Here is a 111,929-nt window from a genome sequence, read left to right as displayed (position 1 = left end):
CTATCGGCCTCCAAGGAAGGCATCGCGTACCGAGGGGTCCGCCTTGAGAGCGGCCGCCGGCCCCTCCTGGACGATGCGTCCATTGCGCAACACGTAGGCGCGGTCAGCGATTTCCAGCGCCTTCAGCATGTTCTGCTCCGCGATCAGGACCGCGGTCCCGTCCGCGACGAGCTTTGGAATGTGCTGGAGAACCTCATCCGTAAGCTTCGGCGAGAGGCCGAGGGAGGGTTCATCGAGAAGCAGGAGCGTGGGACGCAGCATCAGCGCCCGCCCGATGGCGAGCATCTGCTGCTGGCCGCCGGACAGGGTCCAGCCCAGCGCGCGCTCCTTCTGCAGCAGCGCGGGAAAGATGGAATACACCCGCTGGATCAGGTCCGCAGTCTGCCGGGCGCCATCGAGCGACGCCACTTCGAGATTCTCGCGCACGCTCAAGCCGGGAAAAACGCGCCGGCCTTCAGGCGAATAGCCGACACCGCGGCGTGCACGCTGGTGGGTGGCAACGCGGGCGAGGCTCTCGCCCTTGAGGCGCAGGTCGCCACCGGCCAGGGAGAGCAACCCCACGACGGCCTTCATCAGCGTGGTTTTGCCCGCTCCGTTGGAGCCGACCAGCGCCACAACCTCGCCTGTCCCCACCGTCAAGCTCACGCCTTGAAGCGCTGTCACCTGACCGTATGCGACTGTTGCGCCGCTGATCTCCAGAAGGCTCGGCCCGCTCATACCCCGGCCTCCGCAAAGACAGGCGACGAGGCGCTGGAGGCGCCAGCCCCGCGACCGAGGTAGGCATCGAGCACCAGCGGGTTTTCATAGATCTCCCTGGGCCGCCCCTCGGCGATGACACGGCCTTGATCAAGGCAGATCATGTAGGTGGCGAGCGTGCGCAGGAACGGCATGTTGTGCTCGATAATCAGCAGGGTGACGCCGTTGGCGGCAAGGTCCTGAAGACGAGCGGCCAAATCGTTCTGCTCGGACTCGTTAAGGCCGGCTGCCGGCTCGTCCAGCAGCAGAACCTGGGGATCGAGGGCCAGCGCCCGGGCGATCTCCACCCGCCGCTTCACGCCGTAGGGCAGCGACCCGCACAGGCGGTGGACCTCCTCCACGCCGAGACGGTGCAAAAGGTGGAGGGCGTAGGCATAGGCGCGAAGCAGGCGGGGGTCCTCGCGCCCGATCTTGAGGGCGTTGAGCGGCCCGGCTCCTTCAGCCTCGAAGCGCGCCACCGCCACGTTGTCGAGCACGCTCATGTCGTCCACGAGACGCAGGTTCTGAAACGTTCGCGCGATGCCGGCCCTGGCGATGTCGTGTGGCCTGCCTCCCGTGATCGCGCTGCCACCGAGCGTTATGGCGCCGACATCCGGCACCTCGACACCCGTGATGCAGTTGACCAGCGTCGTCTTGCCCGATCCGTTGGGGCCGATGACGGCGGTGATGGTGCCGCGGTGAAGATCGAACGACACGTCGTCGATCGCCTTCACTCCGCCGAACCGCTTGACGAGGTTGCGCACTTCCAGGATCGGCGTCGTGGAGGGCAGCAGGGCGCCGCGGGCGGGCGGGCTCATCGCCGGGCGATGCCGAGCCAGGGTCTTTCCCATTCCTTCGCCGGGCGCCCTTGGCAGCACGCGGTCCAAGAGGCCGACGAGACCCTCCGGCGCCACGATGAGCAGACCAATGAGGATGATGGCATTCACCATCACGTAGGAGCGGTCGAGGAAGCGGAACCATTCCGGCAGGTGGACGATCAGCAGCGCGCCGACGATCGCGCCGGCGACCTTCGTGCGCCCGCCGACGACGGCCATGGTCAGGCACAGGACCATGGTCTTGAATTCGAGCGCTTCCGGCGAGGCGATGCGGTTCACATGGGCAAAGAGGGCTCCCGCCACGCCGCCATAGGCTGCGCTCAGCAACAGCATCGTCAGGCGGATGCGATGAATGTCGATGCCGAGGGAACGCGCGGCCACCTCGTCGTCCCGCACGACGTGGCAGGCCTTGCCGTAGAGCCCTCGCATCATCTGCCAGGCGACGAAGCCGCCCGCCGCTACGAAACTCCACACCAGCAACATCAGCGGCCAACCCCGGGGTATCACCAAGCCCGCGATCGACGGCAGCGGCACGCCTGAAAGCCCGTTACCACCACCGGTCAGCGACACCCACTCCAGCGCGACCAGCGTGACGATCTGGCTGATGCCGAGCGTCGCCAGCGCGAAATAGTGGGAACCGAGCCGCAGGACCGGGATGGCGATGAACAGTGCGACGGAGACCGCCACGAGAACCGACAGGGTCAGCGTTGCAGGGAAGCCGAAGCCCAGGTGAACGGCGCAGATGGCGGTGGCGTAGGCGCCGAGCCCGAAAAATGTCGCCTGCGACAGGGCGAGGGCGCCCACATGGCCGAAGATGAACTGATAGCCGATGACCATCACGGCAAACACGCCGGCCAGCGTGAAGATGCGCAGGTCGAACGGGCTCGAGAAGACGAGGGGCCACGCAGCAAGCGCGAGGACGAAGAGAATGCCAACAGCAGTGCGGGCGTGCGAGACGGACACCGGTCACGCTCTCTTCTTGATCGCCTCGCCGAACAGCCCCTGCGGACGCAGGAGCAGGACGGCAAGGAAGGTGAGGAACAAAGCGATGGTGGAGGACGTCATGGAGAACAGCGTCGCCGTCGGGAGGACCGCGTCCAGGCCCGGGATGAGCGCCGGAATGGCCGGGATCAGCACCTCGAACAGGGCCACGAGGAAAGCGCCGATCACGGTGCCGGGAATGCTCCCCCATCCGCCGATGGTGACGGCAAGATAGGCTTTCATCATGTAGTTGGCGCCGTCCGTCGGGGAAGTGTAGTAGGTCGCCGAGAGGAACATGCCTGCGGCTCCTGCCAGGGCCGCCGCGAGCATGAACGTGAACGCGATCATCACCTTGATGTTGATGCCGCAGGCCGCGGCCATGTCCGGGTCCTGCGCCACCGCCCGAAGCCGCCGCCCGAAGCGCGTGTGGGCGAACAGGAGATACTGGCCGCCGATGAGGACGAAGGCAGCGCAGATCACGGCGACGGATTGCTCGCCGATCGCCACTCCGTTGCCGAGGTCGAGCATGCGATTGCCGAGAATTGGCGGGGTGCTGCGCGGCTCGGGGCCGAAAGTGAGAAGAACAAGGTTTTCGAAGATGGTGCCGGCGGAGATGGTGGCGATGAAGACCGCCACCACCGGCTTGGTGCGAAGGGGGAAGTAGGCGATCAGCGCAAGCACCAGGCCGAACGCGGCCGCCGAAAGCAGCACCAGCGGCAGGATGACGATGCCTTTTGCCGGAACCACCGCGGCGATCGCAAAGGCCAGATAGCTGCCCACCATGACCAGCGCGCCATGAGCGAAATTGACGGCGTTGGTCGCATTGAGGACCAACACCAGGCCCAGCGCGACGAGCGCATATGCGCTGCCGAGCGACACGGTATTCAACGAGAGCTGCAGCATACGATTACTTGCCCCGATATGCGGCGACGTCAGTTGGTGGCAGGCTTGCCGTCATAACGCTTCACCAGCGCCGGGGAGCGGGACGTGCCATCGAAGCAGACGATGACGGCCGAATGCGCCATGTTGCCCTTGCCGTCCGACTTGTAGGTCATGGCCGCGCCCTTATACTCACTGCTGGCCAAATACTTCTGGACGTCCTGCGGCGTCTTCGCGCCAGCCTTCACCGCTGCGATCGCCATGTTCACGCCGTCATACTGTTGAAGGGCGAAAAAGTCGGGGATTGCGTTGTACTTGGCCTTATAATCATCGAGGAATTTGTCGAGATCTGGCGAAACGCCTTTGCCGATCCAGGCCGACGTCTCGGCGCACACACCCTTCAATTCGGCGGGCTCCAGCAGCGCGGCAGTCGACGGCATGGTCAACATGGTGTTGGCCACGACGGGAATATCCACTGCGGCCTGGCGATACTGCCGCAGCAGTAGCGCCATGGAGCCCGTGTGCATCTGGATCAGCACGATGTCCGGATTGGCCGCCTTAAGCTTGGCGAAGGTCGGAGTCATGTCCTTGGTCGCAAGGTCGATGGCGTCCGAATAGACGACTTCGCCGCCGCCCTGCTTGATGTAGGTCGTCAGGGCGTCGAAGCCGCTCTGGCCATAGGCGGTCGCGTTATAGAGGATCGCGACCTTCTTCTTTCCCAGATCCTCAAGCACGTACTTCGCCTGGGCGCGCTTCGTCACCATGTCGGAGGGAAAGAAGCGGTAGACGAACTTGCTGCCCTTCTCGGTAATGGCAGCCGTTCCCGCGGTCGTGAGCAGGGGGATGCTGTACTCATCCGCCAGCGGAATCATGGGCAGGACCTGAGTGCCGAACATGGGCGCGACCGCCGCCACCACGCCCTTGCCGCCGGCGGCACGCTCGAACGCATTCGCTCCGCCTTCCGCCGCGCCCGCCGTATCGAGGATCGTGGTGTCCACTTTCAGCGGCATGGCACCCTCGATGGCGAGGACCGCGCCGTTCCGCTGAGATGTGCCTTCCAGCGCGATGGGACCCGTGAGCGGGACAATCACCGGGATCTGGACGGTCTGGGCACCCGCGGCGGAGGCGCAAAGCAGGGAGGCAAGAGCCACAAGAATTGCACCGCGCATATAAACCTCCAGCGTTCGCCGTTTCGCTTTGAAAGCGGCGTCAATGAATGGTGTGGACAGAAAGGCTCGATCTATTTCGGTGTCACCGTGCAGAGATTTGCCCGGCTGTACCAATACCGTTTGCGTAAGCGGCCCATAGGGCTTCGCGAAGTGTCTGGACCGACCGCCGCAACCGCACCGTCACGCGGCCTGGCTTGCGGCCAGAGCCGCCAAGCGCCCGTCCTGTGCCGAGATCCGTCGGGCGAGCCGTGGCAGAAGCCGCATCACCGCCCGCTGCGCGCCGGAGAGTGGCCGGGTGCGGGCTGGCGCGATGTAGCTGTTCAACTCCATTCCGGGCTCGACGATGCGCTGATAGCAAATGCCGCGCGCCCGATATGCCGATGCGGCAATGCTGGGGAAGATCGAGAAGCCGCTCTTCTGGACGACGAGATCTTGGAGGACCTGGATAGAATCGACCTCCGCCACGTATTTCAAGCGTATTCCCATCCGCGCGCAGGTTTCATCCAGCAGGAGCCGGCAGGAATGGATGGGAGTGGTGTGGTAAAGCCGATAAGGCGCGATTTCCGAGAGTTGAATGGTCGCAGAGAGCGGCTCATGCCCCTCTGGGCGCAGCAGATACAGATCCTCGCGGCAGAGCGGCACCGCACCTTCGGCCACCTTTCCCCGGCCCTCGTACAGCACCGAGAGATCGAACCGGTCCGCCGCGTACCATTGGCTGATTTCTCCGCTTAGGGCCTCGACGATCTGGAGCTTGACCCGTGGCAGCGACTGAGCCAGATGATCAAGCAAGGGTTGGGCAATCACCAGCGCGAGCGTCGTCGGCATCGCCACGGTGACCGAACCGTGCGGCTCGTCGGACGCGAGCTCGCTCATCTCCCGCCGCGCGCTCTCCACATTGTCCACGATGCGCGTCGCGTGGTCCAGAAACAGCCGGCCAGCCTCCGTCAGCCAGATGCCACGGGCGTGACGTTCAAAGAGCCGCGTCTTCAGCTGGGCCTCCAGCTTGCTGATCTGACTGCTCAAGGCCGGCTGGGCGACACGCAGCCGCTCGGAGGCGCGGGCGAAGCTGCCGGCTTCGGCAACCCCTTTGAAGTAGATCAGCTGTCTGAATTCCATCGGCCGCTCCTGCCAGGTGCTCCGCGAAAAGCCCTTCCAAAAATACAAACATGATGATAGCTGTCAGACAAGCAGACTGCCTGATGATAAAATAATCGTGGCTGCTCATTATCCAAGCACCCGATTGCGCGGTGCGCGCAGATGGGGACCGGGCATGGCCTTGCGGACGGTGAAAGCGCTGGAGAAAATTCCCCGCACCACTTTGGTTGACGAGGTGATCGCCGCGATCCGGGGCATGTTGGATGAAGAGGGCTGGACAGCGGGGACGCGGCTGCCGTCCGAGCACCAACTCAGCATCCAGCTCGGCGTCGGTCGATCCACGGTGCGCGAGGCATTGCGGGTTCTCGGCCATCTGGGCCTCGTGCAATCGCGCAGCGGGCTTGGTACTTTTGTGGTCGGGAAGGAACTGGCGGTGCGGCACTCCGCGCCGGATCAGGAAGCGGAAGCTCTATCGCAATTCTTCGAGTTTCGCCGCGCCACCGAGCCCGCGGCGGCACGCCTCGCGGCCGAGCGACGGTCCTCTTCGGCGCTTTCGGCAATAAAGGCCTCGTGGCAGGCCTGTTATGCGGGCGCACAGAATAGCAGCGTGGATGATTTTGCTGCCCTCGATTTCAGCTTCCATATCTCGATCTTCGAGGCTGGCGAAAACCAGTTTCTGATCGACGCTTACCGGGCCGTCCGTCCTTCCTTCATCAAGTACGTTGGAATGGTCCTGGAACTCGGCCCGCTCACCCGTATGATGCATTTTCACGATAAACTTATCGAAGCCATAAGCCGCCAGGATCCCCTTGCTGCCGTCCGCGCGGTCGAGGAGAACTTCGTCGACACGGATGTCAGGCAGCGCATGATGATGCTGCAGACGAGCGGCTGACGTGGCGACTTAAGCAGTTCCAGGAGGGGCGCTGGACCGGCTGGCCCCAGCCGTCCTCGAACCCCCAGGAGCCGAACCCGCCGCGCACCGAGAGCATGCGGCCGAACAGCCGGAATCGCGCAGCAGCTTGAGCTTCTGCACGCCTGGCAGGAACAGCTTCTCCACGCCGTAACCATGCACCTGCGTCGGATCCCGCCGCTCACTCAGCCATAAGATCAGAACGAGAACTCACCGCTGAAGGAGCTTGGGGCAACGTCAGAGCTCAGAACTGCCAGTTGGCGGGGACCCAGGCATAGCCGCCATCGGTCTTGAGGAGCCGTCCCAGGCCCGGGAACGGAAAATGGAATCCGAGCACCGCAATGCGGTCGGTCGCTGCCAGGTCGAAGATGCGCCGGCGCGAGGTGAGCGCGGTTTCCGGGTCGCGGTCGGGGCCCGGACGCCAGGAACGGTCGATGTTGACGATCGGGTGGTAGGCGAGGTCTGCGGTAAGCAGAATCTGGTCGCCTCCGGAATGGACGAGGAAGGTGGCCATGCCCGGCGTATGTCCGCCAGCGGCGATCGTCGTCAGCCCCGGCACGATCTCCGCACCGGCCTCGTAGAGTTCAACGTCCTTACGGACTGGTTCGAGGCTGCGCTTGATGGCGGCAGCAAAGCGCGCGCGAAAATCCTCCGGCACGGGCATGTAGGACAGGTCCGGATCGGCGCGGACAAAGAAGTCCCAATCGGCCTTCGGGACGAAGACCGTGGCGCGAGGAAAGGCCTTGGTGCCGTCCGCAGCCCTCAGGTTGCCCACATGATCGGGATGGGCATGGGAGATCACGATCGCGTCGATGTCCGAGGCCGACACTCCGATCGCCGCCAGGTTCCGGAAGATGCGGCCGCCGTTCGGCCCCATCGTGGTGCCCGCGCCGGCCTCGATGAGGATGCGCCGGCCTCCGGTCTCGATCAGGAGCGTGTTCAGATTCAGCGTCATGTGGTCGGTCGGCAGGAAGGCCCGCTGCAACGCATCACGCAGGTCCGTCTCGGGGGCATCGATGGCATAGATGCGCGGCGGGCCACCGATGACGCCGTCGCTCACAACCGTCGCTTCGATCTCGCCGACGCGCAGGCGGTAGAAGCCGGCGTTGCCGGTCACAGCGGCAGTTCCCTGGGCCTGCGCAGGCACGATCCCACGCGCGGTGACCAGAGTCGTAGCGCCCGCCATGGCCGAAAGCATCACGGCGCGCCTGTGGAGAGTGAACGCATTCATCGGAATGTCCTTCCCGCATTGGTCCGCGCCCGCAACAGCGTGTGGGATCATGGCGACGGATATCGATCAGCGTGCGTCGCAGGCTCGGCGAAGGACGACCATGACATTCCCTCACTGCGCTGATAATCTGCTCAAAATCGCGCAGCTTGATTAGACAATCTTAGCAATGAGGCCCATCCGCCTGGACAGCTTCGATGTGTTCGCGGCGATCGTACGCTGCGGCGGCTTTCGCGCGGCGGCGCTTGAGCGGGGTGTGTCGTCGTCGGCCTTGAGCCAGTCCATGAGCACCCTGGAAGACGCCCTCGGCATCCGGCTGCTCAACCGTACGACGCGCAGCGTCTCGCCCACCGAGGCCGGCCAGCGCCTGCTCGAGCGGCTCGCGCCGGCCCTACGCGACATTCAGCTGGCCATCGCCGAGGTCGACGAGCTGAGGGACAGTCCTTCCGGCACGCTGCGGTTCAATGCGCCGGCGCCCGCCGTAGATCACCTTCTGTGTCCCCTGGTGTTCGATTTCATGGAAACCTATCGCGATGTGAAGATCGAAATCATCAGCGACGCTTCGGTAATCGACATCGTGGAGCAGGGCTTCGACGCAGGCGTCAGGTTCGGCCAGCAACTCGCGCAGGACATGATCGCGCAGCCACTGGGTCCCTCCCTGCGATACGTCATCGTTGCGGCGCCGGGGTATATCGCACGGCAGGGTCTGCCACAGACCCCGCATGATCTCGCTGGACACGACTGCATCCGGCGACGTTTTCCCGGCGGCACCCTCGTCACATGGCGGTTCGCCGAAGGGGGCGAGGAACTGGAGGTCACGCCACAGGGGCGTCTCACCGTCAGCTCGGCGCACAACGAGCTGCAGGCGGCGCTGGCTGGCCGGGGCATCGCCCACCTCCTCGACGATTATGTCAAACCCCACCTGCGCGACGGCCGGCTAGTGGAACTGCTGGCCGACTTCAGTGCAAGCCTGCCGCACTGGTTTCTGTACTACCCCAATCGCCGCCTGCCGAGTGCGGCCATGCGGGCTTTCCTCGATCACATGAAGAGCTTCGACTGGAACGCTCAAAGCTGAGCTTCGCCGTCTCCCGCGCGCCACTGCGACGGTGAAGCCCGCGCTCGACGGGGCGTTTCGATGGCGCGGACGGGGCGCCCCGGTCCATGCCGGAGCGCTCGCGGCGGACCCGAAGCGACGGGGGCCTGAATCGCGATGTGGAATGCCAAGAGCAAGCACTGGCGCCAGCGTGAAAGCTCTCTTCAAACAATTAATTCAGAGAGCGAGGTTTGCCGCACGGCCGATGGTCAAATGCAGATTATGACATCATACTTGTCGGAGCGTGCGCACACCCCTATACCTAGGGCCATGCCAAGAATATTTTCTTCCGACGTTTGACGAATTTATCCGCCCAGACCCGGCTTCAGATCGGATCCTTGCCTTGACGTCGGGGGAGCGATGGCTAAGCCTCGCCAGAATTGGCGCCAGCTTGCCAATCCGCGCCCTTCTCTCCTAGCATAGCCCTCTTTGAAGAGGGGGCCGCCAGGCCGAGCTGACACCTTATGTCGGACGCGTTGCGTATAGCCCATGGCGAATTTGGACGGGTGGCGCTCCTCGACATGGACCGCAGCCTGGTGCGCCATGCCCATCCCCACTGCCACGTCCTTCTCAAGGTGGGCGGCGACGATACGCAGTTTTTGGTGGGCGATCGGGTTGCGCCGCTGACCGACGAATGCGCGGTCCTGGTCAACGCCTGGGAGCCCCACGCCTACGTGCACAACCCGGCGCGGCAGAACGCCCTGATCCTTGCCCTCTACATCGAGCCCGACTGGCTGGTCTCGTTCCGGCCCAATTGGTCGGCGAGCGGACGCGCCGGTTTTTTTGAGCATTCCGCGGGCGCCATCAGCCCCTCGATCCGCGCCATCGCGCTCGACCTCGCGAGCGAGATGGTCCATGCGCCGGGTGCCGCAAGCCGACAGGAGAACCTGCTCTCCGACCTGATGATTGCGGTCATCGAGCGCTTCACCCCGTGGCGGACAATCGGCTCCTCCCTGCGCGAGATCGCGCGTTCCAACGCGGTCGACTGGCGGGTGCGCCGCGCCATTTCCCTGATGCGAGACGACCCGACGGCCCCGCTCGGCATCGAGCGGCTGTGCCGGGAGGCGGGCATGTCGCGCTCGCATTTTTTCCGCGTGTTCGAGGAGTCCACCGGGGTTACCCCGCACGTCTTCCTCAACGTGCTGAAGGTCGAAATGGCGGTGGGCGCGGTCATCGCGAGCGACGAGACCTTCGCCGCCATCGGCGACCGCCTGGGCTTCGGCGCGCCAGGCCATTTCACCCGCTTCTTCCGCGACCACTGCAGCGTTTCCCCGCGCGAATTTCGCGCCGTGGCGCGGCTTGGCTGCTGAAACACAGCTCCCATTAATGGGACTTTTTGGTCAGTGATGGGATTTCTCCGCATCGCCCGCGGCTGCTGCCTCTGATCACTATCCGCCCCAAGGCGCCGATGAGCGCGCCACGGGGAGGATCAGGGTTTGCGCGCTGAACGCATGACCTGGACTGGCCAGTCATTGCCGAGAGTCGAGGACGCGTCGCTCCTGACGGGGCGCGGCCGGTTCATCGACGATCTCGGGGTGCGTCCAGGCACCCTCGAGGCGGCGATCCTGCGGGCGCCGCATGCCCATGCCGACATCTTGGCTATAGACATCGCCGCCGCCAGCCGCATGCCCGGCGTGGTCGCGGTGATCACCGGCAGGGACGTTGCGGCGCTGACCACGCCGATGGTTGCCGGGCTCAAGGTGAAGGTGCAAAACTGGCCGATCGCGGTCGACCGGGTGCGCTACGTGGGCGAGCCGGTGGCCATCGTCGTCGCCGCGGACCGCTACCGGGCCGAGGATGCCCTCGACGCCATCGCAGTGGACTATCGTCCGCTGCCCGCCAGCATGGATCCGATCGCCAGCCTCGCTGCGGAGGCGCCGACGCTGCATCCCACGGCCGGAAGCAATCTGGTCAGCGACCGGCACTTCTCCTACGGCGACCCCGAGGGCGCCTTCGCGGCCGCCGACCGGGTGTTCGAGATCGCCATCCGCTACCCGCGCAATACCGGCGCGCCCATGGAGACCTTTGGCATCGTGGCCGAGTACGACCCGCATGAAGGGGTCTACGACATCCTTGCCAATTTCCAGGGCCCCTTCTCCATCCATACCGTGCTGGCCCGGGCGCTGAAGGTGCCGGGCAACAAGCTGCGGATGCGTATGCCGCCCGATTCCGGCGGCAGCTTTGGCGTCAAGCAGGGCGTCGCGCCCTATGCGCTCCTGATTGCGGTCGCGTCCCGCATCGCCGGGCGTCCGGTGAAGTGGATCGAGGACCGGCTGGAGCATCTCGTCGGCGCCGTCGCGGCCACCAACCGCGTCACCACCCTTAAGGCCGCTGTGACCTCGGACGGGCGCATCACCGCGCTCGATTACGACCAGGTCGAGGATTGCGGCGCCTATCCCCGCGCCCCCGAGCCGGCGACCCTCTACCGCATGCATGGCAACATGAGCGGCGCCTACGCCATTGATAATATCGCCATACGCAACCGGGTGGTGCTGACCAACAAGGCGCCGACCGGCCTCGTGCGCGGGTTCGGTGGCCCGCAGGTCTATTTTGCCCTGGAACGGCTCATCCACCGCATCGCCGTCGGCCTGGGGCTCGATCCTCTAGATGTGATCCGCCGCAATCTCATTACCGCGGGTGCCTTCCCCTATCGCACCGCCACCGGCGCCCTCTACGATTCCGGAGACTACGGCGCGGCGGTGGCGCTCGCCATCGGCGACGGCCGCCTCGCGGATCTGCGCGAGCGCCAGGCGGCGGCGCGCCGGGCCGGCCGCAGCTACGGCATCGGCTTCACCGCCGTGGTCGAGCCGTCGGTCTCCAACATGGGCTACATCACCACCGTCCTCTCCGCCGAGGAGCGGGCGAAGGCGGGGCCGAAAAATGGCGCCCAGGCGAGCGCCACCGTCGCCATCGACCCCACGGGCTCGGTGAGCGTCACCGCCTCCTCGACTCCCCAGGGCCAGGGACACCGCACGGTCCTCGCCCAGGTGGTGGCCGACGTGTTCGGCCTGCAGCCGCAGGAGATCCGCGTCGTCTGCGAACTCGACACCGGCAAGGACGCATGGTCCATCGCCTCGGGCAATTATTCGAGCCGCTTCGCCGCCGCCGTCGCCGGTGCGGCCCATATCGCCGCCGGACGGCTGAAGGATCGCCTCGCCGAAGTTGCGGCATCCCAGTTTCAGGCGCGGGCTGCGGACATCGTCTTCGCCGGGGGCAAGATCGCGGTGAAGGGCGAGAGCGGCGCGTCCGCGCCGTTCGGCCGCATCGCCGGCCTCACCCATTGGTCGCCCGGGCTCCTGCCGGACGGCATCGAACAAACCATCCGCGAGACCGCATTCTGGACGCCGCCGGAACTGACCGCGCCGGATGGGGCTGACCACGTCAATTCCTCCCTCTGCCACGGCTTCATCTTCGACATGTGCGGGGTCGAGGTGGATCGGGTGAGCGGCCGGGTTCGCATCGACCGCTACGTCACCGCGCACGATTGCGGGCGCGTGCTGCATCCGGGCATGGTCGACGGGCAGATCCGCGGCGGCTTCGCCCAGGCCCTCGGCGCGACCTTTCTGGAGGAACTGGCCTATGCCGAAGACGGCGCGTTCCTAACCGGCACCTTCGCCGACTATCTCCTGCCCACCGCGACCGAGGTGCCGGACATCGAGGTCCTGCACATGGAGAGCCCCTCACCCTTCACGCCCCTCGGTGCCAAGGGCGTGGGCGAGGGCAACTGCATGTCGACGCCGGTTTGCATCGCCAATGCGGTGGCCGACGCCCTCGGCGTCGCCGACATTACCTTGCCACTGACGCCGGCGCGGGTTGCCGCCCTCGCGGCGGACCCTGAGCCCGCTCCGCCCGCCGGCGCCGCCCGCCCCCAAGCCAGAGCCGGCGACAGAACACTGCGCGGAGAGGGATCTGCTTTCGTTGCCGCGCCAAGGGCCGAGGTCTGGGCGACATTGCTGGATGCCGATGCGCTCGCCTCCCTCATTCCCGGCTGCCACGGGGTGAGGAAGCTCTCTCCTACCCATTTCACCGCCGAAGTCACCCTCGGGATCGGCCCGGTGAAGGGCCGCTACACGGCAGAAGTGAAGCTCTCGGACCTCGATGCGCCGTCTGCCGCCACCCTCTCCGGCTCGGTCACGGGCGCGCTCGGCTCCGGTGGCGGCTCGGGCCGCATCACACTCGATGACGCCGAGGGCGGCACGCGCATCACCTATGTCTACGAGGCGGCGGTGGGCGGCAAGGTGGCGTCCATCGGCGGCCGGCTGCTGGATGGTGCAGCACGGGCCATCATCGGGCAGTTCTTCGCCGCCCTCGCCCGTCACGCCAGCCCCAAACGGCCGGGCCTTCTGGCGCGGGTGCGCGCCTTGCTGAAGGGGGGGCGTTCATGAAGCCCGCCGCATTCGACTACATCCGGGCCGAAAGCCTGGAAGAGGCGCTCGCCGCCCTCGCCCAGCACGGTGCCGAGGCACGGGTGATTGCCGGCGGGCAATCGCTGCTGCCCATGCTCAACATGCGCCTCGCCCGCCCGCAGGTCATCGTGGACATCATGCGCCTCGACGCCCTGCGCCCACTCCGGCGGGAGGGTAACACCATCGTGGTTCCCGCCGGCGTGCGGCAGGCGGAACTCCTCGCCTGGCCGGAACTGGCCGCCAGGTTGCCGCTCGTCGCTGCCGCCCTGCCCCACCTCGGCCACACCCAGACCCGCAGCCGCGGAACAGTCTGCGGCTCGGCCGCCCATGCCGACCCGAGCGCCGAAATTCCCCTGTGCCTCGTGGCGCTCGGCGGCGAGATCCATCTGCGCAGCCGCCGCAAGGCGCGGCGCGTCGCCGCCGCCGATTTCTTCACCGGCATGATGGCCACCGACAAGGCCGACGACGAGATGATCGAGGCTGTCACCTTCCCCATGGCGCAGCCCGGAAGCGGCTTCGCCTTCACCGAGTTTTCCCGCCGCCATGGCGATTTCGCCATCGTCGGTTGTGCCGCGCGCGTCACCGCCGACCGGATCGAACTGACCGTGTGCGGTGTCGCCGACCGGCCGGAGCGGCGCGCCTGGCCGGCTCTGTCCGGCAGCGCCCTCGACGATGCGCTCAATGCCTTCGCATGGGAGCTGGACGCGCGCGAGGACCTGCACGCCAGCGCCCGCCTCAGGCGCGACCTCGTGCGAAGCCTCGGACGCGCCGTCATCAAGGAGGCCGCCTCATGCGTCTGAGCGCCGACGCACAGCATCTCATCCGTTTCACGCTCAACGGATCTCCGGTGAACGCTCGCGTGGAGCCGCGCCTGCTCGCCACCGACGCCCTGCGCCACAGCATCGGCGCGACAGGCACCCATGTGGGCTGCGAGCACGGCGTCTGCGGCGCCTGCACCATCCAGATCGACGGCGCCCCGGCGCGCGCCTGCCTCACCCTCGCGGTGCAACTCGACGGGCGCGACGTGCGCACGGTCGAAGGTCTTGCACCCGCCCCGGATCGCCTCGGCGTGCTGCAAGAGGCGTTCCGCCGCCACCACGCGCTGCATTGTGGCTTCTGCACCGCCGGCATCCTGATGTCGGTGGACGCCTTCCTGAAGGCGACACCCGATCCGCACGAGCAGGAGGTGCGGGAGGTGGTGGGCGGCCATCTGTGCCGCTGCACCGGCTACACGTCCATTGTCGCAGCCGTCATCGAGGCGGCGGCATTGCTGAGAGGGGACGGTCCGCATGTTTGATCTCGGCACCAGTTTCCTCGCCAGCGTCGCCCGCGATCCCGGAGCGGTGGCGGTAGTCGACGGCGATGTGCGGCTGACCTACGCCCAATGGCTCGAGCGCATCGCCGCAGTGGCGGAGGGGCTCGGCGCCCTCGGCCTGAAGCACGGCGACCACCTGGTGACCGTGCTGCAAAACCGCTGGGAGGCGGCGACGCTGCACTGGGCCTGCCAGTTCACCGGCATCATCGCGACGCCGATCAACTGGCGCGCCACCGCGGAGGAGATCGGCTACGTCATCGACAATGCCGGGGCGCGGGCGCTCGCCTTCGAGGCTGCTGCGGCGCCGGCGGTGGCGGACTGTCCGCAGGCGCAGGCCCTTCCGCGCATCGGCGTTGGCATCGAGGCCACGCTCTCCTTCGCTGAGCTTGCGGCCAGCAGCGCGTCCGCCACGCCGTCGGCGGGCGCCGATGACTGGTCGCTGATGCTCTACACCTCCGGCACCACCGCCAAGCCGAAGGGCGTGCCCCGCCGCCAGCGCGCCGAGCGCATGGCCGCGCTCGCTCACGTAGCACAGAATCTCTACGGCCGCGGCGAGGTGACGCTCGGCGTGATGCCGCTGTACCACACCATGGGAGTGCGCTCGCTTATCGCCATGTCGCTCATCGGCGGCACATTCGTATGCCTGCCGCGGTTCGACGTTGCCCAGGCGCTGGAGCTGATTGCGCGCGAGCGCATTACCAACCTCTATCTGGTCCCGACCCTCTACCACGACCTCGTACATCACCCCCGGTTCGCCAGCACTGACACGACCAGCGTGCGCAAACTCGGCTTCGCCGGGGCGCCCATGACGGACGGCCTGCTGAAGACCCTGACCGCCGCCTTCAAGCCCGACCTGTTCGTCAATCATTACGGCTCGTCGGAGATCTACACCTTCACCGTCAATCAGAAGGCGGCGGAGAAGCCGGGCTCCGCCGGCAAGGCGGGGCTCAACCAGATGATCCGGGTGGCGAAGCTCGGCGCGGCATCACCGGACGAGATCGCCGCGCCGGAAGAGGAGGGCGAGATCATCGCCCTTGCCGCGTCGGACGAGGCCTTCGAGGGCTACTGGCGCCGGCCCGACGCCGACGCCAAGTCGCTGCGCGACGGCTGGTATTTCACCGGCGACACCGGCTGTTTCGACGCCGACGGCGACCTCTACGTCACGGGCCGGGTGGACGACATGATCATCACCGGCGGCGAGAACGTCTCGCCGGTGGAGATCGAGAGCTGCCTGTCCATGCATCCGGCGGTGGCGGAAGTCGCGGTGGCCGGACTGCCCGACCCGCGGTGGGGCAAGATCGTGGTCGCCTTCGTGCAGCGCCACGCGCCCGTGACGGCCGAGGAGTTGGACGCCCATTGCCGCAACTCCGGCCTCGCCAATTTCAAGCGGCCGCGACGCTACGAATTCGTCGCCGGGCTTCCCAAGTCGCCCGTCGGCAAGCTGCTGCGCCGCCAGCTCGTGGCCGGCGCATATGAACCCGAGCGCTCCGACGAGAGCGCCGCCTGACCTCTCGTGCACACAGGACCAAGAAAATGAACGCCTACGTCCCGCCCGCCGCTTTGCCCACGGACCTCGACGGCTTCCGCGTCGAAATCGACGCTGCCCGGGAACGGGCGGACATCATCCTCGACCGGCCGCCCATGAACACCATCTCGATGCGCCAGCGCGAGCAGCTGAGGCAGACCTTCGAGGCGCTGGACGAGAACGAAGAGGTCCGCGTGATCGTGCTGCGCGCGGTGGGCGAGCACTTCTCCTCCGGCGGCTTCATCAAGGGCTTTCTCGAAGCCGCGCCCGAGCACGTCTCCAAGCTTGCATGGAACGTCGCTGCCCCGGCGCGCTGCTCCAAGCCGGTGATCGTCGCCAATCGCGGCTACACCTTCGGCGTGGGCTTCGAAATCTCGCTCGCCTGCGATTTCCGCATCGTCTCGGAAACCTGCCGCTACGCCCTGCCGGAGCAGAAGCTGGGCCAGATCCCCGGCTCCGGCGGATCGGCCCGGCTGCAGAAGATCGTCGGCATCACCCGGACCAAGGACATCGTGATGCGCTCGAAGCGCATTCCGGGCAAGCAGGCCCTGGACTGGGGGATCGCCACCGAATGCGTGCCTGACGCCGAGTTGGAAGCCGCAACCGACCGCCTCGTCGACGAGCTCCGCGCCTTCTCTCCGATTGCGCAGCGCACGGCGAAGAAGCTCCTCAACGATACCGAGGACGCCTCGCTGTCCATCGCCATCGAGCTCGAGGGTCATTGCTACAGCCGCCTGCGCCAGTCGGATGACTTCCGTGAGGGCGTCCTCGCCTTCCACGAGAAGCGCGAGCCGAAGTTCCGCGGCAGCTGATCGCCACGCACGAGCGGGCGCATCAGGCCCGCTCGTGCGCCGGTCGCTCCAGAGAGCCACCAAGGACAAGCCAAGTCGACAACAACAAGGGGAAACGGCCATGACCAGGATGAGTTTGAAAGCAGCGCTGCTCGGCACCCTCGCCGCCACTGCCCTTACCGGCGGCGCCCTCGCCCAGCAGTCCGCGCCAATCAAAGTCGGCGTGGTGACGCCACTCTCGGGCACCTACACGCCCATCGGCCAGCAGGTCCGCTGGGGTCTGGAGCTCGCCGCCAAGGAGATCAACGCCGCCGGCGGCATCGCCGGACGACCTGTGACGCTCGTGTTCGAGGACGAGGAGGCCAACCCCTCGGTCGCCGTGCAAAAGGCGGAGAAGCTGTTCCAGGTCGAGAACGTGGACTTCCTCACCGGAACGGTGAATTCAGGCTCCACGCTCGCCGTTGCCCAGCTTGCGGAGCGCAACAAGAAGCTGGCGGCAACCACCGTCTCCTTTGCCGATTCCATCACCACCGACAAATGCTCGCCCAACATGTTCCGGGTGAACGCCCGCGCCGGCCAGCAATCCTCGGCGCTCGCCGCCTGGCTCGCCAAGGAGAAGCCGCAGGCGAAGGTATTCTATCTCGGTCCGGACTATGAGATGGGCCGCTCCACCGTCGCGGCCTTCAAGGCCAATGCGGAGAAGGTGGGCGCGCAGACCACCGGCGAAGTCTTCGCGCCGCTGGATTCCAAGGACTACACGCAGTATTTCGGCCAGATCCGCGCCGCCCGCCCGCAGGTGATCTACACCTCGGTTGCCGGCAACGACACGGTTCGCCTCCTCACCCAGCTCCAGGACTTCGGCCTGCTCGGAACCGTCTCGGTGGTCGGTGCCTCCGGCACCGTGACCTCGCAGAACATCAGCGCCATCGGCGGAGCTGCCGAGGGCTTCGCGACCGGCGTCGGCTATTCGCCCCAGATCGACAGCCCGGAGAACAAGACGTTCGTCGCCGCCTTCCGCGACGCCTACAAGGCGGATCCGGACCTCTACGGCGCCGACAGCTACGGCGTGCTCTTCGCCTACAAGGCGGCGGTGGAGAAGGCGGGCAGCACCGACACCGACAAGGTGCGCACCGCGCTCGAAGGCCTGACCTGGAAAACCCCGCAGGGTGAGAAGACCATCCGGGCCGGCGACCACCAGGCCATGCAGCCCATGTATGTGGTGCGCATCAACAAGGGCAAGTTCGACATCATCGACAAGGTGTCGGCCGACGCCGCCATCGGTCCCGACGCCTGCACCCGCTTCTGACCCCGCAGAACGAGCCGCGGTCGATCCGGCCGCGGCTCCCGCCTATCGCTGGAGATGCGAAGGGATGACCGCCCTCGACTATCTGCAATTCGTGCTCGCCCCCCAGGTGGTGAACGGGCTGGCCCTGGGCGTTGCCGTGGTGCTGGTTGCGCTTGGGCTCACCATCATCTTCGGCCTGCTCGACGTCATCAACATGAGCCATGGCGAATTCTACGCCGTCGGCGCCTATGGCGCCCTCGCGCTCGGCGCCGCGCATATCAATTTCTGGTTCCTGCTGGTGCTGGTGCCGGTGCTCATGCTGCCCCTCGGGATGCTCACCGAACGCCTGCTGATCCGGCCGGTGTTCCACAGCCGGGACCGGCACGTGACAACCCTTCTGGTCACCTTCGGACTTGCCTTGATCGCGGAGGACCTGCTGAAGCTCGTCTTCGGCCCCAACACCCAGCGCCCGGCGACCCCGATCCCGGGCGCGAGCGAGATCTTCGGGATCATCCTGCCCAATTACAGGCTGTTCCTGATCGGCATCGGCGCGGCCATCGTCGCCGGCGTCGCCTTCGTCGTCTACCGCACCAGGCTCGGCGCCATGGTGCGCGCCGCCGCCTACGACCGCCATATGGCCGCTTCGCTCGGGGTGCCGGTCTCGCTGGTCTATTCCGGCACCTTCGCATTCGGCGTCGGGCTGGCAGGCCTCGCCGGCGTGCTGCTGGCGCCGGTGTATTCGGTGTTTCCCACCATGGGCCGTGACTTCATCCTCCTCGCCTTCACGGTGGTGATCGTCGGCGGGATGGGCTCCATCTGGGGCGCGGTCGTCGCGGGATTGCTGCTGACCCAGGTCCAGGCGCTGGCAAGCCTCGTCATCTCGCCGGTCTGGACCGACCCGATCGTGTTCGGGACCATGGTGGCCTTCCTGGTCTTCCGCCCTCAGGGCCTGTTCGGAAAGCTCGGCCATGCATGACCGCCTGACCTTGTCCATGCGGGCGAGCCATGTGCTGGCCCTCCTTCTGGTGGCAGGCGCCCTCGGTGCGGCGGCGATCGGCGCCGCGTTGGGGGACACCTTCTACCTGCGGCTCGCCACCGAGGCCCTGATCTTCGCCGGCCTCGCCCTCTCGGTCGACCTCCTTCTCGGCTACTCCGGCGCGCTGTCGCTGGGACAGGCGCTCTATTTCGGCATCGGCGCCTATACGTCGGCGCTGGTGCTGATGAAGGTGCCCTCCTTCTGGCTCGCCATGGCGGCGGCAGGCGGCGCAAGCCTTCTCGCTGCGTTGATCGGCGGGCTGATCGCGAACCGGGTGCGCGGGGTCTATTTTGCGCTCATCACCTTCGGCATGGCCCAGGTCTGCGCAAAGGTGGTCTACAACACGCGCGAGCTCGGCGCCTCCGACGGCATGATCGGCATTCCGGTCATCGACATCGGCCTTGGCCCCTTTTCGGTTTCGGCCGGCAGCCCCGCCGGCTTCTTCCTGGTGGTGCTCGGGGTCATCATGCTGCTCTACGCGGCGAGCGCCTACCTGCTGGACACGCCGTTCGGCCGGGTTTTGACGGCGATCAAGGCGAACGAGAAGCGCGTGCCGTTCCTCGGCTATTCGGTGTGGCGTGCCCGCATGGTCTGCTACCTCGCCGCCGGCCTCGTCGCCGGCTTGTCGGGCGCGCTTTATCCCATGCTGCGCGGCTTCGTTTCGCCCGAACTCATGTTCTTCATGACCTCGGGCAATGCCGTCATCTCGGTGATCCTCGGCGGGGTCGGCACCCTGGTCGGTGCGCTCTACGGCAGCATCTTCCTCGTGGTCATGAAGTCGGTGGTGGGAAGCTGGACCGAGCACCACCTCATCGTCATCGGTCTGCTGTTCATGGCCGCGGTGGTGTTCCTGCCCAGGGGCGTCATCGGCTTCATCCGGCCCGGCATCGAACGTCTGATGGCGCCGCGGCGGGCGACGGAGGCCCCAGCCAGCTCCGATGCCCCCCTCCCCCTCAAAGCCGAGGAGGCGAAGCCATGAGCCGCCCGGTGCTCGAAGTGCGTGATATCTCCATCGCCTTCGGCGGCCTGCGGGCGGTCGACGGGGTCAGCTTCAGCGCCGCGCGCCACGCCATCACCACGGTGATCGGCCCCAACGGCGCTGGCAAATCCACCCTCTTCAACATGATCTCCGGCGCGCTCAAGCCCATCCAGGGCCAAGTGCTCATCGACGGAGTGGAGATGACGGGGGCAGCACCGGAGCGGGTGAAGGCGGCGGGACTGTCGCGCTCGTTCCAGATCACCAACCTGTTCTTCGAGCTTTCCGTAGCCGAAAACTTGCGTCTTGCCGCCCAGGTGCTGGAGCCGGCGGCGCGCGCGCTCCTGCCGATCCGCCGCTCGATCCGCGCCCGCGCCAAGACCGACGAGATGCTGGAGCGCTTCCAGCTGACCCATCGCCGCGACGAGCTCGCCGGTAACCTCTCCCACGGCGACCAGCGAAGGCTGGAGATCGCGGTCTGCCTCGCCTCCGAGCCGAAGATCCTGCTGCTCGACGAACCCACGCAGGGCATGAGTCACCAGGACACCGCGGAGACGGCGCGGCTGGTGCGTGCGCTCACCGAGGACGTCAGCGTGCTGCTGATCGAGCACGACATCGGCCTCGTTATGGAACTCTCGGACCACGTGATGGTGATGCACCAGGGCCGCAAGCTCGCCGAGGGCCCGCCTGCGGTGGTGCGCGCTGCCCCCGAGGTGCAAGCCGCCTATTTCGGACATGCCTGACATGCTGACCATCTCGGGGCTCCACGCCCACTACGGTCTCAGCCACATCATCCAGGGCATCGACCTTCAGGCCGCGCCCGGGGAGGTGATCGGCATCTTCGGCCGCAACGGCGTCGGCAAAACGACGCTGCTGAAAACCATCGCCGGCTGGGTGAAGCCGTCCAGCGGCACGATCCGCCTGGGCGAAGCCGCCATCGAAGGGCTGGAGCCCAACCGCATCACGCGCGCCGGCGTCGGCCTCGTCCCCGAGGATCGTCGGATCTTTCCCGGCCTCACGGTGGAAGAGAATTTGGTCCTCGGCCTGATGCAGGTGCGCGGACGCTCGGCGCGGGCGGAGCGTGACGTCATCGACAGCATCTACGACCGCTTCCCGCGGCTGCGCGAGCGGCGCCGCCAGCTCGGCACCACGCTCTCCGGCGGCGAACAGCAGATGCTGGCCATGGCCCGGGTGCTGGTGGGGTCTCCCCAGCTCGTGCTGGTGGACGAACCCAGCGAGGGGCTCGCCCCCATGATCGTCGCTGAAGTGTTCGCCATTGTCCGCGAGCTCCGCGACAGCGGCGCCATCGTTCTTCTGGTGGAGCAGAACGTGCACGAGGCGCTGGCGGTGACGGACCGCTTCATCGTTATCGAGCGCGGCCGGGTGGTGCTCTCCGGCGACGGCGAGAACCCGGACGATCGCGCCCGCATGCTGGCAGCCCTCGCGGTCTAGCGAAAATCACCGGAGACCTTCCGACCGAGAGGAGGCGTCTTGTTCACCCGGAGATCGGGCCGGTCACGCGCTGAGGAAGCGGGTGCGCAGGCTCTCGTCGGACAGCAGCTTCTCCGAAGTGCCGCTCCACACGATGCGGCCCTTCTCCAGAATGTGGTGGCGATCGGCGATGCGGCTGAGCATCTTGATGTTCTTGTCGATCACCAGCACTGACTGGCCACGGCCACGGATGCGATCCAGCGCGTCCCAGATCTCGCGGCGGATGCGGGGCGCGAGCCCTTCCGTCGCCTCGTCGAGGATGAGGAGGCGCGGGTTGGTCATCAGCGCGCGGCCGATGGAGAGCATCTGCTGCTCGCCACCGGAAAGCAGGCCGGCGCCGCGGCGGGCGAGCGGGGCGAGGGCCGGGAACAGGTCGTAGACGGCGGCAAGCGTCCAGGGCGCCGACGCGCGCCCGCGGTTGGCGGCGGTGGCGACGAGATTCTCCTCCACCGTCAGGTTTGGAAACACCTGCCGCCCCTCCGGCACCAGCGCCAGCCCGCTGCGCGCCACCTTATGCGGCGGCAGGCCGGAGATGCGCGCGCCGCCGAAGCTGATGTCGCCCTGAGTGAGGCTGACGAGGCCCATGATGGCATTGACCGTCGTCGTCTTGCCCATGCCGTTGCGGCCCAGCAGCGTCACCACCTCGCCTTCGGCAATGGCGAGGTCGATGCCGAACAGCACGCGGCTCGATCCGTAGGCCGCTCCCACCTGCCGAAGCTCCAGCATCACAGGTCCTCCTCTTCGGCGCCGAGGTATGCGAGCTGCACGCGCGGGTCTGCGCGCACCGCATCGGGCGGGCCGTCGGTGACGCGCGCGCCGGAGGCGAGAACGGCAACACGGTCGGCGAGGCTGAACACCGCCTCCATGTCGTGCTCCACGAGAAGAATGGCGAACCGTCCCTTCAGGGTGGCGATGAAGGAGATCATGCGTCGGGCCTCGGAGATGCCGAGCCCCGCCATGGGCTCATCCAGCAGCAGCACGCGCGGCTCGGTGACGAGGGCCATGGCGATCTCCAGCAGCCTCTTCTCGCCATGGGAGAGCTGCGCGGCCGGCCGGTCTGCGCAGTCCGACAGGCCGAGGGCGGCGAGCTGCGCCAGCGCTCTGCGGCGGAGCGGCGCCTCCAGGGCCACCTCGCCCCAGAAGCGGAAGCTGCTTCCCGCGTGAGCCTGCGCGGCGAGGGCCACGTTCTCCACCACGCTCAGCTCGGGAAAGATGCTGGCGATCTGAAACGAGCGGGCGATGCCGAGCTTGGCACGCGCATGCACCGGCAGCCGCGAGATGTCGCGGCCTTCGAACAGTACCGCGCCGGCATCGGGCCGCAACGCGCCGGAGATGAGGTTCACGAAGGTGGTCTTGCCGGCCCCGTTGGGGCCGATCACCGCGACAAGCTCGCCGGGTCCCAGAGTGAAGTCCACGACGTCCACGGCATTCAGGCCGCCAAACCTCTTGGTCACGCCCGCGGTCTGAAGAATGGCCTCGCCCATCGGAAGGACCCCTTGTGTGCCGGAACCGCCTCCCCGCCCGGGGCCGGCGCAAACAGCGCGCTGAGGCCGCCCCGGCCGAGAAAGACGAGCAGGATCAGCAACGCGCCGAAGGCGAGCCGCCAGTGGATGGTGAGGTCGGAGAGATATTTCTCGAGGCCGAGATAAGCGAGCGCGCCGATGATGGCGCCGAAGGGGGTCGCCAACCCGCCCGCCACCACCATGATCATCAGCTCGGCCGAGCGGGTCCAGTCCATGTATTGCGGGCCGACGAACTCGGCCGCGTTGGCCAAGAGCGCGCCCGCAAGGCCGCACACCGCCGCCGAGATGACGCAGGCGACGAGCTTGTAGCGGAAGGTGGGAAAGCCCACCGCCTCCATGCGCCGTTCGTTGACCCGGATGCCTCTCAGCGCCATGCCGAAGCGCGAGCGCACGAGGCGCATGTTGAGGCCCGCCAGTACCACCAGCAGCGCCAGCGCGAGATAGTAGAACTGGGTGGAGTCATAAAGATCCAGCAGCCCCGCAAAAGTGCTGCGCACCGTGAGGTGCATGCCGTCGTCGCCGCCATAGTCGTAGAGGCTGGAGGCGCCGTAGAACATCATCTGCGCGAAGGCGAGCGTGATCATGATGAAGAAGGTGCCGGAGGTGCGCAGCGCGACGAACGACAGCGCAGCCGCCAGCAGGGCCGAGACCGCCATGGCCAGCGGCCACTGGACGAAGCCGCTCTCGACCCCCGCATCGGCCAGGATCCCCACCACGTAGGCGCCGATGCCCAGATAGAGCGCGTGGCCGAAGCTGACGAGGCCGGTCTGGCCGAGGATCAGGTCGAGGCTGAGGGCGGCGATGGCGAAGATGATGACGCGCAGGCCCATGTCCACCCAGAAGGGCGAATCCGCAAGCCCAGCCACCAGCGGAAGCAGCAGGAAGCCGCCGCCGAGGAGGCCAATGGCCGGAACGCGCCAGCGGGCCAGGACGCCGGGGCCCTGCGGCCCGAGGGAGGCGGCTTCCGAGGGCGCCTCGGGCCGGCGCAGTCCGGCGGCGGGGATGAGCCCTTCGGGCCGGAAGAACAGGATCACCGCCATGAGGATGTAGATGAGCATGGACGCCAGCGCCGGAGCCACCGTATTGGCGGCCACCGGCGACAGCACCAGCGCCATCAGGTCCTTCAGATAGGCCCGCCCGATGGTGTCGATGACGCCCACCAGCAGGGCCGCCACGAACGCCCCTTTCACCGATCCCATGCCGCCCACCACCAGCACCACCAGCGCGAGGATGAGCACGTTGTCGCCCATGCCGGGATAGACGGTGAGGATGGGCGCCGAGATGAAGCCCGCGAGGCCCGCCAGCGCTGCCCCGAGGCTGAAGACCACGGCGTAGATCGCGCCGATGTTCACCCCCAGCACGCTGGTCATCACCCGGTTGCTGGCTCCGGCGCGGATGAGCATGCCGGTCCGCGTGCGCGCGATCAGGACATAGAGCAGTGCGGCGATGGCGAGCCCCGCCGCGATCATGGCCAGCCGGTAGGCGGGATAGGGCGCGCCGGGAATGAGCTCGACCGAACCGGAGAGAAGCGCCGGGATGGGTGCGTGCAGGGGCTCCGGCCCGAACGCCATCCGCGTCGCCTCGTTGAATACGTAGACGAGGCCCACGGTGCACATCACCTGGTCGAGATGGCTTCGGGCGTAGAGACGCCGGATCACCAGCCGTTCCATGGCAAGGCCGATGAGGAAGGTGGCGATGCCGGCGCAGGCGAAACCCAGCACGAACGAGCCGGTCAGCAGCTGGAATGTTACGCCCAGATAGGCGCCGAGCATGAACAGCGAGCCGTGCGCGAGGTTCACCAAATTCATGATGCCGAAGGTGAGCGTGAGGCCCGCCGCCATCAGGAACAGGATAACCCCGAGCTGCACCCCGTTCAGGAGCTGCTCGACAAACAGGAGGTGCATGGGCGCGGTTCCGCGTTCAGGAGATCAAGTCGCGCGTGCCGCGCTCACTTGAGCGGACACTCCTGGTAGTAGGCGTCCTTGGCGTCGGTCATGATCTTTTCCGCCGTCTTGGTCACGAGCACGCCGTCCGGCCCCTTCACCACTTCGCGCACATAGTAGTCCTCGATGGGGAAGTTGTTGGTGTTGTATGCGAACTTCCCGCGGTTCGAGGCAAAGTCCGCCTTCTTCAGCGCCTTGCGGATGTCGTCCTTGCGGCTCATGTCGCCGCCCACCGCCTTCACGGCGCTGGAGATGAGCAGGATGGAATCGTAGGTGTGGGCGGCGTAATCGTTCGGCAGGAAGCCGTTCTTCTGCTTGAAATCGGCGACGAAGCGGACGTTGGCGGCGTTGGGCAGGTCGATGCTCCACACGTTGCCCGAGCGCACGCCGATGGCATCGTCCCCCACCGCCGGCAAAGTGGCCTGGTCCACCGTCCAGACGGTGTAGAGCGGCGTCGACTTGGTCAGGCCCGCCTGGGCGTATTGCTTGACGAACTGCACGCCCATGTCGCCCGGGTAGAAGATGAAGGTCGCCTCGGGCGCGGCGGTGCGCAGCGCGCTCAGCTCGGCGGCGAAGTCCACCTGGCCGAAGCGGGTGTAGACCTCCCCCACGAGCTCGCTCTTGAAGTTGCGCTTGAAGCCGGAAACCATGTCCTTGCCGGCCTGGTTGTTCACCGTCATGACGTAGACGCGCTTGACGCCGAGCTTTTCCAGATAGGCGCCGAGCGCCTCGGCCTGCTGATCGTTCTGCGAGGAGACGTTGAAGAAGTTCGCCGAGCACGACTTGCCGGCGATGGGCGCGGGTCCTGAAATCGGCGAGATTACGAACGCGTCGGTGCGCGCGAGGCCGCCGTGCACCGCCATCATTTCCGAGGAGAACAGCGGACCGACGAGGAAGTCCACGCGCTTCGACTTCACCATCTCGTCGGCGAGCTGCTTGGCCACGTCCGCCTTGCCCTGGCTGTCGCTCCAGAAGAACTCCACCTCCTGCCCGCCCATCTTGCCGCCCTCGTGGGCCATGGCGAGCTCGATGGCCGCCTGCATCTGCTTGGCGAGCGCTGCGCCGACACCGGTCTGGGGCAGGATGACGCCGACCTTCACCGTATCTGCCATGGCCGGAACCGCGCAGAGGAGGGAAAGGGCCGTGCTGAGGAGGATGCTGGCTTTCATGGATTGCGCTCTCGTTTCAAAGGGGCAGGCGGACTGAGGCGGCTTCCAGATGGCTGTTCCTCCGGCCGGGAAGCGCCCGGCCGGAGGTGGAAGGTCAGGTGTGGCGGGCGGCCTGGGTGGTGGTCGCGTCGTCGCGGTAGCTCGCCCAGACATTCTCCAAGAAGGCGAGGCTGTCGGGGTCGAGGTCGAAGCGGGGCTCGGGATCGCTGTCCCAGTGGCCATGGCGGTCCTCGCCCGCCACCAGCAGGGCCGAGCGGCGGCCGAGCACGGAGCGGCAATGGGCCGGCATGTAGAAGAAGGCGATGCCGATGCGGCGGTCATCGGACAGGTTGGCGGGGGAGCCGTGCACCGTGCGCTCGTGATGCATGGAGAACTCGCCCGGCTCCAGAGGCATCTCCACCGCGAGGCTCTCGTCCACGGTCACCTTCTGGCCGCGGGAGAGCAGGTTGTTGGCGTCGAACGTCTCTTCGTGCACGAGGTCTGGGCCGAGGTGGCTCTTCGGGATCACCTTCATGCAGCCGCTCTGCGAGCTGGCCCGCGAAAGGGCCAGCCACACGGTGACCTCCTGGTGGGGGTCGAGGCCATAATAGGCCGAGTCCTGATGCCAGGAGACGAAGCGCGGATCGTGGGCATTCTTGGCGAAGGCGGATGAGCCAAACAGCAGCACATCTGGCCCGAGGACGGCCTGCACGGCGGACACGATGCGCGGATGCCGCGCCAGCTCCACGAGCCAGGGGAACGCCAGATGGGCCTTGATCTTCAGCCTCTTGTTCACTTCCTCGCCGGATTCGGTCTCGAAAGCTTCGATTTTATTGCGATAGGTGCGCGCTTCTTCCGCGCTGATGGCCCGAACCGGATGGAGATAACCTTCGCTCTTGAAATGAGCGACCTGTTCGGGAGTGAGCACGCCTGTCATTGGGCTTCCTCGCTTGGTTCTCATGTCCTGGCAGACTTGCCCTTGGGGGCGATTTGCCGTCTTGGATCGAGGCGCTGGCCGGCGCCCGGCGGTGGCTTCGCGCGCCGGACAGGGCTAAAAGCGACAGTGTGTAGTTTTAATCAGTCCAGCGGATTGTCAAGTTGATGGCCTGACGATAATCTGGGCAAAACCTTGAAGGTGGGCGATAAATTTTGAGCATCACTAAATCAACTGTCCGCCGCCGCGGTCGTCCCCAAGGTGACGAGGTCAAGATCGCGATCCTCAAGGCAGCAAATGAGCTGCTTGAGGAGCAAGGACTCTCGGGATTTACCATCGACGCGGTCGCAACCCGATCGGGAGCGGCCCGTTCGTCTATCTATCGCTGGTGGCCCAGCCGCGGCGCGCTCGCCATCGCAGGCTTTCTCGCGGAAACTGCCCAAAAGATCGGCTACCCGGCGACGAGCTCGGCTGTGGCCGACATGAAAAGCCAGATGATGCGGGTGGCCGAGGTGTATGGGCAGAAGGTGGGGCGCACCATTTCCGCTCTGGTCGCCCAGGGACAGAGCGATCCGGAAGCGCTGCGCGCATTGCTGGAGGGCTACGTGCTGCCGCGCCGCGAGGAGGCCAAGAAGGTGCTGGCGCGCGGCGTCGCCAATGGCGAGCTGAGGGACGGTCTGGATTTCGACGTGGTGGTGGACGCCCTCTACGGGCCGATCTGGTACCGCATCCTCGTGCCCTACGCTCCGCTGACACCCGAATGGGCCGGCAGCCTCGCCGACCATGTGTTCGGCGGGCTGAAACCGGGCCGGCCAGCCGGCAAGAGCTGAACGCGGAGACGCTCAGCTGCCGAGATAGGCCGTGCGCACGTGGGGATCGTCGATCAGGTCGGCGCCCTTGCCCGACTTCACAATGCGTCCCGCCTCCAGCAGATAGGCGTAGTCGCACAATTCCAGTGCGGCGAAGGCGTTCTGTTCCACCAGCAGCACGGTGGTGCCGGCGTCGCGGATGGCGCCGATGATGGCGAACATCTGCTCCACGATGTTCGGCGCGAGGCCGAGCGAAGGCTCGTCGAACAGCACCAGGCGCGGCCGGGACATGAGCGCGCGGCCGATGGCCAGCATCTGCTGCTCGCCGCCGGAGAGGGTGCCGGCCATCTGGTGGCGCCGCTCGGCGAGGCGGGGGAAATCCGTGTAGATGCGATCGTAATCGGCCCTCAGGGCGGCGTCGTTCGCGCGCAGATAGGCGCCCATGGCGAGGTTTTCCGCGACGCTCATGTGCGGGAACACCCGTCGGCCTTCCGGACAATGGGCGACGCCGAGCTTCAGCATCTTCTGCGGGCCGGCGCGGGTCACGTCGTCGCCTTGAAGGCGGATGGTGCCGGCGCGCGCGGGCACGAGGCCGGAGATGGTGCGCAGCGTCGTGGACTTGCCGGCGCCGTTGGCGCCCACGAGGGCCACCAGCTGGCCCTGGTCGACGCTGAGCGAGATGCCCTTCAGCGCCGCCACCTGCCCGTAGCCGCAGGCGAGATCGGAAATCTCAAGCATGGGCCGGCTCCCTGTGCTCCAGCTTCGCGGCGCTCTTGCCCAGATAGGCCTCGATGACCTTGGGATTGGTGCGGATGGCCGCCGGCGGCCCTTCCGCGATCAGGCGTCCGTAATTGAGGCAGACGATACGGTCGGACACCTCCATCACCATGGGCATGTCGTGCTCCACGAGGAGGATGGTGACGCCCTCGTCGCGCACCTTGCGGATGAGCCGCACGAAACCCTGGGTCTCGGAGGCGTTCATGCCGGAGACGGGCTCGTCCAGCAGCAGCATTTTCGGCTCCACCGCCAGCGCCAGCGCGAAGCCGACGAGGCGCTGCTCCCCGTAGGACAGGGAACCCGCCTTCTCGTCCGCGCGGGCGGAGAGGCCGACGAGGTCGATGATGGCTTCCGCCCGCGCCCGCACCGCCGCCTCCGCGCGCCTTGCGCCGGGCGTCGGGAAGAGCCGGTCGAGCAGGCCGCGCGCGCCCTCCTCCTCGCCGTGGCGGTGGAGGCCGATGAGCACGTTGTCGCGCACGCTGTCGTCGGCGAACACGCTGGTGCGCTGGAACGTGCGGGCAAGGCCAAGGCGGGCGATCTCGTTGGGGCGCGTCTGGGAGAGGTCCCGGCCGCGGAACAGCACCCGTCCCTGGGTGGGCTTCAGGAAGCCCGTCATGATGTTGAAGGCGGTGGTCTTTCCGGCGCCGTTGGGGCCGATGAGGCTCAGGATCTCGCCTTCGTTCACGTCAAAATGCAGGTCGGCGATGGCCGTGAGGCCGCCGAACTTCATGCCCACGTGCTCCACGCGCAGAATGGGGGTGCCGGTCGCATCGTTCATGGGTTGGCTCCCATTTCGGCGGTGACGGTGTCGCCGGACGTGGCACCACCGGGCGTGGCGTCGCCGTTCCGCCGCGCCGGGCGAAGGCGGGCCGCCAGTTCCTCCAGCGCAGGGACAATGCCGCGCGGCATCACGAACAGGATCGCGATGAGGACGGCGCCGTAGACGATCCATTGCGCCTCCGGCGCCATCACCGGCCGCAGCGCCACCGGCAGGAGGCCGAAGATGATGCCTCCCACCAGCGGGCCGGCCAGCGTACCCTTGCCGCCGGACACCACCATGATGACCATGGTGACGGTGTAGGAGAACAGGAACACGTCCGGATCGATGATGCGGATGTAATGGGCGTAGAGGCTGCCCGCCGCACCCGCCATGGCGGCGGAGACGGTGGCAGCGACGGTGAGCGTTCGCGTGGCGTTGATGCCGAGCGAGAGCGCGAGGGATTCGTTCTCCTTCAGTCCCCGCATCGCCCGGCCGAAGCGCGAGGCCACCAGCCGGGCGATGAGGAGATAGCTCGCCACCGCCACCGCCAGCACCAGATAATAATTCTGCACCTTGGAGCGCAGCGCCACGTCGCCGAGCCCCGGCACCGGCAGCACCATGTTGGGAATGGCGGTGAGGGCGAGGGGGCCCTGCGTCAGCTCCACCCAGTTCAGCGCCACGAGCCGCACCACCTCGGCGAACGAGATGGTGACGATGACGAAATAGGCGCCCCGCACCCGAAACGACAGCCGGCCGATGAGGTAGCCGGCGAGCCCGGTGAGCACCACCGCGAGCACGAAGCCGAGGAGCGGCGATCCGCCCTCGTGGGTCACGCGCAGGCCGAAGGGCAGGCCCACGTCGAAGCCCAGCGCGGTCAGCGCGCTCACATAGGCTCCGATGCCGAAGAAGGCCACGTGCCCGAGGCTGAGCTGGCCGGTGAAGCCGAGCAGCAGGTTCAGGCTCATGGCGCAGATGGTGAGGATGCCGGTGATGATGAGCGCATTGAGCAGGTAGGGGTCCTTCAGCACCAGCGGCAGCAGGGCGAAGACCACGAGGAAGAGCGGGGCGATGAGGCGGGTCATCCGATCCGCTCCGCCCGCGCGAACAGACCTGTAGGCTTCACCAGCAGCACCGCGATGATGATGAGGAAGCCCATGGCGTCGCGATAGCCCGAGGAGATGTAGCCGGCGCCCAGCTCCTCGGCGAAAGCGAGGATGAAGCCGCCGATGGTGGCCCCCGATATGGAGCCGAGCCCGCCGAGGATGACGATGGCGAAGGCCTTCACCGCCGCGAGGTCGCCCATCTGCGGCGTCACCACATAGACCGGCCCAAGCAGCGCGCCCGCCGCCGCCGCCAGCGCCGAGCCGATGGCGAAGGTGGCGGTGTAGATGAGCGAGACGTTGACGCCCATCAGCGCCGCCGTGTCATGGTCCTGGAAGGTAGCGCGCATGGCGCGGCCGAGCCGCGTGCCGTTGATGGTGAAATAGGTGATGGCGATGAGCGCCACCGCCGCGCACAGCACGAACAGGTTCACATAGGAGAGCGACACCGGCCCGAACGCGAGAGGCTGCGCCGGAAACGGCGTTGGGACGGCTTTCGCGACGCCGCCGAAGATCCACAGGGTGCCCGACTGCATGATGATGCCGGCGCCGATCATCACCAGCATGGTGGTGTCGATATCGGACCGGCGCAGCGGCCGCAGCAGGGTGAATTCGATGACGGCGCCGAGCACGAGGCCTGCTACCAGAGCCACCGGCAGCGCGACGAAGAAATTGAGGCCCAGCGCCACCGCCGCCAGATACATGGCATAGCCGCCGAAGGTGTAGAGCGCGCCGTGGGTGAAGTTCACCACGTTCATGATGCCGAAGATCAATGTCAGGCCGATGCCCAGCAGCGCATAGGTGCCGCCGAGCACCAGCGCGTTGAAAAGGTGTTGCAGCAATTGGTCCATCTGGCGTGTCCGGTCTGGCGTTTGGGGCGATGCGGGCAGCGCTTGCGCACGGTGGGAACGGGGTGAAGGACGGCGGCCGGGCCAGGCAGTTGGCCACGGACCGTCCTTCACCCCGGTGCCCCCGCCCAAAGGCGGGAGAACCTCCCGGGGGAGCCGGCTCAGCCGCCGAGCTGCACCTGGTTCACCTTCCCGCCGGAGATCTCGATCAGGTACACGTTGGGCTTGGACTGGCCGCTCTCCTTGCCGGCCGGGCCGCTCTTGGCGAACTTGATGGGACCGTTGAGGCCCATCATGTCCACCTTCCAGAAGCCCTTCTGGACGGAGGCGGGATCGGTGCCGCCGCCGGCCGCGATGGCCGCCGCCACGGTGCGGATGCCGTCATAGCCGCGGAAGCTCTCGGTGGCGCCGGCGAAGTCGAAGCCGCGCTTCTTCCACTCGGTGAGGAAATAGGCGGTGGCCTCGGGGTTGGGGGTCTTCTCCGGCCACCAGGGCAGGAAGGTGGTGAGGTGCATGGTGCCGTCCGCCGCGGCGCCGGCCTGGGCGATGATCTGGTCTGGGTTCTGCGAGCCGCCGGTGGTGATGACGCGCTTCTTCAGGCCGAGCGCGGCCATCTGCTTGAACAGCAGGGTCAGCTGGTCCACGGCGCTCGTCACCATGATGGTGTCAGCGTCGGAAGCCTTCAGCTTGGCGAGCTGGGCGCTCATGTCCTGGGCGGACTGGTCCATGGTCTCGACGAGCCCGACCTCGACGCCGTTGGCCTTCAGCATCTTGGAGAAGTCGGCGGCGGCACCGCGGCCCCAGTCGTTGTTGATGACGAGGAAGTCCACCTTCTTCAGCCCGAGCTTCTTGGCGATGGGCTCGAACGCCTCCGCCTCCACCGCGGACGGCGGCGAGATGCGGAAGATGAAGGGATTGCCCGAGGTGGTGATCTTGCCGGAGGAGGAGGTCTCCACCAGCATCGGCACGGAATATTCCTCAAGCTTCGGCATGGTGGCGAGCGTCAGGGAGGAGCCCCAGGCGCCCATCAGCACCGGCACCTTGTCGGAGGTGATGAGCTTCTCCGCCACCGACGCGGCCTCGGTGGGGTTGCTCTTGTTGTCCTCGATGACGAGCTCGATCTTCTTGCCGAGGACACCGCCCTTGGCGTTGATCTCGTCGGCGGCGATCTTGGCGCCGTTCACCACATAGGTGCCGGAGGCCGCGAAGGCGCCGGTGAGCGGCTCGTTGACGCCGATCTTGATGGTGTCGGCGGCGAAGGCCGTGCTGGCCAGGAGGCTGAAGCCAAGGGCGGCGAGGGTTGTGCGGCGTGAAATCAGCATGGATGTCTCCAGTCTCGATGAGGGCAGTCAGGGTCGGGAAGAGGAGCCGAACAAAAGAGTGGCGGTGGCGCGCTACGCCGCCACCGCCCGCGGCAGGATGACGGCGTCGGCGTCGAACCGCTTGCCGGCGCGCAGGCAGAAGGCGGGGGTCAGCAGGCGCTCGGCCACCACCCTCGTGTCCTCGTTGTCGCGTAGAAGGAAGCGGCCGCGATGGTCGTCGAGCACCGAGACGTCGGCCGCATAGCCCACGGTCAGCGATCCGACGCGGTCGGTCAGGCCGATCATCTTGGCCGGGTTGATCGTGACCATGGGCACCACGTCCTGGAGGGACAGGCCGAGCGCCAACATGGAGCTCATGGCCTGGGTCAGGCTGAAGCGGGCCTGGCCCTTGAAGGGGTGGTTCTCGTCGTCATAGTGCTCTTCCGGCGTGCCTGCAGGAGCCGGCACATGGGTGTTGTAGCCGTGCATGTCGGCGCCCAGGGTGTGCGGCACGACACCGGCCGCGATGGCCTTCTTCGCAAGGCGGTAGGAGAAATGGCTGCCGTGGCCCACGTCCACCTTCAGGCCGCGATCGAGGGCGGCCTGGATGACGTGGTGCACCTCGCCCTGCTGGTTCACGAAGCCGCCGGGATGGCGCGTGAAGGGATGGGCCAGCACGTCGCCTTCCTTCAGCAGGGGGATGACGCGCTCCAGAATGGTGTCGGCATCCTCGCCATTGGCGCCGGTGTCGGGTAGGCCCCAGAGGGTGCCGAAATGCACGTAGAGGGGAATCTCGGAGCGGCGGGCGATCTCGGCCGCCATCTCCATCACCCGGATGCCCCAGCGCGCGAAGCCGCCGATCTCGGCATGACCCTTGATGCCGCGCACGAGGTCCCGATTGCGCACGGCCGAGCGCACGGTGGCGTCGATGTCCACGCAGTCCGGGCTGTAGAGGTTCGGATAGTAGTGGCCCTCCAGGCCCCCCACCAGATAGGCCGAAAGGAAGGCATAGATCCGCGTGTCTGACGGCTCGGCGATGAACTTGCGGAATCCCGGCAAGGTCATGCAGGAGGGGCCGCCCTGGTCGATCACGGTGGTGACGCCCGAATGCACACCCACCATGTCCGGGTTCAGGCCGAAGCGCCCGGTGACATACTGGTAGACATGGCCGTGGGTGTCGATCATACCCGGCAGGACAAGCTTTCCGGAAACGTCGATGGTCTCCGTCGCACTCGACGGCAGGATGGTCTCCTCCACGGCCGCGATGCGCCCGTCGCGCACGGCCACGTCGCGGATGCCGTCGATGCCCGTGGCGGGGCAGATGACATGACCGCCCTTGAGGAGAATGTCGTATCCCGCAGGTTCAGCCATCATGGTCTCCCGTCCATGCATGGGCGGCCCCCGGACCGCCTGGAAAAAACGAAGTATACTTCGTATTCCCATGATGCACGGCACGTGCCAAAATTTGATCTGGATCAAAGCGAGGCGGTCAAAGGCGCCAGAGGGGATGGGAGACGTGACGAGATCACTTGCCAGGTCAAATAGTTCCGTTGGGGAACGTAAGGCATCTTCGCACGACCAATGGCCGCTATCCGACCGCCCCGGCTTTCTGGCGCGCCGCGTTCACCAGATCCACGTCAGCCTGTTTTCTGAGCTGTGTGCCCCATTCGGGGTGACGCCGGTGCAATATAGCCTCCTGTCGGCGCTAGCGGGCCGGGAAGAGGCGGATCAGACGACCCTCTCGCGGATTGTCGCCCTTGATCGCACCACCACAACCGGCGCGCTCAAACGACTGGAGGCACGGGGGCTGGTGCACCGCACCACCTCCGCGATGGACCGCCGTTCCCAGAACTGCTCGCTGACCGACGACGGCCGCCGCCTCCTGGAAGAAATGGAGGGCGCAGCGCGCCGCGCCCATGCCGCGACGGTAGACATGCTGACGCCCGACGAGCGCCGCCAATTCATTGATGCGATGAAGAAAATTCTTGCTGCACACAGCGGACGGAACGTCACGTCCGACCTGCTCTGATTCTGATTGGCGATGTGCCTAAAAAATGTGCGTCCGAAAGGGCTTGTTTGTCGGGCGCACCCCGCCCGCCGTAGAGCTGGAATACCGCGATGGCGAGTTGGTACCGCCACCGCCCCTGCCTGCGAGCGGTGGCGCAGGCTTATTCTTCGGCTGCCAGTCAGATCTCGAACTGCTGGCCTGCCACCGGTACGAGAACCCGCGTGTCCGCGCCCTCGATCCCCGCAACGAAATCGGAGGGGTCAGGCGCCAGCAGGCCGAAGGTGCCGTAGTGGCAGGGGATGACGGCCCTGAACTGGAAGTAGCGTCGAACCGCCACCGCTGCCGTCCGCCCGCTCATGGTGAAGCGATCCCCCACCGGCACGATGCCGACGTGAGGCGCATGAAATTCCTGAATCAGCGCCATATCGCCGAAGATGTCGGTGTCGCCCATGTGGAACACGCTCGGTCCATCCTGCGGTTTCAGGATCAGCCCGTTGGGGTTGCCGAGGTAGATCGAGCCGCCGGCCTCCGTCACCGTCCCGGATGAATGCACCGCCGGTGTAAAGGCCACGTCGAACGCGCCGCACGCCACCGACCCGCCGCTGTTGCCAGGATTGATGTTGGCGGCGCCCCGCGCTGCCAGATACTGGCAGATCTCGAAATTGGCGACGACCTGCGCGCCGCTCTGGGCCGCGATCGCGGCCGCATCACCCAGGTGATCGTCATGCCCGTGAGTGACGAGAATGTGGGTCACGCCCTGTGCGGCAGCCTCGATGCTGCCGGGAAAGGTGGGGTTGCCGGTGAAGAAGGGGTCGATGAGGACGACCGCCCTCCCCGTCTCGATGCGGAAGGCGGAATGTCCGAGCCAGGTCAATTTCATGGAGAGCTCCAAGAGGGACGCGCAAAAAGAGGGGAGCGCCGCGCGGCGCTCCCCTACCGTTATGGCGGGTTGACTAGAGGGCCTGCGGCTTGGCGGCGGCCACTCCCGCGACCTCGGCCGGGGCCTGCACCGCACTGACCTTCGCCGGGCCGAAGACGATGGCGTCGCGGAGCGCGTCGAACTTCTCGGCCGCCTGCCGCTCTGGCGTGAGCAGGGACACCACGATCGCCGTGAAGAAGGACAGCGGCATGGCGACAATGGCGGGATTGCGCATGGGGATGAACCACCAGCGCGACTGGAGGTCGGCCAGATTGCCCCCGAGCACGTCCACCTGAATGGTCGGCGACAGCAGGATCATGGTGAGGCAGACCACCGTACCCACCAGGATGCTGGAGACCGCCCCCGCCGTGGACAGCCGGCGCCAGGAGATGGAAAGGACGAGGGTGGGGAAGTTGGCGGCGCAGGCCACCGAGAAGGCGAGGCCCACCATGAAGGCCACATTCTGACCCTCGAAGACCGACCCGAGCGCCACCGCCAGCACCGCGATGAGCACGGTGGAGACGCGGGCCACCGCCATCTTCTCCTTCTCCGGCGCATGGCCGGAGCGCACCACGTTGGTCCAAATGTCGTGGCAGAGCGTGGCGACGCCCGAGAGCGTCAGCCCGGCCACGACCGCTAGCATCGTGGCGAAGGCGACCGCGCAGATGAAGCCGAAGAAGGCCTCGCCGCCCAGTGTCAGCGCCAGCAGCGGCGCCGCCATGTTGCCGCCGCCGCCCGCCTTGGCCACCACGGCCGGCCCCACCAGCACCATGCAGCCGAAGCCGATAATGAGCACGAACAGATGGAAGATGCCGATAAGGCCGGTGGCATAGGTGATGGAGAGGCGCGCGTCGCGCACGTCCTTCACGGTGTAGACGCGCATCAGAACGTGAGGCATCGCGGCCGTGCCGAACATGAGGGCCAAAGCGAGCGAGATGGCCTCCCAGCCGCCGGGCACGACCTTCTCCCCCGGCTGCAGCACCCGCTCGCCGAACTGCTGGGCCGCGGCCTCGAACAGCGCGCGCGGGTCGAAGCTGAAGCGACTGAGAACCAAAGCGGCGAGCACCGCCCCTCCGGCCAGCAGCATGATGGCCTTGATGACCTGGACCCACGTGGTCGCGATCATGCCGCCGAACAGGACATAGACCAGCATGGCCGCGCCGACGATCAGCACCGCGGTCGAATAGGGTATGCCGAACAACAGCTTGATGAGCGCACCGGTCGCCACCATCTGGGCGATGAGATAGAACAGGATCACGGTGAGCGAGCCGATGGCAGCCGCCGAGCGTACCCAGCGCTGGTTGAGCCGGTAGGCGACCAGATCCGCCATGGTGAATTTGCCGACGTTGCGCAGCGGCTCGACGATCAGAAACAGCATGATGGGCCAGCCGACCAGCCAGCCGATCGAATAGACGAGGCCGTCAAAGCCGTTGGCAGTAATGATGCCGGCGATGCCGAGGAGCGCCGCGGCGCTAAGAAAGTCCCCGGCGAGAGCCCAGCCGTTCTGCCAGGCCGAGATCCGACCCTCCGCGGTGAAGAACGAATTGGTCCCGTGGGTGCGCCGCGCGGCGACATAGGTGATCCACAAGGTCAGGACCACGAAGGCGAGGAAGAACGCGATCGAGAGACCGCTCTGGGTGCTGGGCATCTTGATCTCCTCACTTCTTCAGGTCGCGGACCGCCGGGTCGTAGACCTTGTTGGCCCACAGCACGTATGCGGTGCACAGGAGAAAGGCGGAGACGATGATGCTCGGCCCGGCGATCAGCGCCACGGAGACCCCCGGCGCGACGATCTTGGCCAGCGCCGGCTTCTGGAAGGCGATGAGCCCCATGAAGCCGAAATAGATCGCCATCATCGCAAGGCTGAGCCCGATCGCCACACGCCACCGCAGCCTGACCAGCCGCGCAATGGGCGCATCCTTTTTGTCCGAAACGTACATGCCAGTTCCCCATTTTTGTCATATATTTGTCTTCATATCTCACACTTTGTCTTATCGCAAGATGACAAGATGATCAGGGCGATCAAATTATCAGCGCGCACTGAATGAGGCATTCCCCGGTGAACCGCAGAAAATATCAATTTACGGCGCCATGACAATCTAAGTCAAAATGCATTTTGTTCGGCAATTGTCTTGACGCGTTGAGAAGCCTTTGTCACAAGAAGCGATCCGCAGCCTGCGGGGACGCTTCAGGAAGGACCAGCAATGATTCCGGCAGACCAGCACCTCCATATCGGCTCGATCCTGTTTGAGGGATTGGACCAGATCGACTTCACCGGGCCATTCGAGGTCCTGGCCCGCATCCCCAATTCCACCTTCCACATCGCCGGCAAGACGATGGCACCGGTGAAGGACACGCGAGGGCTGCTGCTGACGCCGGAGAAGACCTTCGGGCAGATGCCGAAGCTGGATGTGCTCCACGTCCCCGGCGGTCCCGGCCAGGAAGCGCTGATGGAGGACGAGGAGACGCTGGACTTCATCCGCACCCAGGCGGACGGCGCCATGTTCGTCTTCTCGGTGTGCACCGGCGCCCTCATTTGCGGCGCGGCGGGGCTGCTGAAGGGCAAGCGCGCGACCACCCATTGGGCGGCCATGGACGTGCTGCCCTATCTCGGCGCCATTCCCCTCACCGACCGGGTGGTGGTGGAGGGCAATTACATCTTCGCCGGGGGCGTCACCTCGGGCATCGACGGGGCCCTGACCCTTGCGGCCATGTTGCGCGGCGAGAAGGCGGCACAGCAGATCCAGCTCTACATGCAGTATCATCCCGAGCCGCCGTTCGACGCCGGCACGCCGGAGCGGGCGCCCAAGGAGATCGTCGCCGCGGCCCGCGACTCGGTGAAGGATCTGACCGCGCGCCGCCTCGAGACCGCCCGTCGCGTGGCGGCCCGCCTGGGCGTCGCCGCGCCGGCCGATGCGGAACTCGCGCGCTCGGCCTGAGAAAGCGAAAAAACCGAAGCACGAAAGAGGCCTTACGCGCCTCTTTCGACCACCTCCTCGCGCAGGATCGCTTCGAGCGTGCGGGCGAATTCCTCCGCCAGCGGCTTGGTCATGGCGCTGATGGTGATGCGGATGGCCGGCGGCGCGGCGACGCGGAACAGGGACCCGGTGCGGACGGTCCAGCCGGCATCAAGCAGGCGGCGCGCCACGGTCTGCTCGTCGTCCACCGGAATCCAGACGTTGATGCCATCCTGGCCATGGGCCTTGATGCCGCGACCTGCCAATGCGGCGATGACATCCTCCCGCCGCCGGTCGTAGGTCGCGGCAGCCGTGGCGACGAGCTGCCGATAGCCGGGCGCGGCGATCACCGACAGCACGGATTTCTGCAGGATGGAGCTCACCCAGCGCGAGGTGAAGGCGCTCAGGGTCAGGCTCGCGCGGGTGAGCTCGTGGCTGGAATTGACCACCGCCAGCCGCAGGTCCGGGCCGATATATTTCGACACCGAACGCACGATGGCCCAGAGCGGGCGTCCCGGCTCCACCAGCGTCATGGGCGGGAAGCGCGAGAGCACGGCGAAATGGTCGTCCTCGATGAGCAGGACGTCGGGATAATCGCGCATCACCTCCTGCAGCGCGGACCGCCGGGCGAGGCTCCAGGATCCACCCACCGGATTATGCGCGCGGGGCGTTACGATGACCGCCTTCGCGCCTTTCTCCAGCGCGCGGCGCAGCCCCTGCGGCGTGACGCCCTCGTCGTCCACCGGCATGGCCAGCGGCACGTAGCCCACCTGGCGCATGAGGCCGAGCGTGGTCATGAAGCAGGGGTCCTCGACGCCCACCGCGTCCCCCACCGCCAACAGCTTGTGCAGGATGGTGCCGACGGCGTCGAACGTGCCGGACGCGAGCCAGAGCTGGCCTCTCGGCAGTTCGTCCAGCGCGAATTGGTGGCCGAGCAGGCGCAGCAGCTCGGGATCGTCGGGCGGATCCTCGTACAGGCGCTGATGCCAGCCGACGCTGCGCAGCACCGCGGTCATGTCCGGCAGCAGGGCGGGGTCGGGGTTGCCGCCGGCGAGATCGCGCAGGGATGGCGCAGGGGGGGGCGGGGCGGTGTCGGGGGCGATCCGGCTGCCCTGCCGGCCCCGCCCCTCCACGAGGCCGCTGTCGGACAATTGCTTGTAGGCGGCGGCGACGGTGTTGCGGTTGACCCCCAGCTCGTCGGCCAGCTGGCGCACGGTGGGGAGCAGCGCGCCGCGCTTCAGCCGCCCGGCATCGACCGCCGAACGGATGGATTCGGCGATTTCTAGTGCCGTTCGGCCCGCAATCACCACCTTCTCCTGCCATTAAAATGCGGTGTCAGGCACCGCATCGGACCATAAGGGCCGCAAACGACGCCCGCCAGTCATAACCCGGCTCGACTCTCAGGCTTCCTCCTAAGCCATGCAGACATAAAAAGTCAAAATAACCTTTTGCGAATTTTGTCTTGCGCTCCCGATGGCAGGCATGCCTGATGGGCGGGGAGCCTTGCCATGACAGACGCCATAGAACTGGCCCGCGCCCTCATGCGGGTCGATACGTGCAATCCCCCCGGCAATGAGGAGGTGGCGGCAACGATCCTCGTGCCGTTCCTGCGCGACGCCGGCTTTTCAGTCGCGCAGCACCGGTTCGCTCCGGGACGGGTCAATCTCATCGCCGTCCGCCGGAGCGGTCGCAAGCGACCGGCGCTGGCCTTCACCGGCCATCTCGACACCGTGCCGCTCGGGACCGCCCCCTGGACGCATGATCCCTTCGCTGGCGATATCCGTGACGGGCGCCTCTTCGGACGCGGCGCGTCCGACATGAAGGCGGCGGTCGCCGCGTTCGTCGCCGCCGCCGTGGAAGCCCGCGACGTGGACGCCGATCTTGCCCTCGTCATCACCGCCGGCGAGGAACGGGGATGTGAGGGTGCCCTCGCACTGGCGCACGACGCCATCGCCCTGCCGGACATCGGCGGCTGGATCGTCGCGGAGCCCACCGCCAACCATATGGCGCTGGGCCACAAGGGGGCCGTTTTCTGCTTCCTGCATTTCGCCGGCGTGTCGGCGCATTCCTCCACGCCCCACCTCGGCGTGAATGCCATCTACCGCGCCTGCGCCGCCGCCCTCGCCTTCCGCGACATGGAATTTCCCGGCCGCCACGAGGTGCTCGGCCAGGCCAGCGTGAACGTCGGCCTTATCGATGGCGGCCACGCCCCCAATGCCGTGCCTGACCGCGCGCGCCTGCATGTGGATGTGCGGACCCTGCCGGGTATGGACCATGCCGAGGTCATGGCGCGCATGCGCGCGGCAGCCGGCGCCGACGCCCGGCTGGAGTGCGTGCATGATCTCGCGCCGGTGTGGACCGACGCGGCGTCGCCGCTGGTTGCCATGTGCGCGGCGGCACGGCAGGCGGAGGGATGCGCCCCCGGCCCGCCGCGCGGCGCGTCCTTCTTCACCGATGCCTCGGTGCTCGCACGGCTGGCGCCCGTGCCGGTCGTCATCCTTGGCCCCGGCGAGCCAAGCCAGGCCCACGTCACCGACGAATGGTGCAGCGTCAGGGAGATCGAGACGGCGCAGCGGATCTACGGCCGCCTCATCCGCATGCATGCCGCCGCATGAGGCGAGGCGCCGGCGGTGTCTGCGCCGGCGCCAAGGGCTCAGGCCGACATCTCGCCGGCGATCATCTCCGCGGTGGCGCAGGAGAGCGTCCAGCCGAGATGACCGTGGCCGGTGTTGAAGTAGACGTTCCGCGCCCGCCGGCTCGCGCCCACGCGCGGCAGCATGCCGGGCAGCATGGGCCGCAGCCCGGCCCACACCGCCACGTCGCTGGTGTCGAGCTTGGGGAAATGGCGCCGCGTCCAGTTCACCAGCGGCGCGATGCGGTCGGCGCGCACGTCGCGATTGTAGCCGTTGAGCTCCGCCGTGCCGGCGATGCGGAAGCGGCCGTCGCCGAGCCGGCTGGTGACGATCTTCGCCGCGTCGTCCAGCAGGGCGACGCGCGGGGCATGGTCCACATCCTGCGGCTTCACCGCGACGGTGATGGAATAGCCCTTCACCGGATAGACGTTGAGCCGCTCGCCCACCAGCGCGGCGAGCCGGCGGCTGCCGACACCCGCGCAGATGACCACGCGGTCGCCTTCCAGCTCGCCCTTCACCTGGGCATCGTCCACGCTCTGCCACGCGACGACGCGGCCGCGCTCCGCATCGCGGATGGCCTGCACTTCGACGCCATGGACGAACCGGCCGCCCAGCCGCTCGCACGCCGCCGCGAGCCCGCGGGTGAAGCGGCAGATGTCGCCGGAGGCATCGCGCGGCGTGAAGAAGCCGCCATGGAAGGTGCCTTCGAGGCTCGGCTCGATGGCCTTGATCTCCTCAACCGTCACCGCCTCGCGCTCGAGGCCGCCGCGCTTGAGGAGGGTGTTGACCTCCGCCGCATGCGAAAAGCTCGCCTTGTCGCGATAGACGTGCATGAGCCCGCGCCGCTCCAGATCGAAGGCGATGTTCTCCCGCTCGGCGATCTCGAACAGGTGCCGCCGCGCCTCGATGGCGAGGCGCACCGTCTCGATGGTGTTCTCCTCATAGCGGCGGATCTGCCCGACGAATTCGCCGAGCCAGGACAGCTTGTGCCAGCTGGGCTTGGGGTTCAGCAGCAGGGGCGCGGAGCGGGTGAAGATCCAGCGGATGCCGTGGGCGACGTTGGACCACTGGTTCCACACCTCCGCATTGCTGGCGGACAGTTGGCCGCCGTTGGCGAAGGAGGTTTCAAGGGCGGCGTAGGGGTGCCGCTCCAGCACCGTCACCTCATGCCCGCGGCGCAGCAGGGCATAAGCGGTGGTGACGCCGGTGATGCCGGCGCCGATCACGATCACATGGCTCATTGTTCAAGGCTCTCTTCCGTGACAGTCCACGCCCCCTCTGTCACGGAACCTGAGAGCTTCTCCGCACGCGCGGATATCCCCTTCGGTGGATCAGGATGGGCCTGATCACTCTCCAGAGTGCCTTGATGGATCGGTCCTTTTGCCTGAGAGATTCCGGGGCGGTTGCTCCTTCGGCGGCGCTTGCGGCGCCCTCTCCCGAGCCATCTGAACGGCCCGGGCAGCATAGGCATGCGCCGAAGGAATTCAAGACAATTGATTTTTGTCCCGAAACTGTCTGATCGAACGACGTCAGACAGCGGCGGAGGGGGCGCGGATGCCCGACACCAGCCGCGCGCCGTTGGCGAGCACCATGCTGCGCACCTGCGGCCCCAGGAGATCGAGGGCCGCCAGCGCCTTCACGCCCTCCGCATCGCCGATCTCGAAGGGGAAGTCCGTGCCGAAGACCACCCGCTCCGCGCCGACGAGATCGACGAGATAGGCCAGTGCCTTGGGATGGGCAACGACGGTGTCGTAATAGAGATCACGCAAGTATTGCGACGGCGGCCGGCTGATGTGCGCGCGGCACGCCGGATTGGCCTCGTAGAGCGGGGCCTCATAGGCGAGGTCCAGACGGCCGGCGAGCATGGCCAGCGTGCCGCCGCCATGGGCCAGCACCAGCTTCAAGCCGGAATTGCGCTCCAGCACCCCGGCGAAGATCAGCCGCGCCACGCACAAGGCGGTTTCCGAGGGCCAGCCCACCAGCTGCAGCATGGTGAAGCTGCCGAAGGCAGGCCGCTCGACCCCGGTGGTGGGATGCATGAAGACGATGCAGTCCTGCCGCGCACATTCGGCCCACATGGGCGCGAAGGCGGGATCGTCGAGCGGACGCCCCGCCGCCGAGGTCGGCAGGGCGACGCCCACATGGCCCTCGTCCAGCCCGCGCCGGATCTCCGCGACACACCGCTCCGGCTCGGCGATGGGCGGAACGAGGAGCCCGCCGAGCCGGCCGCCGCCCTCGCCCACCGCCGCGAGGGTCTGGTCGTTCAGGCGACGGGCGAACGCGGCGTCCGCCGCCCATCCGGCGTGGGAGACCACGCGCGGCGGGGGCGAGACGAGCTGGAGGGCGATGTCGCGCCGTTCCAGGCTTTCGAGCCGCCCCGCCATATCGAACAGCAGCGGATCGAGGGGGCCGTAGCCGGCGAACCGGAAGCCTTCTGGGCATGTCTCCATGCCGAAGGCGCCCTCCCGCACGAGTTCGCTCAGGAAATCGCGCGAGAGGGCATGGGCGTGGACGTCGACGATCACTGGAACGGCTTGCGCGGATAGACCACGGGCGCCGCCGCGATGGCCGCCGGATAGACCGGGACGGCCTTGCCGCCCTGCACCTGCGCCACCACGGCCGAGGCCTTCACGTCGACGCCGGCGTCGTTGTACTTCACCGGTCCGAAGAAGGTGTCGGTGTCGAGCTGGAGCATGGCATCGCGCACCTTGACGGGATCGATGCTGCCGGCCTTCTCGATGGCGAGCTGGAGCGACAGGGCGCCCGCGGTGCCGGCGGCGGTGATGTAGGTGGGCACCTCGCCGTTGAACTGCTTCTTGAAGGTGTCCACGAAGGTCACGCTGTCGGCGACCACCGGGCCCTTGTAGGTGAGGGCCGGGTCCCAGATCTGCACGCCGAACAGATCCTCGGCCGCCGGCCCGAGGGCGTTCAGGAAGTCCGGAATGCCCACCGCGAAGGCGAAGCCGATGAGCTTGGGGTTCACCTTCAGCGTCTGCAGCGTCTTGACGAGCAGGATGGAGTCCTGGACGTAGCCGGTGAGGATCAGCACGTCAGGATTGCTCTCCTTCAGCGCCGTGGCGACGGAGGAGAGATCGGCCGAGCCCTTGGGATACTTGGTGGAATAGACCACCTTAAGGCCCTCGGCCTCCGCCTTCTTCTGCGCGGCGCCGGCGAACACGTTGGGGAAGAGATCGTCGGGGCCGGCGATTGCGATGGTCTTGGGCGGGTCCTTCACCGTCTTCAGCAGCGCCAGCATCGGGTCGAGGGTGGTGGAGGCGAGGGGCGCCGGGCAGAAGATGTATTTGTAGCCGCGCTGATAGAGGCTGTCGGCCGTCGCCATGGGCGTCATGGTGATGACCTTGTACTTCTCGCTGATCGCCGCCGTGGCGGTGGCGATGCCCGAGGAGTACGGGCCGAGGATGAAGCCCACGCCGTCCTCGGTGATGAGCTTCTCGGTGAGGCGGGCGGAGGTCTGCGGCTTGCTCTCGTCGTCGTAATAGATGACCTCGACGGGCATCTTCTTGTCGCCGACCTTGATGCCGCCGGCATCATTCACCAGCTTTTCCCAATAGGCATAGCCGTTCTTCAGGAGGTGCCCCTCGCGGGCGAAGTTGCCGGTGAGGCTGACGGCGGCGCCGATCTTGATCTTCTCCTGCGCGGCGGCGGTGCCGGCGCCGAGGAGGGTGGCGAGGCCGAGGGCGGCCACGCTCTTCACCAGAGTTCGTCTGTGCATCATCTCGCTCCTGCTGGTCCCGGAAGGTTGGAGGGTGGTCTCAAGAATTCAGGCGGACGCCGCCGTGCCGGGCACGAAGCGCCCGAAGCCCGGCGCGCCCACGAGCTTGCCGTCCTGCGCGACGATGGTGCCGCGCACGATGGTGTGGGTGGCCGCGCCCTTGGTGGCCATGCCCTCCCAGCTGGAGAAGCCGGTGCGCGAGAGCATGTCCTCGTTGCGGAAGACGCCTTCGCGGCTCATGTCCACGATGGTGAAGTCGGCATCCGCGCCGGGCTGGATCACGCCCTTGCGGGGAAAGATGCCGAAGCGCCGGGCCGGCGCCTCGGCGGCGAGCCGCGCCACGTCGTTGAGGGTCAGGCGGCCCTCGTTCACGGCATTCATCAGCAGCGGGATGTATTCCTGCGCGCCGGTGACGCCGAGCGGCACCGAGAAGAGGTCCTTCCAGCCGGGATCGACATCGTCCTTCGAGTGGGGCGCGTGCTCCAGCACGATCATGTCGGCGGTGCCGTCCTTGATGGCGTCCCAGCCGGCCTCGGGGTCATAGGCCCAGTTGTACGTGCGCGGGCCCACCTTCTCCATCTGCGCGCGGTTCATGAACATGGTGCCGAGCTCCAGCTCGCACGACACGTCCTGGCCGAGGGCGTATTTGGCGTGGTGGATCATCTCGTTGGCGCCCTTGGGCATGACGCCGAGATGCAATACGTGCAGCTTCACGCCGCAGACGCGCGCGTAATAGAGCGAGGCGGCAAGGCCCGCGACCATGCCGTGGCCGTACATGTAGCCCTTCGAGAAGCTCTCGTGATAGGCCATGGCATCGGTGCGGCCCTTGTCGATGTAGTCGCGGAAGGTGAGCCGCTTGCACCACTCAGGGTCATCGTGGTGAACCGAAGCGACCAGCCCCATGTCCCGCGTCGCCTCGTAGAGCTCGAACAGGATGCCGTGGTCGAGCACGCCGAGCTCGGAGATGTAGGGATAGACTTCCTTGATATGGCGCGTGTTGAAGATCTTGATGCCGATGGCGCCGGCCTTGGCGAGGGCCTCCACCGTGCGCGGATAGAGCCCGCCGCCATAGAGCGCGTAGTCCACATGGGCCTTGGGCGCGACCAGCGCTTTCTTCATCTCATAGTCTTCGAGCGTGGTCGGGTGCGGCGTGTTGTTGGTCATGTCGATGCACATGGTCACGCCGCCGACCGCCGCCGCCGCCGAGCCGGTCTGGAAGTCTTCCTTGTAGGTGTGGCCCGGCTCTCGGAAGTGGCAGTGCACGTGCCACAGGCCCGGCAGCACGGCGAGACCCTTGGCATCCACGCGCTTCGCCGCCTCGGTGAAGGGGCCGCCGATGGCGGAGATCTTGCCGTCGAGCACGGCGATGTCCGCCGTGAAGGTGGAGGTCGGGGTGTGGATCGTGCCGTTTTCGATCACGAGGTCATAGGGTCGGGACACGTCACGCTCTCCAAAGCACGTCAGTTGAGGCCCAGATAAGCGGCGCGGATGTCCTCGCGCCGCAGGAGGTCGTCGGCCGGGCCGTCGATGGTGATGCGGCCGGTGTCGAGCACGTAGCCGCGGGTGGCGATCTCCAGCGCGAGGCCCACGTCCTGCTCCACCAGCAGCACGGTGATGCCGCGCTCGCGGTTGACCTGACGCACCGCCTCGGCGATGCGGTCGACGATCACCGGGGCGAGGCCGAGCGACATCTCGTCGATGAGCAGCAGGCTCGGCCGCGCCATCAGCGCGCGGCCGATGGCGCACATCTGCTGCTCGCCGCCGGACATGAGGCCGGCGAGCCGGCCCTCGAGGCGCTTCAGCTCGGGAAAGAGCTGGAAGATAAAGGCGATGTCGTCGTCCTCGCCCTCGCGGCTGGGGCGCGCGGTGGCGCCGAGCCGCAGGTTCTGCAGGACGGTGAGGCCGGCGAACAGGCGCCGGCCCTCGGGCACCATGGCGATGCCGCGCCGCGCCCGCTCGTGCGGCTTCAGCGGGCCAAGGTCGGCCCCCGCAAAGCGCATCTTGCCCGCCCGCACCGGCACGAGGCCGGTCAGCGCACGCAGCAGGGTGGTCTTGCCGGCCCCGTTGGCGCCCACCAGGGCGACGATCTCGCCTTCGGCCATGTCGAAGCCCACGTCCCACAGGACGCGGCTGTCGCCATAGGCCACGGCGAGGCTTTCCACTGCGAGAAGGCTCATGCTGCGCCTCCCGCCGCGGCCGCATGGGCAGCGGAGTGCGCCTTGGCGAAGCGCTGGCCGAGATAGGCCTCCACCACCTTGGGGTCGGACACCACGGCCTCGGGCACGCCCTCGGCCAGCTTGGCGCCGAAGTTGAGCACCATGATGCGGTCGCAGAGCGCCAGCACCGCCTTCATCACATGCTCGATGACGACCACGGTGAGGCCGGCCGCCTTGAGGCTCTTCACGAGGTCGATCATGCGTTCGATCTCCGTGTGGTTGAGGCCGGCCATCACCTCGTCGAAGAGGATGATGCGCGGGCCCATGGCGAGCGCGCGGGCGACCTCCAGGCGCTTCCTGTCGGCGAGGGTGAGCTGCGGCGGCATGAAGGCGGCCTTGGGGGCAAGGCCGGTGCGCTCCAGCGCGGCATCGGCGGCGGCGAGCCAGGCGTCGCGGGTGCGTAGCCGGGCATGGCCGAACATGGCGCCGATGGCGACATTCTCCCGCACGCTCATGGCCTTGAACGGCTGCACGATCTGGAAGGTACGGGCGATGCCGAGGCGGGAGAGGCGATGCGGCGGCAGGCCGGTCACGTCCGCCCCGGCGAAGCGGATCGCCCCGCCGTTGAGCGGATAGACCGCCGAGATGGCATTGAGCAGCGTGGTCTTGCCGGCGCCGTTGGGGCCGATCACGCCGAACACCTCGCCTTCCTCCACGCGGAAGGAGACTCCGGCCAGGGCCTTCACCCCCCCGAAGCGGATTTCGAGGTCGTTCGCCTCAAGCAGCGCCATGGCGCGACCTCCACCGCTGGATCAGGGAACGCCCGGCCACCAGCATGCCGTTGGGGGCGACGAGGCAGATGACGACGATGAGCAGGCCGAAGACGATCTGGTGGGCCTGGAGGAAGCCGCCCCACACCAGCGTCGCCAGGAATTCCAGCACGAAGGCGCCGAGCACCGGGCCGATCACCGTGCCCATGCCGCCGAGGATCAGCATCATGTAGGCCTTCACGCCGATGGCGGGATCGAACGCGCTGGCCGGCTCGATGAAGGTGATCCAATAGGCCCACACGCCACCGGCGAAGCCGGTGATGCCGGCAGAGATGGCCCAGGCGGCGACCTTGGTGGCGGTGGTGTCGATGCCCATCACCCCCGCCGCGCGCTCGCCGTCGCGGATGGCGCGCAGCGCGTAGCCGAAGGGCCGGGTGAGGATGAAGGCCACCAGCACGGTGGACACCACCATACCCGCCAGCATGACGAGGTAGATGGCGCGGTAGAGCGGGCCCGGCGGCAGGTCGGAGAGCGGCAGCGGCAGGCCCTCGGCGCCGCCGGTGACGCCGCCCACCTGGATGACCAGCTGGATGGCGGCAAGGTTCAGCGCCACCGTGGCGATGGCGAAGTAGTGGCCCCGCAGCCGCAGGATGGGCCAGCCGATGATGCCCGCCACCAGCGCGGAGAAGGCGACCGCGGCGACGAGCGCCACGGGAAAGGGCGCCCCGAGCGTCATGGCGACGCCGCTGGCATAGGCGCCGAAGCCGAAGAACACGGCATTGCCGAAGGCGTGGTAGCCGGTGAGGCCGACGATGACGTTCAGCCCCTGCGTGACCGTAGCGTACATGAACACCGTGGTCAGCACCCTGAGCCAGTAATTGTTCAGCGCCAGCGGCGCGAGGGCGAGCACCAGTGCACCCAACGCGAAGAAGGCCCAGAAGAGAAGGGCGCGGCGGCGCGCGCCCGGGGCGGCAGCAGGCGGGCTCATGCGTGCTCCCCGAAGAAGGCGCGGCCGAACAGTCCTTGCGGCCGCAATGCGAGCACGAGAAGGAACAGGCCGAAGCCGACGATCTCCTGATAATTGGCGCCCAGGAAATAGCCGGCCCAGGCCTGCACCAGCCCGTAGATGAAGCCGGCGACGATGCAGCCCTCCACCGAGCCGATGCCGCCGAGCACGGTGATGACGAAGACGGCGCTGAGGAAGGTCATGCCCATGCCCGGCATGACGGGAAACAGCATGGACGCGAGGGAGCCGGTGGCGCCCGCCAGCGCCGCGCCGGCGCCCGCGGTGAGGGCGTAGATGCGCTCCGGGTTGATGCCCATGAGGGAGGAGACCTCCCGGTCCAGCGCCGTGGCGAGGATCATCTGCCCGGCGCGGGTGAAGCGCAGGAAGGCGAAGAAGGCGATGCCGAGGGTGATGGAGAGGCCGGCCGCCAGAAGGCGCACCAGCGGAATGAGGACGCCGAACACCTCGATGGAGCTTGCCGCATAAGAGGAGTTCACCGAGCGCACGTCGGAGGTGAAGGCGATGGAGACCGCATCCACCATCACCAGCTCGATGCCGAAGGTGACCACCAGCGACAGGAGCAGGCTGGTGCGGATGATGCGGTTGAGCACCAGAACCTGCAGCGCATAGCCGAGGGCGAACATCGCGGCCATGGAAACCGGGATGGAGGCGATGGGATCCAGCCCCGCGAAGCGGAACAGGCCGTAGGTGATGTAGGCGCCCAGCATGATGAAGCCGGTATGGGCGAGATTGATCACCCCCATGACGCCCCAGACCATCGAAAATCCGATGGTTGCGATGCCATAGAGGCCACCGAGCAATAGCCCGTTGGCGGTGGCTTGCCAGAGCACCTTATCCCCCTCCAAATTGTTGCGAATGCTTGATTTTATGTTTGACGACAGGCTTGTTTATACATATCTTATGCAAAATAAATTGAGTCATGCAACAACCGATGTCTGAACGATCCGCACAAAGAAACCGCACCCGTGCCTCAGGACGCGCCAGTCCCGCGGCGGCACCCGTGCTCAAGGCCGCAATCTCCAAGGGAGGCTCCAGCGAATTCGCCTATCAGGTGATCCGCGCGGAGATCGTCTCGCTGGCGCTCGCCCCCGGCTCGGACCTGGACGAGGCGGCGCTGGTGAGCCGGCTCGGCCTGTCGCGCACCCCCTTGCGCGAGGCGCTTGTCCGCCTCGCCGGCGAGGGGCTGGTGCAGATCCTGCCCAACCGCGGCACCCGCGTCGCGCCCATGGGCTGGAACGACATCCGCGAGCATCTGGAGGCCTTCGACCTGTCCCAGCGCCTCGTCACCCGCTGGGCGGCGCTGCGCCGCACGGAAGCGCAGATCGCCGGCATCGACGCCGAGCGACGCGCCTTCGAGGCCGCCACCGAGCGGCGCGATTCCGAGGCGATGCTGGAGATCAACTGGCGCTTCCACGCCGCCATCGCCGCCTGCTGCCGCAACAGCGTGGTGGAGCGCTTCTATCTCCAGCTGCTCACCACCAACCTGCGCATCTCGCGCCTCGCCATGACCTACGACTGCTTCTCGACCGAGGAAGCCTATGGCGCCCACGTGGGCAACATCATCCGCGAGCATCGCGAGATGGTTGAGGCGATCCGCGCCCGCGAGGCCGACCGGGCCGATGCGCTGGGCAGCTCCCACGCCGGCCTCGCCCGCAAGCGCGTGTCCGAATGCCTGACCCAGAGCATGCTCTCCGACATGGAGCTGCCGCTGGGCGGGGCGCCCGACAGCCTCGCCTGAACCCGAGAAGGAGAACCGCATGTGTGAGGTCTGCGCGATCTTCGGCGCCGGGGAGCATTGGAGCGATTTCGCGCGCCAGCGCGATGCGCGCTTCCCCTTCGAGGACATTCTGCACTACCGGACCGAGCGGCGGCGGCGCATCGCTATGCTGAACGCGCTGGTGGCGCCCCTCGGCCTCGTCTGCGAGGACTGGGACGGGGAGGCGCTGGCCCTCACCGACGCCCGCGGCCGCACCAAGATCGCCCCGACGCTGGGCGACGTGTGGCCCATCGCCGAGAGCCTCTCCGGCCGCAGCATCGACCCCCTGGCCGAGGACTTCCTCGCCCCGCGCGCCGACACGGAGGCCGCCCATGGATGACCGGCTTCCCCTCGTCGTCGTCACCGGCTTCCTCGGCTCCGGCAAGACCACGCTCATCCGCCGCTTCATCGAGACGCCCGACGGAAGCGACTCCGGCCTTATGGTCAACGAGTTCGGCGAAGCGGGCGTCGATCACCGCCTGCTGGTGCATGCGAGCGAGGCGGTGGAGCTCATCGACGGCGGCTGCCTGTGCTGCGCCCGGCGCGCCGACGTGGCGAAGGCGATGCACGAGCTGGTGCGGATGGCGAAGTCTGGCGGCGGCTTCCGCCGCGCCATCCTGGAAACCTCAGGCCTCGCCGATCCCGCCCCCGTCATCGCCACCCTTGCCCGCGATCCCTGGCTGAAGGCGCACGTGCGCCTCGCCTCGGTGGTCGCGGTGGTGGATGCGGTGGCTGGACTCAAGAATCTGGAGCTGCGCCCCGAAGCGCGCCGGCAGGTGGCCATCGCCGACACCGTCGTCCTGACCAAGGGCGACATGCGCGCGGCCGAGCCCACCGTGCGCCTCGTCGCGGCGGTGCGCGCCATCTCGCCGGACGCCCGCATCCTCGATGCCCAGGACGAGAGCTTCCGCCTGCCGGACGTGCTGGCGGGCGCGGAGAGCCTCCACGCCCCGCCCTCCCCCTTCCTCGCCGATGCGCCGGAGCACGACGCCGAGGTGGCGTCCTTCACGCTGCCCATCGCCGGCACGCTGGACTGGCCGGCCTTCACCCTCTGGCTGTCGGCGCTGCTGCACGCCCATGGCGACCGCATCCTGCGGGTGAAGGGGCTGCTGCGGACCACGTCCTCCGACCGCCCGCTGGCCATTCACGGCGTCCAGCACGTGATGCATCCGCCGACCCATGTGTCTGAGCGCGACGCCGGCCCCTCGTTCCTCGTCTTCATTGCCCGGGGCATCCGGAAGGCGGAGATCGAGAACAGCCTTGCGCGGGCGCTCGAGCGGTGCCGGCCCTTCGCTGCCGACGCCGCCGCGCCAGGAGAATGGACCCCCGCAGCGCGCCAGGATGCGGAGCCGATGGCCGCCTTGCGCCTCGGCTGAAGACCTAGCCGCTGCGCGCCGCCCGTCGCAGCGATTGCGGGGGCTGGCCGAAGGCGCGGACGAAGGCGCGGCGCATGCGCTCGGGATCGCGGAAGCCGGTGGCTTCGGCCACCCGCTCGATGGGCTCCGCGGAGGACTGCACATGCTCCCGTGCCACCTCCAGGCGCAGCCGCTCGATGGCCTTGGACGGCGTCGCCCCGGTTTCCGCCGTGAAGATCCGGGCAAAGTGGCGGGGGCTCAGCCCCGCCCGGTCGGCGAGGTCCTCGACGGTCAAGGGCTTGTCGAGATGCTCGCGCACCCAGGTGAGCAGCGGACCGAACCGTCCGTTGGGCGTCTTGAGTTCGAGCAGCGAGGAGAATTGCGACTGTCCGCCGCTGCGGCGATGGTAGAGCACCAGCTGGCAGGAGATGTCCTTGGCCACCGCGTCCCCATGTTCCTCGGCGGCGATGGCGAGCGCCAGGTCGATCCCCGCCGTGATGCCGGCCGAGGTCCAGACGTTGCCGTCCCGCAGGAAGATGCGGTCAGGATCGAGCCTCACCTTCGGATAGCGGGAGACGAAATCCTGCGTGCGGCACCAGTGGGTGGTGGCCTTGCGCCCGTCCAGCAGGCCGGCCGCCGCCAGGACGTAGGCGCCGGAACACACGCTCGCGACGCGCACCCCGCGCCGCGACAGACGCCGCACGAAGGCGAGGGTCTCCCGACAGTCGGTGGCGGCCTCCACCCCGAGACCGCCGGCCACCACGAGGGTCGAGATCGCCTTGGCCGATTTCAGGCTGGACGCCACCACCTCCACGCCGCAGGAGCTGCGCACCGGCCCCGCCTGCATCGCGATCATCCGCACCTTCGGCGCGGTCGGCACGAACCGCCGCGCCATCTCGAACACCGATGCGGGGCCCGAGGCATCCAGCAGCTGGAAATCCGGGAAGATCAGGATGCCGATCATCGCATGTCTGGAAACGAGGGAACCTCGACATTCAAGATAAGATCGCACCATGCCATGCTCGGCAGGTCAAGATCCGTCCCGAAGGCTGCAGAATGTCCCAATCTTTCAAGTTCGGCCTGCTCGTATTTCCCCAGATCACGCAGCTCGACATGACCGGGCCGCTGCAGGTCTTCTCCAGCCTGCCGGGCGCGGAGGTGCATCTGGTGTGGAAGACGACCGAGCCGGTGCAAAGCGACACGGTGCTCACCATCACCCCCACCACCCGCTTCGCCGATTGCCCGCAATTCGACGTTCTCTGCGTGCCCGGCGGCTACGGCACCGACGCGCTGATGGGGGATGAGGAGGTGCTGGGCTTCCTGCGGGCGCAGGCCGCCGGCGCGCGGTTCGTCACCTCGGTCTGCACCGGCTCCCTCGTGCTCGCGGCGGCGGGGCTGCTGGAAGGCCGCAGCGCGGCCACCCACTGGAGCGCCACCGAGGTGCTGCCGGTGTTCGGCGTCTCCGTCTCGCGCGAGCGGGTGTGCATCGACGGCAACCGCATCACCGGCGGCGGCATCACCGCCGGCATCGACCTCGGCCTCACGGTGATCTGCGAGCTGGTGGATCGCCGCACCGCCGAGGCCATCCAGCTGCGCATGGAGTACAACCCCGCGCCGCCCTTCAACGCCGGATCGCCCGAGACGGCCCCGCCCGAGGTCGTCGAGCTCCTTCAGGAGCGGATGAAGCCGGCCAAGGCGCGCCGGCTCGCTCTCGCCGAGGCGGCAGCGGCCCGCATGCGCTGACGCGCCCATGGGGGCCTTTATTGCAGTCCGCGGTCGAGGCCTTCGACCGCGGCGGCATCCCCGTCTATGGCGCGCGCGAGCCGGGCGGCGGTGACGGGACCCAGCGTAAAGCCCTGGTGGCCGTGGCCGAAATGCAGCCAGAGCCCGGGGTGGCGTGGCGCCCGGCAGACCAGCGGCAGCATGCCCGGCAGGCAGGGCCGCGTGCCGGACCAGGGCGTCGGCTCCACCGGCGCGCCGAGATCGAGCAGCGCGCGGGCGGCCGCCTCCCCCCGTGCCAGCTGACGCGGGTTGACGTTGGGCTCCGCCGCCGACAGTTCGGCGGCCGTCGCGATCCGAAGCCCGTCGAGCATGGGCGAGAGGACCACGGAATGGTCGGCCAGCAGCATGGGCCGGCGCAGGCCGTGCTCGCCGCCATAATGGCGGTGATAGCCGCGCTTGCGCACCATGGGCACGCGATAGCCGAGGGGCCGCAGCAGTTCCGGCGACCAGGGGCCGAGCGCCACCACGACGTGCTCCGCGTCCAGCCCCGCCACCTGCCAGCCCGCGCCGGAGCGCTTCAGGGCGCGCGCGTCGCCTTGGACAATGCGACCGCCCCGCGCCTCGAACAGGCGCGCATAGGCGCCCACCAGCCGGCCCGGTGAAAGGCATGTCCAGGGCGCCGTCCAGTGCACCGCGCCGGCCGGCGCATGACGCAAGGCCGGCTCGGCGCGGGACAGCTCCGCCCGGTCGGCGACGGTGAAGGCGACGCCGTATTCCTTCTGTCTGCGTTCCGCCTCCAGAACGGCGGCGGCAAGGCCCGACGGCGTGTCGTGGACCAGCCAGTAGCCGTCCCTGCGGATGAGGTTGTCCGCGCCCGAGGCCTCGATGAGTGGCGCGTGGCGCGGCACGGCCTCCGACACCAGCTGCCGCCAGAGGGGGATGACCCGGCGCATGGAGGCAGGCAGCGACGCGCGCCAATAGCTGAACAGCGCGGGTGCGCGTCCCGGCAGCGAAGGCCAGTGGAGGTGCACGGCATTCTTGGCGCCGAGCGCCATGCCGAGCAGCGCCAGAGGGCTCGCGGGCAGCCCATAGGGCTCCACCGCTTCCGACTGGATGAAGCCGGCATTGCCGTAGCTCGTCTCCGACCCCGGCGGAGCGCGGTCGATGACGACGCAGGCGTGCCCACGCTCCTGCAAGGCCAGAGCGGTGGCGATGCCGACGATGCCGGCGCCGAGAACTGCAATTTCCGCCATGGTGTCTCCTGCACCGCCACCGTCCGGGCGCCTGCAAAATCGCGCATCCGGCCGCGCCGGTCCATCGACCACCATCGCGTCGACCGCCGCGATCGCCGCGGCCGGATCGTGACGGGCCTCTCCGTCACACATCCGCGCCGCGCCCCATGCTGCCCGCGCGGGCGGCCGGGGCGCGGCGCCATTGGCCTACTTCGCCTTGGCCGTCACCAACGGGCAGTCGCTCTCGCTCAGCGGACGATAGGCCACATCGGCGGAGATCTTCTCGAGCACCTTGTAATAGGCCCAGGGCTTATCCAGCTCCTTCGGCTCCTTCACCTGAACCAGGTAGAAGTCGTGGACGAGCTTGCCGTCGGCCCTGAGCTTTGCGCCCGGCGCATAGAAATCGTCCACCGGCGTCGCGCGCATCTTCTCCAGAACCCGGTCGGTGTCGTCGGAATCGAGGGCGGCCACCGCCTTGAGATAGTGGAACACGGCGGAATAGACCGACGCCTGCGGGGCCGTGGGCATGGCGCCGTGCAGGGCATAGAAGCGCTTGGCGAAGGCGCGGGTGTCGTCGTTCAGGTCCCAGTACCAGGCGGTCACGCCGGTCAGGCCCTTGGCCGTCTCGAGGCCCATGCCGTGGATGTCGGTGAGGAACATCAGCAGGGCCACCGGCGTCTGGGTGCCCGAGCCCATGTTGAACTCGTGCCACTGCTTGATGGACGAGACGAGCTGCTCGCCGGCATTGGCGAACGCGACCACCTTGGAGCCCGAGCTCTGGGCCTGCAGCAGGAAGGAGGAATAATCCGCATTGCCGATGGGGTGGAACACGGAGCCGAGGGACTTGCCGCCGACCGAAGTCAGCATCCGCTCGGATTCGGCCACCATATTGCGGCCGAAGGCGTAGTCGGCGGCGATGAAGAACCACTTGTCCTGTCCCTGGCCGACCAGCTTTCGGATCGGGCCGGCGACGAGATTGTAATTGTCGTGCAGCCAGGCGAGCCCGGTGGCGGCGCACTGCTTGCCGGTGATGTCCACCGTGCCCACGGCCGCGTAGGTGATGATCTTGTTCTTCTCGCGTCCCAGCGACTGCACGGCGAGAGCCACCGCCGAGTTGGTGACGTCGGCCACCATGTCCACCCCGTCGGCAAACCAGCGGCGCACGATCTGCGCGCCGATGTCCGCCTTGTTTTGATGGTCCGCGACGAGCAGTTCCACCTTCACCGCGGGGGCGATCTTCTTGAAATCCTCCAGCGCCAGCTTGGCGGCGGCGACGGACCCCTTGCCCGACAGGTCCGAGAAGGTGCCGGACTGGTCGTTGAGGATGCCGATCTTGATGACGCCGTCGGAAATCTCGGCGGACGATGGCGTCGCCATGAGGGCGACGGCCGTGAGGGCACCGGCTACCGATGTCCAGAGGGTGCGCGGGCGACGTTTGCGGTGATCCATGTGTTTATCCTGTGTCATGTGTGCTGTTCCCCTGCGAGCCGTCTGCGCGGCTTCTGGAAGGTTCGGTGCGGCGGGCGAGATCGCGCGAACCCGCCCGCCCCATGCGTTTGTTGGACGAATGCTGCGCCGCCGAGCGACCGCCTACAATGTCCGTTTTCCCTCGTTTCCGGCCATGGCCGCCGCGCCCTTTGCGATCAGCTCGCGGGCCATGGCATCGGCCACCTGCGCGGGCGAGGTCCCGCTCGCCTCGGCGCGGTCGAGCACCTGCGCCAGACGAGTGGGAATGCGGTGCACGGCGTCCTCGACCGCGCCCGGGTGGTGGCCGAGATATTCGGCGGCCACGTTGATGATCCCGCCGGCATTGGCCACGAAATCGGGCGCATAGAGAATGCCCCGCTCGTGAAGAAGGCCGGCATCCGCGCCGGTGGCGAGCTGGTTGTTCGCCGCGCCGGCGATGAGCCGCGCGCGCATCTGCGGGATGGTGGACGGGTTCAGCCCGCCGCCGAGCGCGCACGGGGCGAAGAGGTCAACGTCGGCGGCGTGGATCGCCTCAGGCGCCACCACCTCCACGGGGATCTCCGACCGCAGGCGCTCCGCCGCGTCCGGCCGGACGTCGGCGACCACGAGGGTGGCGCCGGCTGCGTGCAGCCGCCGGCACAGGTCCGCGCCGACGTTCCCCAGCCCCTGCACGGCGATCCGGCTCCCGGACAGCGGAAGCCCCCGCCGGGCGAACACGTGGTCGATGCTGAGGAAGACGCCGAGGGCGGTCCAGGGCGAGGGATCGCCCCCCGCCCGTCCGTCGTCGGCCGGAACCCCGAAGACGAAGGGCGTCTGCGAGCGCACCACCGCCATGTCTTGCGGCGTCGTGCCCACGTCCTCCGCCGCCAGATAATCGCCGGCGACTTCGTTGAGCACGCGCCCGAAGCCCCGGAACAGCGCCTCGCGGTCGAACGCGCCCGCGGGCCGCCGGATGACGGACTTGCCGCCGCCCAGCGGCAGGCCCGCCATGGCGTTCTTGTAGCTCATGCCGCGGGCGAGGCGCCGGGCGTCGGCGCGCATGGCGGCCGCGTCGTCATAGTGCCAGAAGCGGCAGCCTCCCGTCGCCGGCCCGAGGGCCAGCGAATCCACCACGATCACGCCCGACAGGTCGCAGCTCGGGTCCTCGAACCGGAAGATGCGCTGCCCGTCGTCCTCCTCGCGGGTCATCCGCAGGGTCATTGCGCTGCTCCGGCATCCGCCACAGCCTTGGCATCCCGCATGCGGGCGAGCGCCCGCTCGCTGGACCGCCGCCGCTCCTCGAGGAGCGGACGGGCCGCGGCCCGGATCTCGGCAAGGACCTCCGCCGGAGCGTTGTCTTCGGAGATGTCGAAGGGCGGCTTGGGGTCGTATTCCAGGAACAGCTGGATGCGCTTGGCGACCTCGTCGCCGCACAGTTCGGCGGCCACCGCGAAGGCAAAGTCGATGCCCGCCGTCACGCCGCCGCCGGAGATGCGGTTGCGGTCCACCACGATGCGCTCCTTCACCGGGATGGCGCCGAGGATGCCGAGCTGATCGCGCGATAGCCAGTGGCAGGCGGACTTGTAGCCGTCCAGCAGCCCGGCGCCGGCGAGGATGAAGCAGCCGGCGCAGACCGACGTTACATAGCGCGCGCTCGCCCCGGCGCGGGCCACGAAGTCCAGCACCTCCATGTCGTCCATCAGCGCCGTCTGGCCCGGACCGCCGCCGACGCAGAGCACGTCGAGCTGCGGACAGTCGGCGAACGTGGTCGTCGGCATGAGGGTGAGGCCCACATCGCTGGTGATGGGCTCGATGGTCTTCCACAAGAGATGCATTCGCGCACCTGGCAGGCGCGCCAGAACTTCAAACGGCCCGGTGACATCCAGCTGAGTCATGCCGGGAAAGAAAAGAATCCCGATGTCCAGAGTTGTCTTGCTCACGTCGATCCCCTTCCATGATGTGGCATGAGTTTGGGGATGACAGGCTGCGGCGGAAACGACATTCTACCCTCCTTTCCTGCCAGGCGGTCGCGACGCGATGGAGGGCGGCATGCTGCAGCGAAACGTGGTTTTCGTGGTGTTTCCCGACGCGCTGCTGCTTGACCTCTCCGGCCCGCTGGCGGTGTTCGAGCTGTCGTGCGAGACCGCGGGCAGTGCTCCCCCGCCCTACCGCCTGACGGTGGCCTCGGCGGCCGGCGGACTGGTCCGCACCTCGTCCGGCTTGGAGCTGATGAGCCATCCGCTCGCCGAAATCGGCGATGTGGATACGCTGGTCGTCGTCGGCGGAACGGGCGTCCACGCCGCCGCGCGCGATCCCGACCTGCTCGCATGGCTCACCGCCCGCGCCGGCGGCATCCGGCGGGTCTGCTCGGTCTGCACCGGCACCTTCGTGCTGGCGGCCGCCGGCCTGCTGAAGCAGCGGCGCGTGGTGACGCACTGGGGCTCCTGCCGGCTGCTGCAGGATCGCTTCCCCGACCTCACGGTGTCGCCCGACGCCATCTATGAGCACGACGGGCCCATCTGGACCTCCGCGGGCGTCACCGCCGGCATCGACCTGGCGCTCGCCTTGATCGAGGACGACCGCGGCCATGCCGAGGCCATCCGCGTCGCCAAACGGCTGGTGGTGTTCCTGAAGCGCGCCGGCGGGCAGACCCAGTTCAGCGTGCCCTTGGCCTTGCAGGAGGCGGACGACGGCGACTTCGAGGCCCTGCACAGCTGGATCAGCGATCATCTCGACCACGACCTGCGGGTGGAGGCTCTGGCGGAGCGCGTATCCATGAGCCCGCGCACCTTCGCGCGGCTCTATACGGCGCGCACCGGCCGCACGCCGGCCAAGGTGGTGGAGGAGCTGCGGCTCGACGCGGCGCGCCGGGCTCTTGAAGAGACGCGGCAGAGCATCAAGGAGATCGCCGTCCGCTGCGGCTTCGCCGACGAGGAGCGCATGCGGCGGGCCTTTCGGCGGCGCATGGGCGTCAATCCGCAGGATTATCGCGGCAAGTTCGGCGCGATCGAGGCCAGCCGCGGCGTCGCTGCCGGCGACACCCCGCGCTGAGCGCCCCGCCGGCCCCTCACGCGTGGAGCGCGTGGCCGAGGGCGCCAAGGGCGGCTTCATGGAAGGCTTCGCCCAGGGTCGGATGGGCATGGACCATGCCGGCCACGTCCTCCAGCCGCGCGCCCATCTCGATGGCATCGACGAAGGCCGTGGCGAGCTCGCTGACGTGCGCTCCCACCGCCTGGACCCCCACCACCACATGGTCTTCCCGCCGGGCCACCACGCGCACGAATCCGGCCTCCGCATCGAGCGTCATGGCGCGCCCGTTGCCGAGGAAGGGGAAGGTGCCCACCACCGCCTGCTCCGGCCCGCCCGCCTGCTCCGGCGACAGGCCGACGACGACGATCTCCGGGTCGGTGAAGCACACGGCGGGGATAGCCGCGGGATCGAAGCGGCGGCGGCGTCCGGCGATGATCTCGGCCACCATCTCCCCCTGCGCCATGGCCTTGTGCGCCAGCATGGGCTCGCCCACCGCATCGCCGATGGCGAAGACGCCGCGCATGGAAGTGCGGCACTGGTCGTCCACGGCAATGCGGCCGTCCTTCACGTCCACCGCCATGGCGTCCAGCCCGAAGCCGTCGAGCCGCGCGCGGCGCCCCACCGTGCTCAGCACCATGTCGGCGGGAATGTCGAGGCGGCCTGCGTCCTGCGTCTCCACCGCCAGCACCCCGTCCGCATGGCCGAGGGCGCGGGATGAGAGATGGAGCGCGACTCCGCGCTTCTCCAGTGTGCGGCGGACCGGGTCGGTGAGCTTCGAATCGTACAGCGGCAGGATGCGGTCCTGCCGCTCCACCACGCTCACCGCCACGCCGAGCTTGGCGAAGGCGATGCCGAGCTCCAGCCCGATATAGCCCGCTCCCACCACCGCCAGGCGCTGCGGCAGCGCGCCCAGCGCCAGGGCCTCGGTGGACGAGATCACGGCGCCTCCGAACGGCAGCCCGGGCAGTTCCACCGGCACCGAGCCGGTGGCCAGCACCACGGTCTCGGCGGATACGGTGATGCGGCCCTCCGCCGTCTCCACCGCGCAGGTCTTGGCGTCGCTGAACACCGCGCGGCCCGAGAGGGTGCGCACCTTCGCCTTCTTTAGCAGCGCGGCAACCCCGCCCGACAGCCGCGCGACGATGCCGTCCTTCCACGCCACGGTCTGGGCGAAGTCGATGGCCGGCGCGCTCGCCCGGATGCCGGCCGGGTCGATGCCCGCGGCGGCGGCGGTGAGATGGGCGAAGCGCGAGGCCGCCTCGATCAGCGCCTTGGACGGGATGCAGCCCCGCTGGAGGCAGGTGCCGCCGAGGCCGCCCTCGTCCACCAGCACGGTCTCGATGCCGAGCTGGCCGGCGCGGATGGCGGCGACATAGCCGCCCGGCCCGCCCCCCACGACGAGGAGGCGGGTGGTCAATGCTGAGGTCATGTCTCACTCCACGAAGAGGGTCGCCGGCTGCTCCAGCAGGTGTCTGAGCCGCTGCACGAATTCCGCCGCCACGACGCCGTCCACCACGCGGTGGTCGAAGGAGGAGGACAGGTTCATGATCTTGCGCGGCACGAAGCCGCCGCCCGCGCCTTCCATGTAGACGGGCCGCACGGAGATCTTGTTGACGCCGACGATGGCCACCTCCGGCGCGTTGATGACCGGCGTGGTGGCGAGCCCGCCCAACGCGCCGAGGCTGGTGATGGTGAGGGTGGAGCCGGAGAGGTCGTCGCGCGCGATCCGCCCCTCCCGCGCCGCGTCCGCCAGCGCCGCGATGCCGGCCGCGCAGGCCCACAGGTCCAGCGCCCCCGCGTGGCGCAGCACCGGCACCACGAGGCCGGCGGGCGTCTGGGTGGCGATGCCCACATGCAGCGCCGAATGCTGGCGGACGAGGCCGGCCGCGTCGTCATAGCGGGCGTTGAGGCCGGGGAAATCCGGCAGCGCCTTCGCCAGCGCCCGCACCAGGAAGGGCAGCAGGGTGAGGCGCGGACGGGCCTTGCCGTGGCGCTCGTTCAAGGATTTGCGCAGATCCTCCAGCGCGGTGACATCCACCTCCTCGATATAGGAGAAATGCGGGATGCGGCGCTTGGTGTCCTGCATCCGCTCGGCGATGCGACGGCGCAGGCCGATGACCGGCACCTCCTCCACCGCATCCTGCGGCGCCGACGCGGGGCGCTCCGTCTCGCCGCCGGCGAGCGTGCGGTCGAGGTCGGCATGGGTGATGCGGCCCTCCGGCCCCGTGCCGGCGACGAACTGAAGCGGCACGCCCGCCTCATAGGCGCGCCGCCGCACGGCGGGCGAGGCGAGCGGGCGGCTTCCCGGCGCGCGGCGGGCCATGGGGGCCGGGACCGGCTCGGGCGCCGCTGGTGCGCTCACGCCGGCCGGACCGGCGGCAGTCTCGGCCAGGGCGGGCGCGCGGGCGGGACTCGCGGGCGGGGGCGGGGCGGGAGGCGAAGCCGCGACCGCGCTCTCCGTGGTCGCGACGGCTGCCTCCTGATCGGTCTCGAAGACGATCAGCTCGGCGCCCACCGGCACGGTCTCGCCGGGTGTCGCATGGAGGGCGATGACGCGGGCGGTGAAGGGGGCGGAGATCTCCACCGTCGCCTTGTCGGTCATCACGTCCACGAGGGGCTCGTCCTCGCGCACGACCGCGCCGGCCTTCACGTGCCAGGCGGTGACTTCCGCCGCGGCGATGCCTTCGCCGATGTCGGGGAGCTTGAAGGTGATCCGGGCCATCCCTCAGTCCTCCATCACGCGGGTGAGCGCCTCGGCGACGCGGCTCGGGCCGGGGAAATAATGCCATTCCAGCGCATGGGGATAGGGCGTGTCCCAGCCGGTGACGCGGGCGACCGGCGCCTCCAGATGATGGAAGCAGTTCTCCTGCACCAGCGCCGACAGTTCGCTGCCGAAGCCGCAGGTGCGCGTCGCCTCGTGGACGATGACGCAGCGCCCGGTCTTTCTCACCGAGGCGACGATGGTGTCGATGTCCACGGGCATGATGGTGCGCAGGTCGATGACCTCGCCATCCACCCCGCTCGCCTCCACCGCGGTCAGGGCCACGTGCACCATGGTGCCGTAGGCGAGCACGGTGACGTCCGCCCCCGGCCGCACCACGGCCGCCTGGCCCAGCGGCACGCGGTAATGACCCTCCGGCACGTCGGCGCGCGGATCGTCGGCCCACGGCTTCACCGGCTGGTCGTGGCGGCCGTCGAACGGGCCGTGATAGAGCCGCTTGGGCTCCAGGAAGATGACCGGGTCGTCGTCCTCGATGGCGCTGATGAGCAGGCCCTTGGCGTCGTAGGGATTGGAGGGGATCACGGTCTTCAGCCCGCAGACATGGGCGAAGATGGCCTCCGGGCTCTGGCTGTGGGTCTGCCCGCCGAAAATGCCGCCGCCATAGGGCGTGCGCACGGTGAGCGGCGACGTGAACTCGCCGCCGGAGCGGTAGCGCAGCCGCGCTGCCTCGGAAATCAGCTGGTCGGTGGCCGGATAGATGTAGTCCGCGAACTGGATCTCCACGACGGGCCGCAGGCCATAGGCGCCCATGCCCACGGCGGTGGCGACGATGCCGCCCTCGGCAATGGGCGTATCGAACACGCGCCGCTTGCCATACTTGCCCTGGAGCCCCTGGGTGCAGCGGAAGACGCCGCCGAAGAAGCCCACGTCCTCGCCGAACACCAGCACGTCCGGGTCTTCGCCCAGCATCACGTCGAGGGCCGAATTGATGGCCTGAACCATGGTCATCGCGCTCATGTCACACCCCGAGCTCCTGACGCTGGCGCCGCAGGTGCCAGGGCATTTCCTTGAAGACGTCGTCGAACATGCTGGCCGGGCTGTGGGCGGGGCCGGTGCCCAGCGTGCCCAGCGCCTCCGCCTCCCGCCCGGCGCGGCGCACCTCCTCCCGCGCCTCCTCGACGAGGGCGGCATGGCGTTCATCCGACCATTCCCCGAGCAGGATGAGGTGCGTGCGCAGCCGGTCGATGGGATCGCCCAGCGGCCACGCGCTTTCCTCGCCCACGGGCCGGTACTTGCTGGGATCGTCGCTCGTGGAATGGGCGGACGCGCGGTAGGTGAACAGCTCAATGAGGGTGGCGCCACGATTGGTGCGCGCCCGGTCGGCGGCCCAGCGGGTCGTGGCGTAGACGGCGAGGAAGTCGTTGCCGTCCACCCTCAGCGCCGGCAAGCCATAGCCGTGGCCACGCGCGGCGAAGGTGGTCGCCTCACCCCCGGCAAGGCCCTGGAAGCTGGAGATGGCCCACTGATTGTTGACGATGTTCAGCACCACGGGGGCCCGGTAGACCGAGGCGAAGGTGAGGGCGTGGTGGAAGTCGGCTTCCGCCGTCGCCCCGTCCCCCACCCAGGCGGCGGCGATGCGGTCGTCGCCCTTGTAGGCGGAGGCCATGGCCCAGCCCACCGCCTGGCTGTATTGCGTCCCGAGGTTGCCGGAGATGGAGAAGAAGCCGGCCTCCTTGCTGGAGTAGAACACCGGCATCTGGCGGCCCTTCAGCCGGTCGCCGGCGTTGGAATAGACTTGGCACATCATGTCCGCCAGGGGCCAGTCGCGCGCCACCAGAAGGCCCTGCTGGCGATAGGCGGGAAAGCACATGTCGCCGCGGGCGAGGGCGAAGGCCTGCGCCACCGCCACCGCCTCCTCGCCGGTGCATTTCATGTAGAACGACGTCTTGCCCTGGCGCTGGGCGCGGACCATCCGCTCGTCATAGGCGCGGGTGAGCACCATGGCGCGAAGGCCCCGCCGCAGAGTCTCGGCATCCAGCTGCGGGTCCCACGCGCCCACCGCTTTGCCGTCGTCGTCGAGCACGCGGATGAGGCCGAAGGCGAGGTCGTGGGTCGCCTCGGCCGACACGGAAATGTCCGGGCGCGGCAGCACTCCCGCCTCGGGGATGACGAGCCCGCTGAAGTCGGGGGCATCGCCGGGCCGGCGGGCCGGCTCGGGAATGTGAAGGTCGAGCCGGGGCAGGTTGCGCGGGTGTTCGGTCATGGCCGTCCTTCGGGGCAAGGCCGGGCCGCGCGGCGGCGGCCGGCGGCGACTGTCAGCAGAAGATGGGAAGGGGGTGGAGGGCGGCGGACGACTCAGCGTCCGCGTCGGGCAGCAGCTCCGCCGTCGCCACGCCGACGATCTGGCCGATGCGCACGGCGATGTGCCGGGCCGCATCCTCAGCCGCCGCCTCGTAGCTCACATGCACGAGGAAGCCGTCTTGGGTCCTCGCCGTCTCCATCCCCAGCATGGGGACCTCGAGGCGACGGAGCAGATCGAGGGCGCGAATGGCGGCCTCCACGCCATGGACCTCCAGACGCAGCCGATATGCCATGGCCGGACCCTCCCCGCTCGCACTCTGAGACGGGAGAGATTACCGGCGGCGCCCCATAATTTCTTGCCGTTCTTTGGCTCTAAAAGTAGTTATACGGAAGCTTCTCCTTTCCAATCCGCATGAGACGGATACTTCTCCCGCCACCATCACCCCGCCCCGAAAGGCCTCCCGATGCAGAAGGACAAGCCCCTCGACGACATCGACCGGCGCATCCTGCGGGCGCTGCGCAAGCAGGCGCGCCTCACCAACAACGAGCTGGCGGAGATGGTCGGCCTCTCGCCGAGCCCATGTTGGACAAGGGTGCGGCGGCTGGAAGAGGCAGGCTACATCGAGAATTACGTGGCGGTGCTGAACCAGACCCAGCTGGGGCTGGGCGACACGGTCATCATCGAGGTGACGCTGGACCGCCACGACGAGGACCAGATCCAGAAGTTCGGCCAGGCGCTCACCGACCTGCCCGAGGTGCTGGAGGCCTACCTCACCACGGGCGAGTATGATTATTTCATCAAGGTCGCGGTGGATGGCACCGCCGGCTACGAGCGCTTCCTCAGGGAGCGGCTGTACAAGGTGCCGGGCATCCGCCACAGCCGCTCGTCCTTCGCCCTGAAATGCCTGAAGCGGGAATTCTCGCCCACGCCCTGACGCATGAAGCCGCCGCCCGGCGCGGCCCCGTCACGCCGCGCCGGTCTTGCGCCGTGCGGGTGCGCGCTCCTTGGCGGCGATGGGACGGGCGGAGGCGTTCATGAAGGCGGAGAGCTGGCGCTTGCCCTGCTCCGGGTCATAGGACACCGACAGAACCCGCGCGTCCTCGGGCGAGACCGAGATATAGAGGTGGGCCATGGAGCTATCGAAATAGCCGCTCTCGCCCGCCTCGAGGCGGAAGGGCGCATAGAATTCGGTGTGCACCTCGATGGCGCCGGAGAGGACGTAGACGAACTCTTCGCCATTGTGCCGGCTCCAATGGTCGAATTCCTCGACCGAGCGGGCGCGCACCAGCATTTCGAGTGGCACCATGCCCTTGCGCGACAGCTCGGTGGCGTGCGCGCGGTAATCGTACTGGCCGCTGGTGAAGCGGGCGCCGTCGCCCCCGCGCGTCGTGGTCTTGCGGCCGAGAACCTGCGGCTGCTCCTGCGGCACGCCCGGCGCCACCAGGTCCTCGATCGGCAGATCGAGCCCGTCGCAGATCCGCTTGATGATGTCGAAGGACGGCGAGACGAGGCCGTTCTCGATCTTGGACAGGGCCGAGGGCGACACGCCCGTCATCTGCCCCACCGCCGTGAGGGTGAGTCTGCGCTCCTTGCGGGTGCGCCGAAGATGCTGCCCGATCTGCTCGCCGGCGTCCCCGAATGCCTGCGCCACCATGCCTCTCCCGGCCTCTCGCCCGGCTTCCTGGCGCCAAGAGGATCGGCGCAGCCGCTCCCGAAGCAGCCGGAAGCGGGAGGAAGCCCGCCCATATTTTCCGCCGTTTGCTTAAAAGGCAAGCGACCCCGCCATAATCCAAATATTTTCCTTGCAGGAAATTATTTCCTGATTTTTCCTATGGGCCAAGACAGAGCGAGCACGAAGCAGCAGGCATGCAGATCACCGGCATCGAGGCGATCCCCTTTTCCCTTCCCGTCCGGCGGGAGTTCCGCTGGAACGGCCTGCTGCAGGGACTGGGGCATTTCGTGCTGGTGCGCGTCATCACGGATGCGGGCGTGACGGGCCATGGCGAGGCGGTGCCGCTGCCGGACTGGGGCGGCGACTTCGGGCGCCGGGCCGGCGAGACCCGCGAGACGGTGCGCAGCATCGTCGAGAACCAGCTGGCGCCCGCCCTCATGGGCCGGGACCCCTGCAACATCGCCGAGGCGGCGTCCGCCATGGAGCGCGTGGTCGTCGGCCATACCTATGCCAAATGCGCGGTCGAGATGGCGCTGCACGACATCTGGGGCAAGGTCCTCGGACAGCCGGTCTATCGCCTGCTCGGCGGTGCGGTGCGCGAGCGTGTCCAGGTCGCCCACATGGTGGGGCTGATGCCCCACGACGATGCGGTCGCGGAGGCGGAGGCGGCGGTCGCCGACGGCATCCGCGCACTTCAGATCAAGGGCGGCGAGAGCGCCGAGCGCGACGTCGCCCTCGTGCGCGCTTTGCGCGAGCGCCTGGGGCCGGACGTGCTGCTGCGGCTCGACGCGAACCAGGGCTACGCCAATTCCAAGACGGCGCTTGCCGTCCTCGCCCGCTTCGCGACCGACGAACTCTCCTACATCGAGTAGCCGGTCTGCGGCCTCACCCACATGGCGGCGGTGACGCGGGAAACGCCCATCCCCGTGGTGGCCGACGAGAGCTGCTGGACGCCGCGCGACGCCCTGGACCTCGTGCAGGCGGGCGCGGCCGATTGCATCTCCATCTATCTGGCCAAGGCCGGAGGCCTGCGTGCGGCCGGCGCGGTCGCCGCCATCGCGGAGGCCGCGGGCCTCGCCTGCGACGTCAACGGCTCCATCGAGTCCGGTGTGGGCAATGCCGCCAACGTGCATTTCGCCCTGTCGCGCCCGGCCGTCACGCTGCCGGCGGTGATCCCCGTTTCCGCCCCGAAGGGCAAGCATCCCTGCCGGGTGGGCGGGGCCTATTTCGAGGACGACATCATCGTCGAGACTTTTCCGTACAAGTCGGGCGGCATCCGTCCGCCGGACGGACCGGGCCTCGGCATCACCATAGACGAGCACAAGCTCGCGGCCTTCCGCCAATAGCCCGCTGACGGGGCGAACCAGAAAGGGAACTGACATGACGGTCGTGACATCTCGCGGCACCCGCCGTGGCCAAACCCTGGCCGCAGCCCTGTGTGCCCTCGCCCTCGCCTGCGGTCCGGCCGCGGCGCAGGTGAAATGGGACATGTCCATGGAGGACCGCGCCAACTCGCTGCCCGGCGAAGGCGCGACCGCATTCGCCGAGGACGTGGCCAAGTCCACCAAGGGTCAGGTGGTCATCACCGTCCATCATGGCGGCGCCCTGGGCTTCAAGAACAAGGACCATCTCAACGCGGTGCGTGACGGGGTTCTGCCCCTCGCCCAGAGCCTCGCCGGCGCCTTCTCCGGCCAGGAGCCGGTCTTCCTGCTGTCATCCCTGCCCTTCGTCGCGCGCAATCTTGACGAGGCGAAGGTGCTCTACGCGGTGGCCCGCCCGGCCTATGAGGAAGCCCTCGCGCGCAACGGGCAGAAGCTGCTCTATTCCTCGCCCTTCCCGCCCACCGGCATCTGGGCGAAGAAGCCGCTGCGGTCGGTGGACGACCTGAAGGGCCTGAAGATCCGCACCTACGACGTGAACGGCACCATCACCTTCAAGAACCTCGGGGCTGCCCCGCTGCAGGTCAGCTTCAGCGATGTCGTGCCCCAGCTCGGCACTGGCAATCTCGCCGCCGTGCTCACCTCGGCGGACGGCGGGCGTTCGCTGAAGCTGTGGGAGTTCACGCCGGTCTTCAACGATCTCGGCTATGCCTTCCCGCTCAACATCACCGCGGTGAGCACCGATGCCTTCGGCAAGCTCACGCCGGAGCAGCAGAAGGCGGTGATGGACGCCGCCACCGCCGCCGAGGCGCGCGACTGGGCGGCCGTCCGCACCTGGGAAGCCAAGAATTACGACGTGCTGCGCGAGAACAAGACGGAGATCGTCAAGGACGCGCCGCCGGCCTTCCTCGATGCCCTCGCCAAGGCGCGCGAGCCCGCCGTCAAGGACTGGCTCGACAAGACCCGCGCGGGCGGCAAGTCGATCCTCGACGCCTTCGCGCAGAAGGTCGGGCACCAATGAGGCGCGCGGCCCGCGCCCTCGATCACATCGCCGAGGTGCTGGGCACGACGGCGCTCGCCGTCGCCGCCGTGATGCTTGCCATCGCGACCGCCCATATCCTGCTGGAGATCTTCCTGCGCAACGTGCTGGCGACCTCCACCTATGCCGTGGACGAGGTGGTGGGCTATGGCGTCGGCGCCATGACGGTGCTCGCCATGGCCGCCACCCTGCGGCGCGGCGAGATGATCCGCGTCCAGCTGGTGCTGGCGCGCCTGCCCCCTGCGGCGCGGCGCATGGCGGAGATCGGCTGCGCGCTCCTCGCCCTCGTCCCCGTGCTGCTTTTGACGCGGGCCTTCGGCCTATCGACCCTGCGCAGCTTCAGGGAGCACACGGTCAGCACCGGCCTTCTGGAAGTGCCGCTGTGGATTCCCGAGGCGGTCTTTTCCTTCGGCCTCGGCCTTCTGGCCCTGCAGCTCGCAACCTATGCGCTGCGCCTCGCCGTCGATCCCGAGGCGACCATCACGGTCGCCGACGTCACGTCCGAATAATCCGGCCGGCCCTCGCCGGGGAGCATCCTCATGGGCGCGTACAGCCTCAGCTTCGCCGTGTTTCTTCTGGTGCTCGCCTTCCTGGGCGCCGGCGTGTGGATCTTCGCCGGCATCCTGCTGGTCAGCGTCAGCAGCCTCGTCATTCTGCTGGACTTCCCCATCGACCGCATCGCGGCGCTGGCGAAGACCGCGGTGTTCCGCAGCTCCACCGGATGGGAGCTCTCCGCCCTCCCCCTGTTCATCTGGATGGGCGAGATCGTCTTCCGCACCGACGTCGCCGAGCGCCTGTTCCGCGGCCTCTCGCCCCTCGCCAACCGCGTGCCGGGGCGCCTGCTGCACACCAACGTGTCCGGCTGCACCCTGTTCGGCGCGGTGTGCGGATCGAGCGCCGCCACCGCCGCGACGGTGGGCAAGATCACCACCAAGGCGCTCGCCCAGCGCGGCTACGACACGGACCTCACCATCGGCTCGCTCGCCGCCGCGGGCAGCCTCGGACTGCTCATCCCGCCGTCCATCGTGATGATCGTCTACGGCGTCATCGCCGAGGTCTCCATCGCCAAGCTGTTCATCGCCGGCTTCATCCCGGGCTTCTTCATCGCCGGCGTGTTCTCCTCCTTCATCGCCGTGCGCTGCTGGCTCGATCCCTCGCTTTCACCGGTGGACGAGACGCGCCTGAGCCTCGCCGAGGCGGTGCGCGCCGTGCTCGGCCTGTGGCCGGTGCTGCTGCTGATCGTGATCGTGATGGGGTCCATCTACACCGGCATCGCCACGCCCACCGAGGCCGCCGCCGTCGGGGTCGGCGCGACCTTCGCCATCGCGGCGCTCACGCGGCAATTGTCCTTCACGCTGGCGAAGGAATCGGCCCTCGCGGCGGCGCGCAGCTCCTGCATGATCCTGTCCATCATGATCTCGGCCTCGCTGCTGTCCACGACGCTCGCCTACCTGCACGTTCCCACCGACCTCGCCCATGTGGTGCAGCAGAGCGGGCTCGGCCCCTACCAGCTCATCATTGCCATCGGCGTGCTCTATCTGGTGCTCGGATGCTTCCTCGACGGCGTGTCCATCACCGTGATGACCATGCCGGTGGTGCTGCCCCTCGTGACCGCCGCCGGCTTCGATCCGCTGTGGTTCGGCGTGTTCCTCGTCATCATGGTGGAGCTCGGCCAGATCACCCCGCCAGTGGGCTTCAACCTGTTCGTCCTGCAAGGCCTCACCGGCCAGCCGCTGTCGCGTGTGGCGAAGGCGTCGGCGCCGTTCGGCCTGCTCATGCTCGCCTGCCTCACCGTGCTCACCCTCTGGCCCGCCATCGTGCTCTGGCTGCCCAACCTGCTGCAGCCCTGACACAATCGCCTTTCGTCCCGAAGAGTATGTCATGACCGGCTACCGCCTCGCCGCCGACATCGGCGGCACCTTCACCGACGTCGCGCTGCTCTCCGAGACGGGAGCGCTCGCGACCGCGAAGGTGCCGTCGACGCCGCACGACTATGCGATCGGCATCCTCGACGGATGCCGGCAGATCCTCGCGCGGGAAGGCCTCGACGCCGCGGCGATGGCAGAATTTCTCCACGCCTCCACGGTCGCCACCAACGCCATTCTGGAGGGCAAGGGCGCCCGCACGGCGCTGGTGACCACCGAGGGCTTTCGCGACGTGCTGGAGCTGCGGCGCATCCGCGTGCCGCGTCTCTACGAGCCGCTCTACCAGAAGCCCCAGCCGCTGGTGCCGCGGCGCCACCGCTTCGAGGTGCGCGAGCGCATAGCCGCGGACGGCAGCGTCGTCACGCCGCTCGACGAGCGCGCGTTCGAGGCCATCGCGGAGGCCATCGTCGCTGCGGACATCGCGGCGGTGGCCGTGTGCTTCCTGAACTCCTTCACCAACCCGGACCACGAGCGCCGCGCGGGCGAGCTGCTGCGCGCGCTGCTGCCCGGGCGCTTCGTGACCCTGTCGGTGGACGTGCTGCCGGAGGTCCGCGAATATGAGCGCACCAGCACCACGGTCATCAACGCTTATGTGGGGCCGCCGGTGGAGGCCTATCTCAACTCCCTGACGGAGCAGCTCGCCGACGCCGGCATCGCCGCGCCGCTGCGGATGATGCAGTCGAGCGGCGGCCTGCTCGACATCGCCTCGGTGATCGCCAAGCCCGCGCAGGTGGTGGAGAGCGGCCCCGCCGCCGGCGTCATCGGCGCCGCCCGGCTCGGCATGCTGTCGGGCTATGAGGACATCATCACCCTCGACATGGGCGGCACCACCGCCAAGGCGGCGGTGATCGAGAAGGGCCGCCATGTGTCCACCGACGAGTACGAGGTCGGCGGCGGCATCTCCCTCTCCAGCCGGCTGGTGAAGGGCGGCGGCTATGCCCTGCGGCTGCCGGTGATCGACGTGTCCGAAGTGGGCGCCGGCGGCGGTTCGCTGATCTGGCGGGACGGCACCGGCCACCTCAAGGTGGGGCCGCACAGCGCCGGCGCGTGGCCGGGTCCGGCCTGCTACGGCCGCGGCGGCACCGCGCCGACCGTCACCGACGCCAACGTGGTCCTGGGCTATCTCAACCCGACGGCCATCGCCGGCGGCACCGTGCCCATCGACGCGGAGGCGGCGCGCGCGGCCCTGGCCTCCGTGGCCGAGGGCCGCGACCTCGAAGCGCTCGCCTACGGCGTGGTGCAGCTGGCGGCGACGACGATGATGCGGGCGGTCAAGGCGGTCACCACCTATCGCGGCCGCGACCCGCGCGACTTCACCCTGTTCGCCTTCGGCGGCGGGGGCGGGCTCTATGCGGCGGATCTCGCGCGCGCCCTCGGCATCCGCGCCGTGGTCGTCCCGCCCGCCGCCGGCGTGTTCAGCGCCGTGGGGCTGCTGTTCGCGGACCTGGAGCTCGCCCTCTCCCGCGGCTATCTCCGCCGGCTGGCGCGCGCGAGCGATGCCGAGATCGCCGCCATTTTCACCGAGCTGGAAGCCTCGGCCGTCGCCGAGCTCAAGGTCGCACGCGACCTCGTGGTGTTCACGCGCCGCGTGGACGTGCGCTATGCCGGCCAGGCGTTCGAGCTCCCGGTCGAGGTGCCGCAGGCTGATGGCCCGCTCGACTTCGCCGAGATCGGCCGCACCTTCGACGCCGAGCACGAGGCGACCTACGGCCACCGCCTGCCGCCGGCCCATCCCAAGGAGATCGTGGCCCTGCGCGTCACCGCCCGCGTGCCGCCGCGGCGCCCGCCGACCCTCGATGCCGCCCGGCTCCTCGCCGCCACGCCGCGCACGGCGCAAACGCGGCGGTCGGTGTTCTTCGGCGCACTGGGGCGGCACGATACCGCGGTCATCGGCCGGGGCGATCTCTCGGCGGAGTCGCGCGAGGGGCCTCTGGTGATCGAGGAATATGAAGGAACCTCCGTGGTCCCGCCCGATTGCAGCGCCCGTCTCGACGGGCACGGCAACGTGGTCATTGCTGTGGGGTGAGGGCGACAATGGACGACACCATCGATTCCCTGCTGCTCGAGATCATCCGCAACAGCTTCAGCACCGTCGCCGACGAGATGGCCCTCATCCTCATGCGCTCGGCGCATTCCATGATCGTGCGCGATTCCATGGACTATTCGACGGCGATCTGCGACGCCGAAGGGCGCATCGTCGGCCAGGGCCTCACCACGCCCATGCACCTCGGCAGCTTCTATGACGCCATGCGCCACCTGATCGGCCAGTTCGTGGGGCAGATCCGCGAGGGCGACCTTTTTATCGGCAACGATCCCTATCTCGCCTCCGGCCAGCACCTGCCCGACATCTACATCATCGCGCCCATCTTCCACGCGGGCGCGCTGGAAGGCTTCGCCACCACCATCGCCCACCATGCCGACGTGGGCGGCATCGTGGCCGGCAGCAATTCCATCGGCGCCACCGAGATCTTCCAGGAGGGCCTGCGGCTGCCCTTCCTCAAGCTCTGGGACGCCGGGGTGGAGAACGGCGCCATCCTGGACATCGTCCGGGCCAATGTCCGCGTGCCCGAGAAGGTGATCGGCGACCTGCAGGCGCAGATCGCCGCCTGCCGGGCCGGCATCCGCGGCTATGGCGAGCTTTTCGCCCGTTACGGCTCCCCCACCATGCGGCGCTATATCGAGGCGCTGCACGATCACGCGGAGGCGCTCGCGCGCCTCCAGATCAGCGCCATGCCGGACGGCGTCTACAGCTTCGAGGACCGCATCGACGGCCTGGGCGAGAACCCCACGCCCATCGCCCTGAAGGTCACGCTCACCATTTCCGGCAGCGACGTGACCACCGACTGGACGGGTACGGCGGAGCAGGTGAAGGGCGGCATCAACGCGCCGCTGTCTTTTCTCAAGTCCAACGTCTACGCCGCCCTGCGCTCGGTGATGAGCGAGGACGTTCCCAACTGCCACGGCTTCACCCGCGCCATCCACGTCGTCGCGCCGGCGGGGACCCTGGTCAACGCCACCCATCCGGCACCCTGCGGTGCCCGGGGCATCACCGGCTATCGCATCGCCGACTGCCTGTTCGGCGCGCTGGCGCAGGCGGTGCCGGACCGCGTGACGGCCGACGGGGCGGGAGGCTCCACCCTGCCCACCATCGCCGGCTGGCGGGGCAGCGAGCCGTTCGTCTTCTCCGAGTGCGTCATGGGCACATGGGGCGCGAGCCAGGATCACGATGGCCAATCCGGCGTGCCGCATATGTGCTCCAACCAGTCCAACGTCCCCATCGAGATGATCGAGGCGGAATATCCCATCCGCATCGAGCGCTATGGCTATGTGGCCGACACCGCCGGCGCCGGGCGGCAGCGCGGCGGCCTCGGCCTCGTGCGGGAATATCGCGCCCTCGCCGGCGACCTCTCCCTGTCCGTCCGCGCCGACAAGCAGGATTTCCCGCCCCACGGCCTCAGCGGCGGCGCGCCGGGCGCGCCGTGCAGCAGCGTGCTCAATCCCGACGGCAACGCCCGTGCCCTGCCCATGCTGTTCACCGCCCCCGTGCCGCTGGATTCGGGCGACCTCTTCCGCCACGTGATGGCGGGCGGCGGCGGCTTCGGACCCGCGCGGGAGCGCGATCCCGAGGCGGTCCTCGCCGATGTGCTCGACGGGCTGGTGACGCCCGAGGGGGCGCGACGGGACTATGGCGTCGTCATCCTCGGCACACCGCCCGCCCTCGACATGCCGGCCACCATCGCCCTGCGCTCCGCCGCGACCTGAGCCGAAAGAGCATCGTGCCCCTTTTTCTCCCCGACCCCTATTCCTCCCACATCCGCCCCGCCCTGCGCGGGGCCCGGGCGGCCGTGTCCGCCGCCCATCCGCTGGCTGCCTCGGCAGCCCTGGAGGTGATGGCGGACGGCGGCAACGCGGCGGACGCCGCCATTGCGGCGCAGGCCGTCATCGCCGTGCTCCTGCCGGAAGCGGCGGGCCTCGGCGGCGACGGCTTCTTCCTCGTGCGCGCGCCGAACGGCGCCGTGACGGCGGTGAACGCCGCGGGAGCCGCGCCGGCGGGCCTCGACGGCCCCATCGGTGACGACGGCAGCAGCGTGACCGTGCCCGGGCTGGTGATGGGCTGGTCCGACGTCTCGCGCCGGTTCGGCGCGGTGTCCCTCGCCCGCGCGCTCGCGCCGGCCCAGCGGCTTGCCGCCTCCGGCGCCAGCGTGCGGGCGGAGACGGTGCGGGCCGTGCACGCCCAGAAGGCGCGGCTGGTCCGGGGCGGGGCCGAAAGCTGGCCGTTCTTCGCCGTGGACGAAGGCACCCGCATCCGTCAGCCGGCGCTGGCCGAGACCCTCGAAGGCATCGGCACCCACGGCGCCCGATGGTTCTATGAGGGCGCCATGGCGCACGCCATCTCGGCCGCCGTGCGCTGCCGCGGCGGCGCCCTTTCGGCGGGCGATCTGGCCGCCCACGACAGCGTGGTGACGGCCCCGCTTTCGCTGGCGTGGCAGGGCGGCCGCATCCATGTGCAGCCCCCCGTGTCCCAAGGCGTCCTGCTGCTCATGGCGCTCAATGCCTATGCCCGCCTCGCGCCGCCCGCCGCCATCCGTCAGCACGCCCTCATCGAGCTCACCCAGGCCGCCTTCGCCTTCCGCGACCGGGCCGGCGAAGGCGCCGCCCTGCTGGCCGAACCGCTGCCCGTCGATCTCGCGCGGGCGAGCCTGCGGGGCGGCCCGCGGAGCTACCTGCACACGGCGGGCGTCGCCACGGCCGACGTGCAGGGCATGGTCGTCTCCTCCCTCGTCTCGGTGTTCGACGACTTCGGCTCGGCGATCTACGTACCGGAGGGCGGCTTCGTGCTGAACAACCGGGCCGCGGGCTTCACCGGAGCGCCAAACCACGCGCGGCCCGGCGCGCTGCCGGTACATACGCTCGCGCCGATCCTCGTGGATCGTCCGGAGGGCTGCCTCGCGCTCGCCACCCCCGGCGCCGACGGGCAGGTGCAGACGCTCCTGCAGATCCTGATCCGCGTCTTCGAGGAAGGCTGCGACCTGCCCAGCGCCATCGACGGACCACGCTGGCGCAGCGAGGACGGGCGGCTGCTGCTGGAGGGCGCCCACGCCGGGCTGGCGGACTTGCAGGCGCTCGGCCACCGGGTGGTGCCGACCCCCGCGGGCGATACGCGGTTCGGCGCGGTGGTCTGTGCCGGACTTGCTGACGGCATGCCGTTCGCCGTCTCCGACTGGCGCCGGGAGACCTGGTCAGCGGCCTGCTAGGGTCGGCGCCCGGCGGGTGCGGCTTCCATCTCTGGTCGCGACGCTCCGGTGCTCGCGTGCCGACGCCGACCACGTCGCGCTCCAGGCGCCGGTCCGGGGGTCTGGATATCGTCGGGACGTGGGACCGAGGAGGGCGCGCTTGGCTCGTGCAGCGCCGTCGTTTCTTCGCTGGTCATCGAGAGATACCCCAGCACGGCGCGACGAACCCGGGACCGGAGCGCATCATGCTCCGTCTCACCCCGCTCGCCCGCGGCGTCGAGCATCCCGCGGATGATCGCCAGGACGTCCGCCGTTGTGGTGGCGATGTCCGTTTGGCGAGGAAGGTCCGGACGCGCGAGCACATCCGCGACAAGCATCCCCATCCGCGCCCTCACCAGCTGGGTCTGCGGATCGAACGGCAGGCGGGCCTCCTCGAAATCGAGCAGGCGGGCCAGACGGGGGCGCCGAACCTGATGACGCACGGCGGCTGCGATCACGCCCTCAAGCGCATCGCGTCCCGCTGACGCGGCCGCTGCGGCTTCGACCTCCTCGACGAGGCTTGCCGTTTCACGCGCGATCAGAGCGCCGATCAGCGCATCCTTGTCCGGAAAGTATTGGTAGAGCGTGCCGATGCTGACCCCGGCACGGTCTGCCACCGCGTTGGTGGTGAAACCGCCGAAGCCCTGCGCTTCCAGAATGCGAGCAGACGCCTCGACAATCGCGCCGACGGTGGCATGGGCGCGCGCCTGACGTGGCTGTTTTCGCGGGCAAGTCCGCTGTGTGTTGGCCGGGACGGTCATGGCGCCGAATGCGAGTGGAAAAGCTGAGCGTATGCTCGCATTCTTTTGGCGTCAATCACCGATGCCAAGGATGCATGATGGATACGCAGTCAAACCAATTCGCAATCGCGCTCACCACTTTCTTCATGGTCAAGACCTCCCCGGAGTGGCTGGGCTTTCCGTTCGAGACGCGGCTGGCCCACGCCCGCGAAACCCTCCAGCCCATCTTCGACGAGTTCAAGGGCCGCGTCCGCCTCAAATGGTACGACGTCGAATTCTACACCGCGAAGATCAGCGACATCTGGATGATCGAAGCCAGGGATCACCACAGCTACCAGCTGTTCTGCGAGAAGCTGCGGGAAACGCCGTTCTGGGACCGCTTCTTCTTCGTCCAGGACATCTTTCCCGGCGAACTGAACGCCTGGGCCAAGAATTACGACGTCGAGGCGTTGCAGTCCTAGCAGGGCGCCGCCGCGGACGGCGGCGCCCCTCATCCTCGATATCTCGCCCCTTTGCCCACGCGCGACGGCGCCCGGCGACATCCCGTCCCGATCAAGGTTCTGTTGACATTAAGCTATGTAGCGTTTAATTTTCGCTACAGCTTAAAAATCATCCAACTCGTCACCGGCGGCCCTCTCGCGGCCGTCGTGGAAGGCGGGGCCAGAGCCGGAACAATGAGGGGGACGATGAGCGTTGCTGCCGCGCATCCGCATCACCACCAATCGCAGACGCTTGCCCGGCCAGAGCCATTGCTGGAGGTGTCCGGCGTCACGCTCCAGTACAAGACCCGCGATCTGCTGGTCACGGCCACCCGCGACGTCAGCTTCGACGTCTATCCGGCCGACCGCTTCGTCCTGCTCGGACCGTCCGGCTGCGGCAAATCCAGCCTGCTGAAGGGCGTGGCCGGATTCCTCACGCCGGTGGCGGGCTTCATGCGGCTGAACGGCCAGGTGATCACCGGCGCCGGACCGGACCGCATGATGGTGTTCCAGGATTTCGACCAGCTGATGCCCTGGAAGACGGTGCTGGAGAACGTGATGTTCCCCATCCTGGTGAGCCGTCGCTTTCCCCGCGCCGAAGCCCGCGCGCGGGCCATGGCCAGCATTTCGAAGGTCAAGCTCGGCAAGTTCGCGGATGCCTATCCGCACATGCTCTCCGGCGGCATGAAGCAGCGCGTGGCCATCGCCCGCGCCATGGCCATGGAGCCCGCCATCCTGCTGATGGACGAGCCCTTCGCCGCCCTCGATGCCCTGACCCGCCGCCAGATGCAGGACGAGCTGTTGCAGCTGTGGGACGACACCCGCTTCACGGTCCTGTTCGTCACACACTCCATCGAGGAGGCGATCGTGGTCGGATCGCGCATCCTGGTGCTCTCGCCCCACCCCGGCCAGGTGAAGGCGGAATTGAACGCTCACCAGTATGGCCACGGCCATCTGGGCGGGAGCGACTTCATGGCCCTCACCCAGAAGATCAACACCATGCTGTTCGCCGAGGGTCACCATGGCTGAGATGTCCCCTTCGCCTGTCGCCCGGCTTTCTCCCCCGATCCGGCCGGAGTTCGAGAGAGCGACGCCCCCCGTGAGCGATGCGGGCGAAATCGAGCGTCCGCTGTCGCTTTGGGAGCACCTCGCCAACATGGAGGGTGTACGACGCGGGGCCATCGTCGCGGCGCTGATGGTGGCCTGGCAGGTCTATGCCCTGTGGCTATCCAACCCCCTGATGTTCCCGACGCTGACGGACACTTTGCGCGCCCTGTGGGATGGCCTGTTTCACGGCGCCTTGCTCCAGCGCATCGGCGCGACGCTGCAGGTGCTGATGATGGGCTATACCATCGGCATCGCGCTCGCGGCCGTGCTGACCACCTTTGCTGTCTCCTCGCGGCTGGGGGCCGACCTTCTGGCGACCCTGACCGCCATGTTTAATCCGCTGCCCGCCATCGCGCTCCTGCCGCTGGCGCTCCTGTGGTTCGGGCTCGGGGTGCCCAGCCTCGTCTTCGTCATCGTCCATTCGGTGCTGTGGGCCGTGGCCCTCAACACGCTGACGGGCTTTCTGGGCGTCTCCGAAACCCAGAGGCTGGCCGGCCAGAACTACGGCCTGCGCGGCGTGCGCTATGTGGCGCTGATCCTGATCCCGGCGGCCTTCCCGTCCATCCTCTCGGGGCTGAAGATCGGCTGGGCCTTTGCGTGGCGGACGCTGATCGCCGCCGAACTGGTGTTCGGCGTGTCCTCGCGATCGGGCGGGCTCGGCTGGTTCCTCTTCGAGAAGCGCAACCAGCTGGAAACCGACCAGGTCTTCGCGGGACTCACCTGCGTCATCATCATCGGCCTGCTCGTTGAAGGGCTCATCTTCCGGTCCATAGAGGCCCGCACCATCCGCCGCTGGGGCATGAGCCGCGGCTGATACCGCCCTGCACGCACAACCCAAGGAAAAGAGCAGTTCCATGCGTATTCGCCTTCTCGGCACAGGCACGCCCACGCCCTCCCTGCGCCGCATGTCCTCCGGCTATGTGATCGAGACCGGCACCGACGTGATCGTCATGGACCACGGCTTCGGCTCGCATCATCGCCTGTTGGAGCTGGGCATCCCCGCGACCCGGGTGACGCACCTCTTCTTCTCCCACCTGCACTACGACCATTGCGGCGACTATGGCCGCCTGCTGCTGACCCGATGGGACCAGGGCGCCGACCGCATTCCGGAGCTGAAGGTGTTCGGACCCGCCCCCATCGCCGAGATCACCGAGCGCCTGTTCGGCGCCGATGGCGTCTACAACGCGGATCTGGTGGCGCGCACGTCCCACGGCTCGAGCCTCGACCTTTTCAAGGCCCGCGGCGGCACCCTGCCCCGGCCCCGGCCGGCCCCCGAGGTCACGACGCTGGCCCCGGGCGACATCATCCAGGGGGACGGCTGGACGCTGGAAACGACGCAGGTGAACCACTTCCAGCCCTACCTCGTCACCCTCGGGTTCCGCCTGACCACGCCCGAGGGCGTCTTCGTCTACTCCGGCGACAGCGGGCCGGCGGAGAGTATGCACGCGCTGGCCAGAGAGTGCGACGTACTGGTGCACATGTGCCATTACCTCTCGGGCACCAACTACAGCCCCGACTTCTCGCACAGCTGCATGGGGCACATGGAGCTGGCCGAGCTGGCGCGGGACGCCAAGGTGAAAACTCTCGTCCTCACGCATATCACCGAGCAATTCGACAGGCCGGGCCTCAGGGAACGGGTGGTCGCCGACATCTCCCGTGTCTACGGCGGCAACATCTTCTTCGGCGAAGACCTCATGGAGATCCCGCTGAAGGGACCGCAGAGCGACCGCCTGCTCTGACGCGCTCGGGCGGTGGCCCGACCGCACAGATGCCGCGACGAAACGAACGCGACGCCCGGCTGCGGGCGTCGCGCCTTGATCGACCGACACACCAGACGCCGAAGCGGCGCAGAACCTTCCAGACAAACGGGGATGCCGATGAAACACCTGACCCGGCTGGCCGCAATGGCCGTCGCACTGGCCGCCACCCTCGGCCCACTCCTCGTCCGGCATGCGGAAGCGGCGGAGGTGCGGGTCGTGAGCGGCCTCGGCCTGTGCTACCTGCCCATGATCATCGCCGCGGAAAGCAAGCTTATCGAAAAGCATGCGGCGGCCCTCGGCGTGCCGGACGTGAAGGTCAGCTATACGCAATTGACCAGCGGCCCGGCCATCACCGACGCGCTGATCTCCGGCAATGCGGATATCGCCATGGCCGGAACGTCGGTGCTGCTCAATCTGTGGGACAAGACGGTGAAGTTCGCCCCCGTGAAGGGCATGATGGCGATCTGCGATTCGCCCATCTATTTCAACACCATCGACCCGGCGATCACGTCCATCAAGGACTTCAAGCCCACCGATCGGGTCGCCATGGCTTCCGGCAAGGGAACGCAGCACGCGTTGATCCTGGAAATGGCCACCGCCCAGGCCTTCGGCTTCGACCAGCGCAACAAGTTCGACACGCTCGCGATCACGATGTCCCATCCCGACGGGGTCGCGGCGCTGCTGTCGGGCGGGGCCGGCGCCAAGACGCACGTGACCACGGTGCCCTTCATCCAGATGGAGCTCGCCCATCCGAACGTCCGCACCATCCTCAGCTCCTACGATGTCACCGGCGGCCCCAACACGCTGATTACCGCTTATGCCAACGACAAGTGGCGGGCCGACAACCCGAAGCTCTACGCCGCCACCTATGGGGCACTGACCGAGGCGATGGGCCTCATCGCCGCCGACAAGACCGCGGCCGCACAGGCGTTCAAGCGCTTCGACAATTCGAAGCTGTCGGTCGCGGAGATCGTCGCGATCCTGAATGATCCGAACATGATGACCTTCTCGCCGACGCCGCGCAAAGTGATGGTCTTCGCGCAGTACATGCACAAGACCGGCCTGCTGAAGAACTTGCCCGCCTCATGGAAGGACGTCTTCTTCAGCAACGTCCATGATCTGCCCGGTGACTGACCGCACGGGGCTGGCGCCTTACCCACGCGGGTGGGAGTGCCTTGCCTCGATGGGGGAACGTCAGTACCACCGCCCCTCTGACCTGGGTTCGGAATCGCCCCATGACAAAGCCTCGGCTTCCGCCTGCGACGCGCGATGATGCAAATCCGGCCGCGAGGGCTCCTGCGTCCCAGGCCGGATACGACTTCTGGCGCCGGTTTGCGCCGAAGGACCCGGGTCAGTCGCCGAAATACCTTCAGTTGAGGGATGCGGTCCTGGCGGGAATCCGCGAGGGATTCTGGAGCCTTGGCGATCGCCTGCCGCCCGAGAAGGATCTCGCCCTGGCCACCGGCCTCAGCCTCGGCACGGTGCAGAAGGCCTATCGCGAACTGGTGCAGGACGGGGCGGTAGACCGTCGCCAGGGGCGGGCGGGAAGCTTCGTCAATCGCGAGCCGCGCCAGGTCGACACGGTCTGGCATTTCCTGTTCAGCGACGAGCGACGGGAAAACTTCTTCCCGGTCTTTCCTCAGGTCGACCGCATCCATCGGCACAGCAGCCGCGGCTCCTGGAGCATGCACATGCCCTGGGTGGAAAACGAGGTCGTTGAGATCGACCGCATCGTCGACATCGGCCACGAGTTCCTGGTCTACAGCCAGTTCATCATCGATGCGCGCGTCTATGACCAGGCGCGCAAGGACAAGAAGACGGCTCTCGAAGGCGTCAACCTGCGGCGCGAGCTCAACCTCAACGTCCAGCGCATGACCTACGATATTCGCATCGAGCCGCTGCCGCGCGCCATCTGCTCCAAGATCGGAGTGGCGGCCAAGACGATCGGCATGGTGGTGGAGATCTTCAGCTCGGCCAGCCCCGCCAACGGCGGATCGTTCCAGCGGATTTTCGTTCCGCGCACGCAATTCTTCATGCGCATCGATACGCAGGCGCCCCGCTCGTCGTGAACGCGCGCTCCCCGGCGCGCGGAGGATCGCGCATTCACCGGCCGGATTGGCCGAAGATCAGTACGCCTTGCCGCGCGCGGAAACCGGCCACAGGGTTTCCACGACGCCGTTGCGGACGCCGACGTACCAGTCGTGCATGTTGCAGGTGGGGTCGCAGTGGCCCGGGACCAAGCGGATCTTCTCGTTGATCGCGAGCACGCCCTTGGGGTCGTGGATGACGCCGTGCTCGTCCGAGCAACTCACGTAAGACACGTCGTCGCGTCCGTAGATGACGGGCAGGCCGGAATCCACCGACTGCACCTTGAGACCTGCGTCGCAGATCGCCTCGTCTGGCTTCGCGTGACTCATCACCGCCGTCAGAATGAAGAGCGCGTTTTCCCACTCGCCCTCGTCGATCCGGTTCCCGGCGGCGTCGCGGATGCGGCCGTAGTCGGCGTCCATGAAGGCATAGCTGCCGCACTGCAATTCGTTGTACACGCCGGACATGCTCTCGAAATGGTAGCTGCCGGTGCCCCCGCCGCTGATCACGTCCGGCGCGAGACCGTTCTGTTCAAGCATCGCGACCACCTCCCGCACCTGCGCGATGGCCGCATCGAGTTTCGCCTTCCGGTCCTCGAACCTGTCGAGGTGCTGCATGGCGCCCTGGTAGGCCTGGAGACCCGCGAAACGCAGATTGGGAGCGCCGCCGATAGCCTCGGCGATGGCCAATGCCGCATCGAGGGATCGCACGCCGCATCGGCCCGCTCCGCAATCAATCTCGACGAGGCAGTCGAGCGTGGTACCGTGCCTGAGCGCGGCGGCGGACAGGTCCGGGACGTTGTCCAGGTCGTCGACACAGACGGTGACGCCGCCGCCAAAGGCGGGCAGCCGCGCGAGCCTGTCGATCTTGACCGGATCGCGCACCTCGTTGGAGATCAGGATGTCCTTGATGCCGGCGCGGGCGAAGACCTCCGCCTCCGACACCTTCTGGCAGCAGACGCCGACCGCCCCGCCGAGGTCCTGCTGGAGGCGCAGCACATCCACCGACTTGTGCATCTTGCCGTGAGCGCGGTGGCGCATGTTCCGGGCGCGGGCGTACTCCCCCATCTTGCGGATGTTCCGCTCCAGCGCATCGAGATCAAGGATCAGGCAAGGCGTCTGGATCGCGCTCTCCGGCATGCCGGGGATGGCGGGCACGGCGAAGCCGACGTCGTCGAAGTCGAACGCGGTTTCGGAAGCCATCACTTGGGTCCTCTTCCTTTCAATGCCATGTCAAAGTCGCGGCCGGTCCCAACATCGCCTGCCCGGCGCGGCGCCGTCGAGCGCTGCCCCTTTGGCCCCGGGACATCGCCCTCCCGCAACAGCCGTGACGATCCAAGACCGCCACGGCACCATGGGGCACAGACTCTACACCCTCGACATGCGACACCGGACGATCACGGTCGCCCGGCGGCGGCCCTCACTTGGCCGGCGCAGCGCTGCCTTGGCCGAGCTTCGCCAACTCGGTCTGGAGGGTCGCCACGATCTCCGGATCTATACCCTTCATGTGCTTGTCCACGACGGGCTTAAGCTTCTCCTTGATGGCCGCTGTGGTGGCGGCGTCGAGGACGTTGGACTCCAGACCGGCGGCCCGCATCTGCTTCAGCGCCTCGGGCGAAAGCGCGCGGTTCGCCTCCCGCTCGGTGGTGCGCGCCTCGGCGCAGGCGTCGCGCATGATCGCCTGATCCGCCGGCGACAGGCTGTCGAAGAACTTCTTCGACATCAGGACGGCCACAGGCGCATAGAACAGATTGGCCTCCGTGACGTACTTTTGCACCTCGAAGATCTTGTTCGCGAAAATCAACGGATAGGTCCCGGTCTGGCCGTCGATCGCCTTGGTTTCGAGGCCGGTATAGACCTCGGTGTAGGGCATGGGCACCGCATTCGAGCCGAGCGCGTTGACGGCGTCGATCATGACCGGGTTCTGAATCGTCCTGATCTTGAGGCCGCGGAAGTCGTCGAGCCCTTTGACCGCCCGTCGGCTGTTCGTCACCTGATGAAACCCGGCTTCCCAGAAGCAGAGACCGACCAGGCCCTTGCTCTCAAGCCTGCGTAGCATTTCGGTCCCCACGGGCCCGTCGAGAATGGCGTCAGCCTCCCGATCGGAGGCGAAAATATAGGGCAGATCGAAAACACCGAACGCCTTATCCACGCCGGATACCGCCGCGGTGGATGTCACCGCAACTTCCAGAATGCCACCCTGAGCCGCCGAGATGGAAGGGACCTCGGCCCCGATCTGGCCGGACGGAAAGCCCCGCACCCGGATTTTGCCACCCGTCTTGGCCTCGACGATCTCGCCGAACTTCCTCACCCCGATGCCGTAGGGATGGTCGGCCGCGGTGACGTAGCTGACCCGGATCGTCTGCGCGCTCGCGGTGCCCGCGAAGGCCACAGGCACGGTCGTAAGCGCGAGCGCCAAGAGCGACACGCGTAAGCAAGTCGTAGTCATACAACCCTCCTGTCGAGCAAAGAACATGTGCACATTGAATGGGATGTGCGGGCGGCGGCGCTGCTCCGCATCACCCGCCGATCAGTCGCGCCGGCCAGGTGACCAGCTGGGGGAACAGGACCATCAGACCAAGGACCACAAGCTGGGCGATCATGAATGGCCAGACCGCCTTCATCAGATCCTCCATGTCGATGCGCGCGACCCCGGCCACGACGTTCAGCACCGTGCCGACCGGGGGCGTGATGAGGCCGATCGCATTGTTCACGATGAACAGGACGCCGAAGTAGACGGGGTCGATGCCGGCCTGCTTGACCACGGGCATCAGGATGGGCGTCAGGATCAGGATGGTCGGCGTCATATCCATCGCGGTGCCGACGATGACGACCAGGACCATCATGGCCAGCAAAAGCAGCGTCTGGTTGCCCATGAACGGCTGCAGCAGGTCAACGAGCGTGAGAGCGACCTCCGACACCGTGAGAACATAGGCCGACACGATGGCGGCGGCGACAAGGAACATGACGACGGCCGTCGTCTTGGCCGCCGTGACGAATACGACATAAAGCTGCGCGATCTTGAGCTCGCGATAGACGAAGACCGCCACGACCAGCGAATAGACCGCGGCCACCACGCCGGACTCCGTGGGCGTGAAGACGCCGAACTTCAGCCCGAAGATGATGATCACCGGCAGGATGAGGGCCCAGATGCCCTCCCGCAGGGCGTGCAGGAGGTCCCTCGCCGATTGGCGCGGCGGGGTGACGAGGGTTTCCTTCCGCACTTCCCACCACCAGGCGAACGCCAGCCCGAGGCCGATCAACAGGCCCGGCACCAGCCCCGCCAGAAACAGCTTCGTGATGGAGACATTGGCGATGACGCCGAAGATCACGAACCCGATCGAGGGCGGAATGATGGGGCCGATGATGCCCGAGGCCGCGATCAGCCCGCCCGCGCGCGCCTTGTCGTGCCCGGCCTGCACCATCATCGGCACCAGCAGGGCGGAGAGGGCGGCGGCATCCGCAATGGCGGAGCCCGACAGGGCCGAGAGGATGCAGGCGGCCAGAATGGCCACGTAGCCGAGCCCGCCCTTGACGTGCCCCACCGCAGCGAGCGCCACGTTGACGATGCGCTTCGAGAGGCCGCCGGTATTCATGACCTCGCCGGCCAGCATGAAGAACGGCACGGCCATGAGCGGGAAGCTGTCGGCGCCGTTGATCACGTTCTGCGCCACGATCTGGGCGTCGAAGACGTCCACGTAGAGCATCAAGGCGATGCCGGAGATCAGCAGCGCGTAGGCGATGGGCATGCCGATCGCCATCGCGGCGAGCAGCGAGCTGACGAAGATGGCGATCGTCATCGCTCGGCCCTCGGCCGGGAAGACGAGGCTGGCGCCGCTTCCCGCAGGTCGCGTGCCGCGAATTCGCGCTCCAGTTCCTCCAGCAGCTCCTGCTCCTCGGATTCCTTGACGAGGACCAGCTGGTCATCGGAGAGATTGCCGGTGACCGCGCGGCGCAGTTCATCAAGGATGATCAGCCCGGTGGAAATGCTGAAGACGATGCCGACACCGTACAGCCACGCCACCGACGCGCCGGAGGCCGGGGCGGTCACCTGCCAGTTGATGAGGGTCTGCACCCAGGCGCCCTGGAGAAACAGGACGGTGGCGTAGAGCATCAGCAATTGGCTGACGATCAGGCAGGCAAGCTTGCCCCTGCGCGGCAGGCGCTTGACCAGGGTATCGACTCCGAGATGACCGTGCTCGCGCAGGGCGACGATGGCACCGAGGAAGGTCAGCCAGACAAAGAGCCAGCGCGAAAGCTCTTCCGAAACCGTAATTCCGGAATCGAACACGTAGCGCAGGACAACATTGCCGAACACGAGCACGACCATGACCGCCAGGAACAGGGCGATCAGCATCTTGAGCAGACTGAAATAGCCCTCGATCAGCCGCGTCATCACGGAGAGTTCGTGTCTCTCGACCATGGCATCCTTCCCCCTCGCGCGTGGCACTCCCGCCGCCGCGATGCGCCAGCCTATCCCGCGTGCTGGGCGAGCCGCGCCACCGCCTCGTTCACCGCGTCCCGGCGCCGCGCCTGTCCGGGGGCCATCTTCTCGCGCATGAGGGCGAGAACCTCGGCCGGGGCCGTATCCGGCGAGCCCGAGGTGAACGGCGGGGCCGGATTGTATTCCATCCGAAGCTGCACCATCTCCGCCGTCCGCCGATCGATCAGCAGGGAGACCAGCGTCAGCGCGAAATCGATGCCGGCGGTGATGCCGCCGCCGGTGATGCGGTTGCGGTCGATGCACACCCGCTCCTCCGACAGCGTCGCGCCGAACGGGGCGAGCGCGTCCCTCGCGCTCCAGTGCGTCGCCGCCCGATATCCCTGCAGCAGTCCGGCCGCGCCGAGCACCACGGAACCGGTGCAGACGGACGTGACGTACTTCGCGCCGGCCGCCTGCCTGCGCAGGAAGTCCAGAACCTCCTCATCGTTGAGGAGCGCGTCAGTCCCGTAGCCGCCCGGGACGCAGATCACGTCCAGCTGGGGACAATCGGCGAACGTGCAGGTCGGCGTCAGCGTCAGGACGGAATCGCTCGGCACCGGCTCGATGCGCTTCCAGACCAGATGCACGTCGGTGTTGGGCGCGCTGGAAAACACCTGGAGCGGGCCTGTCAGGTCCAGCTGCGTGACCTGAGGAAAGACGAGTAATCCAATCTGAATCGAGGCTGTCAAGAAGATCTCCCGTGTCTTCAGGACAGAAAGAATGGCACCGATAAGCAATGTCGGAAATGCCTAATTTCCCTCACAATCTGCCAAAATCGGCCCATTTCGCACGATGGGGCAGCGTATTTTACCGTGGATTCGAAGAGCATGGCGGACAGTGAGCAGCCAGACGGGCGGCCTGTGCCGCTGCCTTCGGGATCGATGCGTCGGGCGAGTAACACCCAGATGCTGGCTGGTGATGTGCGCTCCAGCGACCCAGAACAACTGTCCGACAACGGAGCTTGAAGGTCGGAATGGCCTCGATGGCGAGCCGATTACGATTATTATTTGGGCGATTGCATCTCAACAGGGCATCGTGCCGTGCCCGCCCGTCAGCGCCTCACGCGCGGCCGGTCACGGATGCCGCATTCCACACGCTGCTGTCGGCTGCTGTCGCGCCAACCATCATCATTCACTGGGGACCGCTGCGGTTGGAGGCGCCATCACCGCCGCGTCCAGGAGCTTCGTCGCTATGCCGCGGTCCAGGCGCCCGGTTTCGGCGATCAGGACCAGGCGGTTCATGGGGCCGTCGCCCACCCCGTCGGGGGCGGGCGAGATCGTGACGCGAGACCCCGCAAGCTGGAACACCACAGCCTGATCCGGCCGGTGATCGAAGGTCACGAAGCCCTTGGCGCGGAGGAGAAACGACGAGAGCTCCTCCACGGCCCGCTGGAAGCGCGGGAGTGACAGGGGCGAGCGCGCCGTCCAGCTCATCGCCTCGAAGCGCTCGGCCGCCGGGTCGGCGCGCAGCCATCCGTCGATCGCCGGCGCGTGATGGCCCTGAGAAAAGAGCAGGGGCGCGGGGACCGCGCCGTCGATGGCGTCGAACGTACGCTTCCCGGCATGCCGGCTGGCGACGCCCGCGTGCACGTCCTCGAGCTCGGAAGGCGCCACCAGGTCGGCCTTCGCGACGATGACGAAGTCCGCCGCCCGCAGTTGCGATCGCCAGAGCGGATCGTCGAGGAGCGCCGGCCTGTCGGCAACCTGGCGCGCATCGACGACGCACACCACGGTGTCGAGCGGGGTGGCTGCGAACACGACCGGGTCGAGCAGAGATCTGACGATCGCGGCCGGGTCGGCGGCGCCGCTCGTCTCGATGATGATCGCATCGGGGCATGGCCGCCGGCGTGTCAGCCTCATCAGGGTGCGCAGCAGATCGCCTCCCAGCGTGCAGCAGATGCAGCCGTTCTTGAGGCTGGCAATTCCGTCCGCCGACGGCGCGAGGAGCGCGGCGTCCACGTCGATCGCGCCGAAATCGTTGACGATCGCCGCGATCCGCCGGCCATCCGGGTTGCGCAGAAGGTGGTTGACCAGCGTGGTCTTGCCGGCACCGAGCGCGCCCGCCACCAGCAGGACGGGCACCGTCATTGCGCCACCGGCCGCCGGACCGGCCGGCCCGGCCGCGCATCGCGGATCAATTCCCCGTTCGCGATAACCGGCACCCCCCCGACCAGCAGGTGGCGCACACCGTCCGACGGGCGGTTCGGATTGCGGAAGTCGGCCCTGTCCGCCAGCGCATCGAGATCGAAGCACACGATGTCGGCATCGCAGCCCACCTGGATGCGGGCCTTGCGGCGCATGGCGGGCGTGCTCTCTTGCAGCAGCCCGGCCGGGATCAGCGTGCATTTGCGCACGCCCTCCAACAGGGACATGGTCTGCCGATCCCGCACCCATCTGCTCAGGAAGCGCGTGAACGTCCCGCTGGACCGCGGATGGGAGATGACGTCTTCCGGCAGCGGCCAGTGGTCGCCGAGATAGGTCGAGCCGTCGGGAAGCAGCCAGGAAACGGCATCGGACGCAATGGCGCCGCCCGGATACAGCACGGAAACGTCGAGGAGGTCCCGGTGGCGCGCGTTCACCGCGACGTCGAGGAAGTGCCAGAGCACGAGCGCTCCGGGATCCTGCGCCTGGGCGTCGACAAGGTCGTCGCGGTCCACATAGCGGTGCCCCGAGGTCAGATGTTCGATCGTGTCGTAGCCCCCGCCCGTGCGTTCGGGAAACGCGGGATCGCCGAAGAAGGTGGCGCCGATAACCGTCGAACCGGTCCCGTAGGGATAGGCCTCCACCGTACCCTGAGACCCTGGGCCTGGGCCTTGGCGACGAGCTCGGCCGCGCGCTCCACGTCCTGGAGGCTCGTCGAGTTGAAGTGGCAGATATGCATGTGGGCGCCTGTCGAGCCCGCAAGTCCGATCAGCCGTGTGTAGGCGTCGATGGAGCTTTGGGGATCGACATTGGACATGTAGGCGATATGCGTGAAGGTGGGCACGCCGATGCCGGCTGCGAGACTGCAAAGCTCCGAGATCTCCTTGACGCCAGCGCCCGGCGCATAGGCATTCGGGAAGCCGATGCCGAGACCGCCCTGGTCGAGCCCGGTGCGCACGCGCTCCACGATATCGGCCATCTCGGCCGGGGTCGCGACCTCCACCGTCCAGCGACTGTCCGCCATGGCCCGCCCCATGCCGGCGAGGGTCGATTCGGTCTGTTGCGCGGTCATGGCTGCGATGCGGGTGAAGATCCAGCCCGTGGACGCGCCGTAGTTCAGGACGCGACCCGCCTGAGCCTGCTCGTCGTACCACCGTGCCACCGGCCACACGCCGACCTCGAGTTCCAACGTCGTCGTTACGCCGTCGAAGGCCTGCATCCGGTCGGCGGGGACGCTTTGCCCGTGCGCGTGCAGGTCGATGAAGCCGGGCGCGACCACGAGGCCATGGGCGTCAATGGCGTGCGTCGCCGGCCCCAGATCGCGCCCCACCGCCGCGATGCGGCCGTCCCGGAGCGCCACGTCGGCGATGCCGTCGTGGCCCGTCTCGGGATCGAGCACCCTGCCGCCGATGAGGACAATGTCATGCATGCGGGGCTCAGTTCGCTTCGACCGGGGACGCTCTCATCCGCGAAAGAGAACGCCGCCCGACAGCACGGACATCCGTGTCCCGACGGCCGTCACGCGACCACGCGACCACTTCAATCGGGAATGCGTTCGGCCGCGGCATCGCTTGCTCATGAGGTTGACCAAAACAGTCTGCCATGAGTAATTCAATGGAAAAATGCCGTTGTTCCCTCGATTTCGGACATCTCGATGATTGGCATCTTCGTCTTTCCCGATTTCCAGATCCTGGACGTGGCCGGACCCATCTCGGTTTTCGAGATTGCCAAGCGCTACGCGGCGAAGGTGCCTGAGATGCAAGTGGTCGCCCTGGCTGAACAGCCGGTGCGCAGTTCGTCGGGCGCGGCGATGTTCGCCAGCGACATTCACGCGTGCCCTCCCATCTCCACGCTCATCGTGGCGGGCGGAGAGGGGGTTCAGCAGGCGTTTGCCTCGCCGGAGACCTTGGCCTGTTTGCGCAGCGTCGCGGCAGGCGGCGCGCGCATCGCGAGCGTCTGCAGCGGCGCTTACATCCTCGCCGCCGCCGGGCTGCTGGACGGCCGCCGCGCCACCACCCACTGGTCGCACACCCGCGATTTCATATCGCGCTTTCCCAAGGTCAAATTCGAGCCGGACAAGATCTTCACCCGCGATGGCCGCATCTGGACGTCCGCCGGCATTTCCGCCGGCATCGACCTTGCTCTCGCGATGGTCGCCGACGATCAGGGCGATGACGTCGCCCGCCAAACCGCGCGCCAGCTCGTGCTCTATCAGCGCCGCAGCGGCGGGCAGTCACAGTTCTCATCTCTCCTGGAGCTGAAGGCGCCCAACGGCCGCTTTGCGGCGCTCCTGTCGTGGGTGCGCGAGCATCTCGATGCGTCGCTCACCGTGGAGCAGCTTGCGGACCGCGTCGGCATGAGCTCGCGCCATTTTGCGCGGGCGTTTGCGGCAGAGACTGGGACGACGCCGTCCAAGGCGATCGAGCGGCTGCGGCTCGAGGTGGCGCGCGAACGGGTCGAGTTTTCCAGCGAGACGATCGACGTCGTCGCTCAGACCGCAGGCTTTGGCGACGCCGAGCGGATGCGACGTGCGTTCATCCGAGCTTTCGGCCAGCCCCCGCAGGCCATCCGCCGCTCCAGCCGTGCAGGCTGAGACCGGGCGGGCGCGCGTCGGCTTGGCCAGGCAGGATCGGCACGGATGCCTGCTGATTCGTGGGATGCGGGCCGGGGAGACAGACGGAGGCGCAGCGATGGGGCCGATCCCTGTCATGCGCGGGCGGCAGGAATCGGAGGGAGCAGACCCGGGCGACGCGCGGCGCTCCCTGCTGAGGCTGAAGCCATCCATATCCGTGTCCCGGACCCATTTATGCCGTCACCGCTATTTCCGATATCCCAACGCGTCATTCAGAAGCAAAATGCCATCGACGACTGACGTCGACTTGGATGATACAAGTGGTATCCTGAGAATGACGGCGACCAGTCCTCAAGCACGCGGACAAGACGGCCGTCGGCCAGTTGCTCCTGCACCTGGTTTCCATGACGAAGCCGAGCCCCAGGCCCGCCTCCGCCCGTGGATTCCACAATGCGCCGGCGAGAGCGAAACGCCGACGCTCTAACATCAACCGAAAGTCGGCTTTCCCCTCTCCGCGCGCTCGGTCCCGTTCGCTCACCCCGACGGCCATTTCTGGTGGCGAGGACCTCCATCCTTCCCTACCTTTCGGCGTGTCTATTTTGATCCAATTGGATTCCGGGAGCCTCGCATGCGGGCCGTTTTCGTCGATGCCAGCCCGACCCTCGCGGCCGTCATGGAGCGCCTCCACCGCGCGGACGACCCGCCCATGGCCGTGCACCGCGACCCGAACGTCACGCCGGAGGATCTCCCCGCGATCCTTGGCGATGCGCAGATCGCCGTGATCGACCACACCGCCTTGCCCACCGAAATCGCACGTCGATGTGCCGGGCTGCGGCATGTGGTGTTCCTCGGCACCGGCGCCCGCAGCTACATGGACCCCGAGGCGCTGGCGGCCCATGGCATCGGCGTCCACACCATCAAGGGCTACGGCGATACGGCGGTCGCCGAGTGCGCCTTTGCCCTGATGTGGGCCGCGGCCAAGGGGCTCGCCGGGATGGATCGGGGCATGCGTGCGGGTCGCTGGCTGCGGACCGACGGTGTCCAGCTCACGGGCAAGACGCTCGGCCTCATCGGCTTCGGCGGAATCGGGGCGGAGATGGCCCGCCTTGCGCTCGGAGCCGGCATGCGGGTGATCGCCTGGAACCGGTCGCCCAGGGACTATCCGAACGTGACGTTCGTTTCTCTGGAAGAGCTGCTGGCCGAAAGCCACGCTGTCTCCATGCACCTGCTGCTGAACGACGAGACGCGCGGATTTCTTTCCGCAGATCGAATCGCCGCTCTGCAGCCGGGCGTTATCGTGGTGAACACGGCCCGCGGTGCGCTGGTCGACGAGGCGGCCCTCGTCGCTGCGCTGAAAAGCGGACACGTGGGCCATGCGGGGCTGGACGTCTTCGTCACCGAGCCCTTGCCGGCGGACCATCCATTCACCACCCTCGACAACGTGACGCTCTCAGCCCATTCGGCTTTCCGCACGCCCGAGGCCAGCGACAATCTCATCGAGGCGGCGTTGGTCCACTGCCGCCGCATCAGCGGGCAGGACTGAAGACGCCAACGCGAGCAGCTCCGACCGGGCCTGCCGCTATCAGTCAAACATATTGGCGACCATGGTTTGGTACCAGGCGCGCGCCTCCTGCTGCTGCCGCAGACGCAGCGCCGGCGGCTCGCCGCTCTGGGAGACGGCGCCTTCCACCTCGCGGATGCGCCCCTCCACCGGACGGTAGAGCCCGCTCACCCTCACGGCGTCGTCCGCTGCGATAAGGCTCCAACAGGTGCTGGCATAACTCACCGATGGGACAGCCTCACCGAACAGGCCGGCGAGCAGCGCCCGCGCTGCCACCTGCGCCTGGCTCCCCGCGGCGAACGCGGATTTGGGGATCTCGCCCCCGATGGCGGCATCGCCGATGACGAAGACAGCGGGGTCCAGCGCCGACGCCATGGAGGCAGCATCTACCGGGCACCAGCCCGAGGCATCGGCCAGCCCCGCGCCACGTGCGATGGCGCCCGCTTTCTGCGCCGGGATGACATTCACCAGCGCCGCCTCTTTATAGGTTTCGAAGCCGGTGACGACGGTCCCCGTCGCCGGGTCCACCGAGACGAGGCCGTTGGAAATGTCCGGCGCCATCCATTCCACCATGCCGGGATAGTGGCCCTCCCAGCCCTCCTGGAAGAGGCCCTGCATGGAGAATTTCGGCTTCGGGTCCACGATGACGATGCGCGCCCCGCCGCGCCCCGTGGTCTTCAGGCGGTGGGCCATCATGGACGCGCGTTCATAGGGCGCCGGAGGGCAGCGGAAGGGGTTGGGCGGGGCGATGATGACGATGAGGCCGCCGTCCGGCACCAAGTCCAGCCGCTCCTTGATGAGGCGCAACTGGGCGCCGCCCTTCCAGGCGTGGGGCATCACCGTCTCGGCGGCGCGGCTCCAGCCGGGCACGCTGTCATAGTCGAGATCGATGCCGGGCGAGAGAATGAGCCGGTCGTAGGGAAGGCGCCCGCCATCGGCGAGCCGCACCTCGCGCCGCTCCCGGTCGATGGCGTCGGCCCTCTGCGGCACGACGCGCACGCCGGCCCGCGCGAGGCCTTGATAGCCGAATTCCAGCGCGGCGAAGTCGATGAATCCGCCGAGCCAGAGATTGGAGTGAAACACCGCGACGTACCGCGGCTCCGGCTCCACCAGCGTGACCTCCACGCGGCCGTCGCGCAGGAGTGCGCGGGCGGCATTCGCCCCGCCGGCGCCGCCGCCCACGATCACCACGCGCGGCCTTGCCTGCGCCGCGACGTGCGGCGCGCAGAGCAGCGCCGCCGCGAGCGCCGAACCGCCCAGCAGCGCCCGCCGCGAGACGTCGCCGCGTGTCATGGCTTCAGCCGACCTTCAGGTAGCCGAACCCCTTGCCCTGCAATGCGCCGGCGGTGGCGATGCCGGAGGGTACGAAGGCGATGAAGGCCTCATCGCGCGCCTTCTCCTTGGGCACATGGTTGCGCTCGAAGGTGTAGGCGCACAGGTAGACCTTGAGCCCGTTCTTGGCGAGGGCGGCGATCTTCTCGGCCAAGGTGGGATCGAGGGTTTCCTTCTCCCACATGGTGCCGTTGAGGTTGTCGAGGAAGAATTTGATGCCGCCCGCGTGGGCCACCATCACGATCTGCAGCGCGAAGGGATCGGCGCCGTAGGAGGCGTAGTGGTTGTTGATGTTGTTCAGCGTCTGGGCGAAGCGGGCATGGTCGCCATAGTCCACGTGATAGACGCAGGCCGTGTCCGCTTCCTTCTTGATGTCGGCGGGCTGGAGCGACTGCACTGCGGCTCCGGCGGAGGTGGCCGCGATCGGCGCGGCACCCGCAAGGGCCATGGTGCCGAGGAAGGCCCGGCGGTCGAACTGGGGCATGGTTTCCTCCCGTCATCGGCGTCTGGCGCGCCGTGTGTTTCGACTGTGCCACCCGCCGGCCCCGCTCCGCAACGGCGGGCCGGACCGGCGGGCCGGCTACTTGGAGCCGTCGGCCTTGAACTGGGCGAGGAAGGCGATGAGGTCCTTGCGCTCGTCCTCGCTCCTGATGCCGGCGAAGGCCATCTTGCCCTTGGGGGCGAGCACCTTCGGGTTGGTGAGATAGCCATCAAGGGTTGCCTCGTCCCAGACTTTGCCGGCGGCGGCGCCGTCCTTGATGTCCTGGGAATAGGCATAGCCCTCGAAATGTGCCCACTTGGCACCGACGATGCCATTTAGCGGCGGCCCGACCTTCGCCTTCGCGTCGGGGCCTATGGCATGGCAGGCCATGCATTTCTTGAACGATGTCTCGCCCTTGGCGATGTCCGGCTCTGCCTGCGCCGGGGCAGCGGCGACGCCGAGCAGGAGGGCGATCAACAGGGGGCTTCGCACGGTCCTCGTCCTTCTCGTTGGATGGGCTGTGTGGTGTCCCGGACGCAGCGGCCGGAACCCGTCCTTAAGTCACGCTGGACGGCTCACTCCAGATTGCCCTTGGGCGGATCGCCGTCCGGCGTCACGTTGAGGATCTGCGCGCGGGCGGTGACATGGACCTCGCCGCTGCAATCCTTCATGCAAGGGTTCTTCTTCCAGAAGGCCTTCTCCGAGGTCTCCCGGTCGTCGTCGTAGAAATTGGCCGCGTTGGGCAGGTCCACCTTGGGAAAATTCTCTTTTGAGAGCACGTAATCCTCGGGCACCAAATCATTGAGGTTCAGGAGATACGCGACGATGGCGTAGGTCTCGTCCGGCGTAAGCGACATGTTGCTGCCGAAGGGCATGGCCCGGTGCACATAGTCGTAGACCGTGGAGGCATAGGGCCAGAAGGAGCCGATGGTCTTCTCCGGCCGCTCCGACTTCAGCGTGCCACGCCCCCCGGCGAGCACCGGCCATCGGCCCGCGCCCTCGCCGAACTCACCATGGCAGGTGGCGCAGTTCTGCAGGAACAGCTCCTCGCCTTCCTTCACCGATCCCTTGCCGGGGGGCAGGCCCTCGCCGTCGGCGCGCACGTCGATGTTCCAGGCGGCAATCTCCTCCGGCAGTGCGGGACGGCCGAGGGCGATGGTCTTGGCAGCGGCCGGAGACGTCGCGGCGGGCGCCGCCACGTTCACCGCCTGCCGGGCCTTGTCGGCCTTGTCCTTCTCCGCCTTCGCCGCGGGCTTTCCGGGCTGGGGATCGGCCGCAGCCATGCCGGAGATGGCCAAAGCGCCGGCGAGAAGGACGGCGGCGAGGAGGGTCTCAGCCGACTTCCACATTTTCCGTCTCCCCGTTGGAGCGCACCAGCCAGGTCTGGATGCCGTTGTTGTGATAGATCGAGTTGGTGCCGCGCACGGCGCGCAATTCCTGTTTGGTCGGCTGCACATAGCCGGTGTCGTCCATGGCGCGGGACTGAACCATCAGCTCCTGCCCGGCCCAGTCGAAATCGAGATAGAAGCGCGTCATGGACATGGGCATGGCCGGCCCGTCGATCCGCGCCGTGGCCCAGTTGCGGCCGCCGTCCAGCGACACGTCCACCCGCGTGACGGTGCCGCGCCCCGACCAGGCGATGCCGGACAGGACATTGGGTCCCTTGTGCTTCAGGGGCGCCTGCGGGCTCGGGTTCGTCACCACAGATTTCGCGTCCATCACGAAGGTGAAGCGGCGCGAGCGGCCGTCGGCGAGGAGGTCGGTGTATTTCGAGGTTTCCTCGCGCTGCTGCCAGGGCTGGTCGCCCACCTTGAGGCGGCGCAGCCACTTGACCCACATGTTGCCTTCCCAGCCCGGCACCACGAGCCGCACCGGATAGCCCTGCTCGGGCCGCAGCGCCTCGCCGTTCATGGCGAAGGCGACGAGACAGTCGTTCATGGCCTTTTCCAGCGGGATGGAGCGGGTCATCACCGCCGCGTCGGCCCCCTCGGCGAGCACCCATTTGCCCTTGGGATTGACGCCCGCCATGTCCAGCAGCGTCTTCAGCGGCACGCCGGTGTAGAAGAGATTGTGGATCATGCCGTGGGTGAACTGGCAGCCGTTGAGCTGCGCGCCGCGCCACTCCATGCCGGAATTCGCCGCGCATTCGAGGAAATAGGCGCGGTTCACCCGGCCGGGCATGCGCTTGAGGTCTTCCAGTGTTAACACGAGGGGCTTGTCCACGAGGCCATGGATCATCAGCCGGTACTTGTCCGGCTCGATCTCCGCCTGCCCGCCGTGGTGGCGCACGAAGCATAGGCCGTTCGGCGTGATGACGCTGTCGAGGGCGTAGAGCGGCGTGAAGCTGACCGAGCTCTGGGAGCTGGCGGTGAGCCATGTCACCTCCCGGCGCACCACGTCCTTTTCGAAGACGGAGGGCTTGCCATAGGGGTTCTCGTTCACCGGCGCGCCGAGGGTCTTGGTCCAGTCGGGCACCGGCACGATGTTGGGATCGGGCGTGCCCGCGGGGGGAGCGGCAATGGCAGCTCCGCCTCCGGCGACGGCGGCGCCCGCGCCTATACCCGCAAGGTTGAGGAAGCGCCTCCGGGAAAGCGACGACTTCGACAGCGACGGTGTCAAGCCGGTCACGCGCTCCGTCGGGGGCAGACTGGTGTCGGACATGGCGTCCTCCCTGATATTCTCTTATTCGTAGCTTTGAATATTTAGATTGGAATCGTGCGGCGGGGTGGCCGTGCGCCTCATGCGCCCGTCACCTTCACCGAGGCGTTGGGGGCGATCTTCACGGACTTCGTGTCGGTCACGTAGCGCTCCACCAACTCCCACACCGGCGGGCCTTCCACATTCTGGGCAATGGAGGCCCAGCCGGCGACCGTATAGGCCTTGTCCGCCTCCAGCGGCTTTCCGGTCTTGAGGAAGGTGAGGTCGGAGATACGCTGTCCGGTGCCCTTGGACACGTCGATGGCGTAGCCCACCCCGCCGACGCGCACCATGTCGCCGCCACCCTGGAAGTAGGGATCGGGATGGAAGATGTTGTCGGCCACGTCCTCCAGCACGTCCTTCAGCTGCCGGCCGGTCATGGTGTTGCGGTAGCAGGCCGGATAGGTGATGGCGGTGGCATTGGCGACGGCATCGAAGGTGATGGGATCGCCCGGCAAGAGCGTGCCGCCCCAGCGGAAGCCGGGGGAGAGGGCGATCTCCGCGTCGCGCTCCTTCATGATCGCATCGCAGATCATGTCGTCGAACGTGCCGTTGAAATTGCCCCGGCGGTAGAGAAGGCTGTCGGCGCGGCCCAGCTCGCGGGCGAGATCCTTGGCGTAGGGCGCGCGGATGTCCGTCACGAGCTTCGCCATCTCCGGGTCCGGGGTGATGACGTCTGAGAACACCGGGATGAGCTGGAAGCGATAGCCGGTGACCTTCCTGTCCTTCACGTCGAGATCGAGGCGGGACACGAACTTGCCGTGGGAGCCGGTAGCCACCAGCAGGGTCTTGCCCACCTCCACCACGCGCGGCATGGCATCGTGGGTGTGGGCGGTGAGGATCACGTCGATGCCCGACACGCGGGACGCCATCTTGCGGTCCACGTCGAAGCCGTTGTGGGAGAGCACCACCACCGCATCGGCGCCACCGGCGCGGGCGGCGTCCACCTGCTTCTGCATCTCCTCCTCGCGGATGCCGAACTCCCAGTCCGGGATCATCCAGCGCGGATTGGCGATGGGGGTGCGCGGGAAGGCCTGGCCGATCACCGCCACCTTGGCGCCGCCCTTCTCGAAGGTCTTCGCCGCCTCGAACACCGGCTCCTGCCATTCGGCGGAACGCACGTTCTGGGCGAGGAAGGCGAAGGGCGCCTTCTCCTTGATCTCGGTGACGCGGTCGGCGCCGTAGGTGAACTCCCAGTGGCCCACCATGGCATCCGTGCCGAGGGCGGAGAACACCTTCACCATGTCCTCGCCCTGCGTCTTCAGCGAGGACCAGGAGCCCTGCAGCCCGTCACCGCCGTCAAGCAGCAGCACCTTGTCGGCCCCGCGCTCGGCGCGGATGGCCTTCACGAGGGTGGCGATGCGGTCCACCCCGCCCATGCGGCCGTAGGTGCGGGCGAGCTGGGTGAAGTCTTCCGAGGTGAGGGAATAGGCGTCGCGCGTGCCGGCCTTCAGGCCGAAATACTTCAGGAAAGCTGCATCGGTCAGGTGCGGCGGCACGCCCCGCGCATCGCCCACGCCGAGATTGGTGGAGGGCTCGCGGAAATAGAGCGGCACCAGCTGGGCGTGGATGTCGGTGACGTGCAGGATGGTGAAGGTGCCGGCATTGCCGAACTTCAAGAGGTCCGCCTGGCTCAGCGCCTGCGCACCCACCGCCTGCGCCAGCCCCGTGCCGGAAGCGGCGAAGAGGCCGGCGAGGGCCGTTCCGGCGGACAGAAAATCTCGCCTTGAGATCATGAGGGCCACGCTTTCTCAGGTCATGGCTGGAGCGCCCACCGGAGCGAACGATCCGGCGACACGTCCACCCGACAACGGAACAATGCGAGAGAGGTCGCCTCAGGCGACGGTGAGCTTCGCGGTGGCTTTCTGCTCAGTGCCGCCGTCATCCTTCCAGGTGAAGGTGAACTCGCCGCTTTCCTTCGCCTTGAAGAAGAAGGACTGGTAAGGGTTCGCCGAAATCGACGTGAACCACTCCGCCGTGAAAAAAGGCTTGCCGTTGAAGGCGGCCTGAAAGGTGTTGATGATGTCGCGCGGCACGGGTTTGCCGGCGGCATCCTTGCGCTGGCCGCTTTCCATCTCGTGCGAAATCAGGGTCTTGATTTCGACGATCTCGCCCGCCTTGGCCTGGGCAGGCACGCGCACGCGCGGCTGGGACTTGATGGCCATGGGTTTCCTCCGGTTTCTCTTCAGCGGCCCTCTGGCGCGCGCCTGTTCTGTTCTTCTGTGTCTTTAGGCAACGATGCGTCTGTCGTATCAGCCGCCGCAGCCGCCTATGGTGACCTTCACCTGCACCTTGGCCGAATAGAGCTGTCCACTGGACATCTCCGCCACGGCGATGACGTTCTGCGTCTGCGCAAGGCGCATGCGGGTGGAGGCGGACGCCTTTCCGCTCTCCCGGGTGAAGCGATAGGTCACCACCTGCGGCAGCGGATTTCCGTCGGCGAAGACGTGGACGGACTTCACGAAGTCCGCCTCGGTCATCGGGCTTTCCACGTCGATGTTGATGGGCACCACGAGGCCGTTCTCGGCGATCTCGGGCATGTCGAGCTTGATCTTGCCCTCGCCCATGGTCTTGCCGGCGAACAGCTTCTTCATTTCGTCCGCCACCTGCGCCTCGGTGGCGAGCGCCATGCGCGGCGCCAGGACGGCGGCGAATGCGGCGAGGCCGGCGAGCTTCAGCGCGCGGCGTCGCGTAGGGGCAAGTGTGGCGTCGAGATGCGTCAGCATACGTTTCCTCCTGGCACGACCGACGCGTGAGCACCGGCTTTTGGCGTTGTTCTTCTTGGATTTCATCCCGGTGAAGGCAAACGTCGCCGGGGATCAATTTCACATATTGTGATATCGAATTTTTTGAATGTAAAGTAGCTCCTATCCGCCGATCGCATCCATCTATGAGGGATGGAGCGTCGCAAGTGGATCGCCGCGGCTCAGGGGCTTCACCCAGAAGGCCCCACGCTGCGGACGTATTGCTGGGGAGGATACATGCGACCCAAAGCCACGTTTCTCACATGCCTGTGCGCCCTCGCTTTGGCGCTCTCGCCCCTCGTCACGGCCCGCGCGCAGGACGACGCGAGCGAGAAGGAGATCGAGCGCTATCGCGCCATGATCAACGACCCGATGGCCAATCCCGGCTATCTCGCCGTCGACCGCGGCGAGGCGATCTGGGCCGAGCCGCGCGGCACCAAGAACGTCTCTCTTGAGACCTGTGACCTCGGCCAGGGGCCGGGCAAGCTGGAAGGCGCCTACGCCGCTCTGCCGCGCTATTTCGCGGACGCCGGGAAGGTGATGGACCTCGAGCAACGCCTTTTGTGGTGCATGGACAAGATCCAGGGCGTGGACATCAAGCCCATCATGGCCAAGCCCTTCTCCGGCCCCGGCCGCGGCTCGGACATGGAGGATCTCGTCGCCTTCATCGCCAACAAGTCGAACGGCATGAAGATCGACATCCCGCTTGCCCATGCCAAGGAGAAGGAGGCCTATGGCATCGGCGAGGCGCTGTTCTACCGGCGCTCGTCCATCAACGACTTCTCCTGCTCCACCTGCCACGGCGATCCCGGCAAGCGCATCCGGCTCCAGGGCCTGCCGCAGCTCGACAAGCCGGGCAAGGACGCCCAGCTCACCATGGCCTCCTGGCCCACCTACCGCGTCTCCCAGAGTTCGCTCCGGACCATGCAGCACCGGCTGTGGGACTGCTATCGGCAGATGCGGATGCCTCCGCCCGATTATGCGTCCGAAGCCGTCACGGCGCTCACCGTCTTCCTGCAGGCGCAGGCGGCCGGGGGCGAGCTGAACGTGCCGTCCATCAAGCGCTGAGCGGAGGAAGAGCCATGAAGAGAATCATCATCGCCGCGGCGCTTCTTCTCCCTGAGGTCGCTTTCGCGCAGCAGATCCCCCCTGCCCCGCCCGCCGTGGTGGACAAGGTGGTGAAGGAGAGCTTCACCAAGCTCCCGGACGGCTGGGCCGCGCGGCTCGTGCCCGACGAGACCATGGAAATCTGCTCGGTCACGCGCAACCAGCCCTCCGCGGCGCAGGCCGACGCGATCATGGCCCGCGAGGCCAAGACGGTGAAATACCCGCAGGGCAGCATGCTGGGGGACTGGAAGAAAGGCGCCGCGGTGGCGCAAAACGGCCGCGGCGGCCAGTTCTCCGATCCACCCGGCACCGTGAGCGGCGGCAATTGCTATGCCTGCCACCAGATGGACCCGAAGGAAGTCAGCTACGGCACCCTCGGCCCCAGCCTCGTCAATTACGGCGCGGAGCGCAAATTCTCCGCCGAGGATGCGAAAGCCGCATATGCCAAGGTCTACAACGCGCAGGCAGTGTTCGCCTGCTCGCCCATGCCGCGCTTCGGGCACAACGGCGTGCTCAGTGAGGAGCAGATGAAGGACGTGGTGGCCTATCTGTTCGATCCCAACTCGCCGGTGAACAAGCCGGCCAAGTGATGGGAGAGGCGGGGGCGCTCCAGCGTCCCCGCCATTTTGTTTTCAGCCCTTGCCCTGCCTGCCGAGCCACGCATCGAACGGCTCTTTCTCATAGGCACCTTCCGCCACATAGCGGAACATCGCCGAGAATTCCGGCCGCGGCAGCAGGCCCGGCATGCGCGCCACCTCCTTGGGCTTTCCATCCACCTCCGCGAAGAACTGAAAGGTGGGCGTCGCGCGGATGCGCTCGCGCTGGCCGAGGGCCTTCTCGGTGAGCTTCGCACCGTCGAGGAAGGTCACTTCCCGCGCGCCGAACAGGTCCAGATGCACGATATCGAACGCCTCCCGGATGGGCGTCTCGATGGCCGGATCGGCGAAATAGGCGGTGTGCAGCTCCTTGCAATAGATGCAGCCGCGCTGGCTCCACTGGAGCGCGAATCCCCGCCCCTTCCCGCGCGCGGCGGCGAAATCCTCGGACAGGTCGAGGAAGCTGTCCACATACCAATCTTCAGTATAGAGCCCGTCATCGCCGAGCCGCGCCTTGGCCTGCGCGCCGGCGGGAACGAGCGCGGCCGCGAGGCCGGCGGAGGCCTTCAAGAGGCGCCGGCGGCTGAGCGTGGGGTGTGCCATGGGTGGTCCTCCCTATCCGATGCGGCCGAGGCCGGGCGCGGCGTCGAGCAGCCATTGGGCGATCTGCGGCATGAAGCCGGTCATGAAGGCGATGCCGGTCAGGATGAGCAGCCCGCCCGCGATCTTCTCCACCAGGCCGAGCCGGCTGCGCGCCGCTCGCGTCCAGACAAGGAATCGCTCGGTGAAAGCCGCGGCGATGAGGAAGGGAATGCCGATGCCGGCGGCGTAGATGCCCAGCAGGAGCATCCCCCGGCCCACCGATGCCTCGGCCCCGGCGACGAGCAGGATCGCCGCCAGAACCGGCCCCACGCAGGGCGACCAGCCGAAGCCGAAGGCGAGCCCCACCACATAGGGCCCGATGAGCCCCGCCGGCCGCGCCATAGGTTCCAGCCGCGCCTGCCGATAGAGGAGCGGAATGCGCACCAGCCCGGTCAGGTGCAGCCCGAACACCACCAGCAGTCCGCCCGAAACGAGCGTCAGCGCTTCGATGTGCTGCATCAGCACCTGTCCGAGTGAGGAGGCGGTGGCGCCGAGCAGCACGAAGACCGAGGCGAAGCCCAGCACGAACAGGACGGCGGCGCCGAGAACGCGGCGCCGGGCCGGCGGCGCTCCCTGCCCGCCTTCCGCCGCCGTTCCGGCGAGGAACCCGATATAGGCCGGCACCAGCGGCAGCACGCAGGGCGAGGCGAACGAGAGCAGGCCGGCAAGGAAAGCCCCTGCGAGGCTGACATCCAGAGACATGATCCTCCCCGAGCATTGCAGACACCGCGTCGATTGAGATGCGCGGATTGGAGCTTGCCCAACATATATGCGAATGCGATAATATGTCTTGTAAAATCCACGTCGGGATTGTGAATTCATGCGCCCTGCAGCGTGCCTGATGCTCGCGACCGGTCTGCTCGCAGCAAGTCTTGGGGGTGTTCTCGCGCCTGTCGTCGCCTCGGCGCGCGAACTGCTGATGTTCGAGCGCAAAGGCTGCGCCTATTGCATGAAGTTCGACCACGACGTGGCGCCCATCTATGAAAAGACCGACGAAGGGCGCCGCGCGCCGCTGCGGCGCGTGGACCTGTCCCAGGGCGCGCCGGGCGACGTGACGCTGGCCACGCCTGTCCGCTTCACGCCCACATTCGTGCTTGTGGACGAGGGGCGCGAAGTCGGACGCATAACGGGCTATGCTTCGGACGAAGCGTTCTGGGGGCTGCTTGGCTCGCTGACGAGCGCGATGGCGGATGAGCGGCCCTGAGGCCGCGGCGTGGGGATCGGGGAAGGCGGGCAGATGTCGATCGTTTCCAGGAAACTCGAGGATGAGCTGCGGGAGGGGCCCGAGATATCGCCCGAGCTCGACCGCCTCATGCGCAACGCCCGCAAGGCGAGCGACTTCCTCAAGGCGCTCTCCCACGAGAACCGCCTCCTGCTGCTATGCCTCCTGGCCGAGGGAGAACGCTCGGTGACGGAGCTGGAGAACATCCTCTCGCTCCGCCAGCCCACCGTCTCCCAGCAGCTGGCGCGCCTGCGTCTCGACGATCTCGTCACCACGCGTCGCGACGGCAAGACCATCTATTACAGCCTCGCCAATGACGATGTGCGCCGGGTCATCTCGGTGATCTACGACATGTACTGCGGGACCCCGAGTTCGGACCAAAAGTAGGTACAAGAAGACAAAGCGCCGGGCCGGCACCAGGACGCTCGACAAGTCCTGATCCGGCCATCTCAGGGAGGAAGGCGCGTATGGACGTTGCAAGCCCTTGGTGGACCGCGCTCGCCGGTCTCGCCGTGGGCGGGGTGATCGGCTTCGCCGTGTTCCGCGCCCGCCTGTGCACCTTCGGCGCCCTTGAGGACGCGATGGTGGGCCACGACTGGCGCCGCATGAAGGTGTTCGCCCTTGCGCTGGGCGTCGCCGTCCTCGGCACCCAGGCCCTCGTGCTCGCAGGCATCCTGACCCCGGACCGCACCAATTACGTGACCACCGCGCTGCCGTGGCTCGGCATTCTCGTCGGCGGCCTGCTGTTTGGCCTCGGCATGGCTCTGGTGGGCACCTGCGCCTTCGGCTCCCTGGTGCGCCTCGGCTCGGGCGACCTGCGCAGCCTTGTCGTGCTGCTGGTGTTCGGCGCGGTCGCCTACGCGACGTTGCGCGGCATCTTCGCCGGGCTTCGGGTCGACGGACTGGAGCGCATTGCCGTTCTGCTGCCGACCGGGACGTCGAGCGATTTGCCCTCCATCGTCGGGCGCATCACCGGCCATGATTCCAGAGCTTTCCTCGCCCTCGTGGCGGGCAGCGCGCTGGTGGCGCCAGCCTTCGCCGATCGCAGGCTGCGCCGCGCAGGCCGGCTGATGACCGCCGGGCTGCTGCTGGGCCTCGGCGTCGTCGCCGGTTGGCTCGCCACCATCTGGCTGGTGGATGAGTTCGCCCACCCGACCGCGCCGCAGAGCCTCACCTTCGTCTCGCCGGTGGCGCGCGCCCTGTTCGGCCTGCTGTTCGAGCCGTGGGGCCTCGCCGAATTCGGCGCCGGCAGCGTCTTCGGCGTTGCCCTCGGTGCTTTCGCAGCCTCCCGCCATGCGGACGAGTTCCGCTGGGAGGCCTTCGACGACCCGCGTGAGATGAAGCGTCACCTGCTCGGCGCGGTATTGATGGGCTCCGGCGGGATTCTTTGCGGGGGCTGCACCATCGGGCAGGGACTGACGGCCGGCTCCCTGTTCGCATTGTCATGGCCCCTTGCCGTGATCGGAATGGCCATCGGAGCGCGGCTCGGCATCGCCCTGCTCATGGAGGGCTCGCTCACGGGCCTTGTGCGCCAGTCCGTGGCGGGGCGTTTCGGTTTCCACAACAAGCCCTGAACCCCTGGCGGGGAAGCAGGCGGATGCGCACACGCCGCCCGCAGGGCGGGTGAGCCGGCGCTCCTAGCGCGCACGGCCCGTGTTTCCGCCACGAGCGGCCCCGCTGCGGATTGAACAGCGAACGCTTCAGACCGCCAGCTTCTCCGCGGGCCGGTATCGCGCCCAAAACATTCACTATCTTGAAATTCATAATTTTGAATGTTATCTGCACGCCGGGATCGGCGTCTGGCCAAGCCGCAGATCCCGCCAGGTTCCAAGGGATCGCGACGCCCAATGGTATCCATATCGGCGATTCCTATGGAGACGCACCCAAACAGGCACGGGAGAAAATCATGTCAGTCGATCGGATGGTGATGATGTTCGCCGGCACGATGGTGCTTCTGTCTCTGCTTCTGAGTATATATGCCTCACCTTATTGGCTGTGGCTCACAGCCTTCGTGGGGGCGAACCTCATCCAGGCCTCGCTTACCGGAGTCTGCCCGGCGGCGATGATCCTGAAGAAGCTCGGCTTCAAGCCCGGCCTCGCGTTCGACTGACCCACCCACCCGAGGCGCCGCTGCACGGTGCCTCCCGGCCGAAAGAGATCGACATGGCCTCCAGGACGCGCCTCGCCGGCGTGAGCACCGCCTGTTTTGTCCTGTGCACGCTCGCTGCTCCCGCCGGGGCAGGCGAATTCATCGTGCGCAGCCAGACCGTGCCGGAGATGAAGGCCGTGTTCGCCGAGGTGGCAAGCCATCAGGTGGTTCCCGCCCGCGCCCGCATCGGAGGCACCATCCGCGACGTCACAGTCACGGAGGGCTCGCAGGTGAAGGAGGGCGAAATCATCGCCCTCGTGGTGGACGACAAGCTGGCACTGGAACTGAACTCCGCCGACGCCAAGATCCGCGAGCTGGGTTCCCAGCTCACGAATGCCGGGACCGAGCTGGATCGCGCACAGCAGCTCCTCGCCCGCGGCGTGGCGAGCCAGAGCCGGGTGGACACCGCCAGGACCCAGTACGACGTGGCCATGAACCAGGTGAAGGCGGCGGAGGCGGACAAGTCGGTGATCGCCCAGAGGGCACGAGAGGGTGCCGTGCTCGCTCCCGCCACCGGGCGCGTGCTCACGGTGCCGGTGACCGCCGGCGCCGTGGTGCTGGCCGGCGACGAGGTCGCCCGGATCGCAAGCGGCCAATATTATCTGCGCCTCTCCCTGCCCGAGCGGCATGCCGCCGAGATCAAGGAGGGCGCCACCGTCCTCATCGGCCAGCGCGGTATCAGCGCGAAGGCGGCCGGCGACATGAAAACCGCGCGTCCGGGGCAGGTGGTGAAGGTCTATCCGGAAATCTCCTCCGGGCGGGTGACGGCCGATGTGGATGTGTCCGGGCTCGGCGACTATTTCGTCAACGAACGCACGCTGGTCTTCATCCCCGTGGCGAGGCGGGAGGTGCTCGCCGTGCCGCCCGAGGCTGTCACGACCCGGCACGGCATCGACTATGTGCGCGTGGCAGGCGCCTCCGGCTCGCAGGAGGTCGCAGTGATCCTGGGGGAGACTTTCCCGGACAGCGCAGGGCCGCGCATCGAGATTCTCACCGGCCTCAGGGACGGCGACAAGATCCTCCTACCAGAGGCGGCCCGAAAGTGAACGACACCCCCGCTTCCGCCGCCGGCAATCGGCCAGGGCCCGAACGCGCTGACGCGCCCGGCGGGGCTTCGCACGAAGCCACTCAGGTGAAGCTGGGCATCGCTGGCGCGCTCACCCGCGCCTTCATTGGCTCGCCCCTCACGCCGCTCCTCCTCGTCGCTGCCTTGGCCTTCGGCCTCATCGCGCTCATCACCCTCCCGCGCGAGGAAGAGCCGCAGATCTCCGTGCCCATGGTGGACATCCGTGTCTCCGCCAACGGACTGAAGGCCGAGGATGCGGTGAAGCTCGTCACCGAGCCCCTTGAGACCATCGTCAAGAGCATCGACGGGGTGGAACACACCTATTCCACCACCGCGGACGACGGCGTGCTGGTGACCGCCCGCTTCCTGGTGGGCACGAATCCCGATGCGGCGATCCTGCGCGTCCACGAGAAGGTGCGGGCCAATTTCGACCGGATGCCCGTGGGCATTTCCGAGCCCCTGATTGTCGGGCGATCCATCGACGACGTGGCGATCCTGGTCGTCACACTCACGCCTTCGCCGGACGCTCCGTCCCGCTGGGACGCCAACGGTCTCACCCGCCTTGGGCGCGAGCTGCAGGTAGAGGTGGCCAAGCTTCCCGACGTGGGCCTCACCTATATCGTGGGCGAACAGCCGGAACAGATCCGCGTGGAGCCGGACCCGGAGCAGCTCTCCCTCTACGGCATCACGCTCCAACAGCTGTCCGCCAAGATCGAGGGGGCGAACCGCTCCTTCCAGACGGGCATGGTGCGCGAGAGGGGCGAGCAGCGCTACCTGGTAGCCGGCCAGACGCTCCAGACCCCGCCGGAAATCGGCAACCTGCTCCTCACCGCCCGCGACGGGCGGCCGGTCTATGTGCGCGACGTGGCCAAGATCACCATTGCCACCGACGTCAACGAGACCCGCGTCACGGACATCCTCCGGGATGACGGCGGCGGGCTGATGCGCCTGCCCGCCGTCTCGCTGGCCATCGCCAAGCGCCCGGGCACCAATGCGGTGGTGATCGCCGAGGAGATCCAGCGGCGCCTCAATGACGCGCGCGGACAGATCTTCCCCGAAGGGATCGAGATGCGCATCACCCGCAACTACGGGGAGAGCGCCAACGAGAAGGCCAACGAACTCCTGTTTCATCTCGGGCTTGCCACCCTCTCCATCGTGGCACTGGTGGGATTCGCCATCGGCTGGCGTGAGGCGGTGGTGGTGGCCCTGGTTATCCCCACCACCATCCTTCTCACCCTCTTCGCCTCCCGCCTCATGGGCTACACGCTCAACCGGGTGAGCCTGTTCGCCCTCATCTTCTCCATCGGCATCCTGGTGGACGATGCCATCGTCGTCATCGAGAACATCGCCCGCCACTGGGCCATGAAGGATGGGCGCCCGCGGGGCGCAGCGGCCATCGCGGCAGTGGCCGAGGTGGGCAATCCCACCATCGTGGCCACGCTCACCGTGGTGGCGGCGCTGCTGCCCATGCTGTTCGTCTCGGGCATGATGGGCCCCTATATGAGCCCGATCCCCGCCAATGCCTCGGCGGCCATGGTGTTCTCCTTCTTCGTGGCGGTGATCCTCACCCCCTGGCTCATGATGAAGGTGAGCAGCCGCGCCGCGTCCCATGGCAGACAAGATGGCGGACAAGACGGTGCCCACGCGGACGCCCATGGCGGCTGGCTTGGACGCATCTATCGGCGCGTTGCCTCACCCATCCTGCACAGCCGGACGCGCTCCCTGATTTTTCTCCTGTTGGTTGGCGTGGCAACCCTCGCCTCCCTGGGGCTGATCTATACCCGGCACGTCACCGTGAAGCTCCTGCCCTTCGACAACAAGACCGAGCTCAACGTGATGGTGGACCTGCCTGCCGGTGCCTCCGTGGAGGAGACCAACCGACTGCTGCAGGAAATGGTGGAGGCGCTTGCCCCCATTCCGGAGGCGCTGTCGTTCGAGACCTATTCGGGTACGGGCGCGCCCTTCAATTTCAACGGCTTGGTGAGACACTATTATCTGCGTGACGCTCCGCGCCAGGGCGAGATCCAGGTGAACCTCAAGCCGAAAAGCGCGCGCGCGCGGGAGAGCCACGCCATCGCCCTCGATATCCGCCAGCGGCTGGCGCGGGTGAAGGCTCCGCCGCGCACCACGGTGAAGGTGGTGGAGCCGCCGCCCGGCCCGCCCGTGCTGGCGACGCTCCTCGCCGAGATCTACGGCCCCGATCCGGACACTCGCCGCGCCGTGGCCCGCAAAGTGCGGGAGGCCTTCGAGAGCGTGCCCTTCATCGTCGATGTGGACGACAGCTTCGGCACCACCTCCACCCGCGTGCGCCTGGGCATCGACCAGGACAATCTCGAATTCTACCAGGTGGAGCAGGGCGACGTTTACGACACCATCCGCACCCTGAACTCCGGCTCGACGGTGGGCTATTCCCATCGCGGCAGCGGGCGCGCGCCCATCCCCATCGTGCTGGCCCTGTCCAAGAGCGACAAGGTGGTGAACGAGCGCCTGCTTTCCACGCCGGTGCCGGCCAATGCGCTGCCCGGCAACAAGAGCGTGGTGGAACTGGGCGACGTGGTGAGCGTGACCCGAGAGCCGTCCTCCTATCCCATCTTCCGCCACAACGGCCGCGCCGCCGAGATGGTTACCGCCGACCTCGCCGGGGCCTTCGAGGCGCCCATCTACGGCATGCTGGCGGTGAACGAGGCGATAGAGAAAGGCGACTGGAGCAATATTCCCAAGCCTGAAATCACGCTGCACGGCCAGCCCACCGACGAGACAAGGCCCACCTTGCTCTGGGACGGCGAGTGGGCCGTGACCTTCGACACCTTCCGCGACATGGGGGCGGCCTTCGGCGTCGCCATCCTCGGCATCTACATCCTGGTGGTCGCGCAGTTCGGCTCGTTCAAGCTGCCTCTGGTGATCCTGACGCCGATCCCGCTCACGCTCATCGGCATCATGCTGGGGCACTGGGCCTTCGGGGCGCCCTTCACGGCCACCTCCATGATCGGCTTTATCGCGCTCGCCGGCATCATCGTGCGCAACTCCATCCTGCTGGTGGACTTCATCCGTCACGCCCGCATGGGGGGCGGCGCCGAGCGCCCGCTGGTGGACGTGCTCCTGGAGGCGGGCGCCATCCGGTTCAAGCCGATCCTGCTCACAGCGGTGGCCGCCATGATCGGTGCAGCGGTGATCCTCAGCGATCCCATCTTCCAGGGGCTCGCGATCTCCCTGCTCTTCGGCCTCCTCTCCTCCACTGCGCTCACGGTGCTGGTGATCCCGGCCATCTATGTGGTGCTGCGGGGGGACAAGGAGGCGGCACCCATCCCCTGACGGCAGCAACCGGTGGCCGCAGGAGATGCCGCCTATTCGCTCATCGCCGTCATCGGCAAGCCGGACGCGGTGTCGCTCCGCCTCAAATCCCGCTTCCGATCCGCCGGTGCACGACAACCCGGTGCGCGACAGCTCGTGCGGACTGCGCACCCCCGACGGAAAGAGATTCAGGCGGAAGGAAGCGACAAAATCCGGCGCCGGCTGCCAATGCCTGACCGCAACCAGGAAAGCTATAGTGTCCTTTGGGAAATTGGCGCGCTGCGCCGGGCGACGATGATAACTATGTCTACGCTATAGCCCACTAACGCGCTCCTTTTACGAAATCGAGGCTCTCGCTGCCGATAAGGCTGTCGCTCGGTGATGATCGAACCCTTAGGTCTCCGAATGGACCTCCGTCGCACGGTATTCCCATCCAACCGACCCTATGCGCAGACCTTCCGCATCATCGACCGCTGAGCGATAGATGCTGTCTTGCACGACGACCCAGTCTCCATCCGTGTCCAGGCCGCCGCAGTGCTGCTTGTCTTTCTTGGAGAAGGGTACGGGAGTCTCTTCCTCCGTCAGGCTGCGCGCGGTCGCCCCGTGGCAAAACAAGATGGAGATCAGGCTGGGCCGGTAGCTTGGGGGCTCTGCCCCCTGGCCCGGCGCAAGGGATCGCTGGCGCTCGACCGGGACGGTCTCCCCAGCCTTCAGCCCGAAGCTGTTGCAGGTCTATCGCGACGGCGAACTGACCTCCGCCACCCACTGCCGCTACGCCAGACCAACGCTCCGCGGCAGTGGAGACAATGCCCCAGACAGAGGTCAACATTCGGTGCCGATAGGGGGTCAGGTCTCCCCGCCGATTGACCTTCCTGGCTTTTCGAAGAAGGGCTCGGGACCGGCCGGCTCCGGCGCGGACTCCGGGGTACGAGGCGCCTCCGGTCCCAATTCATATGCTCTACGTCGCGAACCGGCTTCGTCCCCGTCGTGCGATAGCCTTCATGGACTTTATCGCCGATGCCTTCAGCAGGATGGAGGCGCTGAATACGGCGTCGCAGGCAAGAGGGGTTCATTCCATGTTCGCGCGAGGCGCGCGTCAGGTGGCGGCCGCGGTGCGTGAGGAATTGACCCGCCGTTGGTCGAGGCTGAGTGCGCCGGCCCCGAAGTGAACGATCTGCAGCAGACCGCCGGCCAGCATGATGTTCTTGAGGAAATGGATCATCGTGTTCTGGTCGGCGAAGTCGTGGTGGAAGAACGCGGCCGTCACCAGGCACCAGACGGCGAGTACGGCCGCTGCGGCGCGCGCCCGGAAGCCGATGATCAGAAGAAGTCCAACACCGATTTCCACGACAAGCGCAATGAGCCAGCCGAGAGGCGCAAAAGGAAGTCCCACCGCGCTAATCATTGCCGTCGTTGCGGCGTAGGCTGAGATTTTTGTGAGGCCGCTCATCACGAAGATCCCGCCGATCAACAGCCGGCCGATAAAGGGGAGGTATGTTGTGCTTTGATTGCTCATTTTTCTGAGGTCCGTGTGCTGGGAGCTTCTCGACGAGAGGTCGGAAGCATCGACTTTCCACGGTCAAGGTAGTGGGCGGTGACGTTGCCCCTCATGTCTAATCCAGCTTGAAGTTCGTTCTGGCCCGACTTGAGGACCAGGACATGAAGCGCAGCCGTTTTTCAGAAGAGATGGGGTATTCGGTCCTGATCTCTTGAGCCGTTTGC

General features: G+C 67.5%; 103 protein-coding genes, 3 pseudogenes and 2 riboswitches. Of the genes and pseudogenes, 46 read left to right on the top strand and 60 right to left on the bottom strand.

The genetic code is table 11. The annotated features are described in order from the left end of the window. The 5 genes from ABLE93_RS18360 to ABLE93_RS18340 form a co-directional block, all read right to left on the bottom strand. On the bottom strand, nt 1-717 hold the full coding sequence (locus tag ABLE93_RS18360) for an ABC transporter ATP-binding protein (RefSeq protein WP_348841305.1): 717 nt from the start codon (nt 715-717) through the stop codon (nt 1-3). Next, nucleotides 714-2,534 carry a branched-chain amino acid ABC transporter ATP-binding protein/permease gene (locus ABLE93_RS18355; RefSeq protein WP_348841304.1) on the bottom strand — a complete coding sequence of 607 codons (1,821 nt, stop codon included), beginning with the start codon at nt 2,532-2,534 and terminating at the stop codon, nt 714-716. Before ABLE93_RS18355 ends, ABLE93_RS18360 begins: the two co-directional genes overlap by 4 nt. A gap of 3 nt (nt 2,535-2,537) precedes the next feature. Continuing rightward, nucleotides 2,538-3,455: a branched-chain amino acid ABC transporter permease gene (locus tag ABLE93_RS18350; protein ID WP_348841303.1), complete on the bottom strand. Its 918-nt coding sequence runs from the start codon at nt 3,453-3,455 to the stop codon at nt 2,538-2,540. Nucleotides 3,456-3,484: 29 nt separating this feature from the next. Next, entirely contained in the window at nt 3,485-4,714 is a 1,230-nt protein-coding gene (locus ABLE93_RS18345) for an ABC transporter substrate-binding protein (RefSeq protein WP_348841302.1), read from the bottom strand. A gap of 66 nt (nt 4,715-4,780) precedes the next feature. Beyond that, complete coding sequence (locus tag ABLE93_RS18340; protein ID WP_348841301.1) at nt 4,781-5,716, bottom strand: LysR family transcriptional regulator; 936 nt, start codon at nt 5,714-5,716, stop codon at nt 4,781-4,783. Nucleotides 5,717-5,870: 154 nt separating this feature from the next. Between ABLE93_RS18340 and ABLE93_RS18335 the strand changes: the two genes are divergently transcribed. Then, the gene (locus ABLE93_RS18335) at nt 5,871-6,587 is read left to right on the top strand and encodes a FadR/GntR family transcriptional regulator (RefSeq protein ID WP_348841300.1); all 717 of its coding nucleotides are present in this window, start codon (nt 5,871-5,873) and stop codon (nt 6,585-6,587) included. A 262-nt stretch (nt 6,588-6,849) separates the two neighbouring features. Here the strand turns inward: ABLE93_RS18335 and ABLE93_RS18325 are convergent, their stop codons facing one another. Further along, on the bottom strand, nt 6,850-7,836 hold the full coding sequence (locus ABLE93_RS18325) for an MBL fold metallo-hydrolase (protein WP_348841299.1): 987 nt from the start codon (nt 7,834-7,836) through the stop codon (nt 6,850-6,852). Nucleotides 7,837-8,002: 166 nt separating this feature from the next. On the opposite strand from ABLE93_RS18325, the gene ABLE93_RS18320 reads away from it, so the two are divergent. The 12 genes from ABLE93_RS18320 to ABLE93_RS18265 all read left to right on the top strand — a co-directional run bounded on the left by ABLE93_RS18320 (nt 8,003) and on the right by ABLE93_RS18265 (nt 21,712). Beyond that, nucleotides 8,003-8,908, top strand: a complete 906-nt coding sequence (locus tag ABLE93_RS18320; protein ID WP_348841298.1) for a LysR family transcriptional regulator — start codon at nt 8,003-8,005, stop codon at nt 8,906-8,908. A gap of 482 nt (nt 8,909-9,390) precedes the next feature. Continuing rightward, nucleotides 9,391-10,236, top strand: coding sequence for a helix-turn-helix domain-containing protein (locus ABLE93_RS18315; protein ID WP_348841297.1), 846 nt, complete (start codon nt 9,391-9,393; stop codon nt 10,234-10,236). 141 nt (nt 10,237-10,377) lie between these two features. Beyond that, nucleotides 10,378-13,311 (top strand): xanthine dehydrogenase family protein molybdopterin-binding subunit, encoded by a 2,934-nt coding sequence (locus tag ABLE93_RS18310; protein ID WP_348841346.1) that lies wholly within the window; start codon nt 10,378-10,380, stop codon nt 13,309-13,311. Continuing rightward, on the top strand, nt 13,308-14,132 hold the full coding sequence (locus ABLE93_RS18305) for an FAD binding domain-containing protein (protein WP_348841296.1): 825 nt from the start codon (nt 13,308-13,310) through the stop codon (nt 14,130-14,132). The genes ABLE93_RS18310 and ABLE93_RS18305 overlap by 4 nt, the downstream gene beginning before the upstream one ends. Further along, nucleotides 14,123-14,629 carry a (2Fe-2S)-binding protein gene (locus tag ABLE93_RS18300; protein ID WP_348841295.1) on the top strand — a complete coding sequence of 169 codons (507 nt, stop codon included), beginning with the start codon at nt 14,123-14,125 and terminating at the stop codon, nt 14,627-14,629. Before ABLE93_RS18305 ends, ABLE93_RS18300 begins: the two co-directional genes overlap by 10 nt. After that, entirely contained in the window at nt 14,622-16,154 is a 1,533-nt protein-coding gene (locus tag ABLE93_RS18295; RefSeq protein WP_348841294.1) for an AMP-binding protein, read from the top strand. Before ABLE93_RS18300 ends, ABLE93_RS18295 begins: the two co-directional genes overlap by 8 nt. Before the next feature lie 26 nt (nt 16,155-16,180). Further along, nucleotides 16,181-16,984, top strand: a complete 804-nt coding sequence (locus ABLE93_RS18290; RefSeq protein WP_348841293.1) for an enoyl-CoA hydratase/isomerase family protein — start codon at nt 16,181-16,183, stop codon at nt 16,982-16,984. A 100-nt stretch (nt 16,985-17,084) separates the two neighbouring features. Beyond that, complete coding sequence (locus ABLE93_RS18285; RefSeq protein ID WP_348841292.1) at nt 17,085-18,269, top strand: ABC transporter substrate-binding protein; 1,185 nt, start codon at nt 17,085-17,087, stop codon at nt 18,267-18,269. A gap of 64 nt (nt 18,270-18,333) precedes the next feature. After that, nucleotides 18,334-19,224 (top strand): branched-chain amino acid ABC transporter permease, encoded by an 891-nt coding sequence (locus ABLE93_RS18280; protein WP_348841291.1) that lies wholly within the window; start codon nt 18,334-18,336, stop codon nt 19,222-19,224. Beyond that, nucleotides 19,217-20,263: a branched-chain amino acid ABC transporter permease gene (locus ABLE93_RS18275; protein ID WP_348841290.1), complete on the top strand. Its 1,047-nt coding sequence runs from the start codon at nt 19,217-19,219 to the stop codon at nt 20,261-20,263. The genes ABLE93_RS18280 and ABLE93_RS18275 overlap by 8 nt, the downstream gene beginning before the upstream one ends. After that, nucleotides 20,260-21,003, top strand: a complete 744-nt coding sequence (locus tag ABLE93_RS18270; RefSeq protein ID WP_348841289.1) for an ABC transporter ATP-binding protein — start codon at nt 20,260-20,262, stop codon at nt 21,001-21,003. Before ABLE93_RS18275 ends, ABLE93_RS18270 begins: the two co-directional genes overlap by 4 nt. Before the next feature lies 1 nt (nt 21,004). Beyond that, nucleotides 21,005-21,712, top strand: coding sequence for an ABC transporter ATP-binding protein (locus ABLE93_RS18265; protein WP_348841288.1), 708 nt, complete (start codon nt 21,005-21,007; stop codon nt 21,710-21,712). A 63-nt stretch (nt 21,713-21,775) separates the two neighbouring features. Here the strand turns inward: ABLE93_RS18265 and ABLE93_RS18260 are convergent, their stop codons facing one another. The 6 genes and pseudogenes from ABLE93_RS18260 to ABLE93_RS18235 form a co-directional block, all read right to left on the bottom strand. Beyond that, entirely contained in the window at nt 21,776-22,477 is a 702-nt protein-coding gene (locus tag ABLE93_RS18260; RefSeq protein ID WP_348841287.1) for an ABC transporter ATP-binding protein, read from the bottom strand. Then, complete coding sequence (locus tag ABLE93_RS18255; RefSeq protein ID WP_348841286.1) at nt 22,477-23,235, bottom strand: ABC transporter ATP-binding protein; 759 nt, start codon at nt 23,233-23,235, stop codon at nt 22,477-22,479. The genes ABLE93_RS18260 and ABLE93_RS18255 overlap by 1 nt, the downstream gene beginning before the upstream one ends. Further along, entirely contained in the window at nt 23,202-24,104 is a 903-nt protein-coding gene (locus ABLE93_RS18250) for a branched-chain amino acid ABC transporter permease (RefSeq protein ID WP_348841345.1), read from the bottom strand. The genes ABLE93_RS18255 and ABLE93_RS18250 overlap by 34 nt, the downstream gene beginning before the upstream one ends. A 165-nt stretch (nt 24,105-24,269) precedes the next feature. Continuing rightward, nucleotides 24,270-25,178 (bottom strand): annotated as a pseudogene (locus ABLE93_RS18245) (branched-chain amino acid ABC transporter permease); the annotation flags it as partial. A gap of 44 nt (nt 25,179-25,222) precedes the next feature. Then, entirely contained in the window at nt 25,223-26,386 is a 1,164-nt protein-coding gene (locus tag ABLE93_RS18240; protein ID WP_348841285.1) for an ABC transporter substrate-binding protein, read from the bottom strand. 94 nt (nt 26,387-26,480) lie between these two features. Next, nucleotides 26,481-27,302, bottom strand: coding sequence for a phytanoyl-CoA dioxygenase family protein (locus ABLE93_RS18235; RefSeq protein WP_348841284.1), 822 nt, complete (start codon nt 27,300-27,302; stop codon nt 26,481-26,483). 212 nt (nt 27,303-27,514) lie between these two features. Between ABLE93_RS18235 and ABLE93_RS18230 the strand changes: the two genes are divergently transcribed. Beyond that, nucleotides 27,515-28,129, top strand: a complete 615-nt coding sequence (locus ABLE93_RS18230; RefSeq protein ID WP_348841283.1) for a TetR/AcrR family transcriptional regulator — start codon at nt 27,515-27,517, stop codon at nt 28,127-28,129. Nucleotides 28,130-28,141: 12 nt separating this feature from the next. On the opposite strand, the gene ABLE93_RS18225 is transcribed toward ABLE93_RS18230, so the two are convergent. The 6 genes from ABLE93_RS18225 to ABLE93_RS18200 form a co-directional block, all read right to left on the bottom strand. Then, nucleotides 28,142-28,846: an ABC transporter ATP-binding protein gene (locus tag ABLE93_RS18225; RefSeq protein WP_348841282.1), complete on the bottom strand. Its 705-nt coding sequence runs from the start codon at nt 28,844-28,846 to the stop codon at nt 28,142-28,144. After that, nucleotides 28,839-29,663: an ABC transporter ATP-binding protein gene (locus ABLE93_RS18220; RefSeq protein WP_348841281.1), complete on the bottom strand. Its 825-nt coding sequence runs from the start codon at nt 29,661-29,663 to the stop codon at nt 28,839-28,841. The genes ABLE93_RS18225 and ABLE93_RS18220 overlap by 8 nt, the downstream gene beginning before the upstream one ends. Continuing rightward, complete coding sequence (locus ABLE93_RS18215) at nt 29,660-30,727, bottom strand: branched-chain amino acid ABC transporter permease (RefSeq protein ID WP_348841280.1); 1,068 nt, start codon at nt 30,725-30,727, stop codon at nt 29,660-29,662. Before ABLE93_RS18215 ends, ABLE93_RS18220 begins: the two co-directional genes overlap by 4 nt. Continuing rightward, nucleotides 30,724-31,596, bottom strand: coding sequence for a branched-chain amino acid ABC transporter permease (locus tag ABLE93_RS18210; RefSeq protein WP_348841279.1), 873 nt, complete (start codon nt 31,594-31,596; stop codon nt 30,724-30,726). Before ABLE93_RS18210 ends, ABLE93_RS18215 begins: the two co-directional genes overlap by 4 nt. Before the next feature lie 158 nt (nt 31,597-31,754). Beyond that, complete coding sequence (locus ABLE93_RS18205; protein ID WP_348841278.1) at nt 31,755-32,915, bottom strand: ABC transporter substrate-binding protein; 1,161 nt, start codon at nt 32,913-32,915, stop codon at nt 31,755-31,757. Between the two features lie 72 nt (nt 32,916-32,987). After that, on the bottom strand, nt 32,988-34,265 hold the full coding sequence (locus tag ABLE93_RS18200) for an amidohydrolase/deacetylase family metallohydrolase (protein WP_348841277.1): 1,278 nt from the start codon (nt 34,263-34,265) through the stop codon (nt 32,988-32,990). Nucleotides 34,266-34,401: 136 nt separating this feature from the next. Between ABLE93_RS18200 and ABLE93_RS18195 the strand changes: the two genes are divergently transcribed. Continuing rightward, nucleotides 34,402-34,923: a MarR family winged helix-turn-helix transcriptional regulator gene (locus tag ABLE93_RS18195; RefSeq protein ID WP_510183053.1), complete on the top strand. Its 522-nt coding sequence runs from the start codon at nt 34,402-34,404 to the stop codon at nt 34,921-34,923. Nucleotides 34,924-35,080: 157 nt separating this feature from the next. On the opposite strand, the gene ABLE93_RS18190 is transcribed toward ABLE93_RS18195, so the two are convergent. The 3 genes from ABLE93_RS18190 to ABLE93_RS18180 all read right to left on the bottom strand — a co-directional run bounded on the left by ABLE93_RS18190 (nt 35,081) and on the right by ABLE93_RS18180 (nt 37,761). Beyond that, a complete protein-coding gene (locus ABLE93_RS18190; RefSeq protein WP_348841275.1) occupies nt 35,081-35,782 on the bottom strand; it encodes a metal-dependent hydrolase in 702 nt (233 codons plus the stop codon). A gap of 73 nt (nt 35,783-35,855) precedes the next feature. Then, nucleotides 35,856-37,469: a solute symporter family protein gene (locus ABLE93_RS18185; RefSeq protein ID WP_348841274.1), complete on the bottom strand. Its 1,614-nt coding sequence runs from the start codon at nt 37,467-37,469 to the stop codon at nt 35,856-35,858. A gap of 10 nt (nt 37,470-37,479) precedes the next feature. After that, nucleotides 37,480-37,761, bottom strand: coding sequence for a DUF485 domain-containing protein (locus tag ABLE93_RS18180; RefSeq protein ID WP_348841273.1), 282 nt, complete (start codon nt 37,759-37,761; stop codon nt 37,480-37,482). Between the two features lie 264 nt (nt 37,762-38,025). On the opposite strand from ABLE93_RS18180, the gene ABLE93_RS18175 reads away from it, so the two are divergent. After that, the gene (locus ABLE93_RS18175) at nt 38,026-38,760 is read left to right on the top strand and encodes a DJ-1/PfpI family protein (RefSeq protein ID WP_348841272.1); all 735 of its coding nucleotides are present in this window, start codon (nt 38,026-38,028) and stop codon (nt 38,758-38,760) included. A 32-nt stretch (nt 38,761-38,792) separates the two neighbouring features. On the opposite strand, the gene ABLE93_RS18170 is transcribed toward ABLE93_RS18175, so the two are convergent. Beyond that, nucleotides 38,793-40,085, bottom strand: coding sequence for an aminotransferase class I/II-fold pyridoxal phosphate-dependent enzyme (locus ABLE93_RS18170; RefSeq protein WP_348841271.1), 1,293 nt, complete (start codon nt 40,083-40,085; stop codon nt 38,793-38,795). Nucleotides 40,086-40,286: 201 nt separating this feature from the next. On the opposite strand from ABLE93_RS18170, the gene ABLE93_RS18165 reads away from it, so the two are divergent. Next, nucleotides 40,287-41,393, top strand: coding sequence for a M20 family metallopeptidase (locus tag ABLE93_RS18165; protein ID WP_348841270.1), 1,107 nt, complete (start codon nt 40,287-40,289; stop codon nt 41,391-41,393). Between the two features lie 38 nt (nt 41,394-41,431). On the opposite strand, the gene ABLE93_RS18160 is transcribed toward ABLE93_RS18165, so the two are convergent. The 8 genes from ABLE93_RS18160 to ABLE93_RS18125 all read right to left on the bottom strand — a co-directional run bounded on the left by ABLE93_RS18160 (nt 41,432) and on the right by ABLE93_RS18125 (nt 49,927). Then, nucleotides 41,432-42,652: a D-amino acid dehydrogenase gene (locus ABLE93_RS18160; RefSeq protein ID WP_348841269.1), complete on the bottom strand. Its 1,221-nt coding sequence runs from the start codon at nt 42,650-42,652 to the stop codon at nt 41,432-41,434. Nucleotides 42,653-42,685: 33 nt separating this feature from the next. After that, nucleotides 42,686-42,772: riboswitch (glycine riboswitch) on the bottom strand. A gap of 1 nt (nt 42,773) precedes the next feature. Further along, nucleotides 42,774-42,860: riboswitch (glycine riboswitch) on the bottom strand. Nucleotides 42,861-42,940: 80 nt separating this feature from the next. Then, the gene (locus ABLE93_RS18155; RefSeq protein WP_348841268.1) at nt 42,941-43,936 is read right to left on the bottom strand and encodes an amidohydrolase family protein; all 996 of its coding nucleotides are present in this window, start codon (nt 43,934-43,936) and stop codon (nt 42,941-42,943) included. Next, nucleotides 43,933-45,144 carry an amino acid ABC transporter substrate-binding protein gene (locus tag ABLE93_RS18150; protein WP_348841267.1) on the bottom strand — a complete coding sequence of 404 codons (1,212 nt, stop codon included), beginning with the start codon at nt 45,142-45,144 and terminating at the stop codon, nt 43,933-43,935. The genes ABLE93_RS18155 and ABLE93_RS18150 overlap by 4 nt, the downstream gene beginning before the upstream one ends. A gap of 48 nt (nt 45,145-45,192) precedes the next feature. Further along, nucleotides 45,193-46,584, bottom strand: coding sequence for a dihydroorotase (locus tag ABLE93_RS18145; RefSeq protein ID WP_348841266.1), 1,392 nt, complete (start codon nt 46,582-46,584; stop codon nt 45,193-45,195). 20 nt (nt 46,585-46,604) lie between these two features. Next, nucleotides 46,605-47,321 (bottom strand): ABC transporter ATP-binding protein, encoded by a 717-nt coding sequence (locus ABLE93_RS18140; RefSeq protein ID WP_348841265.1) that lies wholly within the window; start codon nt 47,319-47,321, stop codon nt 46,605-46,607. Next, nucleotides 47,318-48,091: an ABC transporter ATP-binding protein gene (locus ABLE93_RS18135; protein ID WP_348841264.1), complete on the bottom strand. Its 774-nt coding sequence runs from the start codon at nt 48,089-48,091 to the stop codon at nt 47,318-47,320. The genes ABLE93_RS18140 and ABLE93_RS18135 overlap by 4 nt, the downstream gene beginning before the upstream one ends. Beyond that, complete coding sequence (locus tag ABLE93_RS18130; RefSeq protein ID WP_348841263.1) at nt 48,078-49,058, bottom strand: branched-chain amino acid ABC transporter permease; 981 nt, start codon at nt 49,056-49,058, stop codon at nt 48,078-48,080. The genes ABLE93_RS18135 and ABLE93_RS18130 overlap by 14 nt, the downstream gene beginning before the upstream one ends. Continuing rightward, entirely contained in the window at nt 49,055-49,927 is an 873-nt protein-coding gene (locus ABLE93_RS18125) for a branched-chain amino acid ABC transporter permease (protein WP_348841262.1), read from the bottom strand. Before ABLE93_RS18125 ends, ABLE93_RS18130 begins: the two co-directional genes overlap by 4 nt. Nucleotides 49,928-50,097: 170 nt before the next feature. Between ABLE93_RS18125 and ABLE93_RS18120 the strand changes: the two genes are divergently transcribed. The 3 genes from ABLE93_RS18120 to ABLE93_RS18110 are packed head-to-tail and all read left to right on the top strand — an operon-like array spanning nt 50,098 to nt 52,229. Continuing rightward, nucleotides 50,098-50,835, top strand: coding sequence for a GntR family transcriptional regulator (locus ABLE93_RS18120; protein ID WP_348841261.1), 738 nt, complete (start codon nt 50,098-50,100; stop codon nt 50,833-50,835). A gap of 19 nt (nt 50,836-50,854) precedes the next feature. Then, nucleotides 50,855-51,193 (top strand): hypothetical protein, encoded by a 339-nt coding sequence (locus ABLE93_RS18115; protein ID WP_348841260.1) that lies wholly within the window; start codon nt 50,855-50,857, stop codon nt 51,191-51,193. Next, nucleotides 51,186-52,229: a CobW family GTP-binding protein gene (locus ABLE93_RS18110; protein WP_348841259.1), complete on the top strand. Its 1,044-nt coding sequence runs from the start codon at nt 51,186-51,188 to the stop codon at nt 52,227-52,229. The genes ABLE93_RS18115 and ABLE93_RS18110 overlap by 8 nt, the downstream gene beginning before the upstream one ends. Before the next feature lie 4 nt (nt 52,230-52,233). Here ABLE93_RS18110 and ABLE93_RS18105 read toward each other — a convergent pair whose 3' ends face one another. Beyond that, entirely contained in the window at nt 52,234-53,172 is a 939-nt protein-coding gene (locus tag ABLE93_RS18105) for a GlxA family transcriptional regulator (RefSeq protein WP_348841258.1), read from the bottom strand. Nucleotides 53,173-53,264: 92 nt separating this feature from the next. On the opposite strand from ABLE93_RS18105, the gene ABLE93_RS18100 reads away from it, so the two are divergent. After that, the gene (locus tag ABLE93_RS18100) at nt 53,265-53,951 is read left to right on the top strand and encodes a DJ-1/PfpI family protein (RefSeq protein ID WP_348841257.1); all 687 of its coding nucleotides are present in this window, start codon (nt 53,265-53,267) and stop codon (nt 53,949-53,951) included. 17 nt (nt 53,952-53,968) lie between these two features. On the opposite strand, the gene ABLE93_RS18095 is transcribed toward ABLE93_RS18100, so the two are convergent. The 4 genes from ABLE93_RS18095 to ABLE93_RS18080 all read right to left on the bottom strand — a co-directional run bounded on the left by ABLE93_RS18095 (nt 53,969) and on the right by ABLE93_RS18080 (nt 58,548). After that, nucleotides 53,969-55,183 carry an NAD(P)/FAD-dependent oxidoreductase gene (locus ABLE93_RS18095; protein WP_348841256.1) on the bottom strand — a complete coding sequence of 405 codons (1,215 nt, stop codon included), beginning with the start codon at nt 55,181-55,183 and terminating at the stop codon, nt 53,969-53,971. 186 nt (nt 55,184-55,369) lie between these two features. Continuing rightward, the gene (locus ABLE93_RS18090) at nt 55,370-56,611 is read right to left on the bottom strand and encodes an ABC transporter substrate-binding protein (RefSeq protein ID WP_348841255.1); all 1,242 of its coding nucleotides are present in this window, start codon (nt 56,609-56,611) and stop codon (nt 55,370-55,372) included. Nucleotides 56,612-56,752: 141 nt separating this feature from the next. Then, a complete protein-coding gene (locus ABLE93_RS18085; RefSeq protein WP_348841254.1) occupies nt 56,753-57,829 on the bottom strand; it encodes a Glu/Leu/Phe/Val dehydrogenase family protein in 1,077 nt (358 codons plus the stop codon). Beyond that, nucleotides 57,826-58,548: a DJ-1/PfpI family protein gene (locus tag ABLE93_RS18080; RefSeq protein WP_348841253.1), complete on the bottom strand. Its 723-nt coding sequence runs from the start codon at nt 58,546-58,548 to the stop codon at nt 57,826-57,828. The genes ABLE93_RS18085 and ABLE93_RS18080 overlap by 4 nt, the downstream gene beginning before the upstream one ends. A 109-nt stretch (nt 58,549-58,657) precedes the next feature. Between ABLE93_RS18080 and ABLE93_RS18075 the strand changes: the two genes are divergently transcribed. Next, nucleotides 58,658-59,659 carry a GlxA family transcriptional regulator gene (locus ABLE93_RS18075; RefSeq protein ID WP_348841252.1) on the top strand — a complete coding sequence of 334 codons (1,002 nt, stop codon included), beginning with the start codon at nt 58,658-58,660 and terminating at the stop codon, nt 59,657-59,659. Nucleotides 59,660-59,675: 16 nt separating this feature from the next. Here ABLE93_RS18075 and lpdA read toward each other — a convergent pair whose 3' ends face one another. Genes lpdA through ABLE93_RS18050 form a run of 5 tightly spaced genes read right to left on the bottom strand, consistent with a single transcriptional unit; the run spans nt 59,676 to nt 64,954 of the window. Next, nucleotides 59,676-61,067, bottom strand: coding sequence for a dihydrolipoyl dehydrogenase (gene lpdA / locus ABLE93_RS18070; protein ID WP_348841251.1), 1,392 nt, complete (start codon nt 61,065-61,067; stop codon nt 59,676-59,678). Nucleotides 61,068-61,070: 3 nt separating this feature from the next. After that, on the bottom strand, nt 61,071-62,360 hold the full coding sequence (locus ABLE93_RS18065) for a dihydrolipoamide acetyltransferase family protein (protein ID WP_348841250.1): 1,290 nt from the start codon (nt 62,358-62,360) through the stop codon (nt 61,071-61,073). A gap of 3 nt (nt 62,361-62,363) precedes the next feature. Next, the gene (locus tag ABLE93_RS18060; protein WP_348841249.1) at nt 62,364-63,377 is read right to left on the bottom strand and encodes an alpha-ketoacid dehydrogenase subunit beta; all 1,014 of its coding nucleotides are present in this window, start codon (nt 63,375-63,377) and stop codon (nt 62,364-62,366) included. Nucleotide 63,378: 1 nt separating this feature from the next. Next, the gene (locus ABLE93_RS18055; protein WP_348841248.1) at nt 63,379-64,623 is read right to left on the bottom strand and encodes a thiamine pyrophosphate-dependent enzyme; all 1,245 of its coding nucleotides are present in this window, start codon (nt 64,621-64,623) and stop codon (nt 63,379-63,381) included. Between the two features lie 52 nt (nt 64,624-64,675). Next, complete coding sequence (locus tag ABLE93_RS18050; RefSeq protein ID WP_348841247.1) at nt 64,676-64,954, bottom strand: hypothetical protein; 279 nt, start codon at nt 64,952-64,954, stop codon at nt 64,676-64,678. A 171-nt stretch (nt 64,955-65,125) separates the two neighbouring features. Between ABLE93_RS18050 and ABLE93_RS18045 the strand changes: the two genes are divergently transcribed. Beyond that, a complete protein-coding gene (locus ABLE93_RS18045; protein ID WP_348841246.1) occupies nt 65,126-65,596 on the top strand; it encodes an Lrp/AsnC family transcriptional regulator in 471 nt (156 codons plus the stop codon). 30 nt (nt 65,597-65,626) lie between these two features. Here ABLE93_RS18045 and ABLE93_RS18040 read toward each other — a convergent pair whose 3' ends face one another. Next, the gene (locus ABLE93_RS18040; RefSeq protein ID WP_348841245.1) at nt 65,627-66,313 is read right to left on the bottom strand and encodes a helix-turn-helix domain-containing protein; all 687 of its coding nucleotides are present in this window, start codon (nt 66,311-66,313) and stop codon (nt 65,627-65,629) included. 215 nt (nt 66,314-66,528) lie between these two features. Here ABLE93_RS18040 and ABLE93_RS18035 point away from each other — a divergent pair. From ABLE93_RS18035 to ABLE93_RS18005, 7 genes and pseudogenes are all read left to right on the top strand, one after another. Next, nucleotides 66,529-67,680, top strand: a pseudogene (locus ABLE93_RS18035) (mandelate racemase/muconate lactonizing enzyme family protein). 34 nt (nt 67,681-67,714) lie between these two features. Then, a complete protein-coding gene (locus ABLE93_RS18030) occupies nt 67,715-68,734 on the top strand; it encodes a TRAP transporter substrate-binding protein (protein WP_348841244.1) in 1,020 nt (339 codons plus the stop codon). After that, on the top strand, nt 68,731-69,261 hold the full coding sequence (locus ABLE93_RS18025; protein WP_348841243.1) for a TRAP transporter small permease subunit: 531 nt from the start codon (nt 68,731-68,733) through the stop codon (nt 69,259-69,261). Before ABLE93_RS18030 ends, ABLE93_RS18025 begins: the two co-directional genes overlap by 4 nt. A gap of 30 nt (nt 69,262-69,291) precedes the next feature. Beyond that, nucleotides 69,292-70,602, top strand: a complete 1,311-nt coding sequence (locus ABLE93_RS18020; RefSeq protein ID WP_348841242.1) for a TRAP transporter large permease — start codon at nt 69,292-69,294, stop codon at nt 70,600-70,602. A 31-nt stretch (nt 70,603-70,633) separates the two neighbouring features. Next, nucleotides 70,634-72,703, top strand: a complete 2,070-nt coding sequence (locus ABLE93_RS18015) for a hydantoinase/oxoprolinase family protein (protein ID WP_348841241.1) — start codon at nt 70,634-70,636, stop codon at nt 72,701-72,703. Nucleotides 72,704-72,711: 8 nt separating this feature from the next. Further along, nucleotides 72,712-74,439: a hydantoinase B/oxoprolinase family protein gene (locus tag ABLE93_RS18010; protein WP_348841240.1), complete on the top strand. Its 1,728-nt coding sequence runs from the start codon at nt 72,712-72,714 to the stop codon at nt 74,437-74,439. 14 nt (nt 74,440-74,453) lie between these two features. Further along, complete coding sequence (locus ABLE93_RS18005) at nt 74,454-75,932, top strand: gamma-glutamyltransferase (RefSeq protein ID WP_348841239.1); 1,479 nt, start codon at nt 74,454-74,456, stop codon at nt 75,930-75,932. Here ABLE93_RS18005 and ABLE93_RS18000 read toward each other — a convergent pair. Continuing rightward, a complete protein-coding gene (locus tag ABLE93_RS18000) occupies nt 75,929-76,711 on the bottom strand; it encodes a TetR/AcrR family transcriptional regulator (protein WP_348841238.1) in 783 nt (260 codons plus the stop codon). The two genes, ABLE93_RS18005 and ABLE93_RS18000, sit on opposite strands and share 4 nt — an antisense overlap. 77 nt (nt 76,712-76,788) lie before the next feature. Here ABLE93_RS18000 and ABLE93_RS17995 point away from each other — a divergent pair, with 77 nt between their 5' ends. The 6 genes from ABLE93_RS17995 to ABLE93_RS17970 all read left to right on the top strand — a co-directional run bounded on the left by ABLE93_RS17995 (nt 76,789) and on the right by ABLE93_RS17970 (nt 82,105). After that, a complete protein-coding gene (locus ABLE93_RS17995; protein ID WP_348841236.1) occupies nt 76,789-77,151 on the top strand; it encodes a darcynin family protein in 363 nt (120 codons plus the stop codon). Between the two features lie 225 nt (nt 77,152-77,376). Further along, a complete protein-coding gene (locus tag ABLE93_RS17990; RefSeq protein WP_348841235.1) occupies nt 77,377-78,198 on the top strand; it encodes an ABC transporter ATP-binding protein in 822 nt (273 codons plus the stop codon). Continuing rightward, complete coding sequence (locus ABLE93_RS17985; RefSeq protein ID WP_510183052.1) at nt 78,191-79,090, top strand: ABC transporter permease; 900 nt, start codon at nt 78,191-78,193, stop codon at nt 79,088-79,090. The genes ABLE93_RS17990 and ABLE93_RS17985 overlap by 8 nt, the downstream gene beginning before the upstream one ends. Nucleotides 79,091-79,130: 40 nt before the next feature. After that, a complete protein-coding gene (locus ABLE93_RS17980) occupies nt 79,131-80,015 on the top strand; it encodes an MBL fold metallo-hydrolase (RefSeq protein ID WP_348841234.1) in 885 nt (294 codons plus the stop codon). A gap of 138 nt (nt 80,016-80,153) precedes the next feature. Next, on the top strand, nt 80,154-81,170 hold the full coding sequence (locus ABLE93_RS17975) for an ABC transporter substrate-binding protein (protein WP_348841233.1): 1,017 nt from the start codon (nt 80,154-80,156) through the stop codon (nt 81,168-81,170). 239 nt (nt 81,171-81,409) lie between these two features. Further along, nucleotides 81,410-82,105 (top strand): GntR family transcriptional regulator, encoded by a 696-nt coding sequence (locus ABLE93_RS17970; RefSeq protein WP_348841232.1) that lies wholly within the window; start codon nt 81,410-81,412, stop codon nt 82,103-82,105. A gap of 57 nt (nt 82,106-82,162) precedes the next feature. On the opposite strand, the gene bhcC is transcribed toward ABLE93_RS17970, so the two are convergent. The 7 genes and pseudogenes from bhcC to ABLE93_RS17935 all read right to left on the bottom strand — a co-directional run bounded on the left by bhcC (nt 82,163) and on the right by ABLE93_RS17935 (nt 90,176). Further along, nucleotides 82,163-83,326 (bottom strand): 3-hydroxy-D-aspartate aldolase BhcC, encoded by a 1,164-nt coding sequence (bhcC, locus tag ABLE93_RS17965; RefSeq protein WP_348841231.1) that lies wholly within the window; start codon nt 83,324-83,326, stop codon nt 82,163-82,165. A 217-nt stretch (nt 83,327-83,543) separates the two neighbouring features. Then, nucleotides 83,544-84,542, bottom strand: a complete 999-nt coding sequence (locus tag ABLE93_RS17960) for a DctP family TRAP transporter solute-binding subunit (protein WP_348841230.1) — start codon at nt 84,540-84,542, stop codon at nt 83,544-83,546. Nucleotides 84,543-84,642: 100 nt separating this feature from the next. Further along, nucleotides 84,643-85,923 (bottom strand): TRAP transporter large permease, encoded by a 1,281-nt coding sequence (locus ABLE93_RS17955; RefSeq protein WP_348841229.1) that lies wholly within the window; start codon nt 85,921-85,923, stop codon nt 84,643-84,645. Continuing rightward, nucleotides 85,920-86,519: a TRAP transporter small permease gene (locus ABLE93_RS17950; RefSeq protein ID WP_348841228.1), complete on the bottom strand. Its 600-nt coding sequence runs from the start codon at nt 86,517-86,519 to the stop codon at nt 85,920-85,922. Before ABLE93_RS17950 ends, ABLE93_RS17955 begins: the two co-directional genes overlap by 4 nt. A gap of 77 nt (nt 86,520-86,596) precedes the next feature. Beyond that, complete coding sequence (locus tag ABLE93_RS17945; RefSeq protein ID WP_348841227.1) at nt 86,597-87,295, bottom strand: DJ-1/PfpI family protein; 699 nt, start codon at nt 87,293-87,295, stop codon at nt 86,597-86,599. A 438-nt stretch (nt 87,296-87,733) separates the two neighbouring features. Continuing rightward, a complete protein-coding gene (locus ABLE93_RS17940; protein WP_348841226.1) occupies nt 87,734-88,693 on the bottom strand; it encodes a CobW family GTP-binding protein in 960 nt (319 codons plus the stop codon). Further along, nucleotides 88,690-90,176, bottom strand: a pseudogene (locus ABLE93_RS17935) (amidohydrolase family protein). Before ABLE93_RS17935 ends, ABLE93_RS17940 begins: the two are co-directional and overlap by 4 nt. Nucleotides 90,177-90,401: 225 nt before the next feature. Here ABLE93_RS17935 and ABLE93_RS17930 point away from each other — a divergent pair. Next, nucleotides 90,402-91,340: a GlxA family transcriptional regulator gene (locus ABLE93_RS17930; RefSeq protein ID WP_348841225.1), complete on the top strand. Its 939-nt coding sequence runs from the start codon at nt 90,402-90,404 to the stop codon at nt 91,338-91,340. A gap of 607 nt (nt 91,341-91,947) precedes the next feature. Then, nucleotides 91,948-92,862: an NAD(P)-dependent oxidoreductase gene (locus ABLE93_RS17925; RefSeq protein ID WP_348841224.1), complete on the top strand. Its 915-nt coding sequence runs from the start codon at nt 91,948-91,950 to the stop codon at nt 92,860-92,862. A gap of 39 nt (nt 92,863-92,901) precedes the next feature. Here the strand turns inward: ABLE93_RS17925 and ABLE93_RS17920 are convergent, their stop codons facing one another. The 8 genes from ABLE93_RS17920 to soxY form a co-directional block, all read right to left on the bottom strand. Beyond that, nucleotides 92,902-94,173: an FCSD flavin-binding domain-containing protein gene (locus ABLE93_RS17920; RefSeq protein WP_348841223.1), complete on the bottom strand. Its 1,272-nt coding sequence runs from the start codon at nt 94,171-94,173 to the stop codon at nt 92,902-92,904. A 4-nt stretch (nt 94,174-94,177) separates the two neighbouring features. After that, the gene (locus ABLE93_RS17915) at nt 94,178-94,696 is read right to left on the bottom strand and encodes a DsrE family protein (protein WP_348841222.1); all 519 of its coding nucleotides are present in this window, start codon (nt 94,694-94,696) and stop codon (nt 94,178-94,180) included. 96 nt (nt 94,697-94,792) lie between these two features. Continuing rightward, on the bottom strand, nt 94,793-95,185 hold the full coding sequence (locus tag ABLE93_RS17910) for a c-type cytochrome (protein WP_348841221.1): 393 nt from the start codon (nt 95,183-95,185) through the stop codon (nt 94,793-94,795). A gap of 83 nt (nt 95,186-95,268) precedes the next feature. Continuing rightward, nucleotides 95,269-96,042, bottom strand: a complete 774-nt coding sequence (locus ABLE93_RS17905) for a c-type cytochrome (RefSeq protein WP_348841220.1) — start codon at nt 96,040-96,042, stop codon at nt 95,269-95,271. Then, entirely contained in the window at nt 96,026-97,354 is a 1,329-nt protein-coding gene (gene soxC, locus ABLE93_RS17900) for a sulfite dehydrogenase (RefSeq protein WP_348841219.1), read from the bottom strand. Before soxC ends, ABLE93_RS17905 begins: the two co-directional genes overlap by 17 nt. Nucleotides 97,355-97,431: 77 nt before the next feature. After that, nucleotides 97,432-99,126 (bottom strand): thiosulfohydrolase SoxB, encoded by a 1,695-nt coding sequence (gene soxB / locus ABLE93_RS17895; RefSeq protein ID WP_348841218.1) that lies wholly within the window; start codon nt 99,124-99,126, stop codon nt 97,432-97,434. Nucleotides 99,127-99,225: 99 nt separating this feature from the next. Further along, nucleotides 99,226-99,555 carry a thiosulfate oxidation carrier complex protein SoxZ gene (soxZ, locus tag ABLE93_RS17890; RefSeq protein ID WP_348841217.1) on the bottom strand — a complete coding sequence of 110 codons (330 nt, stop codon included), beginning with the start codon at nt 99,553-99,555 and terminating at the stop codon, nt 99,226-99,228. Between the two features lie 87 nt (nt 99,556-99,642). Then, nucleotides 99,643-100,116 (bottom strand): thiosulfate oxidation carrier protein SoxY, encoded by a 474-nt coding sequence (gene soxY / locus ABLE93_RS17885; RefSeq protein ID WP_348841216.1) that lies wholly within the window; start codon nt 100,114-100,116, stop codon nt 99,643-99,645. A gap of 255 nt (nt 100,117-100,371) precedes the next feature. Between soxY and soxA the strand changes: the two genes are divergently transcribed. Both soxA and soxX read left to right on the top strand, forming a co-directional pair. Beyond that, a complete protein-coding gene (soxA, locus tag ABLE93_RS17880; RefSeq protein ID WP_348841214.1) occupies nt 100,372-101,202 on the top strand; it encodes a sulfur oxidation c-type cytochrome SoxA in 831 nt (276 codons plus the stop codon). A 14-nt stretch (nt 101,203-101,216) separates the two neighbouring features. Continuing rightward, nucleotides 101,217-101,831 carry a sulfur oxidation c-type cytochrome SoxX gene (gene soxX, locus ABLE93_RS17875; RefSeq protein WP_348841213.1) on the top strand — a complete coding sequence of 205 codons (615 nt, stop codon included), beginning with the start codon at nt 101,217-101,219 and terminating at the stop codon, nt 101,829-101,831. A 42-nt stretch (nt 101,832-101,873) separates the two neighbouring features. Here the strand turns inward: soxX and ABLE93_RS17870 are convergent, their stop codons facing one another. Both ABLE93_RS17870 and ABLE93_RS17865 read right to left on the bottom strand, forming a co-directional pair. Then, nucleotides 101,874-102,440, bottom strand: a complete 567-nt coding sequence (locus ABLE93_RS17870) for a SoxW family protein (protein ID WP_348841211.1) — start codon at nt 102,438-102,440, stop codon at nt 101,874-101,876. 12 nt (nt 102,441-102,452) lie between these two features. Next, entirely contained in the window at nt 102,453-103,181 is a 729-nt protein-coding gene (locus ABLE93_RS17865) for a cytochrome c biogenesis CcdA family protein (protein WP_348841210.1), read from the bottom strand. Between the two features lie 118 nt (nt 103,182-103,299). On the opposite strand from ABLE93_RS17865, the gene ABLE93_RS17860 reads away from it, so the two are divergent. The 6 genes from ABLE93_RS17860 to ABLE93_RS17835 all read left to right on the top strand — a co-directional run bounded on the left by ABLE93_RS17860 (nt 103,300) and on the right by ABLE93_RS17835 (nt 110,228). Beyond that, complete coding sequence (locus ABLE93_RS17860; protein ID WP_348841209.1) at nt 103,300-103,683, top strand: thioredoxin fold domain-containing protein; 384 nt, start codon at nt 103,300-103,302, stop codon at nt 103,681-103,683. A 33-nt stretch (nt 103,684-103,716) separates the two neighbouring features. After that, complete coding sequence (locus ABLE93_RS17855) at nt 103,717-104,088, top strand: ArsR/SmtB family transcription factor (protein WP_348841208.1); 372 nt, start codon at nt 103,717-103,719, stop codon at nt 104,086-104,088. A gap of 80 nt (nt 104,089-104,168) precedes the next feature. Then, nucleotides 104,169-105,275: a YeeE/YedE family protein gene (locus ABLE93_RS17850; protein ID WP_348841207.1), complete on the top strand. Its 1,107-nt coding sequence runs from the start codon at nt 104,169-104,171 to the stop codon at nt 105,273-105,275. Between the two features lie 332 nt (nt 105,276-105,607). Next, complete coding sequence (locus ABLE93_RS17845; RefSeq protein ID WP_348841206.1) at nt 105,608-105,811, top strand: YgaP family membrane protein; 204 nt, start codon at nt 105,608-105,610, stop codon at nt 105,809-105,811. A gap of 53 nt (nt 105,812-105,864) precedes the next feature. Further along, entirely contained in the window at nt 105,865-106,896 is a 1,032-nt protein-coding gene (locus tag ABLE93_RS17840) for an efflux RND transporter periplasmic adaptor subunit (RefSeq protein WP_348841204.1), read from the top strand. Nucleotides 106,897-106,982: 86 nt separating this feature from the next. Next, a complete protein-coding gene (locus ABLE93_RS17835) occupies nt 106,983-110,228 on the top strand; it encodes an efflux RND transporter permease subunit (protein ID WP_348841203.1) in 3,246 nt (1,081 codons plus the stop codon). A gap of 1,075 nt (nt 110,229-111,303) precedes the next feature. Here ABLE93_RS17835 and ABLE93_RS17830 read toward each other — a convergent pair. Further along, entirely contained in the window at nt 111,304-111,723 is a 420-nt protein-coding gene (locus tag ABLE93_RS17830) for a DoxX family protein (RefSeq protein WP_348841202.1), read from the bottom strand. Between the last annotated feature and the right edge of the window lie 206 nt (nt 111,724-111,929).

Source organism: Xanthobacter pollutisoli, from assembly GCF_040044995.1.
GTDB lineage: Bacteria > Pseudomonadota > Alphaproteobacteria > Rhizobiales > Xanthobacteraceae > Xanthobacter.
The sequence above is the reverse complement of the archived record's forward strand: the minus strand, read 5'-3'. Positions and strand labels throughout refer to the sequence as shown.

Bases quoted from the DNA above. Each gene is read 5' to 3' on its own strand.
- ABLE93_RS18360 (WP_348841305.1), bottom strand. From the start codon at position 717: ATGAGCGGGCCGAGCCTTCTGGAGATCAGCGGCGCAACAGTCGCATAC.
- ABLE93_RS18350 (WP_348841303.1), bottom strand. From the start codon at position 3,455: ATGCTGCAGCTCTCGTTGAATACCGTGTCGCTCGGCAGCGCATATGCG.
- ABLE93_RS18340 (WP_348841301.1), bottom strand. From the start codon at position 5,716: ATGGAATTCAGACAGCTGATCTACTTCAAAGGGGTTGCCGAAGCCGGC.
- ABLE93_RS18335 (WP_348841300.1), top strand. From the start codon at position 5,871: ATGGCCTTGCGGACGGTGAAAGCGCTGGAGAAAATTCCCCGCACCACT.
- ABLE93_RS18325 (WP_348841299.1), bottom strand. From the start codon at position 7,836: ATGAATGCGTTCACTCTCCACAGGCGCGCCGTGATGCTTTCGGCCATG.
- ABLE93_RS18320 (WP_348841298.1), top strand. From the start codon at position 8,003: ATGAGGCCCATCCGCCTGGACAGCTTCGATGTGTTCGCGGCGATCGTA.
- ABLE93_RS18315 (WP_348841297.1), top strand. From the start codon at position 9,391: ATGTCGGACGCGTTGCGTATAGCCCATGGCGAATTTGGACGGGTGGCG.
- ABLE93_RS18310 (WP_348841346.1), top strand. From the start codon at position 10,378: ATGACCTGGACTGGCCAGTCATTGCCGAGAGTCGAGGACGCGTCGCTC.
- ABLE93_RS18305 (WP_348841296.1), top strand. From the start codon at position 13,308: ATGAAGCCCGCCGCATTCGACTACATCCGGGCCGAAAGCCTGGAAGAG.
- ABLE93_RS18300 (WP_348841295.1), top strand. From the start codon at position 14,123: ATGCGTCTGAGCGCCGACGCACAGCATCTCATCCGTTTCACGCTCAAC.
- ABLE93_RS18295 (WP_348841294.1), top strand. From the start codon at position 14,622: ATGTTTGATCTCGGCACCAGTTTCCTCGCCAGCGTCGCCCGCGATCCC.
- ABLE93_RS18290 (WP_348841293.1), top strand. From the start codon at position 16,181: ATGAACGCCTACGTCCCGCCCGCCGCTTTGCCCACGGACCTCGACGGC.
- ABLE93_RS18285 (WP_348841292.1), top strand. From the start codon at position 17,085: ATGACCAGGATGAGTTTGAAAGCAGCGCTGCTCGGCACCCTCGCCGCC.
- ABLE93_RS18280 (WP_348841291.1), top strand. From the start codon at position 18,334: ATGACCGCCCTCGACTATCTGCAATTCGTGCTCGCCCCCCAGGTGGTG.
- ABLE93_RS18275 (WP_348841290.1), top strand. From the start codon at position 19,217: ATGCATGACCGCCTGACCTTGTCCATGCGGGCGAGCCATGTGCTGGCC.
- ABLE93_RS18270 (WP_348841289.1), top strand. From the start codon at position 20,260: ATGAGCCGCCCGGTGCTCGAAGTGCGTGATATCTCCATCGCCTTCGGC.
- ABLE93_RS18265 (WP_348841288.1), top strand. From the start codon at position 21,005: ATGCTGACCATCTCGGGGCTCCACGCCCACTACGGTCTCAGCCACATC.
- ABLE93_RS18260 (WP_348841287.1), bottom strand. From the start codon at position 22,477: ATGCTGGAGCTTCGGCAGGTGGGAGCGGCCTACGGATCGAGCCGCGTG.
- ABLE93_RS18255 (WP_348841286.1), bottom strand. From the start codon at position 23,235: ATGGGCGAGGCCATTCTTCAGACCGCGGGCGTGACCAAGAGGTTTGGC.
- ABLE93_RS18250 (WP_348841345.1), bottom strand. From the start codon at position 24,104: ATGGGCCTGCGCGTCATCATCTTCGCCATCGCCGCCCTCAGCCTCGAC.
- ABLE93_RS18240 (WP_348841285.1), bottom strand. From the start codon at position 26,386: ATGAAAGCCAGCATCCTCCTCAGCACGGCCCTTTCCCTCCTCTGCGCG.
- ABLE93_RS18235 (WP_348841284.1), bottom strand. From the start codon at position 27,302: ATGACAGGCGTGCTCACTCCCGAACAGGTCGCTCATTTCAAGAGCGAA.
- ABLE93_RS18225 (WP_348841282.1), bottom strand. From the start codon at position 28,846: ATGCTTGAGATTTCCGATCTCGCCTGCGGCTACGGGCAGGTGGCGGCG.
- ABLE93_RS18220 (WP_348841281.1), bottom strand. From the start codon at position 29,663: ATGAACGATGCGACCGGCACCCCCATTCTGCGCGTGGAGCACGTGGGC.
- ABLE93_RS18215 (WP_348841280.1), bottom strand. From the start codon at position 30,727: ATGACCCGCCTCATCGCCCCGCTCTTCCTCGTGGTCTTCGCCCTGCTG.
- ABLE93_RS18210 (WP_348841279.1), bottom strand. From the start codon at position 31,596: ATGGACCAATTGCTGCAACACCTTTTCAACGCGCTGGTGCTCGGCGGC.
- ABLE93_RS18205 (WP_348841278.1), bottom strand. From the start codon at position 32,915: ATGCTGATTTCACGCCGCACAACCCTCGCCGCCCTTGGCTTCAGCCTC.
- ABLE93_RS18200 (WP_348841277.1), bottom strand. From the start codon at position 34,265: ATGGCTGAACCTGCGGGATACGACATTCTCCTCAAGGGCGGTCATGTC.
- ABLE93_RS18195 (WP_510183053.1), top strand. From the start codon at position 34,402: ATGGGAGACGTGACGAGATCACTTGCCAGGTCAAATAGTTCCGTTGGG.
- ABLE93_RS18190 (WP_348841275.1), bottom strand. From the start codon at position 35,782: ATGAAATTGACCTGGCTCGGACATTCCGCCTTCCGCATCGAGACGGGG.
- ABLE93_RS18185 (WP_348841274.1), bottom strand. From the start codon at position 37,469: ATGCCCAGCACCCAGAGCGGTCTCTCGATCGCGTTCTTCCTCGCCTTC.
- ABLE93_RS18180 (WP_348841273.1), bottom strand. From the start codon at position 37,761: ATGTACGTTTCGGACAAAAAGGATGCGCCCATTGCGCGGCTGGTCAGG.
- ABLE93_RS18175 (WP_348841272.1), top strand. From the start codon at position 38,026: ATGATTCCGGCAGACCAGCACCTCCATATCGGCTCGATCCTGTTTGAG.
- ABLE93_RS18165 (WP_348841270.1), top strand. From the start codon at position 40,287: ATGACAGACGCCATAGAACTGGCCCGCGCCCTCATGCGGGTCGATACG.
- ABLE93_RS18160 (WP_348841269.1), bottom strand. From the start codon at position 42,652: ATGAGCCATGTGATCGTGATCGGCGCCGGCATCACCGGCGTCACCACC.
- ABLE93_RS18150 (WP_348841267.1), bottom strand. From the start codon at position 45,144: ATGCACAGACGAACTCTGGTGAAGAGCGTGGCCGCCCTCGGCCTCGCC.
- ABLE93_RS18140 (WP_348841265.1), bottom strand. From the start codon at position 47,321: ATGAGCCTTCTCGCAGTGGAAAGCCTCGCCGTGGCCTATGGCGACAGC.
- ABLE93_RS18135 (WP_348841264.1), bottom strand. From the start codon at position 48,091: ATGGCGCTGCTTGAGGCGAACGACCTCGAAATCCGCTTCGGGGGGGTG.
- ABLE93_RS18130 (WP_348841263.1), bottom strand. From the start codon at position 49,058: ATGAGCCCGCCTGCTGCCGCCCCGGGCGCGCGCCGCCGCGCCCTTCTC.
- ABLE93_RS18115 (WP_348841260.1), top strand. From the start codon at position 50,855: ATGTGTGAGGTCTGCGCGATCTTCGGCGCCGGGGAGCATTGGAGCGAT.
- ABLE93_RS18110 (WP_348841259.1), top strand. From the start codon at position 51,186: ATGGATGACCGGCTTCCCCTCGTCGTCGTCACCGGCTTCCTCGGCTCC.
- ABLE93_RS18105 (WP_348841258.1), bottom strand. From the start codon at position 53,172: ATGATCGGCATCCTGATCTTCCCGGATTTCCAGCTGCTGGATGCCTCG.
- ABLE93_RS18100 (WP_348841257.1), top strand. From the start codon at position 53,265: ATGTCCCAATCTTTCAAGTTCGGCCTGCTCGTATTTCCCCAGATCACG.
- ABLE93_RS18095 (WP_348841256.1), bottom strand. From the start codon at position 55,183: ATGGCGGAAATTGCAGTTCTCGGCGCCGGCATCGTCGGCATCGCCACC.
- ABLE93_RS18090 (WP_348841255.1), bottom strand. From the start codon at position 56,611: ATGGATCACCGCAAACGTCGCCCGCGCACCCTCTGGACATCGGTAGCC.
- ABLE93_RS18085 (WP_348841254.1), bottom strand. From the start codon at position 57,829: ATGACCCTGCGGATGACCCGCGAGGAGGACGACGGGCAGCGCATCTTC.
- ABLE93_RS18075 (WP_348841252.1), top strand. From the start codon at position 58,658: ATGCTGCAGCGAAACGTGGTTTTCGTGGTGTTTCCCGACGCGCTGCTG.
- lpdA (WP_348841251.1), bottom strand. From the start codon at position 61,067: ATGACCTCAGCATTGACCACCCGCCTCCTCGTCGTGGGGGGCGGGCCG.
- ABLE93_RS18065 (WP_348841250.1), bottom strand. From the start codon at position 62,360: ATGGCCCGGATCACCTTCAAGCTCCCCGACATCGGCGAAGGCATCGCC.
- ABLE93_RS18060 (WP_348841249.1), bottom strand. From the start codon at position 63,377: ATGAGCGCGATGACCATGGTTCAGGCCATCAATTCGGCCCTCGACGTG.
- ABLE93_RS18055 (WP_348841248.1), bottom strand. From the start codon at position 64,623: ATGACCGAACACCCGCGCAACCTGCCCCGGCTCGACCTTCACATTCCC.
- ABLE93_RS18050 (WP_348841247.1), bottom strand. From the start codon at position 64,954: ATGGCATATCGGCTGCGTCTGGAGGTCCATGGCGTGGAGGCCGCCATT.
- ABLE93_RS18045 (WP_348841246.1), top strand. From the start codon at position 65,126: ATGCAGAAGGACAAGCCCCTCGACGACATCGACCGGCGCATCCTGCGG.
- ABLE93_RS18030 (WP_348841244.1), top strand. From the start codon at position 67,715: ATGACGGTCGTGACATCTCGCGGCACCCGCCGTGGCCAAACCCTGGCC.
- ABLE93_RS18025 (WP_348841243.1), top strand. From the start codon at position 68,731: ATGAGGCGCGCGGCCCGCGCCCTCGATCACATCGCCGAGGTGCTGGGC.
- ABLE93_RS18020 (WP_348841242.1), top strand. From the start codon at position 69,292: ATGGGCGCGTACAGCCTCAGCTTCGCCGTGTTTCTTCTGGTGCTCGCC.
- ABLE93_RS18015 (WP_348841241.1), top strand. From the start codon at position 70,634: ATGACCGGCTACCGCCTCGCCGCCGACATCGGCGGCACCTTCACCGAC.
- ABLE93_RS18010 (WP_348841240.1), top strand. From the start codon at position 72,712: ATGGACGACACCATCGATTCCCTGCTGCTCGAGATCATCCGCAACAGC.
- ABLE93_RS18000 (WP_348841238.1), bottom strand. From the start codon at position 76,711: ATGACCGTCCCGGCCAACACACAGCGGACTTGCCCGCGAAAACAGCCA.
- ABLE93_RS17995 (WP_348841236.1), top strand. From the start codon at position 76,789: ATGGATACGCAGTCAAACCAATTCGCAATCGCGCTCACCACTTTCTTC.
- ABLE93_RS17990 (WP_348841235.1), top strand. From the start codon at position 77,377: ATGAGCGTTGCTGCCGCGCATCCGCATCACCACCAATCGCAGACGCTT.
- ABLE93_RS17985 (WP_510183052.1), top strand. From the start codon at position 78,191: ATGGCTGAGATGTCCCCTTCGCCTGTCGCCCGGCTTTCTCCCCCGATC.
- ABLE93_RS17980 (WP_348841234.1), top strand. From the start codon at position 79,131: ATGCGTATTCGCCTTCTCGGCACAGGCACGCCCACGCCCTCCCTGCGC.
- ABLE93_RS17975 (WP_348841233.1), top strand. From the start codon at position 80,154: ATGAAACACCTGACCCGGCTGGCCGCAATGGCCGTCGCACTGGCCGCC.
- bhcC (WP_348841231.1), bottom strand. From the start codon at position 83,326: ATGGCTTCCGAAACCGCGTTCGACTTCGACGACGTCGGCTTCGCCGTG.
- ABLE93_RS17955 (WP_348841229.1), bottom strand. From the start codon at position 85,923: ATGACGATCGCCATCTTCGTCAGCTCGCTGCTCGCCGCGATGGCGATC.
- ABLE93_RS17950 (WP_348841228.1), bottom strand. From the start codon at position 86,519: ATGACGCGGCTGATCGAGGGCTATTTCAGTCTGCTCAAGATGCTGATC.
- ABLE93_RS17940 (WP_348841226.1), bottom strand. From the start codon at position 88,693: ATGACGGTGCCCGTCCTGCTGGTGGCGGGCGCGCTCGGTGCCGGCAAG.
- ABLE93_RS17930 (WP_348841225.1), top strand. From the start codon at position 90,402: ATGATTGGCATCTTCGTCTTTCCCGATTTCCAGATCCTGGACGTGGCC.
- ABLE93_RS17925 (WP_348841224.1), top strand. From the start codon at position 91,948: ATGCGGGCCGTTTTCGTCGATGCCAGCCCGACCCTCGCGGCCGTCATG.
- ABLE93_RS17920 (WP_348841223.1), bottom strand. From the start codon at position 94,173: ATGACACGCGGCGACGTCTCGCGGCGGGCGCTGCTGGGCGGTTCGGCG.
- ABLE93_RS17915 (WP_348841222.1), bottom strand. From the start codon at position 94,696: ATGCCCCAGTTCGACCGCCGGGCCTTCCTCGGCACCATGGCCCTTGCG.
- ABLE93_RS17905 (WP_348841220.1), bottom strand. From the start codon at position 96,042: ATGTGGAAGTCGGCTGAGACCCTCCTCGCCGCCGTCCTTCTCGCCGGC.
- soxC (WP_348841219.1), bottom strand. From the start codon at position 97,354: ATGTCCGACACCAGTCTGCCCCCGACGGAGCGCGTGACCGGCTTGACA.
- soxB (WP_348841218.1), bottom strand. From the start codon at position 99,126: ATGATCTCAAGGCGAGATTTTCTGTCCGCCGGAACGGCCCTCGCCGGC.
- soxZ (WP_348841217.1), bottom strand. From the start codon at position 99,555: ATGGCCATCAAGTCCCAGCCGCGCGTGCGCGTGCCTGCCCAGGCCAAG.
- soxY (WP_348841216.1), bottom strand. From the start codon at position 100,116: ATGCTGACGCATCTCGACGCCACACTTGCCCCTACGCGACGCCGCGCG.
- soxA (WP_348841214.1), top strand. From the start codon at position 100,372: ATGCGACCCAAAGCCACGTTTCTCACATGCCTGTGCGCCCTCGCTTTG.
- soxX (WP_348841213.1), top strand. From the start codon at position 101,217: ATGAAGAGAATCATCATCGCCGCGGCGCTTCTTCTCCCTGAGGTCGCT.
- ABLE93_RS17870 (WP_348841211.1), bottom strand. From the start codon at position 102,440: ATGGCACACCCCACGCTCAGCCGCCGGCGCCTCTTGAAGGCCTCCGCC.
- ABLE93_RS17865 (WP_348841210.1), bottom strand. From the start codon at position 103,181: ATGTCTCTGGATGTCAGCCTCGCAGGGGCTTTCCTTGCCGGCCTGCTC.
- ABLE93_RS17860 (WP_348841209.1), top strand. From the start codon at position 103,300: ATGCGCCCTGCAGCGTGCCTGATGCTCGCGACCGGTCTGCTCGCAGCA.
- ABLE93_RS17855 (WP_348841208.1), top strand. From the start codon at position 103,717: ATGTCGATCGTTTCCAGGAAACTCGAGGATGAGCTGCGGGAGGGGCCC.
- ABLE93_RS17850 (WP_348841207.1), top strand. From the start codon at position 104,169: ATGGACGTTGCAAGCCCTTGGTGGACCGCGCTCGCCGGTCTCGCCGTG.
- ABLE93_RS17845 (WP_348841206.1), top strand. From the start codon at position 105,608: ATGTCAGTCGATCGGATGGTGATGATGTTCGCCGGCACGATGGTGCTT.
- ABLE93_RS17840 (WP_348841204.1), top strand. From the start codon at position 105,865: ATGGCCTCCAGGACGCGCCTCGCCGGCGTGAGCACCGCCTGTTTTGTC.
- ABLE93_RS17830 (WP_348841202.1), bottom strand. From the start codon at position 111,723: ATGAGCAATCAAAGCACAACATACCTCCCCTTTATCGGCCGGCTGTTG.